The 115,343-nt window shown below is 40.9% G+C and carries 84 protein-coding genes, 1 tRNA gene and 8 pseudogenes (2 of these 93 only partly in view); 69 read left to right on the forward strand and 24 right to left on the reverse strand.

Going from position 1 to position 115,343, the window contains the following annotated elements; all coding sequences use genetic code 11:
- Positions 1–1,017: the 3' portion of an AAA family ATPase gene (locus GD631_RS04430; protein WP_143258820.1), read on the forward strand. The gene continues 735 nt to the left of window position 1, outside the view; only the last 1,017 of its 1,752 coding nucleotides appear in the window; its start codon lies beyond the left edge, outside the window; its stop codon occupies positions 1,015–1,017.
- Between the two features lie 226 nt (positions 1,018–1,243).
- On the opposite strand, the gene GD631_RS04435 is transcribed toward GD631_RS04430, so the two are convergent.
- Complete coding sequence (locus GD631_RS04435) at positions 1,244–3,814, reverse strand: family 78 glycoside hydrolase catalytic domain (RefSeq protein WP_143258819.1); 2,571 nt, start codon at positions 3,812–3,814, stop codon at positions 1,244–1,246.
- A 734-nt stretch (positions 3,815–4,548) separates the two neighbouring features.
- Here GD631_RS04435 and leuS point away from each other — a divergent pair.
- The 4 genes from leuS to GD631_RS04455 all read left to right on the forward strand — a co-directional run bounded on the left by leuS (position 4,549) and on the right by GD631_RS04455 (position 9,902).
- A complete protein-coding gene (gene leuS, locus GD631_RS04440) occupies positions 4,549–7,383 on the forward strand; it encodes a leucine--tRNA ligase (protein WP_143258818.1) in 2,835 nt (944 codons plus the stop codon).
- Positions 7,384–7,478: 95 nt separating this feature from the next.
- Positions 7,479–8,396: a YitT family protein gene (locus tag GD631_RS04445; protein WP_143258817.1), complete on the forward strand. Its 918-nt coding sequence runs from the start codon at positions 7,479–7,481 to the stop codon at positions 8,394–8,396.
- Positions 8,397–8,446: 50 nt separating this feature from the next.
- On the forward strand, positions 8,447–9,028 hold the full coding sequence (locus tag GD631_RS04450; protein WP_143258957.1) for a non-canonical purine NTP diphosphatase: 582 nt from the start codon (positions 8,447–8,449) through the stop codon (positions 9,026–9,028).
- Between the two features lie 31 nt (positions 9,029–9,059).
- Positions 9,060–9,902, forward strand: coding sequence for an OmpA/MotB family protein (locus GD631_RS04455; protein WP_143258816.1), 843 nt, complete (start codon positions 9,060–9,062; stop codon positions 9,900–9,902).
- A 136-nt stretch (positions 9,903–10,038) separates the two neighbouring features.
- Here the strand turns inward: GD631_RS04455 and nadA are convergent, their stop codons facing one another.
- Positions 10,039–10,977 (reverse strand): quinolinate synthase NadA, encoded by a 939-nt coding sequence (gene nadA / locus GD631_RS04460; RefSeq protein WP_143258815.1) that lies wholly within the window; start codon positions 10,975–10,977, stop codon positions 10,039–10,041.
- A 501-nt stretch (positions 10,978–11,478) separates the two neighbouring features.
- Here nadA and GD631_RS04465 point away from each other — a divergent pair.
- Entirely contained in the window at positions 11,479–12,006 is a 528-nt protein-coding gene (locus tag GD631_RS04465) for an RNA methyltransferase (RefSeq protein WP_032845842.1), read from the forward strand.
- 325 nt (positions 12,007–12,331) lie between these two features.
- Here GD631_RS04465 and GD631_RS04470 read toward each other — a convergent pair whose 3' ends face one another.
- Positions 12,332–14,284, reverse strand: a complete 1,953-nt coding sequence (locus tag GD631_RS04470) for an NPCBM/NEW2 domain-containing protein (RefSeq protein ID WP_143258813.1) — start codon at positions 14,282–14,284, stop codon at positions 12,332–12,334.
- A gap of 210 nt (positions 14,285–14,494) precedes the next feature.
- Between GD631_RS04470 and GD631_RS04475 the strand changes: the two genes are divergently transcribed.
- The 4 genes from GD631_RS04475 to GD631_RS04490 all read left to right on the forward strand — a co-directional run bounded on the left by GD631_RS04475 (position 14,495) and on the right by GD631_RS04490 (position 24,852).
- Complete coding sequence (locus GD631_RS04475) at positions 14,495–15,895, forward strand: hypothetical protein (protein WP_143258812.1); 1,401 nt, start codon at positions 14,495–14,497, stop codon at positions 15,893–15,895.
- 202 nt (positions 15,896–16,097) lie between these two features.
- Entirely contained in the window at positions 16,098–17,909 is a 1,812-nt protein-coding gene (locus GD631_RS04480; RefSeq protein ID WP_143258811.1) for a glycoside hydrolase family 88/105 protein, read from the forward strand.
- A 26-nt stretch (positions 17,910–17,935) separates the two neighbouring features.
- Entirely contained in the window at positions 17,936–21,568 is a 3,633-nt protein-coding gene (locus GD631_RS04485; RefSeq protein ID WP_143258810.1) for a DOMON domain-containing protein, read from the forward strand.
- Positions 21,569–21,603: 35 nt separating this feature from the next.
- Complete coding sequence (locus GD631_RS04490) at positions 21,604–24,852, forward strand: glycoside hydrolase family 2 TIM barrel-domain containing protein (RefSeq protein WP_143258809.1); 3,249 nt, start codon at positions 21,604–21,606, stop codon at positions 24,850–24,852.
- Between the two features lie 578 nt (positions 24,853–25,430).
- Here GD631_RS04490 and GD631_RS04495 read toward each other — a convergent pair.
- Genes GD631_RS04495 through GD631_RS04510 form a run of 4 tightly spaced genes read right to left on the reverse strand, consistent with a single transcriptional unit; the run spans position 25,431 to position 33,539 of the window.
- The gene (locus GD631_RS04495) at positions 25,431–27,065 is read right to left on the reverse strand and encodes an alpha-L-rhamnosidase-related protein (protein WP_143258956.1); all 1,635 of its coding nucleotides are present in this window, start codon (positions 27,063–27,065) and stop codon (positions 25,431–25,433) included.
- Positions 27,066–27,072: 7 nt separating this feature from the next.
- The gene (locus GD631_RS04500) at positions 27,073–28,839 is read right to left on the reverse strand and encodes a hypothetical protein (RefSeq protein ID WP_143258808.1); all 1,767 of its coding nucleotides are present in this window, start codon (positions 28,837–28,839) and stop codon (positions 27,073–27,075) included.
- Between the two features lie 2 nt (positions 28,840–28,841).
- Positions 28,842–30,452: a RagB/SusD family nutrient uptake outer membrane protein gene (locus tag GD631_RS04505; RefSeq protein WP_143258807.1), complete on the reverse strand. Its 1,611-nt coding sequence runs from the start codon at positions 30,450–30,452 to the stop codon at positions 28,842–28,844.
- An 18-nt stretch (positions 30,453–30,470) separates the two neighbouring features.
- On the reverse strand, positions 30,471–33,539 hold the full coding sequence (locus tag GD631_RS04510; protein ID WP_143258806.1) for a SusC/RagA family TonB-linked outer membrane protein: 3,069 nt from the start codon (positions 33,537–33,539) through the stop codon (positions 30,471–30,473).
- A gap of 413 nt (positions 33,540–33,952) precedes the next feature.
- Here GD631_RS04510 and GD631_RS04515 point away from each other — a divergent pair, with 413 nt between their 5' ends.
- Positions 33,953–36,232 carry a GH92 family glycosyl hydrolase gene (locus GD631_RS04515; protein WP_143258805.1) on the forward strand — a complete coding sequence of 760 codons (2,280 nt, stop codon included), beginning with the start codon at positions 33,953–33,955 and terminating at the stop codon, positions 36,230–36,232.
- Positions 36,229–37,146, forward strand: a complete 918-nt coding sequence (locus GD631_RS04520) for a DUF4380 domain-containing protein (protein ID WP_143258804.1) — start codon at positions 36,229–36,231, stop codon at positions 37,144–37,146. Before GD631_RS04515 ends, GD631_RS04520 begins: the two co-directional genes overlap by 4 nt.
- A 36-nt stretch (positions 37,147–37,182) precedes the next feature.
- On the opposite strand, the gene GD631_RS04525 is transcribed toward GD631_RS04520, so the two are convergent.
- Positions 37,183–37,761, reverse strand: coding sequence for a DUF4294 domain-containing protein (locus GD631_RS04525; RefSeq protein ID WP_143258803.1), 579 nt, complete (start codon positions 37,759–37,761; stop codon positions 37,183–37,185).
- 144 nt (positions 37,762–37,905) lie between these two features.
- Here GD631_RS04525 and GD631_RS04530 point away from each other — a divergent pair, with 144 nt between their 5' ends.
- The 10 genes from GD631_RS04530 to GD631_RS04575 all read left to right on the forward strand — a co-directional run bounded on the left by GD631_RS04530 (position 37,906) and on the right by GD631_RS04575 (position 54,508).
- Positions 37,906–39,954 (forward strand): helix-hairpin-helix domain-containing protein, encoded by a 2,049-nt coding sequence (locus tag GD631_RS04530; protein WP_143258802.1) that lies wholly within the window; start codon positions 37,906–37,908, stop codon positions 39,952–39,954.
- A gap of 43 nt (positions 39,955–39,997) precedes the next feature.
- Complete coding sequence (locus tag GD631_RS04535; RefSeq protein WP_143258801.1) at positions 39,998–40,507, forward strand: sigma-70 family RNA polymerase sigma factor; 510 nt, start codon at positions 39,998–40,000, stop codon at positions 40,505–40,507.
- Between the two features lie 31 nt (positions 40,508–40,538).
- Positions 40,539–41,714, forward strand: coding sequence for a FecR family protein (locus tag GD631_RS04540; protein ID WP_143258800.1), 1,176 nt, complete (start codon positions 40,539–40,541; stop codon positions 41,712–41,714).
- A gap of 133 nt (positions 41,715–41,847) precedes the next feature.
- A complete protein-coding gene (locus GD631_RS04545) occupies positions 41,848–45,201 on the forward strand; it encodes a SusC/RagA family TonB-linked outer membrane protein (RefSeq protein ID WP_143258799.1) in 3,354 nt (1,117 codons plus the stop codon).
- A gap of 16 nt (positions 45,202–45,217) precedes the next feature.
- On the forward strand, positions 45,218–46,747 hold the full coding sequence (locus tag GD631_RS04550; protein WP_143258798.1) for a RagB/SusD family nutrient uptake outer membrane protein: 1,530 nt from the start codon (positions 45,218–45,220) through the stop codon (positions 46,745–46,747).
- A 9-nt stretch (positions 46,748–46,756) separates the two neighbouring features.
- Positions 46,757–47,434, forward strand: a complete 678-nt coding sequence (locus GD631_RS04555) for a DUF4843 domain-containing protein (protein WP_143258797.1) — start codon at positions 46,757–46,759, stop codon at positions 47,432–47,434.
- A gap of 17 nt (positions 47,435–47,451) precedes the next feature.
- The gene (locus tag GD631_RS04560) at positions 47,452–49,110 is read left to right on the forward strand and encodes a PKD-like family lipoprotein (protein ID WP_143258796.1); all 1,659 of its coding nucleotides are present in this window, start codon (positions 47,452–47,454) and stop codon (positions 49,108–49,110) included.
- A gap of 15 nt (positions 49,111–49,125) precedes the next feature.
- Positions 49,126–51,474, forward strand: coding sequence for a zinc-dependent metalloprotease (locus tag GD631_RS04565; protein ID WP_143258795.1), 2,349 nt, complete (start codon positions 49,126–49,128; stop codon positions 51,472–51,474).
- 25 nt (positions 51,475–51,499) lie between these two features.
- Positions 51,500–53,617 (forward strand): DUF5117 and DUF5118 domain-containing protein, encoded by a 2,118-nt coding sequence (locus tag GD631_RS04570; protein ID WP_143258794.1) that lies wholly within the window; start codon positions 51,500–51,502, stop codon positions 53,615–53,617.
- 117 nt (positions 53,618–53,734) lie between these two features.
- Positions 53,735–54,508, forward strand: a complete 774-nt coding sequence (locus tag GD631_RS04575) for a radical SAM protein (RefSeq protein ID WP_143258793.1) — start codon at positions 53,735–53,737, stop codon at positions 54,506–54,508.
- 130 nt (positions 54,509–54,638) lie between these two features.
- Here the strand turns inward: GD631_RS04575 and GD631_RS22405 are convergent.
- A pseudogene (locus tag GD631_RS22405) lies at positions 54,639–54,782 on the reverse strand (helix-turn-helix domain-containing protein); the annotation flags it as partial.
- Positions 54,725–55,075: pseudogene (locus GD631_RS22105) on the reverse strand (hypothetical protein); the annotation flags it as partial. The pseudogenes GD631_RS22405 and GD631_RS22105, both read right to left, overlap by 58 nt.
- 2 nt (positions 55,076–55,077) lie before the next feature.
- Between GD631_RS22105 and GD631_RS04590 the strand changes: the two are divergent.
- Together GD631_RS04590 and GD631_RS04595 are read left to right on the forward strand one after the other, a co-directional pair.
- Positions 55,078–55,218 (forward strand): annotated as a pseudogene (locus tag GD631_RS04590) (TolC family protein); the annotation flags it as partial.
- 170 nt (positions 55,219–55,388) lie between these two features.
- Positions 55,389–56,321 (forward strand): hypothetical protein, encoded by a 933-nt coding sequence (locus GD631_RS04595; RefSeq protein WP_223225865.1) that lies wholly within the window; start codon positions 55,389–55,391, stop codon positions 56,319–56,321.
- Positions 56,322–57,038: 717 nt separating this feature from the next.
- On the opposite strand, the gene GD631_RS04600 is transcribed toward GD631_RS04595, so the two are convergent.
- Positions 57,039–58,718 carry a SulP family inorganic anion transporter gene (locus GD631_RS04600; protein WP_143258792.1) on the reverse strand — a complete coding sequence of 560 codons (1,680 nt, stop codon included), beginning with the start codon at positions 58,716–58,718 and terminating at the stop codon, positions 57,039–57,041.
- A gap of 249 nt (positions 58,719–58,967) precedes the next feature.
- Between GD631_RS04600 and rbr the strand changes: the two genes are divergently transcribed.
- Both rbr and GD631_RS04610 read left to right on the forward strand, forming a co-directional pair.
- Positions 58,968–59,546, forward strand: coding sequence for a rubrerythrin (rbr, locus tag GD631_RS04605; RefSeq protein ID WP_143258791.1), 579 nt, complete (start codon positions 58,968–58,970; stop codon positions 59,544–59,546).
- Positions 59,547–59,748: 202 nt separating this feature from the next.
- On the forward strand, positions 59,749–60,147 hold the full coding sequence (locus GD631_RS04610; protein WP_143258790.1) for a bactofilin family protein: 399 nt from the start codon (positions 59,749–59,751) through the stop codon (positions 60,145–60,147).
- Between the two features lie 115 nt (positions 60,148–60,262).
- Here GD631_RS04610 and GD631_RS04615 read toward each other — a convergent pair.
- Positions 60,263–60,634: pseudogene (locus tag GD631_RS04615) on the reverse strand (helix-turn-helix domain-containing protein); the annotation flags it as partial.
- Positions 60,635–60,679: 45 nt separating this feature from the next.
- Here GD631_RS04615 and GD631_RS04620 point away from each other — a divergent pair.
- Positions 60,680–62,428: a hypothetical protein gene (locus tag GD631_RS04620; protein WP_143258789.1), complete on the forward strand. Its 1,749-nt coding sequence runs from the start codon at positions 60,680–60,682 to the stop codon at positions 62,426–62,428.
- Positions 62,429–62,620: 192 nt separating this feature from the next.
- Here GD631_RS04620 and GD631_RS22110 read toward each other — a convergent pair.
- The 3 genes and pseudogenes from GD631_RS22110 to nadB all read right to left on the reverse strand — a co-directional run.
- Positions 62,621–62,874: pseudogene (locus GD631_RS22110) on the reverse strand (hypothetical protein); the annotation flags it as partial.
- Positions 62,874–63,545 (reverse strand): annotated as a pseudogene (locus GD631_RS04625) (glycoside hydrolase family 130 protein); the annotation flags it as partial. The pseudogenes GD631_RS04625 and GD631_RS22110, both read right to left, overlap by 1 nt.
- 363 nt (positions 63,546–63,908) lie before the next feature.
- The gene (nadB, locus tag GD631_RS04630) at positions 63,909–65,480 is read right to left on the reverse strand and encodes an L-aspartate oxidase (RefSeq protein ID WP_143258788.1); all 1,572 of its coding nucleotides are present in this window, start codon (positions 65,478–65,480) and stop codon (positions 63,909–63,911) included.
- A gap of 106 nt (positions 65,481–65,586) precedes the next feature.
- Here nadB and GD631_RS04635 point away from each other — a divergent pair, with 106 nt between their 5' ends.
- From GD631_RS04635 to dacB, 4 genes are all read left to right on the forward strand, one after another.
- Positions 65,587–66,039, forward strand: coding sequence for a PH domain-containing protein (locus GD631_RS04635; protein ID WP_008023691.1), 453 nt, complete (start codon positions 65,587–65,589; stop codon positions 66,037–66,039).
- 48 nt (positions 66,040–66,087) lie between these two features.
- Positions 66,088–67,431: a dihydrolipoyl dehydrogenase gene (lpdA, locus tag GD631_RS04640; protein WP_143258787.1), complete on the forward strand. Its 1,344-nt coding sequence runs from the start codon at positions 66,088–66,090 to the stop codon at positions 67,429–67,431.
- 64 nt (positions 67,432–67,495) lie between these two features.
- On the forward strand, positions 67,496–68,698 hold the full coding sequence (locus tag GD631_RS04645; protein WP_143258953.1) for a TlpA family protein disulfide reductase: 1,203 nt from the start codon (positions 67,496–67,498) through the stop codon (positions 68,696–68,698).
- 46 nt (positions 68,699–68,744) lie between these two features.
- Complete coding sequence (gene dacB, locus GD631_RS04650; protein WP_143258786.1) at positions 68,745–70,151, forward strand: D-alanyl-D-alanine carboxypeptidase/D-alanyl-D-alanine endopeptidase; 1,407 nt, start codon at positions 68,745–68,747, stop codon at positions 70,149–70,151.
- Between the two features lie 315 nt (positions 70,152–70,466).
- Here dacB and GD631_RS04655 read toward each other — a convergent pair whose 3' ends face one another.
- Both GD631_RS04655 and GD631_RS04660 read right to left on the reverse strand, forming a co-directional pair.
- Positions 70,467–71,966, reverse strand: a complete 1,500-nt coding sequence (locus GD631_RS04655) for a butyryl-CoA:acetate CoA transferase (protein WP_143258785.1) — start codon at positions 71,964–71,966, stop codon at positions 70,467–70,469.
- Positions 71,967–72,136: 170 nt separating this feature from the next.
- Positions 72,137–72,598, reverse strand: coding sequence for a ferrichrome ABC transporter substrate-binding protein (locus GD631_RS04660; protein ID WP_143258784.1), 462 nt, complete (start codon positions 72,596–72,598; stop codon positions 72,137–72,139).
- A gap of 336 nt (positions 72,599–72,934) precedes the next feature.
- On the opposite strand from GD631_RS04660, the gene miaB reads away from it, so the two are divergent.
- A complete protein-coding gene (gene miaB / locus GD631_RS04665) occupies positions 72,935–74,308 on the forward strand; it encodes a tRNA (N6-isopentenyl adenosine(37)-C2)-methylthiotransferase MiaB (protein WP_143258783.1) in 1,374 nt (457 codons plus the stop codon).
- Positions 74,309–74,491: 183 nt separating this feature from the next.
- On the opposite strand, the gene GD631_RS04670 is transcribed toward miaB, so the two are convergent.
- Entirely contained in the window at positions 74,492–75,205 is a 714-nt protein-coding gene (locus GD631_RS04670; protein ID WP_185911576.1) for a LexA family transcriptional regulator, read from the reverse strand.
- Between the two features lie 395 nt (positions 75,206–75,600).
- Between GD631_RS04670 and GD631_RS04675 the strand changes: the two genes are divergently transcribed.
- The 23 genes and pseudogenes from GD631_RS04675 to folK all read left to right on the forward strand — a co-directional run bounded on the left by GD631_RS04675 (position 75,601) and on the right by folK (position 99,044).
- Positions 75,601–75,942, forward strand: coding sequence for a hypothetical protein (locus GD631_RS04675; protein ID WP_223225811.1), 342 nt, complete (start codon positions 75,601–75,603; stop codon positions 75,940–75,942).
- A gap of 143 nt (positions 75,943–76,085) precedes the next feature.
- Entirely contained in the window at positions 76,086–77,099 is a 1,014-nt protein-coding gene (locus tag GD631_RS04680) for a DUF4373 domain-containing protein (RefSeq protein ID WP_143256586.1), read from the forward strand.
- A gap of 152 nt (positions 77,100–77,251) precedes the next feature.
- Positions 77,252–78,544: an RHS repeat-associated core domain-containing protein gene (locus GD631_RS04685; RefSeq protein WP_143256587.1), complete on the forward strand. Its 1,293-nt coding sequence runs from the start codon at positions 77,252–77,254 to the stop codon at positions 78,542–78,544.
- Between the two features lie 29 nt (positions 78,545–78,573).
- A complete protein-coding gene (locus GD631_RS04690; protein WP_143256588.1) occupies positions 78,574–79,638 on the forward strand; it encodes a hypothetical protein in 1,065 nt (354 codons plus the stop codon).
- 196 nt (positions 79,639–79,834) lie between these two features.
- Positions 79,835–80,332: an HU family DNA-binding protein gene (locus tag GD631_RS04695; protein WP_143256589.1), complete on the forward strand. Its 498-nt coding sequence runs from the start codon at positions 79,835–79,837 to the stop codon at positions 80,330–80,332.
- A 103-nt stretch (positions 80,333–80,435) separates the two neighbouring features.
- Entirely contained in the window at positions 80,436–80,954 is a 519-nt protein-coding gene (locus tag GD631_RS04700; protein WP_143256590.1) for an N-acetylmuramoyl-L-alanine amidase, read from the forward strand.
- A 5-nt stretch (positions 80,955–80,959) separates the two neighbouring features.
- Entirely contained in the window at positions 80,960–81,055 is a 96-nt protein-coding gene (locus tag GD631_RS04705) for a smalltalk protein (protein WP_005681936.1), read from the forward strand.
- 116 nt (positions 81,056–81,171) lie between these two features.
- Positions 81,172–84,159 (forward strand): hypothetical protein, encoded by a 2,988-nt coding sequence (locus GD631_RS04710; RefSeq protein WP_223225810.1) that lies wholly within the window; start codon positions 81,172–81,174, stop codon positions 84,157–84,159.
- On the forward strand, positions 84,156–88,337 hold the full coding sequence (locus GD631_RS04715) for an RHS repeat domain-containing protein (RefSeq protein WP_223225809.1): 4,182 nt from the start codon (positions 84,156–84,158) through the stop codon (positions 88,335–88,337). Before GD631_RS04710 ends, GD631_RS04715 begins: the two co-directional genes overlap by 4 nt.
- A 6-nt stretch (positions 88,338–88,343) precedes the next feature.
- Entirely contained in the window at positions 88,344–89,027 is a 684-nt protein-coding gene (locus GD631_RS04720) for a hypothetical protein (protein WP_143256592.1), read from the forward strand.
- Positions 89,028–89,809: 782 nt separating this feature from the next.
- A pseudogene (locus GD631_RS04725) lies at positions 89,810–89,989 on the forward strand (CoA-binding protein); the annotation flags it as partial.
- Between the two features lie 53 nt (positions 89,990–90,042).
- The gene (locus tag GD631_RS04730) at positions 90,043–90,735 is read left to right on the forward strand and encodes an imm11 family protein (protein ID WP_143256593.1); all 693 of its coding nucleotides are present in this window, start codon (positions 90,043–90,045) and stop codon (positions 90,733–90,735) included.
- Between the two features lie 192 nt (positions 90,736–90,927).
- Positions 90,928–91,506 (forward strand): annotated as a pseudogene (locus GD631_RS22115) (RHS repeat-associated core domain-containing protein); the annotation flags it as partial.
- A 419-nt stretch (positions 91,507–91,925) separates the two neighbouring features.
- A complete protein-coding gene (locus GD631_RS04740) occupies positions 91,926–92,162 on the forward strand; it encodes an AHH domain-containing protein (RefSeq protein ID WP_229098936.1) in 237 nt (78 codons plus the stop codon).
- Positions 92,159–92,764 (forward strand): imm11 family protein, encoded by a 606-nt coding sequence (locus tag GD631_RS04745; protein ID WP_143256596.1) that lies wholly within the window; start codon positions 92,159–92,161, stop codon positions 92,762–92,764. Before GD631_RS04740 ends, GD631_RS04745 begins: the two co-directional genes overlap by 4 nt.
- A gap of 223 nt (positions 92,765–92,987) precedes the next feature.
- Positions 92,988–93,245: a hypothetical protein gene (locus GD631_RS04750; protein WP_143256597.1), complete on the forward strand. Its 258-nt coding sequence runs from the start codon at positions 92,988–92,990 to the stop codon at positions 93,243–93,245.
- A 518-nt stretch (positions 93,246–93,763) separates the two neighbouring features.
- Positions 93,764–94,663 (forward strand): methyltransferase domain-containing protein, encoded by a 900-nt coding sequence (locus GD631_RS04755; RefSeq protein WP_143256598.1) that lies wholly within the window; start codon positions 93,764–93,766, stop codon positions 94,661–94,663.
- 3 nt (positions 94,664–94,666) lie between these two features.
- Complete coding sequence (locus GD631_RS04760) at positions 94,667–95,548, forward strand: cell division protein FtsX (protein ID WP_128858260.1); 882 nt, start codon at positions 94,667–94,669, stop codon at positions 95,546–95,548.
- 113 nt (positions 95,549–95,661) lie between these two features.
- Entirely contained in the window at positions 95,662–95,904 is a 243-nt protein-coding gene (locus tag GD631_RS04765) for a DUF3098 domain-containing protein (protein WP_004298881.1), read from the forward strand.
- 2 nt (positions 95,905–95,906) lie between these two features.
- Entirely contained in the window at positions 95,907–96,761 is an 855-nt protein-coding gene (locus GD631_RS04770) for an undecaprenyl-diphosphate phosphatase (RefSeq protein ID WP_143256599.1), read from the forward strand.
- Complete coding sequence (gene truB / locus GD631_RS04775) at positions 96,761–97,483, forward strand: tRNA pseudouridine(55) synthase TruB (RefSeq protein WP_074706990.1); 723 nt, start codon at positions 96,761–96,763, stop codon at positions 97,481–97,483. Before GD631_RS04770 ends, truB begins: the two co-directional genes overlap by 1 nt.
- A 17-nt stretch (positions 97,484–97,500) precedes the next feature.
- Entirely contained in the window at positions 97,501–98,559 is a 1,059-nt protein-coding gene (queA, locus tag GD631_RS04780; RefSeq protein WP_004302895.1) for a tRNA preQ1(34) S-adenosylmethionine ribosyltransferase-isomerase QueA, read from the forward strand.
- Positions 98,559–99,044 carry a 2-amino-4-hydroxy-6-hydroxymethyldihydropteridine diphosphokinase gene (gene folK, locus GD631_RS04785; protein ID WP_143256600.1) on the forward strand — a complete coding sequence of 162 codons (486 nt, stop codon included), beginning with the start codon at positions 98,559–98,561 and terminating at the stop codon, positions 99,042–99,044. The genes queA and folK overlap by 1 nt, the downstream gene beginning before the upstream one ends.
- On the opposite strand, the gene GD631_RS04790 is transcribed toward folK, so the two are convergent.
- Positions 99,019–99,207: a hypothetical protein gene (locus GD631_RS04790; protein WP_008023736.1), complete on the reverse strand. Its 189-nt coding sequence runs from the start codon at positions 99,205–99,207 to the stop codon at positions 99,019–99,021. The two genes, folK and GD631_RS04790, sit on opposite strands and share 26 nt — an antisense overlap.
- A 228-nt stretch (positions 99,208–99,435) precedes the next feature.
- On the opposite strand from GD631_RS04790, the gene metK reads away from it, so the two are divergent.
- The 14 genes from metK (at position 99,436) to GD631_RS04860 (ending at position 112,627) form a co-directional block, all read left to right on the forward strand.
- Complete coding sequence (gene metK / locus GD631_RS04795) at positions 99,436–100,728, forward strand: methionine adenosyltransferase (RefSeq protein WP_004298895.1); 1,293 nt, start codon at positions 99,436–99,438, stop codon at positions 100,726–100,728.
- A gap of 180 nt (positions 100,729–100,908) precedes the next feature.
- Positions 100,909–102,573 (forward strand): tetratricopeptide repeat protein, encoded by a 1,665-nt coding sequence (locus GD631_RS04800; protein ID WP_143256601.1) that lies wholly within the window; start codon positions 100,909–100,911, stop codon positions 102,571–102,573.
- Positions 102,574–102,702: 129 nt separating this feature from the next.
- Positions 102,703–103,074, forward strand: coding sequence for a DUF3244 domain-containing protein (locus tag GD631_RS04805; RefSeq protein ID WP_143256602.1), 372 nt, complete (start codon positions 102,703–102,705; stop codon positions 103,072–103,074).
- A gap of 854 nt (positions 103,075–103,928) precedes the next feature.
- On the forward strand, positions 103,929–104,516 hold the full coding sequence (locus GD631_RS04810) for an LOG family protein (protein ID WP_143257063.1): 588 nt from the start codon (positions 103,929–103,931) through the stop codon (positions 104,514–104,516).
- The gene (locus GD631_RS04815) at positions 104,513–105,346 is read left to right on the forward strand and encodes a DUF4271 domain-containing protein (RefSeq protein WP_185911577.1); all 834 of its coding nucleotides are present in this window, start codon (positions 104,513–104,515) and stop codon (positions 105,344–105,346) included. The genes GD631_RS04810 and GD631_RS04815 overlap by 4 nt, the downstream gene beginning before the upstream one ends.
- Before the next feature lie 4 nt (positions 105,347–105,350).
- Complete coding sequence (locus GD631_RS04820; RefSeq protein WP_008023747.1) at positions 105,351–106,097, forward strand: uroporphyrinogen-III synthase; 747 nt, start codon at positions 105,351–105,353, stop codon at positions 106,095–106,097.
- Positions 106,098–106,162: 65 nt separating this feature from the next.
- The gene (locus GD631_RS04825) at positions 106,163–106,492 is read left to right on the forward strand and encodes a ribonuclease P protein component (protein ID WP_008641573.1); all 330 of its coding nucleotides are present in this window, start codon (positions 106,163–106,165) and stop codon (positions 106,490–106,492) included.
- A complete protein-coding gene (yidD, locus tag GD631_RS04830) occupies positions 106,489–106,764 on the forward strand; it encodes a membrane protein insertion efficiency factor YidD (protein WP_223225808.1) in 276 nt (91 codons plus the stop codon). Before GD631_RS04825 ends, yidD begins: the two co-directional genes overlap by 4 nt.
- A 25-nt stretch (positions 106,765–106,789) precedes the next feature.
- Positions 106,790–107,476, forward strand: a complete 687-nt coding sequence (locus GD631_RS04835; protein WP_143256603.1) for a TatD family hydrolase — start codon at positions 106,790–106,792, stop codon at positions 107,474–107,476.
- Positions 107,477–107,562: 86 nt separating this feature from the next.
- On the forward strand, positions 107,563–108,855 hold the full coding sequence (tyrS, locus tag GD631_RS04840; protein ID WP_143256604.1) for a tyrosine--tRNA ligase: 1,293 nt from the start codon (positions 107,563–107,565) through the stop codon (positions 108,853–108,855).
- Between the two features lie 107 nt (positions 108,856–108,962).
- Positions 108,963–109,033, forward strand: a tRNA-Gln gene (locus tag GD631_RS04845).
- Positions 109,034–109,439: 406 nt separating this feature from the next.
- The gene (kduI, locus tag GD631_RS04850; RefSeq protein ID WP_143256605.1) at positions 109,440–110,282 is read left to right on the forward strand and encodes a 5-dehydro-4-deoxy-D-glucuronate isomerase; all 843 of its coding nucleotides are present in this window, start codon (positions 109,440–109,442) and stop codon (positions 110,280–110,282) included.
- Between the two features lie 41 nt (positions 110,283–110,323).
- Positions 110,324–111,127, forward strand: a complete 804-nt coding sequence (locus tag GD631_RS04855; RefSeq protein WP_143256606.1) for a gluconate 5-dehydrogenase — start codon at positions 110,324–110,326, stop codon at positions 111,125–111,127.
- Positions 111,128–111,385: 258 nt separating this feature from the next.
- On the forward strand, positions 111,386–112,627 hold the full coding sequence (locus GD631_RS04860) for a BT3233 family polysaccharide utilization protein (RefSeq protein ID WP_143256607.1): 1,242 nt from the start codon (positions 111,386–111,388) through the stop codon (positions 112,625–112,627).
- Between the two features lie 122 nt (positions 112,628–112,749).
- Here GD631_RS04860 and GD631_RS04865 read toward each other — a convergent pair whose 3' ends face one another.
- The 5 genes from GD631_RS04865 to GD631_RS04885 all read right to left on the reverse strand — a co-directional run.
- Positions 112,750–113,220, reverse strand: coding sequence for a lipocalin-like domain-containing protein (locus tag GD631_RS04865; RefSeq protein WP_143256608.1), 471 nt, complete (start codon positions 113,218–113,220; stop codon positions 112,750–112,752).
- Between the two features lie 49 nt (positions 113,221–113,269).
- Complete coding sequence (locus GD631_RS04870; RefSeq protein ID WP_370511857.1) at positions 113,270–113,989, reverse strand: hypothetical protein; 720 nt, start codon at positions 113,987–113,989, stop codon at positions 113,270–113,272.
- Positions 113,990–114,094: 105 nt separating this feature from the next.
- Complete coding sequence (locus GD631_RS04875; protein WP_143256609.1) at positions 114,095–114,730, reverse strand: outer membrane beta-barrel protein; 636 nt, start codon at positions 114,728–114,730, stop codon at positions 114,095–114,097.
- A gap of 20 nt (positions 114,731–114,750) precedes the next feature.
- Positions 114,751–115,236, reverse strand: coding sequence for a hypothetical protein (locus tag GD631_RS04880; protein WP_185911578.1), 486 nt, complete (start codon positions 115,234–115,236; stop codon positions 114,751–114,753).
- 94 nt (positions 115,237–115,330) lie between these two features.
- A protein-coding gene (locus GD631_RS04885) for a hypothetical protein (protein WP_049701509.1) crosses the window boundary here: on the reverse strand, positions 115,331–115,343 show its 3' portion. 218 nt of this gene lie beyond the right edge of the window; only the last 13 of its 231 coding nucleotides appear in the window; the start codon falls outside the window, past its right edge — the gene reads right to left on this strand; the stop codon is at positions 115,331–115,333.

A 115,343-nucleotide genomic window follows, 5' to 3' on the forward strand; every position in this document is an offset into this window, starting at 1 on the left:
CCGGAATTTAACGAGATGATAGGTTTCACAGAAGAAGAAGTGCGCCAAATGCTCACTTACTATTCCACCACCAGTCCATTCAACCACAGTGTGGACGAACTGATAGAAATAATAAAACCCTGGTATGACAACTACTGTTTTGCAGAAGAATGTTATGGTGAAACTACTATGTACAACTCCAACATGGTGCTCTACTTCGTCAAGAATTATATTCAACGAGGCAAAGCCCCCCGGGATATGGTAGAAGACAATATCCGTATCGACTACGAAAAATTACGTATGCTCATCCGGAAGGACAAAGAGTTTGCCCATGATGCCTCCATCATACAAACATTGGTGAGCGAAGGTTACGTCACCGGAGAACTGAAAAAAGGTTTTCCAGCCGTCAATATCACCAATCCCGACAACTTTGTAAGCCTACTCTACTATTTCGGTATGCTCACCATTAGCGGCACGTATGAAGGAAAAACTAAACTCACTATCCCCAACCAGGTAGTCCGCGAACAAATCTACACCTATCTGCTAAGTACCTACAACGAAGCCGAACTCAATTTCAGCAGTTACGAAAAGAACGAACTTGCCAGCGCTCTTGCCTACCGAGGTGACTGGAAAGCCTATTTCGATTATATTGCCGACTGTCTGAAACGTTACACCTCCCAGCGCGACAAGCAGAAAGGAGAATTTTTCGTTCATGGCTTCACGCTTGCCATGACGGCACAAAACCGTTTCTACCGTCCCATTTCCGAACAGGACACACAGGCAGGCTATGTCGACATTTTCCTTTGTCCGCTACTGGATATCTATTCCGACATGAAGCACAGCTACATTGTGGAGCTGAAGTATGCCAAGTATAAAGACCCCGAAAGCCGCGTAGAAGAACTGCGACTGGAAGCTATTGCCCAAGCCAATCGCTATGCTGACACTGATACGGTGAAGAGAGCAGTCGGCACTACACAACTTCATAAGATTGTGGTTGTGTACAAAGGAATGGATATGCCGATATGCGAAGAGGTTTAAAACAAAAAGTAACTCGCATGACAAGCGCATTATGCAAAAAACAAATAAGCTAACAATATGAATGTTTGCCAAAACAAGAGAAAAGAAGGTATGTTAAAACCTTTATAAAATAAAGAATTACCCTCATCACAGCTATCTGTAATGAGGGTAATCACGTTAAAAAGAGAGTTTCGACACATCTCCTTAATATCAATTTCTACATGAAAAACTATCTCAACTATATACTTTATTTGGTCACCTTGTAAGTTCCACTTCCATAGTTCTTTGACTTCATCTCTCCGGGAAGGGTTACGGTAGCGGTAACACCCTTAGGAATAGTGAATTCCCAAATCCAGGTGTCGCCCTCGTATTTCCAGGCACTCTTGATGAGTCCGGCGGCGGAACGATATTCGGCAGTCACGTGTCCCAGTCGTTTATCTGGAATAGGCTTCATGATGATATGTTTGAAGCCGGGAGTGGCGGGATCGGCTGCGATGCCGGCAACGGTTTCCCAAATCCATTCACATACGCATCCGTAGGCATAATGATTGAAGCTGTTCATGCCGCGCGGTCCCATTCCCTTGTCTATCATATAGCTGTTCCACCGTTCCCAGATGGTGGTGGCTCCATTGTCCACAGAGTACAACCAGCTTGGGTTCTTACGTTGGAAGAGTAGTTCATAGGCAATGTCTTCCATGCCATTCTCCGTGAGGGTGGCCATGAGGATGGATGTGCCCAAGAATCCGGTCTGCAAGCAAAGGTCGTGTTGTATGAAGTTTTCGCGCAGACGGTCTATCATCTTCGCTTTGGCTTCGCCTTCCACAAGCTGGTTCTTCAGGGCGAACAAGGCAGGAGTTTGCATAGTGTTGAGGATGGCGGTTTTGAAGGTGCCGTCTTCGTTGAGGAAGTTCTCTTTGATGTATGCCTTTGCCGAATCAGCCATTTGCTGGTACTTGGCGGCATTGCGACCGGTGGCGGTAGCCATGTCTCGCATCATGAAAGCATCTATCACCCAGTAGGAAGCGCTTAAATAGTTCCAATAGCTGACGGCATCAGGGAGCGGACCTTGGGGAGAGAAAGCCAGTCCGCTACAACTTTCCAGCGGTTCGTAGCTCAACCAGTCAGCCCATTGGTAGTTGCCGTTCTCGCTGCAGAGGGTCTCGTGGTTATACTTGGTGTCGTTGATGTGGTTCATAAACAGGTCCATGGCGTTCCAGTTCTCCTCGATGATTTTCGTGTCATCGAATTGCTTCCATACCGTCCAGGGCACGATGATTCCGGCATCAGCCCAACCCAAACGCATTTTCTCATCGCCGTATTGTGCCAAGGGAGCCACTCCGGGAAATCCGCCCAAACTGTTCTGGGTGTCACGCATGTCACGCATCCACTTGTGAAAGAACTTCATGGTGTTCGCAAAAAAAGTACCGGTTTCTGCGAACACTTGTGTGTCTGCTGTCCAACCCAGACGCTCGTCGCGCTGCGGACAGTCGGTGGGTATGGACAGGTAGTTGGATAACTGCCCCCAATAAGTGTTGGAGATGAGCTTGTTCACAAGGTCGTTGCCTGTGGTGATAGTGCCGGTCTCCAGTTCCTTTGTGATGGAAGTGACGGGGATGGACTTCAACGACTTGATGGCGACATTTCCGGTGGCAGTAATGGAGACGTAGCGGTAACCGAAGAAGGTGCAACGGGGATAATAGGCCACATAGTTATCTCCGCCAGCAAAGGTGTAATCCAGACGGATACCGGTGTGGGGGATGCGCAGGTTTTCGCGATGGCAGCTTCCTTCCGGACCATCCATCCCACGAATCTTGGCACCATTGCCATCATTGAGCAGCTCTGCGGGAAGACAGGTCAACACTGTTCCCTCGGCGGCTTTGAATACGAAAGAGGGTACGCCGGCACAGTTTTGTCCGAAGTCCACCACTAACGTCTCTCCCGGGCTTACGGTCATCTCTGTACCCGATGCGAACTCACGGGCGATAATCACCTTACCGAATTCATTCTCCTTCGCTCCTTCTACATTCTTCCAAACGTATGCTTTGACAGGAGCGAGGGCGAGATCTGTACGCAGATAGACTTCCGCTCCGTCCGAAGGCAGGATGTCGCCAGAGAATTCGGTATTCTCTTCGGGTGTGGAGAGTTTGTCCACACATTCGTAGCCCATCGGTTCGCGTGCATCGTATTCTTCTCCATCAAAGATACCGGCATGTTTCACCGGACCGGCAATTCCGGCTTTCCAGTTTTTAAGATCAGTACCGTAGCGCTTCTTGCTTCCGTCAGAAAAAGTCAGTTCCAATACACCACGAAAGGCACATTTCTTGCCTATCATGCCGTCATATCCTCCGGGGGTTATAATTTTGTCACCCCACCATCCCGGCGTCACCTGTACGGAGAGCATGTTCTCGGCGTTTGGCTTAGTACGGATGATATCTGTAATATCATAGGTGAAAGAACGTTTGGTCTTCGCATAATGTGTAAAGCCCGGTTTCAGAAATTCCCCGCCTACGGGTTTCCCATTCACATACAACTCGTAAACTCCCAGTCCAGCGGTCATCCACTTGGCGGAGACAATTTTCTGTTCGTTTTTCACGGTGGACACGAACCAACTTGCGCCATCGGCTGCGCGACCGTTGTTATGTCCTTTCACTACAGGGGCATCTACTGCGGAAATCCATTTGGATTCGTTCCAGGCTGATGCTTCCAATGCGTCAGTACGTTTTCCGACTTCGGTTGCGTTTATCAGTCCGCTATGCGAGAAAAGCACGAGAATCATTATCGGGATAAGATTCGCAAAACAATGGAGATTCATTTTCATACTTATATGTATTTTTTAGTATTAAAAGATTAACTTTGAAATGCTGTTTAGTTTTATGGGACTTGCACAACAAAATTACAGAATTATATGATATGACAGACGATTTCTGCATTTTTTTTGACTCAACGATGGTTTCTGTTCAATCTGGAGCTGACTCATAAGTCCGATCCGATTGAACAGACAGCAGGAGCTTTCTACGTTAAATGATCGATTATCAAGCAAAACAATGAAATATTGTAAAATAATATAATTAACACATCCATTTAGTATATTGTAGGAATTATTTATCAAAGAAGAAAAGAAGATGCCGGTTATTCATTGCAATCATTCTTTCTTCTTTACACAAAAACCTCGCAATTGAATAAACTCTATTCAAGTTTTTAATAAATAATGAAAAGGTTTATTATAAACGGTATCCTAATTTATTATAGACTCTTTTTTAACACTTTCAATACCTGAAATAGAATTATTGCAACAAAAATAGGCAAGAACCTTCACAGTTTCTTGCCCATTCGTTATCCTCGTTATGCAATTCGCATATTAACCTATTGAACTTTATGTAATAAAATTTATATATTTCATTGCTATTTCTTTATTATTATTGACCTCAAATATACAAAATAAAAACAAGAAAGTCAATAGGGAAAGCGTGGTTATCTGAAAATAAACACGTAAATTTGTGCCTCGAATTAGAAATAACAGTATAAATCACTATAAATAAAAACTTTATCACTATGGAGTACAATTTCAGAGAAATTGAAAAGAAGTGGCAGAAAAGGTGGGTAGAAGAGAAAACCTACCAAGTTACGGAAGATGATTCGAAGCAAAAATTTTATGTACTAAACATGTTTCCTTATCCATCAGGAGCCGGCCTACACGTAGGTCATCCGCTGGGATACATTGCTTCGGATATTTACGCCCGTTACAAACGACTGCAAGGCTTCAATGTACTCAATCCGATGGGATATGACGCTTACGGTCTGCCGGCAGAACAGTATGCCATCCAAACCGGACAGCATCCTGCCATCACTACCGTCAACAATATCAACCGCTACCGCGAGCAGTTGGATAAAATAGGTTTCTCTTTCGACTGGAATCGTGAAATCCGTACTTGCGACCCGGAATATTATCATTGGACGCAATGGGCCTTCCAAAAAATGTTCAACAGCTATTATTGCAACGATGAACAGGAAGCCCGTCCTATCGAAGAACTGGAAAAAGCCTTCGCCATCTACGGAAACAAAGGACTCAATGCCGCTTGCAGCGAAGATATCAGTTTCACAGCCGAAGAATGGAACGCCAAAAACGAAAAAGAAAAGCAAGAAATCCTGATGAACTATCGTATCGCTTATCTGGGCGAAACAATGGTAAACTGGTGTGCCGAATTAGGAACAGTATTGGCTAACGATGAGGTAGTTGACGGAGTCAGCGAACGTGGTGGTTATCCTGTTATTCAGAAGAAAATGCGCCAATGGTGTTTGCGTGTATCTGCGTATGCACAACGTTTGCTTGACGGATTAAACACGATCGAATGGACAGATTCTCTGAAAGAAACCCAAAGAAACTGGATCGGACGTTCGGAAGGTGCTGAAGTGCAATTCAAAGTAAAAGACAGTGATCTCGAATTCACTATTTTCACCACTCGTGCAGATACCATGTTCGGTGTTACCTTTATGGTATTGGCTCCGGAAAGTGAATTGGTGGCACAATTAACGACTCCTGAACAAAAAGCAGAAGTAGACGCCTACCTCGACCGTACCAAAAAACGTACGGAACGTGAACGCATCGCCGATCGTAGTGTTACCGGTGTGTTCAGTGGTTCATATGCTATCAACCCGTTCACAGGCGAAGCAGTGCCCATATGGATCAGCGATTACGTACTGGCCGGATACGGAACAGGAGCTATTATGGCTGTACCTGCTCATGATAGCCGCGACTATGCATTTGCCAAACATTTCGGATTGGAAATCCGTCCGTTGGTGGAAGGTTGTGATGTAAGCGAAGAAAGTTTTGATGCAAAAGAAGGTATTGTTTGCAATTCTCCGCGTCCGGATGTCACTCCTTACTGTGATCTTTCATTGAACGGACTGACCATCAAAGAAGCGATAGAAACGACCAAGAAATATGTAAAAGAGCATAATCTGGGCCGTGTGAAAGTGAACTACCGTCTGCGCGACGCCATCTTCTCACGCCAACGTTACTGGGGTGAGCCATTCCCTGTTTACTACAAAGATGGAATGCCTTATATGATTGACGAAGCCAGCCTGCCGCTAGAACTTCCGGAAGTCGCTAAATTCCTGCCTACCGAAACAGGTGAGCCTCCATTGGGACACGCAACTAAATGGGCTTGGGATACAGTAAACAAATGTGTCGTAGAAAATGAGAAGATTGACCATGTAACCGTCTTCCCGTTGGAGTTGAACACAATGCCGGGATTCGCCGGTTCTTCGGCTTATTATCTCCGCTACATGGACCCGCATAATCATCAGGCATTAGTTGATCCGAAAATTGACCAGTACTGGAAAAATGTAGACCTATATGTAGGTGGTACCGAACATGCAACAGGCCACTTGATTTATTCTCGTTTCTGGAATAAATTTTTGTATGATATGGGTGTGTCTGTAATGGAAGAACCATTTCAAAAGTTGGTAAACCAAGGAATGATTCAAGGCCGCAGCAACTTTGTATATCGTATCAAAGATACCAATACTTTCGTTTCGCTGAACCTGAAAGATCAGTACGAAGTTACTCCTATCCATGTGGATGTAAATATCGTATCTAATGATATTTTGGATCTGGAAGCATTCAAAGCATGGCGTCCTGAATATAAAACAGCCGAATTTATCCTCGAAGACGGGAAATATGTTTGCGGATGGGCAGTTGAAAAGATGAGTAAATCCATGTTCAACGTGGTTAATCCGGATATGATTGTTGAGAAATACGGTGCAGACACACTTCGTATGTACGAAATGTTCCTTGGTCCGGTAGAACAGTCCAAGCCATGGGATACAAACGGAATCGACGGTGTACACCGTTTTATCCGTAAATTCTGGTCATTGTTCTACAGCCGTACAGACGAATATTTGGTAACAGACGAACCTGCAACGAAAGAAGAATTGAAGAGCCTTCATAAATTAATCAAGAAGGTGACAGGTGATATTGAACAGTTCTCTTACAATACATCTATCAGCGCATTCATGATTTGCGTAAACGAACTCTTCAACCTGAAATGTAGCAAAAAAGAGATTCTGGAACAGCTCGTTATCACTCTCGCTCCCTTCGCTCCGCATGTCTGCGAAGAGTTGTGGGATGTATTGGGACACGAAACTTCCGTATGCGACGCCCAATGGCCTGCATACAACGAAGAATATCTGAAAGAAGATACTATCAACTATACCATCTCTTTCAACGGAAAGGCACGTTTCAATATGGAATTTGCAGCAGATGAAGCTTCGGACGCTATCCAGGCAGCAGTATTGGCCGACGAACGTTCGCAGAAGTGGATTGATGGCAAGACTCCGAAAAAGATCATTGTCGTTCCGAAAAAGATTGTAAACGTTGTAGTATAAAACAAATTAGGCACGGATTACGCGGATAACACGGTTTAGAGTTAATCAGAACCACGAAATCCGTGTAATCCGTGCCTAACATAATCACAAATCCTATGCATAAATTAACAAAAGCGGAAGTAATGAGAGAAGTGAAAGATTACATCTATATCACTCTCGGATTGATAAGCTATTCTTTGGGATGGGCTGCATTCCTGTTACCTTATCAGATAACTACCGGAGGAACTACCGGTATCGGAGCTATTATCTATTATGCAACAGGATTCCCAATCCAATGGTCATACTTCATTATCAATGCAGTTCTGATGACCTTTGCCATCCGGATATTGGGTCCGAAATTCAGTATAAAAACTACTTACGCTATTTTTACGCTGACTTTTCTGCTTTGGTTATTCCAGTTGGTGGTGAACAATTATGTGGAAGCACCGGATATGACGCCGGACGGTAAACCGCTGTTGCTCGGTACAGGACAGGACTTCATGGCTTGTATTATCGGTGCAGCCATGTGTGGTGTAGGCCTTGGCATCACTTTCAACTACAATGGAAGTACGGGTGGAACAGATATTATCGCAGCCATCGTCAATAAATACAAAGACGTATCGCTCGGACGAATGATTATGATTTGTGATGTATTCATTATCAGTTCCTGTTACTTTGTATTCCATGATTGGCGCCGGGTTATTTTCGGTTTTGTCACCTTGTTTATTATTGGTGTTGTGCTCGACTGGATTATCAACAGTGCCCGTCAATCAGTTCAATTCTTCATCTTTTCTAAGAAATATGATGAAATAGCCGACCGTATTATCAAAGACGCTGACCGGGGAGTAACGGTACTCGACGGTACGGGATGGTACAGTAAAAACAATGTGAAAGTGTTGGTAGTACTTGCCAAGAAACGTCAGTCACTCGAAATTTTCCGTTTGGTAAAACGCATTGACCCGAATGCTTTTATCTCTCAAAGTTCTGTTATCGGTGTGTACGGCGAAGGATTCGATAAGCTAAAAGTGAAATAGTAACCGGTTGATAAGTATTGAACAACCTTGTTAAAACAAAAAATAAGATGATGAAACGCAAACTTGTATTTGCTACCAATAATGCTCATAAACTGGAAGAAGTAGCCGCTATCCTGGGAAATCAAGTAGAATTACTAAGCCTCAATGATATCGGTTGCCAAACGGATATTCCCGAAACAGCTGAAACACTGGAAGGAAATGCGCTATTAAAATCTTCCTATATCTATAAAAACTATCATCTGGATTGTTTTGCCGATGATACGGGATTGGAAGTGGAAGCCTTGAACGGAGCTCCCGGAGTCTATTCTGCTCGCTATGCAGGAGGTGAAGGACACGACGCCCAAGCTAATATGTTCAAACTTCTTCACGAACTGGAAGGAAAGGAAAACCGTAAAGCTCAATTCCGCACCGCTATTTCGTTGATACTGGACGGAAAGGAATACCTCTTTGAAGGAGTGATAAAAGGCGAAATAATCAAAGAAAAACGCGGTGATTCCGGATTTGGCTACGATCCTGTATTCAAGCCTGAAGGTTACGACCGTACTTTTGCCGAATTGGGAAATGATATAAAAAACCAAATCAGCCATCGTGCACTGGCTGTACAGAAACTTTGTGAGTTTCTGCAAAGCTGATTATACATACCCACTTAAAATATAAAACACAATGAAGAAAATTACTTTATTTACTTTAGTTACGCTCCTATTGTGTACTTCGTGTGTAACAAAAAAGAAGTTCCTGCTTGCAGAGATGGCAGCTACCGCAAGCAAAGATAGTCTGCAAGAGTTGTTGAATAACTCTCGCGAAGTTGGTAACCAGCTATCGGCACAAGTCAAAAACCTCTTGCGTGATACGACCCAAATGGGGAACAGTATCCGCCAGTATCAGAGTATGTTGAATGTCAACATGACTGAACAGGAAAAACTGAATGCGCTGTTGAGCCAAAAGAAAAATGAGCTGAACGAAAGAGAACGCACGATCAATGAATTGCAGGACATGATTAAGGCGCAGAATGATAAGGTACAGAATCTCTTGAGTAATGTAAAAGACGCATTACTTGGTTTTAGCACCGACGAGCTGACCGTTCGCGAGAAAGACGGAAAAGTATATGTAGCGATGTCCGACAAATTATTATTTCAGTCAGGAAGTGCCCGCTTGGACAAACGTGGAGAGGAAGCTCTCGGTAAACTGGCCGAAGTATTGAACAAACAGACGGATATCGACGTATTTATCGAAGGACATACGGACAACAAACCGATCAATACTGTACAATTCAAGGATAACTGGGATTTAAGTGTGATCCGTGCCACTTCCGTAGTTCGTATCCTCATCAAGAATTACAATGTAAATCCTTTGCAGATTCAGCCTAGCGGCCGCGGTGAATATATGCCTGTTGATGACAACGAAACAGCAGAAGGCAGAAGTAAGAATCGCCGTACGGAGATTATCATGGCTCCGAAACTGGATAAGTTGTTCCAGATGCTTCAAAGCTCGGAAGAATCCAAGTAAAAATTCAATAATCAACAATAAAAAATCCTCTCGGTTAATAAACTGGGAGGATTTTTTTATCTTTAAAAAATTGAATTATTTTAAGACAATTCCTAACTGTTATTCATTCAAGAACAACAATAGAAATCAAATTTCTTTATAATCCCAACTTAGCCGAAATATCCAGCATCCGCTGAATCGGCTTCACTGCCTTCTTAGCCACCTCCGGATCTACCGTTATTTCCGGGGCTTCATTCTTCAGACACTCATAGAGCTTCTCTAACGTATTCAACCGCATGAAGCTACACTCGTTACATCCGCACGTACTATCGTTCGGAGGAGCAGGAATAAACGTTGTCTGCGGACACTTTTTCTGCATCTCATGCAAGATCCCCGATTCGGTAGCCACAATATACGTATTTTCGGGATGGTTCACGGCATACTTCAACAAAGCAGCTGTAGAGCCTACTACATCAGCCAGTTTCAATACCGTACTCTTACACTCGGGATGTGCCAACACCAACGCTTCCGGGTGCTGCGCTTTCAATTCCACCATCTTTTCAACCGAGAACTGTTCATGTACATGACAAGCTCCATCCCAAAGAAGCATATTCCTGTTCGTAACTGAGTTGATATAATTACCCAAATTCCTATCCGGGCCAAAGATTATTTTCTCATCTTTGGGGAAGCTTTCCACAATTTGCTTCGCATTGGTGGAAGTCACCACCACATCTGTCACTGCTTTCACGGCAGCTGTCGTGTTGACGTACGAAATAACGGTGTATCCCGGGTGCTCTTTGACAAACTGTGCAAACTGATCCGCCGGACAACTGTCTGCCAACGAACAACCTGCTTCCATGTCGGGCACCAGTACTTTCTTGTCCGGACAAAGCACCTTTGCCGTTTCCCCCATAAAGTGAACGCCACACATCACAATAATATCCGCTTCCGTCTTGGCAGCCCATTGAGCCAATGCCAAACTGTCGCCAACGTAATCGGCGATGTCCTGTATCTCACCCTTCTGGTAGTAGTGGCCCAGAATGATTGCATTCTTTTCTTTCTTTAGCTCGTTAATAGCCTTTATGAGTTCATTCATAATAATATTCTTATTTCTTTCCTTTTAAAAAAAATCCTTTGTTAGTAATGATAGCCTGTTAATAATGTTAGCAAATAAATACGATTTTTCTTGTCGGATAAGTTATTAGTCCATACTTCTGCTTTATGAGTCGGTTATGAACTGATGTAAAGGACAAGATATCCTATCCTACTTGCTTCATTATCAATGAAAGCATCGTTAAATGTCATCAAATGGAAGTTTGCTATTAACTCCCTGTTGATAAAGTGCAAAGTTAAAAACTTTATGGATATAAACAGGCAGATAAGTGCTGAAAAATATGTTTATGTCTGTGTAGAAAGTTTTGGGTTAGTTTTTTGGAATGTTCATAATGAAGTCCTCTTATACCTTCTTTTGAATAATGCAAGAATTATTTTTCAAAATCTTTGCCGATAGTTTTGACAGGTTTTAAACCGTTATCAACACCTTGTTAACTGAAAAGAATTACCTTTGTGGACAAGAACATAATAAAAGAAAAGACGTATGCGTAAACTGAAAATAACAGAGCTGAACCGTATCAGTGCCGAAGAGTTTAAACAGGTTGAAAAACTGCCTCTGGTAGTAGTGTTGGATGATATTCGTAGTTTGCACAATATAGGTTCTGTGTTCCGTACTTCGGATGCTTTCCGTATTGAATGTATCTATCTGTGTGGTATAACAGCTACTCCGCCACACCCTGAAATGCATAAGACTGCGCTAGGTGCAGAGTTCACTGTCGACTGGAAGTATGTTAATAACGCTGTTGATGCTGTTGATAACCTCAAAAACGAAGGGTATATCGTTTATTCTGTAGAACAGGTGGAAGGAAGTATTATGCTTGATGAACTCCAGCTGGATAAAACCAAGAAGTACGCTATCGTTATGGGAAACGAAGTGAAAGGGGTACAGCAGGAGGTTATTAACCATTCGGATGGTTGTATAGAGATTCCTCAATACGGTACAAAACATTCGTTGAATGTTTCCGTAACTACCGGTATTGTAATCTGGGATTTATTCAAAAAGCTACGCTAGCAGCTTATCCCCCATTGGTTAATAAATGGTTGATAACTGGTGGATAATGTAGTTAATTTGCTTATAATCAATATATATATAATTGTTCATAAGTATAGAATCCAAGTGATGTAATAGTGCTCTTTGCAGGAGATATAGATACTACTTGCATATTGCTTATGTACGTCCTGTAAAAGCGGAATAAATATTGGTCAATCGAGAATAAGAAAGGTTATCCCCCGACTTTATTAACCGGAGTTAGTAAAGTCGGGGGATAAGTCACTATCAACACTAACACTACACGTTCCATTAGTTTATCTTTACCTGCCAATCATATAAAGCCGTTTCATTTTGCTGGTTCTATTTTTAGAAAAAGTACCCCATGTGAAGGTACGTCAGATTGGTATTTATTTATATAAATTCCTTTATCCTTTTGCTCCCAAAGATTACGCACTTTCTGTTTACCTTGAATATTCAGTTGCTCCCAGGAAATAGATATGTCCTGTTTATTATCGGATAGATTGAATAATCCGACTGCTATGGAACCATCTTTTAATGGTTTACTCCATACTTCAATTTCTTTATTATTATCAGCATATACTCTGCTACCTTGTATACCGGCAATATCTTGGTTGATGGCTATTACTTCTCTATTACTTAATAGATTCATTGTAAAATCATCCATTTGTTCCAGATCGCATCCTATCAGTAAAGGTGCTGCTAGAATACTCCATAAAGTGATATGGGTATATTGTTCATTAGGAGATAAATGTGTGGAATGTATATTTTTTCCCCAGCCAACTTTTCCTACAATGAGCATATCCGGATCATTCCAACTGCCTGGTTTAGCAAATGATTGCCACTTATCCTGAAGGAAACCGATGGTAGTCATACTACACCAGGAATCATAAATATCCCCTGTTGTACGCCAAACATTCGTGAGGTTGCTCCAGTCTTCTGCCAATTCAAATGGGGCAGCATTGGAGATACTGTATATGAAATCTCTTCCCGATTGACGTAAAAGATATGACAGTTCTGCTGTATGAGCTATATCATTGGTTACCCAGTCGTACTTAATATAATCGAATCCCCATTCCGCCCATTGCTTTACATCATTTTTGGCAAATGAAAATTCCCCGTGTCTGCGGCTTGAATTGACAACTATCCCATCACGTGTATCGGCGCTGCTACCAATGTACCCGGCAAAAGTTTGTACCCATGGAGAAGAATATATTCCTATTTTGAGACCTTTACTATGCACATAATCAACGAGACTTTTCATATCAGGAAATTTATCGTTTGGCATTATTGCATTGTATTTTCCTCCGCGTACGCCTTGCCATCCATCATCGATATTTATATAAGCATATCCATAATTGACGAGTCCCAGTTCTACCATGCGATCGGCCATCCTTCTTATTTTCTTGTCATCAATGTCTGCTCCGAAAATGTTCCAGCTATTCCAACCCATAGGAGGAGTTAGACTTATCTTTTCACCGATTTCAAGAGTTAAGTCTTTAGTAGTTTCTCCATATTGATTTTTAGCCGAGATACGAACAGTATAAGTTCCCGGATTTATTGCTTTTCCCGTAATAATACCGGTATTGCTGTCGATAGATAATCCTTCGGGTAAATTGGTTGCAGTTATATTTAGTGGTCTTTCTCCTGAAATAGGTACTGTAAACAGAAATGGATTTCCCGGACGGGCGCCATATATATAAGGAGCATTAATCATGGGCTGCTTTGTAATAGCAGGTGTTAGGATGTATTCTTGTTCACGTTCTTTTTTTATCGAAACAGGATCGACACCTTTCACTTCAAATCTGGCATTTACCCAGTTGGTGCGATCTCCGGCTATTCCATCTCCTGCATGATCGACACGCAGAATGAGAGATTTTATACCTTTAGTAGAAATATCTATTTGTTTTGCTTTTTCTCCTGCATGCATAATTCCACTTCGCCAGATGATTTTACCATCTCCTAAAATTATAAATTCGGCACTGGCTTGTTTTAACTCGTGTTCGGGTGCGGAATCATCTATTCCTGCAGATGCCTTGAAAGAGATTGTTTTGCCGTCGAGTTTTATGCGGAATACGCTTGCGGCATGTGTACCTACACCCCGGTCAAATTTTTCTCCGGCAATAGAAAGTGGTGTTTTCCACATTGATTGATTGGCCATTGCTTTACCAGCAGATTGGTCGACGTTTGAGAGATCTAATTCATCTAACCACACTATGCGGGGAGCAGTCGTAAAACTCGAAAGTAATATAACTAATAATATAGATAAGTATTTTTTCATTGTATTTGAAGATTAGTACAAAATAAATTCTTTCTGCAAATGTATAGGATATGACTGGTGAAGTTGAATAAAAAAGAGAATAAAATGAAAACAAAAACTAGACAAAACGCAAATAAACTACTTTATGCTTGACAATTACTAGATTTTATTTGTATTTTCACAGCGGATTTTTATTTCTAAGTAATTAGTTCGTGTTTAATTTTGATATAAATGATGGACGAATATAAAGACAAAAGGTACATAAAGGAAATAATAAAAGAATATAATATTTTATTAGAGTCGTGGGGTTCTTCCGAGTCCTGGGACTTAAATCAATTTAAAACACTGGAAAATATGATCTTCGAAACAACGAAGATCAATGTAAATGCTAACACACTTAAACGATTTTTTCAACAGAAGACAGGCAATCCACAGTTGGCGACAAAAGATGCTTTGTGTCGTTTTTTAGGTTATGCGGGCTATACTGACTTTGTGATGAAGAAAACAAAGAAAGAAGAGACTATCAGTATTCAGACAGAAGATGTTGTTGAAGAAACAGAGGAACATACAGATGATACAGACAAGGTAGATAGCCCCCAATTGGAGAAAGCGCCGAATAGAATGCCGAAAGATCAGGAAGAAGTATCGAATCGCGTCTATAAGAAAAATAAATGGTATGTAAATTTTGCTGTTATACTATTATTGATAATAGGCGGATATATGTTGTATACATATAAATTGAAGGATATGTATGTGGAATATCTGATTTCAAAAATAGAATTTACTACTTCACAAGTAAAAGGAATATGCCCGCTTACAGTTACATTCTCCTATCATATACCAGCCTCATTATTTGAAGATATCACTGTTATGTATGAAGAAGCTAATGGGGATGTATCCGAAAGAAAACTAAATGAAAATATAGATAAAATAAATGCTACTTATATATATGAAGGTGAAGCATTCTGTCATCTGAAGTATAAAGATAGAATTATAAAGACCATTCCGGTAGAGTGTCGCAAGACGGGATGGTCGGTTTTTGCCCGTGAGGAAAGAAAGAAAATATTTCGGGTTTTTCCGATGGAGCAGGCTTACAATGATTCGGGATATGTAAGTTTGCCTATAGAAAATGTCCCACAAGAGGCGCATACTAACCACATGTTTGTCAGCTATGTGTTCTATAAAGAAAAGTTGGTGGACGGAGATAATTTCATATACGAGGCACGCGTTCGTAATTCGAAGCAGGAGCATGCTGTTCCTTGTTCGGATATTATCATGTATATACATTCGGATACAGCTATGCATGGCTTTGCTATGAATGAAAACGGCTATGCATATATCAAATTCATCAGTGGAGAAAATACCATTAAAGGTGATGAATATAATTTGAGCCGGTTTAATTTCAACTCTTCCGAATGGCATGTCATGACTATCAAAGTAGTGAATAAGAAAACTACCTTCTACGTAGATGGAGAAGAAGTGTTAGGAATGGATTATAAAGAACCTTTGGGATATGCCAATGAACTTACGTTAAGATTTAAGGGATGCGGTGCTGTAGATTATGTGAAAGTCTGCAATCTTGATGGTAAGGTTGTATATGAAGAAAACTTCGATTCGAATAAAAGAGAATAACACTTTCTTTTCCTACAACCATCTTATACATAGATGGTTGTCTTGTTTTGTTCATATTTTGTTCATGTTTTGTTTTACCTTTTTCTCTCTTTTCTTAGCCTTTTGTTTGCAGGGTTGCGGATGATTTGGGATAGATTTGCAATTGTTATCATTGTCCTAATTGGGACGCGTTAGCTAAATCTATATAATCTGAAATGATCCGATGAAAAAGAAGAAATGGATATGCTTGTTATTATCTGCATTGTTGGGGGTAGGTACTGCTCTTCCTCAACAAAGCAAAGAATCACCTGTAGAAAAAGTAAAGAAGATTGGTGATAAATTGATTAGAGAAACTCCCTTTGCCTACAAGTTGGGACTTGCTTCGTGTAGTACTTCTTTCAACACGTTAAACTTTGTGGATTTTGGACGTACCTTTGGTTTGGGACAAGAAGCTGTGGCCTATGCCTATACACAGCTGTCGTTTCCACGTGATACCACCATGCGTGTAGAAACGGAGCATAACGATGCCTGTAAAATCTGGTGTAACGGACAACTGGTTTATGAAAATAAAGGGAAACGGGATATTAAAATAAATCGGGGGGAACGAAGTATGAAGATGACTTCTTCATTTTTGCTCCCGTTGAAAAGTGGTAATAACGATGTGTTGATAAAGTCGGCCACCTTCGGTAAAGAATGGTGTGTATTTTTACAACCACCAAGTGATAATGATGCCGTTTTATCCACTGCCCGAAGTTATCCTCAAATAGGATTAACCAATTTGAGTCATGTTGATAAACAAGTATCCGATCTTACCAACTGGCTCATTATCGGACCTTTTCAAGGTGGCATTGACGTAGTGCATGAACCGGAACAGGAATTTAAGTTTGGATATATGTATAAAGGACTTCATGGTCCGGTAACCTGGACAATTCCTAAAATAGAAGTACTCGGAGAAATGATAGACCCCGAAGTTTGGGGAACTACTTATCAATGGAATTACCATAATGGAGGTGTTGCCTGGGCTATGCAGCAACTTGGTGAATTGACCGGAGCACATAAATATACTAAATGGGCAACTGACTTCTGCGACTATCAGATGGAAGGTATGCCATTTGTGGACTATCAAGTCAATCATTTGCGGGCATATAATTCAGCCAATGCAATGGTGATTAACTCCACATTGCTTGATTTTACATTAGCTCCTTCACTTCCCATTCTATACCGTTTGCGTATGGATAAGGATTTTAAGAATAGGGATATTTATCAGGCATACATAGATAAAATGATAAATTATGCACGTTTCGGACAAATCAGAAGTGAAGGAATGAGCAACTATACCCGTGATACGCCGGAAAAATATACTGTATGGGTAGATGATATGTTTATGGGTATTCCTTTCTTGATACAAGCTGGATTATACAGCGATTCACCGGAGTTACGAAAAATATTTTTCGATGATGCAGCCAATCAGATCATAGACTTTACGAAACACGTATGGAATAAAGACACTCATCTTTATATGCATGCCAATTATACATCACGTCCCGATGTTAAACTCCCTCATTGGGCACGTGCCAACGGGTGGGCTATCTGGGCTATGTCTGACGTATTGATGGCATTGCCTAAGAATCATCCCAAATACAAAGCAATACTCAAGCAATATCAGACTTTTGTCTATTCTCTGATAAAATATCAGAGTCCTGACGGATTCTGGCATAATGTAATCGATCGTAGCGATTCTCCCAAGGAAGTTTCGGGTACGGCTATATTTACAATGGGTATAATACGCGGTATCAGGTATGGCTGGCTGGATAAGAAAAAGTTCATGCCGATTGCATTGAAAGGATGGGATGCAGTGGCATCCGAAATCGAAGACGATGGAACGGTACATAAAATCTGTATAGGAACCATGTGTACCGAAGATGTGAACTATTATATGAACCGTCCATTTTTCGATGATGATACGCATGGGTCATTTGCTGTCATATTCGCAGGTATAGAAGCGCAGCGGATGATGGATGAAGACACCAAATAACTGATGTAAAAAACAAATATAATATTATGAAAAAGATACTTGTACTAATAGCTTTGTCTTTCATGACTGTCTCGACATTAACAGCACAAATGAAGGATCCCCAGAATTGGGTAGGCTACGAAGAGATAATGGGTGTAAAAAATGGGCTAAGATTTTACGATTTCGATGTAAATCTGATAGAATCGTCTGCTCCTGCTAATGTTTTTTGGCCGGGAGATGATATCCGCCTTAAGTTTCAGTTGATTAATAACACATCACAATCAATAGATATAGATGCGAAAGTACACGTCTTTCGCTATGGAACGAAAGGAATCCCCAATGATATTTGGCTGCCCCAGATGATTAAGCTTGATTATGAGAAGGTGATTCCTGTTCACTTATCAATTTTGCCGAATGGCTATGTCAATACGTCTGTATCGGTAGACGATATAAAGGATTTTGGAGGATATGCCGTTGTGTTTGATCTTGGAAAGTACGGGCGTCGATTGGGTACAAGTTTTGCCTATAGCATGAAACCGTCATTAGTGAAAATGCAATATCCCAAACAATCTTTGGATTACTTGGGAGTGGATTTTTTGAATAGAGTGGGTGTTCAGTCCATTCGCTACGGTATTCCTTTCATATCACCTGATAATCCCGATTATCAAGGATTCAGACAAGAATTAAAGAAATTGATGAAGGATTTCATGGATAATAATATCACTGTTATGCTCATGTTTGGTGAAGGACGTATGGCACAGTCCATGCCTTTGGGTACTACCAGGCCGCATTTGGATGAGAATGGGAAATTTCTTCATACGAAACAGGATTTAGTATGGCTTCCCGAGTTGGATGAAGACTTTAAGAAATTCGTAAAAGAATTATGTCTTGATTTCGGCTGGCCCAAAGGGCCGGTAACAGCTGTCTGTTTGTGGAATGAACCGTGGGAAGGAACTTCCATATCCGGTTGGCAGGCTGATATGATAAGATATAAAGAGATATATACGAAAATGGCTGAAGCGGTGATTGAAGCCCGGGAGAAAGACATAGATGTTCTTGTGGGAGGAGGTGACTCTAATTCGAATGCGTTGGATAAGTTTTTTGCTGATGGCACAATGGATATTTTACCTATCTTTGATTTCCTTTCCATTCACTATCAAGGTATGGAGGCACCGGTATTATATCCCGAGTGGAATAAGCGAAAGGATAACAAGGGACGTGTGAAAATATGGGATACTGAAAGTTGGGTAGGGAATACCGACGATCGTGTAGGACTTGTTATTGCGGCTAATCGTTCTGCCGGATACGACAGGTCGATGGGGATATTTGGCGGATATATGTATTCAGGAGACCCGAACCGGTCAGTGCGTAATATGGAAGTCCGTACTGAAAAAGGAAAAGAAACAATGCCTAAACTCCACAATACATGGTCTGCGGCAGCTGCTGTGGGAGCAGCACAAAGTATGATCGGAGAACGGGAGTTTAACAGGCTTCTTTTTAAAAATGGTTTGCCTTGGGTAATGATCTTTGACGGATACGAAAATAAGAAAGACGATGGGACGATTGTGATTGCCGGAGATTTGGGTGAAGCATTCGGTGCAGAGAATATCCTTTTCAGAAATGTGCGTAGCTTAAGCGAAGCGAGAAAAAAAGTCGATTTGCATCATCAATTAAAAACATTACCAGCGAATAGTGCTGAACGTAAAAAGATAGAAAACGAACTCAATACATACTATCCCATCACAGACGGGAAAATGATACTGAAAGCCAATCCCTCTTTCCAGCTTTATGATTTTTATGGAAATGCCATTGCTCCTAAAAATGGAATCTATGAAATTCCTCTTAATTATCAGGGATATTATATGCGTGTAAATGGTGAGAAGGGAGCTTTTGACAAACTTGTTTCGGCCATTAGTAAGGCGGACATTGTGGGGTATGAACCTGTCGAAATAATTGCGAAAGACTTTACAGCTCCCATTGCCAGCAAACCGGAAATGGAACTTCAACTGACCAATATCCTCAATCGTCCGGTGAAAGGTGTGTTATCTGTTTCTATCGGTAATCTGGATATATCTTATCCGCAGAATGTATCGTTTAAGCCCAATGAGACAAAAACTATCAGAGCGAAAGTGACAAACGGAACTGCCAGTGTAGACAATAACTATCCGCTTGAAGTTCATTTCGATGCAGGAAAAGATGGATTCGCCGTGCATTGGGAGAATATGCATGTCAATTACATTGCAAAGAAAACGATAAAGATAGATGGTAATCTGAATGACTGGCAAAACATGATTTCACAAACGATAGAAGGTTCTTCCAAGGCCAGCATTTCTCTGACGGAAGCTGCGTGGTATCCATATCAGAAGTTTGATAGTAATGCGGAAGGATTGGCGCATACCTACCTGGCTTACGATGACGATTATTTCTACTTTGCAGCAAAAGTTGCGGATAAAACTCCCAATAAAGGAACATTGAGATTTGAGACTCGCAATGATGATGATTATTTCTATCCTGACACAGCTTATATGCAGACCATATATGCCATGCATTCTACCATAGTAACGCAGCCTGCGGCAGAATCAGACCAAAAAGCGCTGCAATTGCCTTCGGCAAAAGGCCGTATGATGAATTATATGGAAAATACATCTACTACTCTGTCGATGGGTATGGATATTCATTTGCCGAAAGATAAATATACCCGCACTTCTTTTTATTTCCCAAGTATAAATCAGAATGGCCTGTCTGTTACTGTTTATGACAAAGACAGTGGCAAAGAATTACTTTCTACCAAGATAGACAAACTATGGAATGGTACTTATCTGACATTGGATTTATGTGGTAATGTGCGCATACGTTGTTCATCTTATGGTTGGTGGTACACAACAAAATTATCAGGTATCTTTTTTGACTCATCGGACAATGTTGTTAATTCGGGTAATGCCGGTGCTTCAGCGAAACTTGTAAACCGTGATTTTGATACTGTCGGAAACTGGATGGGTAAATATGGGCAATTAGGATATTATCTTATCGGTTCAGATTCTTCTTTGCCTCAAGATGTTACTTGCCATGTTGTTTCTCAAGATGATTTGGTTCCTTTGGTATGGCCGGAGCAGGTACGTCGTTTCACTTACCGTAAAAGACCTACATTACCGGATGGCACCAATGGGATAGCAACAGATAATATACTGATTGCTTTCAATGTAATTCCAATCGGCGAAGATGGTATGGAAGCTGAAACGAAAGGTACTATGCCGCGTTACATCGGTTATAAATGTACAGATTATGAATACGCTTTGAATACTGTTGCTCCCGAATATGGCGGTGGCTTTGAAATATGGAGAATGCTTGTTCCGGGTATGCCGCGAAAACACTTCTATCCTCGCCAGCCCAAATCTTCCTTTGACGGAGCCGTAAAAGATGGAAAGCTGATTACTGCACGTGAAGGTAATACATTGTATTATGAATGTGCTATTCCATGGTCCGAAATGCCGGATGTGAAAAAAGCCATTGATAAAGGCGATAAAATTAAATTCTCTGCCCGTATCAACGATGATGGCGCCGGGGCTGCTTGTATGGAAATAGCACGCGGCCGAAGCGTTTCGAAGAAAAACTCCAGAGCATTCCATCCGGACTGGAAGGAACATTGGGCGAATGAGGTTGAGTTTGGCGTAGAGAAATAAAGCGTGCTAGAATACTAATTATTGAAAATGGTAGAATGAAAATGAAGAAACAACTGATTATAATATTTCTATTATGTCTGTCTGTCAAGGGGATTTCACAAATACCTTTTGATGGTAGTGATAGTTATGCTACGCCACCCATAGGATTCGGGCAAAGTGAATTTGAAAACCCTTTAATTAACAGTATTAACAGGGAACCATACGGTGCAACATCTATTTCATTTCCTACTGAAACAGAAGCGTTGCAAGTGAAACGCTCTTCCTCCTCCCGGTATCAGTCATTGAATGGAACATGGAAGTTTAAGTTCATTACAGATTGGGACAATCTTCCGTCTGATTTTATGAAAGCGGAAACAAATGATGATTCCTGGGATAATATACCTGTTCCGTCTACCTGGGAAATGAAAGGGTATGGCGATCAGGTTTATTGCGGGCAAGGCTATGAATTTCGTCCTGTCAATCCTCCGTTTGTGCCGCGTAAAGACAATCATATAGCATTGTACCGGAAGACATTTGAAGTGCCTGCATCATGGGAGGGACAGAATGTATTAATTCATTTTGCCGGAGTCAGAGGGGCTTTCTATTTATATGTAAACGGAAAAAAAGTAGGTTATAATGAAGATGGAGGTACTCTGCCTGCAGTATTCGATATGACTCCTTTTCTGAAAAAAGGAAAGAACCAATTGGCTGTCCAGGTGTTGAGATGGAGTGATGGCTCGTATCTTGAAGATCAGGACCATTGGCGCTTTCATGGCATCACCCGGGATGTTTATATTGAATCACGCCCTGATGTTTTCATACAGGACTTTGCTGTAATTACAGATTTGGACAGGGATTATAAAGACGCAAAACTGCGTATACGGCCTGTCATATCCAGCAAGAAAACGGTAGATGTTTCCGACTGGATGCTTGAAGCCAGATTATACACCAAAGAGGGTACTCCAGCTCTTGGAGTGAATATGTCAATGCCGGTCAAGACGATTACGACCGAAAAGTATCAACAGAATTTTTCATTGGCAAAATATCTGGAAACGAATGTAAAGGCACCTTTGTTATGGTCATCCGAAACGCCTAACTTGTATATCATAGTCCTGACATTAAAGGATCATAAAGGCAACGTAGTAGAATCAAGAAGTTCCCGTATCGGTTTTCGCAAAGTTGAATTTAAGAATAAACATGAACTGTGCGTGAATGGAAAACGCGAGTACATCTATGGAGTAAACAGGCACGACCATGACGCATGGGAAGGAAAAACCGTTCCTTACGAAAGAATGGTACAGGATGTGACTTTAATGAAGCGATTCGGTTTTAATTCCGTAAGGACCTCTCATTATCCTGCAGATCCGGCATTTTATGATTTGTGCGACGAATATGGCATCTATGTCATGGACGAAGCGAATGTGGAAACCTGTGGGGCCGATGCTGAACTTTCAAATAATGAGTGTTGGCTTTTTGCTCAAATGGAACGTGTTGCCGGAATGGTAAAAAGAGATAAGAACCATCCGTCTATTATTTTCTGGTCATTGGGAAACGAATCGGGTGTCGGAGCAAACAATGCTGCACGGGCCTCATGGGTTAAAGATTACGATCCTACCCGCCTTGTACATTTCGAGGCCTATATGCACAATGGAGGTTCAAGACAATATGGTTATGGCATCGATTTTATGAAGACCAACCGTCCGGCAGTGAATCCTCCCGAACCTCCGGCTGTAGATGTTGTCAGTACCATGTATCCGTCTGTAGAAGGAATTATAAAGCTTGCTACTCAAGAAGGTGAAACACGTCCGGTATTGATGTGCGAATATGCTCACGCTAAGGGTAATGCATTGGGTAATCATCAGGAATACTGGAATGCAGTGAAAAAATACCCACGTCTGATAGGCGGTTATATCTGGGATTGGGTAGATCAGAGCGTGATTAGAAAAGATAGTGTTACAGGCAAAGAATATTTTTCTTCCCTCAACGGCACTAATGGACTTGTTTTTGCAGACCGGAATATAAAGCCGGCTATCAATGAATGTAAGAAGATCTATCAGCATATCCGTTTTGATTATTCTAACGGAGAACTGACCATCAGAAACGAGTATAATTATCTGCCGCTTTCCGCATTTCGTTTTTCATGGAAATTGATGGCAGGCGGTGAACTGATAAAGAAAGGTGAATTAACCGATATTGAGGCTTTTCCGGGCACTTCTGCCCGAGTAAAAATAGATACCGGATATCCTGATTCCGGACAGAAAGGAGAAGTCATACTCGAAATTAATGCTTACTTAAAGAAGGATGTAATATGGGCACCTAAAGGATTTGAAATCGCATGGGAGCAATTTACCTTGCAAGAAGGAAAAGTGAATCCTCCGGTGGAAGAAAACACAGGAAATGGCGGAAAGCTGACAGTACAGAGGAAAGCGAATGAAATAGGCATTTATAATGATCGTATAAATATTGTGTTCAACAAGAAGACGGGGCTCATTCAAAGCTGGATCGTGGGTGGAAAGGAATTCCTTGAGAAAGGTCCTCAAATCAATCTGTGGCGGGCTCCGACTCATAATGATGGCGGTTACCGTCCCAAAACGGAGAATGAAATCTCCCGTCAATGGGTAGAAGCCGGACTGGATAGTTTGCAACATAAGTTGAAATCGTTTAAATTGGTCGAAGAAAAGAATGGTACAGTCAGTGTGGCAACAACGTTTGTTGCACAAAAAACGGGAAATAAGTCGTACGTGGAATATACCACCAAATATATTGTTGATCCTTCCGGAAAAGTACAGATAGATACTGATCTGAAGCCATTTGGCAATATAATCAGCTTCCCCCGTATAGGTTATACAATGACCGTAAAATCCGGCAACGATACTTTTTCATGGTATGGCTACGGACCGTATGATACATATAACGACAGACATTCAGGAGCTCGTTTGGGCCGATTCTCCGGAACTGTAGATGAACAGTTTACGCATCATGCATATCCTCAAGAGAATGGAAACAAATATCGTTGTTCATGGGTGTCATTGACCGACAATGAGGGAATTGGACTTGTCGCCGAAGGTATGCCATTTATTGAATCCAGCGCAATGCATTACTCCCTTGAAAACCTGTCTGAAGCAATAGATGAAAGCCAATTAAAACGTACGGACAACGTCACATGGAATATCGATTATAAAACATATCCGATTGGTAATAGGAGCTGCGGCCCTCCCCCACTCGAACAATATGTGCTTTTTGCGGAACCAGTGTCTTTTAGTTTTTCTATTTATCCGGTTCTTAATAAGAAGGTTTTCCAATAGGTTTTTAAGTTTATAAAAGATCGTCCGAAGCACCTTGATCTTATGAATCACCTTTGCTACAATGTATCGTAGTAAAGGTGATTTCTTTCTTTAGGAACCCTTCAATCTTTTCATTAGAATGGGGTGTGGTATAGGTCATTTAGTATTGTGCTATTATAGTAATTGTGTCTTTGTCCCATATATTGTGGGAAAGTATTCCCTACTAATTGGGAAAATATTCCCTCATTTTCTAGGAATAAATTCCCATAATATAAGAGAATACTTTCCCACAATATATGGAACAATTGGAACTTGTTTATCTTTAACCAGAAGAAGGAAGAAGATAGTATCTTGACTATGAGAAATACCTTGAAATACTATGAGAACAAGGTGAATTTTAAGCTAAAATAGAGGGTATATTATGAGAAATACTTTTTAATATAGTATTTCTCATAAGCTATTTATTTGATTATTTGTTGTTTATCAGTCATCAATGAGAATATGAGAAATGAAAATGAAAAATCGTTGGCAGAGCGCTGAATTTTTAATTGATGTACTCATGACTGCACCGTTCTTGGCTTTTTAGGCACCATATTGAATCACTTCTGAAATATTTCAGGGTATTTCCTGATAAAATAAACAGGTGTACAACTCCAAGCGTGGCAATAGCTGTTGATAGGATAAAAATCGTATGGAGAAATAAAGTCGTTTGTAGGATCGTATGCCTCCCAAAAAGTATCAGCTCCTTTGGCGATCATCCCTCCCCAATAATTGACTAAAGCCTCTTTTGCTTCGAGGTTCATCCCGCAATCTATCAGTGACTGAATATAATAATGATACATATAAGGAGTGCCGGGATAACAAACATCTTGCGTTGTAGTCAATGCTGATAAAGCCTTTTTGCCTTCGGCTTTACCGGCAACTCCGCTTAAGATCATCCATATTTGTGAAGCATAGGAAATCTGCTTGTCACCTGTTCCGACGAAAAGGCCGGTTTTCCGGTTGTATAAGTTTTTTCGGGCAGCCTTTATCATTTTGTTAGTTAATGCAGGCAAGTCGGCAACTTCTTTTTCTTTTCCGAGCAGTTGAGCCAATTTGTAGGATTCCTTTAGCGCAAATATAGATACTCCTTGTAAAGGAACCTCTTTATACAAATCCTCTTTCCAATCGAAAAACACCCACCAGTCTTTCTTTACTTTCTCAAAATCCATCAATCCATCCGCCTTGACATTGGTACGGACAATATCCAGCTGCTTTTTAGCCACAGGCCACAAGTCTTTGACAGTTTCCATATCGCCCGTTGCTTCCAGGTAGTCTTTTAATGTTACATTATACAGTAGCGCATATTCATAAAGAAACTGTTTGTCCTGAGCTCTCGGTACAGGATTTTCAATTACTGTAGCCAACAGATATCCGTTCAGATCGCTCAATCCGGCTAATAAATACAAACACCGCTTTGTAAGGTCGTGTTGTTTGTAAGAATAATTGTTGCCAAGGGCTTCCAGGTATAAATCGCCGATCCAAAGACGCTGATCTCTTTTCGGACCATCTTCGTAAACGGTTTGCATACATTCTTTCAGTGTATTGAGCCCGACACGATCTATTTTCCTTATCATGGGATCAACTGTCTGCGGAAGCTCTTCAGGTATATTTTTGGCAGAAGTTTGAGCCATACATTTCATATCATGTATGTTGAAATCATAATAAGGAGAACTGCCCAACAACTCGATTTTTACGTAGCGGAAAGCCAGCCTGCGTGAAAGAGTGACTGTTTGCGGCACATACATTACAGAAACAACTTCGTCCTGAAGCCATGCCCTGCTTAAGCCTTCTTTATAAGAATCAAAAGGAACAGCCACTTCCGAAGGAACTTCCCCGAAAGTCAATTTAAACCTTAACGGACCGTCGGCTGCAAGTCCGGTGCTTCTGACGGAGAAACTAAAATATCCGGTCAGATGCTCTCCGAAATCAATCGTAATTTCTTTTTTCAGTCTGAAAGGCATAGAGTATAAAGAGTCGATAGGACTGACATCTACTGCTTTGTATTTCTGAAACGATTGTGCGTCGGGTACAATATCCACTACTTTCAGCGGCTTTTTCTCTGTGATGATAAGTTTCGGTTTATATTGTTCTGCTTTTTGTAGCCACTGCTTACGGTTGTTCCCATAATAGTCTTGTGCAAAACAAGCCAATGCGGTGAATACCAGTGTCAGGCTGAATAAGATCGGTTTCATCATATTATTAATTCTCTTTGCTATCTATTACGTTCCAATTCCTGAAGTCATACACGCGTGATTCTTTTCCATGCGAAACATTCAGGAAACGTCCGTTCACAGCTTGTTCCATCCATGGGTTTGAATACAAAGGCCAATTTTCATAATCTATCTTTTCTCCGTTGACAAAACGTCCGTAATTATAGATAATTTTCAGTGTATCACCGCTAAGTGAGTGATAAATGGTCTGTCGATATTCCGGATTGGTAACGATGTATTCCAGTTTCGTTGTTTTCAGTATATCTTCTGCAAACAGGTCTAAAGCTGTTTTCGTTCCTGTGGGTTGATATTTATCCGGCAAACAGGTCTCTATGACTGCGGCAGTACCACGTTGGTCGCAGCGTAACATCTTATGTTTTACTCCACGAAATACCCGGTCTTCGTCCCAGGTGTATGGATGACAGAATTTTACGGCAAACAGAACACTTCCCCCGTCAAAGAATATCCAACCGGATTCGTCCTCTTTCATTTGTTTTATCGCGTCGATAGGCACAACTCCTGTCACATACGGATGAGGTTCTTCCGATTCTATTTTATACATGGCCAGCAACGTACCGTTATGCTGGAGCACTTGTTCGCGGCAAGTAGCTCCGAAAAGGCTTTCGGCTGATCTACCATAATGGCTGATGTGAGTCAGGAAGAAAGTACTTGCCGGCGCATCCGATTCCCACACCAGTTTCCACCGGCGCATCTGCGCGCTCCATCCCAAGCTGATTCCATCCCATTGACTAGCCAATCCATACGTTTTGTTGATATACGTATATTTCTTGAATCCCCATGGATAGTTGAGTTGTGCAAATGGAGTCATATCATGCGATTCTTTATGCACGTATGCCTTCTTTCTATCCGACGCTATATGCTGTATAATCTCTGGTACACGATAGGAAGAAACGGCTGCCAGTACAGAATAAAAACCTTCATTGTTCACAATCAATTCTCCGTTTTCATACTTTTGCTCTAATACCGGATTGGGACCACCACCAAAAAACAACCAGCCCAAAAGTGGATAAGGACTCATCATGTGGGGAGAACAAGCAAAATAATATTCCCGTAAAGAGGAAGAGATGAAATAACCATTCAACCATTCGGGTGCCATGTTAAGTAAATGCCATTCAAGCGTCATTTGCACCTGTTTCTTAAATTCAGCATCCTTGCTGTGGTCGTATAAAGAAAGAAGGCAAGTGATATAGAATGTGCCGTATGTAGGAGAATCAAACTCTTTGATACCATAACGTACTGTCTTATCCATTACATCCATCAGTACTGAACGGCAATGTGTCATTACCGTGTCGGCTTTCCCCCAGTCGGGGAAAGCCAGTGCGGTAAGATATCCAGCTGTTTTAAACATTAGTCTATGATTTTCAGTACTTCCATCTGCCAGGTAATCCTCGCTCGTCATGCGTTTCCGTACCTTTTCTTTCAGTTCTTTCGTGTACACAGACTGAAAGCGTAGGTACGCATCGATATTCTGATGACAATCGAACATATCGAAGGGTGCATCTTCCTGCATCCGGTTCAGCATATCCAGGGCATACTTGACGTCTTTCTTTGTTTCCAGACGAGCCAGAACGAATCCCATTGCTGTCTTGATATCATTATCTCCCCAATATTGGTCATTCGGCCGAGCTTTGGAGTAATAATCAAGGAGATACTTTTTCCGCTCGTCAAAAGAAGACGCAGAGGTGAGAGAGAGAAACAGAAAAGCAAATGCCAGTAAAATCAACAGCTTTTTCATACTTAATATCCTTTACTTTGTTTCATTAATGGATTCGTTCTTAATTCACTTTCAGGGATCGGAAGATAATAGTCTTGTGGATCGTAATGTACAGTTCCTGCCTTTGTTGAAGGATATTTGGCCAATTCCTGTTCCAGTATTCCCCAACGGCAGATATCATACCAACGGGTATTCTCAAAGAATAATTCTTTGTAGCGTTCTTCTTGAAGGATTTCCATGGTGACAGTTGAAAAATCTTCTCCTTTTGTACCGGGTACGTCATAGTTGCTTTCGCCCCATGCGCGGCGGCGGACTTTGTTCACATACTCGGTAGCCACATCTACAGAGTTCAACTTGAGCATTACTTCGGCATACATCAGATAAATATCTGCCAAGCGGATGATATCTACATTCTTGGTCGAGAATACAGGTGAAGACACGTTATAGAAGTCGGTATACTTGCGTGCGTAATATCTGTAATCGGGCACATTCGTATCTGCCTTTATAAATGTAATGCCGGTAGTGGTTGTACTCCAAGCCTGCCATGTATAATCGTATAATGTAGCTTCATACAGACGCGGATCGTCGCCGAATCGTGCAGCAGTACGTTGATCGACGAAATAATTGTTCCAGGCACCCGGAGCTCCTCCGAAAATACGAACCAGGTGATGTTGAGGGGCATCATCATAGGCACTTCCTGATGAGAGATAATATTGCAGGGAGAAGATACATTCAGGATTATTGTCCGTATGCTGGATGTAATCTGTAAAGTTGACCGGTTTGTCCAATTTAAAGCGGCTATCACCTATAACTTTCTCAAACTCTGTTTTGGCATTGGCAAAGTCACTCATGTATAGATACACTTTTCCAAGTAATGCGTGTACGGCGGGTTTTTGAGCCCATCCTTGGTCTTTTGTATAATCAGTGTCTGTATAGCCGGGTCCGGGTACTGCCATATTGACCGGAATCTGGTTGTCTCCAATGCAGGTTTCGGCTCTTTTCAGATCTTTGATTATTAATTGATAACATTCTTCAATAGTTGATCTGGCTGTAATAGCATTGCTAGCATCTGCAATACCTTCCATCAGAATAATTCCTTTCGCATCCTTATTGTTTGGATAAGTTCCCCCGAAAGAAGGTCCCTGTTCTCCGAATAGGCGTAATAGATCGAAATGTATAAATGCTCTTAAGAATAGACTTTCACCCTGAAAGTTCATTACCATTGTCTTTTTCTCTTCATCCAGCGCTTCCAGGTCTACGTGGTCTATCAAGTCCAGCATGAGATTGGTAGAAGCCAAAGCTTTGTAATATTTAATGTAGGCCTCTTCTACATTCTTGTTGCTGGAAGTAAGCCCATTGATAGCCCATTGATTCCGTTGTTCTTCACCCAGCCAATCGATATCCATTTCATGCGACATGGTTGCCATATATTCGGTTTGTCTTCCATAAAGATGGATAGAACCGAGTGACCTGTAAGCACTTCCTAAAAACTCGCCTAACTTGGCAGGGTTTTTTTGTATAATTTCTCCAATATTATCGTCCGATACAGACGTTGTTAGAGGGTGATCCAGAAAATCGCTGCATGCTGATGTCAGAAGCAGACATCCTGCTATGAACATATATTTAATTTTCATATTTATATTTTTATCTGATTAAAAACCAACATTAAGACCAAATGAAATAGAACGGGATTGCGGATATTGTGTTAAATTATACACTCCCTGTTCGGCATTGTTATTGCCTATAAATTCAGGATCAAATCCTTTGAATTTAGTAAATGTCAGTGCATTTTCTACTCCTACATAAATTTTCAGTTTTGATAATTTCATTTTAGATACTACTGATTTATTGAAATTATATCCTAGCTGAATGTTTTTTAATCTCAAGTATGAACCATCTTCAACCATGTATGAGTTGGGCAATTGATAGTTGTGGGTAGCATTTCCCAGACGAGGTTGGCTGGTATGAGGATTGTTGGGTGTCCATGCATTCCACACATCTGGAGTTGAGTTCCAGTCAGCGTTCATATTTTCAAGGCATTGTTTGGTATTATTGTATATATCTCTGTCTGCTACTCCCTGCCAGTTCATGTTGAATTCAAAACCTTTATATTCCAGGTTCACATTGAATCCGTATACGTATGTTGGCCAAGGGTTACCTATTGAAGTCATATCTTCATCATTGATACGTCCATCTCCGTTCAAATCTTTAAATTTAATATCTCCCGGGCCTATATTTCCTGCATCGTATGCTACGCCCCATTTTTCCATTGATATCGCATTCAAAGCATCTATTTCCGCCTGTGTTTGATACAGTCCGTCTGCTACGTATCCCCAAAATGCTGCTACTGGTCCGTCTACGAATGTACGGTTGAAACTTCCTCCGGACAAATAGCTGGCATTGCCCGTGTTTAGCACCTTATTCTTGTTGTATGAAATATTTCCACTTACGAGGTAGTTGAAATGATTGATTGAACCTCTGTATGACAAAGCCAATTCAATACCTTTGTTGCTGATTTCCCCTTTGTTTAATTTATAAGTATTGCTACCAACACCGACATGTGAAGACATTTTTTGTTCAATCAATGCATCGCGTGTTTCCTTATTGTATAAGTCGATAGTAGCAGTGAAAGCATTATTCCATGCACCAAGGTCTATTCCTATATTAGTTATTCTTGTTTTTTCCCACGTTACGTCTTTATTTGGAGTTTTTTGGGCCAGCCAAGTACCGTTGGTTTGCAATTTATATTCTTGTCTCCACCAGTTTTTGTCGATACTGTTGTTTCCTATTTCTCCGATACCAAACCTTAGTTTCAGGTCATTAATCTTTTCCATTTTAAAGAATTTTTCATTGGCTATGTTCCAACCGATAGAGACGGATGGGAAGAAGGCACTTCTTTTGCCTGGAGCAAAGATGTCACTGGCATCATTTCTGAAGTTTGCTGTCAGCAAATAGCGATTGTCATAAGCATAAGTAACACGTCCGAATATGGAGTAACTACTTCCTGTTGCCCAAGCGTTGGTGCCGTCTCTATATTTGGGATCGGCAAGAGCGGTACTTCTTAAATCTTGAGCCGGTATGCCCCATTCTGCATATCCTGATGCGTCATCATTGCGTGATTCTCTTACTTCGAAACCGACCATTGCTCCAAGGTCGTGTTTACCAATCAATTTATTATAGTTTACGTATGTATTCAACAAATAGGAAGTACTTTGATTATGAGAGTAGTCCAATTGGTGTCCCTGGATATTTTTTCCTTCCACAAAGTCGATAGAGTTGGTTGAGATGCCTCCAAATGTACTATATAAGAATTTAGAAGTTGCATGATTATTGAGTGTTCCTGTCAGGTTGGTAGTCCATACCAACCCTTTTATCGGGGTGATGACTACTTGTAAATTTCCCCATGCAACATTCCACTTTTCCCAATGATCTTTCAGGTCTGCGCTTTCCAGCGGATTTCCTCCTTGCCAGTCGATTGTTCCTGCAAATTCATCAGTGAAGTATCCGTATCCTGTACCCATTGGGTTGGTGTCATCATATACATTCATGGCTGGATTAGCGCGTAGAATGTATTCCCAGTTTAATGCATTGTGTTTTCTTTTCGAGTGACTGAAATTTACCGTCTGACTGAACTTCAACCATTTTAATGGAGTTTGTTCGAACCGGGCTTTAATGGCCCACTTCTTGTAGTTTGTATCTACATAAGTACCTTCGTCATTCTCGTACATCGCAGAAAGGAAATAAGATGATCTATCGGAAGCTCCGGAAATGTCAATGCTGTGAGAATGTTCTATTCCGGTACCAAACATCACGTCTATCCAGTCTGTATTAGGTAACTGGGATACTTCGTTTGGAGTCAGGAAATAGAACGATTTAATGTCATTAGTTGTAGGTTCGCCTTTATCCGGATTGTTAGACATCCATCTGGCCTTGTACATGTCGATGTAACCTTGGGTTCCCAGCATTTCAGGAAGTCCGAGGGCGTGGTTCACTTTTACGTAACCATTGTAGTTCACCGCTATTTTTCCTTTAGCACCTTTCTTGGTTGTCACCAACACGACTCCATTGGCTGCCTCAATTCCATAGATGGCTGCAGATGCGGCATCTTTCAATAACTGGATGGATTCCACTTCGTTAAAGTTGTCCAGCGGCATTCCGGGAACTCCATCGATAATCCAGAGCGGAGCGGCATTGTTCAGTGTTCCCACACCGCGCATATATACGGAGGAACCTTCACCGGGTAATCCGCTTTTCCTTGATACATAAACGGGAGCTTTCCCTTGTAGAGCTTGAGAGGCGTCATTGGTGGCCATTGTATGTAAGTCGCGCGTGCCCAATGATGTAATAGAACCGGATACATTCGCTTTCTTCTGTACACCATAACCCACAACAATGACTTCTTCCAGTTGCTTAGAGTCTTCAATTAATACGACTTTCAGATTCTTGCTTTGGTTATTTACCGCGATTGTCTGTGTAGTGTATCCTACATAGCTGAAAGTCAGGTTCCCGGTCGCATTTCTCAGCGTAATTGAGAATTTACCATTTATATCGGTTATTACCCCATTTGTAGTTCCCGCCTCGGTTACTGTAACACCTATCAGAGGCTCATTCTGATCTGAAATAACAGTTCCGTTGACGACTGTTGTACCTTGTGCGTTCATATATTGTATTCCCGTCAGGAATATCAATATCAGAAGCTTAATTTTTAAGTACTTTTTCATTGTTTTAAATTTTAAAGTTATACAAAAAATGAATTTTGCTGTAAAATTATTGCTTTTAGGTCAATGTAGCCGAATGAAAAAAGCAATAAAGTGAAAACAAAACATGAACAAAATACAAACAAAAGCGCTTTCATCGGGAGTTTGGCTGATGGTCGCTGTTTTGTTTATCTCTCGATTAGGATAAATGTTTTGTGTCCTGGGGTAATTGTATCAGGAGTTTGTTTTTTCTTTGTAGTTGTTATGAATTAAATAGGAATGAACTTAGGGGTAATTTTTTGTATATGTGGTTGTTATATTGTTTTGTTCATGTTTTGTTTGTGTTTTGATTTTCCTTTTTCTCTTTTTTCTTAGCTTTTTGTGGGCGTATGTATGAGGAATTCCGGGTAAATTTGCTTCGTAAATATTTGAGAAAGATGAAAAAAATAATATGGACCATCATGGCGTTATGTACCCTATCCGGGTGCAAGTACGAAAATAGCACAATTAGTGCGGATAGTTTGTTAGACTTTGTCGATCCGCTGATAGGAACGGGCGGACATGGACATACATTTCCGGGAGCAGCATACCCTTTCGGAATGGTGCAATTAAGTCCCGACACAGGACTTGAAGGATGGGACTGGTGTGCCGGTTATCATTATTCCGATAGTTCAATCATTGGTTTTTCTCATACGCACCTTTCAGGTACAGGCCGTTCCGACCTGATGGACGTAATGTTGATGCCTACAACGGGAAATTTGAAATTAAGTCCGGGATCGAAAAGTAAACCGGATGAAGGGTATCGCTCCCGTTTTTCACATGACGAGGAGTCTGCATCTCCGGGATATTATAAGGTAAGGTTGAAAGATTATGATATTATGGCTGAACTGACAGTATCTCCTCGTTGCGGTTTTCATCGTTATACATTTCCTGATAGTAAATCTTCTCATATTATATTGGATTTATCGCATCATTTTGCAACTGACTCTGTCCTTTTTACCTCTATAAATAAGATAGACAGTTGTACGATAATAGGTGAGAGAACAACAAAAGGTTGGGGTGAGCCCGGGGAAAAATACTGGAGTGAACAACAACTGTTTTTTGCTTTAAAAGTATCCAAGACATTTGACCTGTCCATTGCTGCAGATGAGCAATTTATCAAGGAAAAGCAAGCTTCCGGTAAAAATATAAAAGCTATTCTTAATTTTGAAACCTCGCCCAATGAGATGGTGTTAGTAAAAGTAGGAATTTCTGCTGTGAGTGCGGAAAATGCACTCCAAAATCTTTCGGAAGAAATACCGCATTGGGATTTTAACAAAACGCTTAGTGAGACACAGGCAGTTTGGGAAAAGGAATTATCAAAGATTAAAGTAGGAGCCCCTGATAAGAATAAAACAATTTTTTACACAGCTTTGTACCATTCTTTATTGGCTCCTTATTTATATAATGATGTGAATAAAGAGTACTTGGGATTTGATAAACAAACACACATGGCCGAAGGGTTTAATAATTATACGGTGTTGTCGCTGTGGGATACATTTCGTGCTGAAAATCCATTATTAACACTGATTGCCCCGGATAAGGTGAATGATCTGATACAATCCATGCTTGCGCAATATGAACAGTATGGGCTACTGCCAGTGTGGCCATTGTGGTCAAGTGAGACAAATTGTATGATTGGTTATCATGCTGTCCCCGTCATTGTAGACGCTTACTTCAAAGGAATAAGAAATTATGATGTGGAAAAGGCATATCAAGCTATGAAGATGTCAGCCATGCAGGACAACTTTGGCGTGAAAGAGTTGAAACAATACGGTTATATTCCTTACGATATTTACAATAAATCTGTTTCTACCGCTTTGGAATATTGTTATGACGATTGGTGCATAGCTCAAATGGCGAAAGACTTAGGTAAGATAGACGATTATAACTATTTTATGAGACGGTCTTCCGGTTATAAAACATACTTTGACAAAGAATATAAGCTAATGAACGGTTTTTCCAGCAAAGGTAGCTTTCGTCGTCCGTTTGATCCTTTCTTCTCATCTTATGGAGAATGTGATTGGGTAGAAGGGAATTCATGGCAATATTCTTTCTTTGTTCCTCATGATGTACAAGGATTGATAAATCTGTATGGAGGCAGCGGAGAATTTGCCAATGCTCTTGATACTTTGTTTTCCATGCCTATGGGTGTGTCAGGTCATGATGTTCCGATAGATATAACCGGACTTATCGGTCAGTATGCGCATGGTAATGAACCTAGCCATCATGTAGCTTATCTTTATAATTATGCGGGGCAACCTCATAAGGCTCAACAGCGATTGCATGAAATCATGTCTACTTTATATACCGATCAGCCGGATGGATTGTGTGGTAATGAAGATTGCGGACAGATGTCGGCTTGGTATGTTTTCAGCGCGATGGGATTTTATCCTGTGAATCCGGCAGAAGGAATATATATATTGGGAAAACCGATGGTAGAAAAGGCTGAAATTTCTATTGGAGACAAGCTTTTTAAAGTAAAAACAGTAGGCTGGAGCGATGAGAACATATATGTGCAATCAGTGAAACTGAATGGTAGAGCTTATAATAAACTTTTTATTACGCATGCCGATATACTGAATGGAGGAACCTTGGAGTTTACGATGAGTTCGGTTCCGGGTAACTTTAAACATGCTATATTACCCCCGTCTATATCCGAAACTTTGAACGAATGATGAGAACCCCGAAGATTCTATTATATCTCTTTATATCTTGCTTGTGTTTTGGTTGCAAATCTTCTTTGCAAAGAGAAAGCCGGATAGAAAAACAAGATGACGTGTATGTTTTGTCTTTCGCTAATCTTTCTTTCAGTGTATCGGCAGGAAAGGGTGGTAGGATTGTTTCTTTTAAATGTGAAGATAAGGAGTTGTTGACTCCTGATTCTGTACATAGCAAGTATTACGGAGCAACGTTTTGGCTGTCTCCCCAGTCGGAATATTGGCCTCAATATCAGTGCGTTGATGAGTTGCCTTATCAAGCAGAGGAGGATAAAAGAACTCTTCGGTTGGTAAGTTCGCCGGATTCGATAAGCGGTGTGTCTGTCACCAAGGAGTTTTCTATATCAGAAAGAGATTCATCTATCTTGATTAATTATTCTGTTCGGAATGTATCTCGTCAGCTAAAGAGACTGGCTCCTTGGGATGTGACGAGAGTGTATGGAGGTTTGAGTTTTTTTCCTGTAGGAGAAACGAATCAGATGAATAAATCTGATGTAACAGGAGGCTATGAAGATAAAGGTATGGTGTGGGTTCCGTGTCCGGATGGTACTAATGAACGCGGTCAGAAGTTATTCTCGACTGCTAAGGGAGGTTGGATGGCACATTATTATAGGGGACTTTTGTTTATTAAATGTTTCCCGGACATTAGGCCGGATGAAGCTCCTCCCGGGCAAGGCGAAGTAGAAATTTTTGTAGCACCGAAGGGGCGCTATCTGGAACTCGAGAATCATGGAAAATATGTAGAGTTGCAACCTGGAGAGTCCTTAATATATCGACAAAAATGGTTCTTGAAAGATGTATCCGATAAAAAACAAGCTGATTGGATTGACAATCTGAAAAGACAGATGAATGAGCAAAAGGTGCATTGGTAAAATTTGTCCTTTCCTGTATTTACAAGGGGGGGTGAGTCAGATCTGTCCGTTCTCCACCATCAACACCACACGTTCTGTTAGTTTATCCTCACCTTGCGGATCATATTCTTTTTTTAAACTGGCTCCGAACAATGCAGCAAAAGTCTGATAGAACCCTGCTTTGAAAGGTCCCATAAATGCTTTCACCAGTTCATAACTAGTCTGGTTGCTCTGGCGGTCCACCAACTTTATCAATAACTTTCCTTGTGTAAAAGAGAGCTTTTTCATTCGGGCGGTATATTGATCTTTCAAGCCTTTTTCAACCCGTTTGATATGTTTTTGGCGGGCTTTCTCATTGGGTAATGTCTGAAGATATTCGTAAGTTTCGATGATAGCCTGGTTGATTTCCCTGGAGATAGGATATACCTTTTTCACGTTGCGAACCAGTCGATAATATTCCTGGCGTTCCTTTTCATTTTTGAATTTAAGAGGTTTGAAGATGTACACAGTCGGTAACTGGATAGATGGGATTGTATCTCCGTTGTAGATGCACATCGGAACCAAATATCCATTGATGCTTTGCTTTTCCTGCGCCTTCAAATGCGGTGAACAGTAAACAATAGCAAACAGCGTCATTACTACTATGTTAAGCCTTCTTTTCACGATACAAAAATAGAATTAAAATTTTATTATTCAGACATTTCTCTTCGATGTTAACCTATTTAAAGTATCTTTGCGGCCTTATCTGTTAAAAAGCAGGAAGAATAAACCATTTTATTGATGAAAGCTACTCAACTATTACGGTTGATAAGTATTATAAACAGCCTGTTAATAATTCCTGCTTGTAGTGCTCAAAACCCTTCTGAAAGTCTTTTAGAAGATATTCTTGAAGATTTATCTGTTAATAACGAAACTGATAACTCTGTTAATACTCCTAATTGGGAAAATGAATTGGAAGAACTTTCCAATCGTCTGCAAGAACCGGTTAATTTGAATGTTGCTACCCGTGAACAACTCGAACAGTTTCCTTTCCTTAGTGATATTCAGATTGAACATCTGCTGGCTTACATCTATATACACGGACAGATGAAAACCATCTATGAACTTCAACTGGTAGAAGAGATGGATAAGCAAACAATCCAGTATTTACTACCTTTCGTCTGTATAAAAGCTATTAACAATGAACCTGCTTTTCGGTGGAAAACTATGTTGAAAAGCGCAGCGGAGTATGGAAAGAATGAACTGCTAACTCGCTTTGATATACCATTTTATAAGCGAAAAGGTTATGAACATACCTATTTAGGACCTTCTGTTTATAACTCTGTGAAATACAGTTTCCGGTATAGTGACCGACTCTATGCAGGAGTCGTTGCTGAAAAAGATGCCGGAGAACCTTTTGGAGCTTTACACAATCGCTACGGCTACGACTATCATTCCTTTTATCTGTTATTAAAAGATTGTGGACGGTTAGAAGCATTAGCTGTTGGTAACTATCGGCTTAGTTTCGGGCAAGGATTAGTGATTAATACTGATTATCTAATGGGAAAAACAATCTATGCCTCTTCTTTCAACAATCGTAATAGTGGGATAAAGAAACACTCTTCCAGCGACGAATACAATTATTTTCGGGGAGTGGCCGCCACTGTTGCCTTATCTAAAGATTGGGATATTTCTGGTTTCTATTCACACCGTTCATTAGATGGAGTAATTGCTGATGGGGCAATCACCTCTATCTATAAGACCGGACTGCACAGGAGTCAAAAAGAAGCAGATAAAAAGAATCTGTTCACCATGCAATTAACAGGTGGGCATGTGAATTATCAACACAACCGTATCCGACTGGGTATCACCGGTATTTACTACCTTTTCAACCGACTATACGAACCGGAATTAACAGGCTATTCCAAATACAATCTTCATGGAAACAACTTCTATAATCTGGGAATAGATTATGCTTACCGCTGGCGTCGTTTTTCTTTTCAGGGAGAAACAGCAATCGGAAAACAAGGTTGGGCATCTTTGAACCGTTTGCAATATTCACCGGTTCAAAACACTCAAATCATGTTGATACACCGGTTTTATTCTTATAACTATTGGGGCATGTTTGCCCATTCTTTCGGTGAAGGAAGTACGACACAAAATGAACAGGGATATTATATCGGCATGGAAATTTCTCCTTTTGCCTATTGGAAGTTTTTCGCTTCATTCGATTTATTTTCCTTCCCTTGGAAAAAATACAGAGTGAATAAACCCTCTCGTGGAACAGACGGACTGCTTCAAGCCACTTTCACTCCACGCAGCCATTTATCCATGTATCTGAAGTACCGCTATAAACGCAAAGAACGGGATTGGACAGGTAGTAAAGGAACACTAACACTTCCTATTTTTCACCACCAACTCCGCTATCGTTTGAACTATTCTGTAGGAGATGTGTTAAGCAGTCGTACAACTTTAGATTATAATCATTTTCATTCTCAGGACAGAGCTGCTAATAAAGGATATCAGGTTACACAAATGATATCCTCCCAACTGCCTTGGGCCAGGCTGTTTGCTGACGTTCAGGGCAGTTACTTTTTTACAGACGATTATGATTCGCGCGTATATGTCTCGGAAAGCGGATTGCTCTATACGTTTTACACTCCGTCTTTCCAAGGTCGTGGATTTCGCTGTTCTGTTCGTTTCAGATATGAACTGAATAAACATTTTCTGTTGATAACTAAGTTTGGCGAAACAGTCTATTTAGACCGGAATGAGATCGGTTCGGGCAATGATTTGATCTGTGGAAATAAAAAAGCAGATGTACAAATGCAACTGCGTATTAAGTTTTAATGTATATTTGTCTGCCAAAAATAACAGAAGAATACGATATTAAATGGATGACAGGGCTACTTTTGACAAAATGTTTAATGAATGGTATGCACAGTTTGTATATTTTGCATATTATTTTATAAATGACGCTGAGGTATGCAGAGATATCGTAAGTGATGCTTTTGAGTATTTGTGGCGTAATTATGAAAAGATAGAAGAAGCGACGGCTAAAACTTATCTTTATACAATCGTTCGCACACGTTGCATTGACTATCTTCGCAAGCAAAATATCCATGAAGAATATGTAGAGTTTACTTCGCAATTAACTGATAAAATGATAGAAACCGATTCACAACATTCTGATTCTCGTATTTTGCGTATTCGTAAAGCTATGGAAAAGTTGACTCCTTATAATTATCATATATTGGAAGCATGCTATATTCATAATAAGAAATATAAAGAAGTGGCCGAAGAATTGAATGTAAGTGTTGCGGCTATTCATAAGAATATAGTAAAGGCTTTGCGTATTCTTCGCGAAGAATTGGGTCAAGAGGGTAACCGGAATAGACTTTAAAACGTAAATATATATATTGAATACATTATTTATGGATGAAAAGAATATAAATATAAGTAAGTCGGAAGAAGAACTTCTGAAAATTATGGAGAATCGTTCTCATATAACTGCTGATCAATTGCATAATTTGAAAGAAGATGAGGAATGTTTGCAAACGTATGCTAATTTGACAGAGGTTGTGATAGAGATGCAGAAAGAGCAAAATGTGCTGGCAATTGATGTCCGGAAAGAACTGGCAGATTTTCGTAATAAACATTCTAAGAATGATCGAAGAAAATATAGACACATACTGTGGGCTAGTGTCACAGGTGTGGCGGCAACTGTTATTATAATTTTGGTTTTGCGTGCAATGATGATTTCGTCACAACCGGAAATCATTAAAGTGTTTCAAGCCAATCATGTTGCCCAAGAAGTTACTTTACAAGTGAATGGTGAGAAGGAAATAAAACCACTAAAAGAAGTAGTAGAATCTTATTCGTCTTCCTCTACTGCACAGTTGTCTTCTAAAGAAATAGATTATAGTCGTGCTCTTCTTCAGACAGAAACCAAGGAAGTAGGAAAGCAGAAAGTACAGATACATAGATTAAGTATTCCCAGGGGAGAGACATTTAAAGTTGTTTTATCCGAAGGGACTGAAGTCTTCTTGAATTCGGACAGTCGTCTGACTTATCCTACGGTTTTCAAAGGAAAAGAAAGAGTTGTCTCTTTGGAAGGGGAAGCCTATTTTAAAGTTGCTAAAGATGCAGAGCATCCTTTTATAGTGAAAAGTGAAAATCTACAGGTTCGTGTATTGGGAACGGAATTTAATGTGCGTAGCTACTCTCCTACTGATGTCCGTGTTACGCTCATTACAGGAAAAGTGGCTGTTAGCGATACTTGTGGAGTTCATACTGTTGAAATGATGCCGGGACAAAGTGCGCAACTTTTTTCTGACGGAACATTTGCTGTGAAAGAGGTGGATATTGAATCATTTTTATATTGGAAGGAAGGATTTTTCTATTTTGACGATGTTGCTCTGGTTGACATGATGAAAGAAATAGGACGTTGGTATAATATAGATATTGAGTTCCGTAATAGCAAAATCATGGATCTTCGTATGCATTTCTTTGCAAATCGTCATCAAGACATCTTTCACTTAATTGAATTATTGAATCGAATGGAGAGAATACATGCTTATTTTGAAACAGGAAAACTAATTATCGAATAAAAAGCAAGCAAAAAGATATAAATCTGAATAGAAATATATATTTCTGAAAAAAAAACTCTTTTAAGGGTAACCATTCTTTTTTAAACTTCGTATACAATTAAAAGAATGAAATATTATTTAACTATTCGGGCTTATGAAAAAGAATCAAGCACAAAAGTTCATTGTCTTGTTCTTGTTTTTCCTTTTTGCTTATTCATGGCGTGTTGAAGCACAGACAGGTAAGGAAAAGCAAATAACAATGGAGTTTAAAAATGAAGGGTTACCCTCTATTTTTAAACGTTTTGAAAAGGTATCGGGATATAAAGTTCTTTTTATCTACGATGAAATCAGTTCTTATACTTCTACCGGAAAAGTAGAAAAAGCTACAGTTGATGAAGCATTGAAAGTGATTATTGGAAAAAATCCGTTGAAATACCACATTGACGGACAGTTTATCAATATCACAAAAAAGGATTCTAAAAAGTTTTTTTCACAAGTAAAAGGAAAAGTTTTTTCCGAGGAAGACGGACTTCCGGTCATCGGTGCCACTATTATAGTGGAAGATCCTAATAATATCCGTACTATCACAGATAATAATGGTAATTTTCAGCTTTCTGATGTTCCGAAAGATAGTCGGGTCAGAATATCGTATGTAGGTTTGGAAACCCAGTTCTTGAATCCTTCATCTTATATGTCGGTAGTGATGAAGTCTGATACAAAAGCACTGGATGAAGTGGTGGTGACAGGTATGTTTAATAGAAAGAAAGAGGGATTCACCGGTTCTGCTGTTACTATCAAGGGTGAAGACCTAAAAAAGTATAGTACGAATAATGTAGCTAAAGCGATAGCTGCTGTCGCTCCCGGGCTTCGCATCATGGATAATATCAATATGGGGTCTAATCCGAATAATCTGCCTGATATGCGTATGCGCGGCGGTGCAAATATGGATATGGCTGCGCAGTCTGCGGTAGATTTTAATTCTACCAGTAACGATGTACTAGCAGTTCAGGGCGAATATGAGACTTATGCTAACCAGCCGTTGCTTATCATGGACGGCTTCGAAATCAGTATACAGACACTTGCCGATATGGATCCCGACCGTGTTGCTTCTATTGTTGTGTTGAAAGATGCGGCAGCAACAGCTATTTATGGCTCGCGTGCGGCAAATGGAGTAATTGTTATCGAGAGCAAGACTCCCAAACCGGGACGGATTTGGGTGACTTATGGTGGGGAGCTTCGTATTGAAGCTCCGGATATGACTGGATATAATTTGATGAATGCAAGAGAGAAGATAGACGCAGAGTTACAAAGCGGACTTTATACATACGGCGGCGAGACTGTTGAAAAATGGAAGCTCTATCAATCTAAGTTGCGTGAAGTATTGGCGGGAGTAAATACGTATTGGTTGGACAAACCTTTGCAGACGGCTTTCCAACAGCGGCATACAGTTACGCTGGAAGGTGGTGACGAAGCCTTGCGTTATCGGATGTATGTCGGATATAATAGTTCTCCGGGTGTGATGAAAGACAGTAAGCGTGATGTATTGACCGGTTCACTTGATTTTCAGTATCGTCTGAAAAAGGTGTTGTTAAAGAATAGCATTACGTTGGATAATTCGGTGGCTAATGAGTCTCCGTGGGGAAGTTTTAGTGAATATACCCGCTTGAATCCTTATCTGCGTCCGTATGGAGAGAACGGAGAAATACAAAAACGGCTTGATAATTTTGAAGGAGTGGGTGGTGAGTCGAGCTATCTGAATCCGATGTATAATACGACATTCAACAGCAAAGATCAGAGCAAAAACTTTACGGTGCGTGAACTTTTCAAGGTGGAATATAATCCTACTAATGAATTACGGTTTGAAGGAGCTTTTAATTTGTCCAAGAGCGTAGGGCATCGTGATATTTTTCGTCCTGCACAACATACGCTTTTTGATAATGTGACTGATCCTACCTTAAGAGGTGATTATCGCAGAAGCCAGAGTGAAGCTGTCAATTGGGGAATAGATTTGACAGGAAGCTGGAATAAGCAATTGGAAGACCACTACCTGACTGCTAATGTACGTATGAGTGTATTGGAGAATAATTCGGAGACTTATGGAAACTATGTGACTGGTTTCCCGAATGATAATATGGATAACTTGTTGTTTGGTAAGAAATATAATGAAAAAGTGACAGGAGATGAGAGGACAACACGTTCCATTGGTTGGGTGGCTGCCGGAGGCTATTCTTATAAATATAAGTATTCGTTCGACTTTAATATACGATTGGACGGTTCTTCTCAATTTGGAAAAAATAACCGTTGGGCTCCTTTCTGGTCAACCGGATTACGTTGGGATTTGAAAAAAGAGAACTTTATGAAAGATGTATCTTTTATTTCTGACTTCATTTTGAGGGGGACATACGGAACGACCGGTTCGCAAGGTTTTGATCCTTATCAGGCACATGGCTATTATACATATTCTAATTTATTGCTTCCTTATTACTCGTCGGATGCAACAGGTTCGGAAATCCTGGCCATGCATAATGAAAATTTAAAATGGCAGACTACAAAAAGTACTAACCTTGCTTTGGAACTCGGTTTCTTTGACCAGCGTCTTACCGCCCGTGTGGAGTATTACCGGAAAATAACAGATAATATGGTTACTTCGATAAGTCTTGCTCCTTCTCTTGGTTTCAGCAGTTATCCGGAAAACTTGGGAAAGATAGAGAATAAGGGTTGGGAAATTTCTCTCTCGGCTATTCCTTATAAGAATACTGCCAAACAAGCTTATTGGACCATTACAGTAAACGGTTCTCATAATACTGACAAACTATTGAAAATATCGGAAGCGATGAAATACAGGAATGATATGAATGCATCAAATCTGAAAGATACGCCGTTGCCACGTTATGAAGAAGGTGAATCTTTGTCACGCATTTGGGTAGTACGTTCATTAGGTATTGATCCGGCTTCCGGAGATGAAATATTATTAAAGCGTAACGGAGAAATGACAAGCGCCGTTAACTGGAGTGCAAATGATGTAGTGCCTATTGGTAATACAGAACCTAAATGGCAAGGATATATTAATTCTTCCTTTACATATAAAGGTTGGGGAGCAGATGTCAGTTTCAGGTATCAGTTTGGCGGTCAGGTATACAACCAGACTTTGCTTGACAAAGTGGAAAATGCTAATTTGAAATATAATGTAGACCGACGGGTGACTCAGTTGCGTTGGGCGAAACCGGGTGATAAGGCACAGTTCCGTGTTCTTAATCCTAACGGTTTAGATACAAAAGCCACTTCCCGGTTCATCATGGATGAGAATATATTCCAGGGAAGTTCGTTGTCTGTTTACTATCGGATGGATCGCACTAATACTAAATTTATAAGTCATTGGGGATTGAGTTCTGCTAAAGTAACGTTTAATATGGAAGATTTTTTCTATTGGTCTACAGTGAAACGCGAAAGAGGTTTGTACTATCCGTATTCTCGTCAGTTTACATTTGCTTTGAATGTTGCTTTCTAATTAAAAAACTATTTGTATGAAACAGATAATATATATACTATTGACAACAACAATGCTGGGACTAATGTCTTGCAGCGACTGGTTGGATGTATCTCCGAAGACTTCTATTCCTACTGACAAGCAATTTGAGTCGGAGTCCGGATTTAAAGATGCCCTTACAGGTATTTATTTGAAGTTGGGAACCAAGACATTGTATGCCGGAGATTTGACTTATGCATATTTGGATGAATTGGCAGGATTATATTCCGATTATCCGGAGTATAATACAAATGCTGTTTTTGACCAAAGTATCGTATTTGATTATGAGAATATGTTTTTGAGTAAGAAGAATGGCATTTATTCAACGATGTATAATATCATAGCCAATATTAATAACTTCTTGGAGTACATAGACAAAAATAAAGATGTTTTAGTTACCGAACACTATTATGAAACTATGAAGGGAGAGGCACTTGGGCTTCGTGCTTTTCTTCATTTTGATTTGTTGCGTATGTTCGGTCCTATTTATAAGGAACATCCTGCATCTAAAGCTATATCCTACCGTACTGCTTTTGATAAAGATGCCACGCCTGTTTTACCGGCCAATGAAGTGGTTGATGCTATTCTCAAAGATTTGAATGATGCTGAAAAATTATTGAAAGATAGTGATCCTCTTGATTTCTTTACCGATCAGACGGATGAAGATTTTATAGAGAAAAATCATTTTCTTGTTAATCGTGAATTTCGCATGAATCTATATGCGGTTAAAGCGATGTTAGCTCGTGTATATTGCTACAAGGGTGATGCTGAAAGCAAAGGATTGGCTACGGAATATGCTAAACAAGTAATTGCTGCCTCTAAGTATTTTACATTGTACAAGTCGCAGACTGCTTCCAATTACAATTCCATACGCTACGCAGAGCAAATATTTGGAATAACAGTCAATGAATTCTCCAATTTGCTTATTGGAAACTATATGGATATGGAGAATACCAATACTCAGCAACATTTCTATCTGGATGGAGATAAATTCAAATTTTTCTATGAAACAGCTGACGCAGGAAATACCGACTGGAGAAAAAATACAGAAATGTTTGAAGTTGTTAATAGTGGGGCAAGTCGTGATATAAATGTCTTCTGTAGAAAATATAATCAGAAACCTTTGAATGGCGGATATGTTTATTCCGGTGCTAACGCTATTCCTTTGATACGTTTGCCTGAAATGTATTATATTGTAGCGGAATGTGCAACTTCTCCATCAGAAAGTGCCAATGCATTGAATACTGTACGTTTTGCACGTGGTATCTCTTACAGTGATGAAATTATAACTACCGGATATGATGATCTGGATGTTGCTTCAAAAGAAAATAAAAATCAGACTAAACGTATCAATGAAATTATGAAAGAATATAGGAAAGAATATTTTGCTGAAGGGCAACTTTTCTATTTTCTGAAAGCACATAATTATAGCACTTATTACGGTTGTGGGATAGAAACAATGACTGAAGCTCATTATCAGATGACATTGCCGGATGATGAATATATTTTTGGAAACAACTCTAAATGATGAATCGGTATGAAACGTATTATATATTTTGTTTTAGCTATTCTTGTTTGCGGCATTTATGTGGGATGCAGCGAAAATGAGATAGACTTATATGACCAGACACCTCGTATCAATTTCTACGGTAGCCTACATATCCGTACTTTGGTCGATACGGATTATGTGAAGAAAGAACCTTATGCCGTAGATAGTTTTACGGTAAGGATACAAGGAGATCTTTTGAAAGAAAGTCGTGATTTTTGTGTGAAAGTTACTCCGAATCGTGACTACCAAAATTCGATAGATGTACTATTGGAAAGCAAGTATACATATACTGAACTTGATACAGTTTGCCAGGTATTTTACTATAAGATTAACCGTCCGAAAGTAGAGTCCGGTAGAAACATGTATGGTTGCTATTTAGAATTTGATTTGGATAACCCTCTTCATCAGTTTGACAAGGGATTGGTAGAAAAGAATCAGGAAGTTTTGAATGTCAGATGGGAACTGAAACCGGATGAATGGGAAGATTGGGTATTTGGCAGTTATAGTGATAATAAATATATGTTTATTATGGATGTATGCCAACATGTGTGGGATGATCTGGAAGATGAGGATGTTGATAAGGTCAAACAAGCTTACAGAGAATACATAGAAGCAGGAAATCCTCCTATTTTGGGGGAAGACGGTGATGAAATTGATTATGAATAAGACTAAATAGAAATGTTATGAGAAAATATATCATTTATATAGCAAGTTTTGTCGGATTGGCTTTATTGCAAACAGGCTGTTACGATGATGAGGGAGATTACGATTATCGTGATGTAAATACAATGGAAATTGTAATACCTGAAACCAAATTACGTATGCCGAAGGAAGAAGCGGTGGAAGTTTCTATTATGCCGCAGATTTCTCAGACATTAGAACAGAATGAAGAAAATCTTGTATTTCAGTGGAAACGTCTCAATCCGAATGCTACGTTGGGCTCAGACCGATTGGCTGATTATATGAACTATTCTGTAGGGAAAGAGTGTAAGGTAACTGTTGAACCTAATGAATCTAATAATATAGGTTTGATGTTGGTTGTTTCGGATAAAAGGAATGGAACTGTGTGGTATCAGCAAGGTCAGGTGACAATTATCAAGCCGTTTAACCCTTGTTGGTTTGTCCTTCAGGAGAAAGAAAATAAAGGGGTGCTTGGAGCTATTGAAGGAACATCGGACGGGTATTATGTATATCCGGATGTATTTCAGTCGGAAACAGGAACAATGTTTCCTTTAGACGGGAAACCATTAGCTGTGACTGCCCGACGCGAATATGGTGGAGATCGGGCATCTATATCTATGATGCCTCCCTTTTTCGGATTGAAGATTGTTCCTATTTTGACACTAGTGACAGATAAGGATGCAGCTTTGTTTACTCCGAGTACATTAAAAATGATGTACCAATCGGATAAAATATTATTTGAGCCGGTTCAACAAGGAAAAGCAATAAAGATTGATACTTATAAAATGGATAAAAACGGTGAACTGTTTGTGAATGATGGGAAGTCCTATTTTGCCTATATGGATGGTTTCTGTATACCTTATACCATTCAGAATGAAGCCGGTGATTATCTTTCTGTTTCTACTTATGGTTCTTATGGAACAGGTGTAGTCTTTTTTGATTCTTCTACACATTCATTCCTGAATGGTCAGGCTTTATCTGGTTTTGGAGATTATATGGATTCATATTATATTTCCAAGCCTATTCGTTCTGGTTCTTCAAAGTGGAATGATCAACGCTCGATGGAAGTTTCCACTATTAATCCTGATGAGGAGGAAGGAAGTGCCTTTAATCCGAATAACATTGATCCTTCTCTACAGGTGAAAGCAATAATCACAGGAGGAAGTAGCGGTAATTATGCTTATGCTATTACTTCTTCTCAGAATGGGAAAGATTTGACGGTATTTAAGTTTAGCGCTGACTGGGAGAATGAAGATCCTACTTGTGCAGGTTTATATACTATTTCTTTACCGTCGGAGATAGATGTGGAAACTGCAAAGTTTGCAGCTTCTTATGCTTATACGGCAGATATTCTGTTTGTGGCTTCTGGTAATAAGTTATATCGGATAGACTTAAACCGTAGTCAGGTGACAGAACTTTATAGTTATGAAGCGGACCTGTCAGCACAAATTACGTGTCTGAAGTTTAAAGATGCTGAAAATGAAGAAGAACTAGGTATGTCCCTCGGGTTGGGTATCAATACTGCTGATAAAGGTGTAGTTGTAGAATTGCAACTGACAGTAGCGGGTGATGTATCCCGTGAAGAAAACAGCATTTGTGTTTACGAAGATCCCAATCAACCTATTGGGAAGATTGTTGATATTAGCTATAATTACGAATAGTATAAATCAGTCTTTATGCTGAAAGGAATTATCAGTGCAATGTTTCTTGCTGTTGTCTGTACTTGTTTGTACGGGCAACAGCCAAGTATTGCTACTTTTCTAAAAGAAGGAGCACCTGTGGAAGTTATTCCCGGTATGTTTACTACCTATCGAAGTGATAAACATATCTATTGGGAAATCCCGGATTCATTGATTGGACGTGAGTTTGCCGTAACGACAACTATCCTGGCGGCTCCTGCCCGTCCGGATCGGGATATGGAAAAGAAATTCGGATATTCGGGTGACATGGTAGGTCCGGTCTTTTTTAGTTTCCGCAAACAGGGTGATGAGTTGTGGATGATGGACCCACAACATGAAAGAGTGATAGAGGACCCTGAAGGAATGTATGCGAAGATCGCCGCCCAATGTGGGAATGAAAGGCTTTATAAAATATTGCCGGTCAAAGCAAGGAATCAGAAAAGTAGCCTGATAGAGATTGGTGAAGTTTTAAAGGATTTCCCTCTGTTTACTCTTGATATTGTGTCTTTTGATTTATCGGTAGGTACACGCCTGAGGGAAAAGGACTGTATCAAGGAAATCAAGGGATATGACAACCGTTTGCTGATACATACATCACGAACGTATCAAAGCTCATCAATGGGAATGCCGGGTAAGCCTGTCTCACCTTCTTATATGGGAGACTGGGATACGGGTGTTTGTATAAGATTATTGTCCAAGAGACCGTTGGAAACAGTTACTGCGAATACCGGAGCTTATTTTTCGATCGGCAAAGATTGTTTTCAAGGAGACCAGCCTGCTATCCGGAAATCCGTAATCAAACGATGGCGGCTGGAAATAAGGCCGGAAGATGTAGAAAAATACATGAAGGGAGAATTGGTGGAACCCATACAACCTATTATTTTTTATATAGATCGCAACACACCTGAAAAGTACATCGGCTGTATTATTGAAGCAGTACGCGACTGGCGTCCGGCTTTTGAGAAAGCCGGGTTTAAGAATGCCATTGATGCGCGGTTGGCCCCTACTGCTGAAGAAGATCCTGATTTTAGTATTTATGATAGTAGTTATCCGTTTATTTCGTGGAAAATATCAGGGCAAAATAACGCCTATGGTCCCACTCCTTGTGAACCCCGGTCCGGTGAGATTATTGCTTGCCATGTCGGTATTTTCAGCAGTGTCCTGAATCTGGAGCAGAAATGGTATTTCGCCCAATGTGGAGCGAATGATCCGCAGGCATGGAATATAGAGTTGCCGGACTCTTTGCTATTCGAACAGATAAAACAAGTGCTGACACATGAAATCGGCCATACATTAGGGTTGGAACATAACTTTCTGGGTAGTTCTCATTACTCCATCGACCAATTACGCGATAATGACTTTTTAAGTCGATATAGTATAGGTAGTTCCATTATGGATTATGTCCGCTTTAATTATGCCTTGCGCCCTCAAGATAAGGTTGATTTGAAAAACAGACGGATACGTGTTGGCGAATATGATAAATGGGCTATTGAATGGGGCTACCGTATATTTCCGGGTAGAGATGCTTCTGAAAGAGAAAAGAACAGGAGTCTTTGGAATCAGGAAAAACAGAAAGATCCCTCATTGCATTTCTTGAGCAGAATAGATGTACGGGCCCAGGCGGAAGATTTGGGAAATGACCATGTTGCGGTTAATACACAGGGAATAGAGAATCTGAAATATTTGTGTGAGCATCCTGATGTATGGAATGTGACAGATAAAACCTCTTTGCATGTATTGCAGGGGCGTCATGAAGCGATATTGAGCCATTATAAGCAGTGGGTACAGCATGTACTGTCTCATTTGGGTGGAAAACGCCTTGCTGAAACGGATGATGGGAGTATTTACATACTTGAAAAAGCTGATTACAATAAGAAGGTTATGGGCTTTATACAGGCTTATATATTACAGCCGCCCATGTGGATGTTTGATAAAAAGTTGACCGCTAAATTAGAAATAGACAGTGGCCGGGAGTTCGACCGCTTTTATGAAGAGTTGATGTCGGAAATGATCCGTTCCCTGCGGGAAGTGGAGGAAACGGAGGATGCCGGTGAAGGCATGTTGTCTGTAAATGAGTTTCTGGAAAACATACATAAAGGATTATTTGCAGAATGGGCTGACGATGCTCCTGTGAGTGATGCCAAGTATAAAGTGCAGCAGTTTTATGTGAGTAAACTTGCTAAATTGCTGGATAGGTCAGAAAAGATAACTTCGTCGAGATTATTGGTTTCCGTTAGGCAGGCTTTGAATAGAATAAAAGAGGAAAGTGTTGCTTATAGCCATAGGGTTACGGATCCGGTTGCTGGCAAACGGGCGATGTTCCTTGCGGATAATATTTTATTTTAATGATGAAAAGTAAATAAAAAGATTCATGAAGAGAAGAAAATATGTGATTGGTATATTGTTGTGTGTCACAGCTTTGCTTCAGGCACAGAATTCCGTCAAGCCATTTGATGAATTCTTTGTTGCCGGGATGAATAAAATCGACGGAGTGTTTCCTGTGTATGTGGCGGAAAAAGAAATCTATCTGGAAATACCTGAAAAATATATCGGGCGGGAAATTGAAGTCAGTGGGCAGATAGACCGGGGTTTTGATTTATTGAATCGTCCGGTTGACGGACTGGGAGTTGTGCGTATCGTATCTCCGGATAAAGGGGCAATTTGCTTTCAAAAGCCGTTTTATACAGAGCGTATCCTGGATGAAAAAAGCGCGTATCGGCAATCTTTCTCATTGTCGAACATACAACCTGCCGGTAAAAGTTATCCAGTGGTGGCCTATTCAAAAGAGCAGGGAGCCATTATCCGGATCACGGACTATCTGATGACTGCTGATGACTGGTTCAGCTATAATTATAGTTTCATCCGTTCTTTGGTTCCGGAGATGTCGGCAATCATGAAAGTACATCCTTTTGAGGAAGGTGTATCGTTTACAGTCAGGCGCTATCATGGAGCTGAGGCGGAAAGATATATGTTGTCCAGTTCTATCGTTGTGTTACCTGAAGGTAGTATGCCTTTGGAAGTCACTTGTGCAGTACGCTTACTTCCCTTGAAAAGAGATCAGATCCGTCTGGCGGATCGCAGACTGCCTTACCGGACATTGAGTTTCAAAGATTACTCTCAAGATCCTTATTGTATGGTGGAAGATTCGTTGATTCTTCGTTGGGATATGTCAAAGCCGCTTACTTTCTATGTGGACACTCTTTTCCCGAAGGAATATTTTCAGGCAGTAAGGAAAGGAGTGGAAGCCTGGAATATGGCATTCCGTAAAGCCGGTATTCATGATGCCTTGCGGGTGAAGTATGCAGACCGGAAGATAATCCCGGCAGAACAGCGTGCTTTTATATCTTATGATTTGAGAATGCCGGGGGTCAAGAGCGATTTTATCTGCCATCCTCGAACCGGAGAGATACTTTCGTGCCGTCTGAATATCGGACATGGGTTCTTAAAGGACAGGTTAGACGACTATCTGCTAAGTTGCGGTGCCTCGGACCCGCGTATTCTGGCCGACCGCTACTCTAAAGAAGTGGAAAAAGAATTGCTGCAAAATGAAATAACGGAAGAAATTGGGTCTCTTTTAGGTTTGCGCAGGGGGGAATCGAAGAGTTCGTGTGGAAAGACCTTAAAAGTGGGAGACGATGATTGTCAGGCCATTTATTTTGGGTATCATCCTTTCAAGGGGGACCAGAATTGCTATGTTGAACGGGAGAAGCTCCGCCAATGGATAGAGCATCATTTACCGGACCGCATTCGTTTGTTCCGATCGTCAGAGGGAGGGAATCCTGATACTGGATTCGGATTCTCAGAAGATTATGCAATAAAAATATCGGATTTACAGACGGTAGTAAGCCGGTTGGATAAGATTGTGTACAAGGGGAAGATATATGATAAAGGGAGCTCGCTTGTTGATATATACAGAAAAGCAATTCGTCTGTACGGGAGTTATCTGATGGAAATAGCAAAGGTGGTGGGTAGTTCTCAGCCGATGGATGCACAGCGCCAAGCTATGCTCGATTTGGACAACTCTTTATTTCATCCTGCTAAAAAGATGGAATGTGTCTATGTGAAAGAGAATTTGCTGGGAACGAGAAACAGTCTCTTGTATCCGGAACTGACGAAGTTGTTTAAGCAATTGTTGAGTGTAAAGACAATTTCAGCTCTTCGATTGCAAGCGTTGCAAAGTGATCAGAAGGGATATGACGATATTGATTTTTTCCGGGATCTTTATAAGGGGTTGTTCAATGATTTTAATCCGCAGTCTACTGTTAGTTATGAACAGATGGATATTCAGTTGATATGTTTGGAAGCGTGGCTGGATGTTATACAGGAAGATGCTGAACATAATAGTGTAACGAAACGTTTAAAGGACGAATTGTATAGTCTGCACGATAGATTGGAGAAACTTAGCCTGGTACATCCACAAAAGGAAGTGCGTGATCTGTATCATCTGCTTTTGGGAAGAATGAATCAATATTTCCGGGTCGTTCCTTGAGTGGCATCGAACAACAGCAATTTGTTTGGGATGATAAAAAATGGTCGTACAGATAGGATAACCTGTTAGTTTTGGGTTATCTTTGCAAAGATTTATGAAGTAAATGATAATAAAAAGATGACTATTATTTTTCCTTCACCCATCTTCGGCCCTATTCATTCCCGCCGTTTGGGTGTTTCATTGGGAATCAATTTATTGCCGGATGACGGTAAGGTTTGTTCATTCGACTGCATTTATTGTGAGTGTGGTTTCAATGCCGAACATCGTACGAAGAAACGTCTTCCTACCCGTGAAGAAGTCCGCACGGCTCTCGAAGAGAAATTAAAAGACATGCAGGCAAACGGTCCCGCTCCCGATGTATTGACATTTGCCGGAAACGGTGAACCGACTGCGCATCCCCGCTTCCCGGAAATCATAGAAGATACTCTTGCACTTCGCGACAAGTATTTCCCCAAAGCGAAAGTAAGCGTGTTGAGTAACTCTACATTTATCGATCGTCCTGCCGTATTCGAAGCATTGAACAAGATAGATAATAATATCTTGAAACTGGATACGGTGGATGAAGAATATATTCATCTGTTGGACCGTCCTAATGGAAAATATTCTGTTAAGAAAATCATCGAGAAAATGAAGGAGTTCAAAGGAAACTGCATTGTACAGACGATGTTCCTGAAAGGAGGTTATCAGGGAAAAGATATGGATAATACATCCGACAAGTATGTGCTCCCTTGGATAGAAGCAGTGAAAGAAATCGCTCCCCGTCAAGTGATGATTTATACGATCGACCGGGAGACTCCCGACCACGATTTGCAGAAAGCTACGCATGAAGAGTTAGACCGTATTGTGGCTTTATTGGAGCAAGAGGGTATTTCGGCAACAGCTTCTTATTAAACCAATAGGGATAATATAATTATAAGGAAGATGTGTATCTGTAAAATCCCTCTATTGGGCAATAGAAAATGTGGAATATGGAACAGGAAACAGAATTCCTCTTTGGCTGTTCGGTTTCTTATGTGAAAGACTAGCTTCCTTTCTTCACATAATCTTTCGGCAATATCCCAAACTGCTTCTGAAAGCAACGGGCAAAGTACGAAGGATTATCAAATCCTATAATGAAACAAACCTCATTGATCCGGTATTCTCTTTCACGTAGCAGTTGTCCGCTCCCGCAATCTCGAATCCTTCCAGTTCAGAGAAAGTAGGGAATAACCCCGCAGGTGCGTTATCGAATGTCACTATAGCTTTTTTGTCCGCATAGTCCACTTTGGTCATCATCGGAGCATAGAATTGATAGTTGGATATGTTCGATTCTCCCTGATACCAGAGGAAGCCCTTTGCCGTGAAGTTCTTGACAGGCCATAACATCGAGTTGTACAGACATTCCAGACGCTGGTGCGCTCCTCTTTTAGGATTTTTGGCAGCTTCAATGTTCATACCTTCCACGGTTTTCAATGTCGGTGCATGGCAATACGACCTATCTGGAAGTGCTTACCTCCCGGCAGTCGTTGCTTAGTGCGCAACTCTCGCAGACGGCCAATCATTTTACTGAAATACAAAGTTTAATTAACCTATACCGTGCTTTAGGGGGAGGTCAGGAATAAACTGTATCATACTCTCTGTTTTTTAATTTAATGAAAAAAGGGCTGCCGGAGAAGGGATTCTGTGGCAGCCCGCTTTGTAATCCATCAATATACGGTGAATTGGCTTGCAGCCGATAAGCTTTTAAAAATCACCAGAAGTGCTTTCTTACGGGGCTGGAAAGATGCCTTTAATGAAGAACCGGGTCTGGTTTACATTCAGTATATCCAACTATCAAAAAAAAGTCCGACGGATGATGTCCGGTCTGGAGATAAATACTACCTTTGTCTCCTGTAAAAAAACAAGTATGTATCTGACAAGTATGAGCCGGGAGGAACTATATGCCGAAGCACATAAGGACCTCATTGCAATATCGACCAAAGCGAACATGTTTATAGATAAGGTTCGTAAGAAAGCAACGATGATGAGTCCATTTCCTGTGGCACCCCAACGTATGACTATCACCACCACCCGAAGAAATGTATGGACGATAGAGGGGAGATACAATTCGTATATGCATGCTTTGGGATTTCAAGCTTATGCTCCCGTTATCGGTGCTTCAAGCAATGGTTATATCCAAATAACAGGTTTCAAGTCTTCCAATATAGTAATGCATTACACGGCACACTTCATGCAACGATACAAGGAGCGCTACATTGACCATTATCAAATAGACCTCAAAGGGGAAAGTCTGTTCGATTACTTTGTGTATAATAATCCGGATGTCTTGTATACTCGCAGGGACAACGGCGGTTATTTCATTGTTTCCGCCCATGGCATCGCTGTAGCCGAGTTCAGTGACGAACGACGACTCATGACCCATGTCACTTTTCTGGGAGATGACGAACTGACGCTGAGGAAACAGCTCATCTATGATGAAGAAATCAAAATCTACAAGGGAGTACTTGAATTGAAACGGTTAAAATTAAGAAAAGAACAAGATGACATCATCACCATCTGGAATATCGCAAAGAAGCACCATGCGGGTTTTGAAATGGTGAAGCGTTGGTACAAATGGAATGGAGTGGAAATGCCCGAAGATTATCTTCACCAATGCATTGAGGTTATTGAGAAGTATCATGTGCAGTCGCTTGAAAAGTTTGCGGAACTTATGTCACAGATTTAATAGGAGTAGGAAAAACTGATTTTCCTATTTCCTGTTCCGGTAACTAGCCGGTGATGTTTCCATTTTTGATATACATGTATCTACAATAGAAGCTTTGAAAATAAAAGAGACGGACAATCTCTTTTATTTAAACTCCAAATCTTATCTATCACTTTTTGCAGTACTCGTTATGAATTCCTGCTGAAAGAGTATCAGGTATACTTGACTTGCTCAAGTCTCTTACATCATTTCATTGTATGTAGTACTTGTTCCGGTCAAGTCTACTACTAAATAATAAAAGTAAAAAAATGTCTTCAGCTTTCAGCTCTTCCCCAAAAAGCCCTTTTCATCGGAGTTTTTGCCTGAAAGCAGACCTGAATGCAAAAGCGTATAATTTTAGTTCCTTTTTTGATACTATATCTACTTGAAACAAAGGCTCTGTTTTAGCGAAACGAAGCCCGCATTTCGTTAGAACTGAGCCTCTGTTTTACCAAAATAGAGGCTCAATTTTGTTCAATCCACGCGTCGATGATTTCCATCCCACACTCTACCGACTCTTGCCCACGTGATGAATCTATATACCCCGCTTGTTGGGCATATATATTCAGCGTGGTGAGTATATATACCTACTACGCTGAATATATAGATCCAACACGCAGGTCATATATGCCGTACACATTGGATCTATATGTCCAATAAGCACGGTATATATGGTTTGCAAGTAGCTGATAAACAGCGTTATTTTACCAAGCTTTTCGCTCTTTCCAATGCTACGTTGATATTCGGGCAGATATTCTCTTTTCCCAGCAGTTCGTAGAATCCGGCTTTTTCCAGTACATTATGCACGTTCTCGTTGACTCCCGAAAGAATAATGGTAGTCTTTTCCTTCTGCGACATTTCGCAGAGAGCAGTCAGGTTATGAATACCTGTGGAGTCGATGAACGGAACCTTGCGCATACGGATGATACGTACTTTCGGGCGTTCACCCAGTTGTGTCATTGTCTCTTCAAACTTGGTAGCGATGCCGAAGAAATAAGGACCGTTGATTTCGTATACTTCTATGCCTTTGGGGATCATCAGGTTTTCTTCGTGTACGGCAATATCCGATTCTTTGTTGGGGTCGATCTCATCGGTAATCACCGAGATCTTGGTAGTTTCCATGACACGTTTCATAAAGAGAACGCAAGCAATCACCAATCCCACCTCGATAGCGACAGTCAGGTCGAAAATAACGGTCAGGAAGAACGTGATAAGCAGTACGGTAACGTCCGATTTCGGATTCTTCAGTAAAGCCTTGAATACACGCCATCCGCTCATGTTGTAAGATACGATGACCAGTACTCCGGCAAGGCATGCCATCGGGATATATTGTGCGAGTGGCATCAGGAAGAGCAGAATCAACAGCAACACTACTGCATGGATGATTCCGGCTATCGGTGTCTTGCCCCCGTTGTTGATATTCGTCATGGTACGGGCGATGGCTCCGGTGGCGGGAATACCTCCGAACAGCGGAGCTATGATATTGGCTGCTCCCTGTGCAATCAGTTCTGTATTGGAATCGTGGCGGTCGCCTATCACACCGTCAGCTACAGTGGCCGACAGCAAAGATTCGATAGCTCCCAATACGGCAATGGTGATAGCCACCGGAAACAATTCCCTGATAGCTTCCCAATCCAACGCAGGCACAACAGCATCGGGCAACTCCGATTTAATGGTGAAGCGGTCGCCGATTGTCTGGATGCAATCGATCCCTCCGAAAGTTTTCATCAGGTAAACGGCTACCGTAACTACGATGATGGCAATCAGCGAGCCGGGAATTTTCTTTGAGAACTTCGGAGTGATAGCGATAATAATAATGCTGACCATACTAACGATAGTATTCCACCAGTTGATCGTATCGAAGTGACGGAAATAAATCATCCACTTCCCGACGAAGTCTCCCGGCACTTTCTCATCTCCGAAAGATAAACCGAAAATATCGGCAATCTGGGTCGTGAAAATAGTGACGGCGATACCGCTGGTAAATCCGACGATGATAGGATAAGGAATGAATTTGATGACCGCTCCCAACTTGAACACTCCTAATAATACAAGGAGTACGCCGGCCATCAGGGTGGCTACAATCAGTCCGGCCTCTCCGTATTGTTGTATGATGCCATAGATAATGACAATAAATGCTCCCGTAGGGCCGCCGATCTGGACTTTGCTGCCCCCCAGCAGGGAAATGATGAATCCCGCAATGATAGCGGTGATAATACCTTTTTCGGGCGAAACTCCCGAAGCGATACCAAAGGCGATAGCCAGTGGAAGCGCCACGATACCTACGATGATGCCGGCCATCAGGTCCGCCATAAACGTTTCTTTCGAATAATTCTTTAGACAAGAAACCAGTTTGGGTTTAAATTCAAATAGCTTCATTTTTAGATGTTGTTATACGTGTAGTCTGTACTTTTTTGCAAAGTAGAGGTTGCAAAATTATATAAAATAATCGAAATAAGTATGTTTTTGAACATACTATTTGTCTGTCGATAGATTTCATCAATGAGGTGATAGTTTTTATTCATTAAGAAAAGGAGGTTTATTCTGAACAAATCGCTTATATTTGTGTTGTAAATAGTACGACAAGTTACGTTTGGTAATCAACCAATTTAAAATATAAAAAGAATTATGGCTAAGAGTATTAAAGGAACTCAAACAGAGAAAAATCTGTTGACTTCATTCGCAGGAGAATCACAGGCTAGAATGCGTTACACTTATTTCGCAAGTGTAGCTAAAAAAGAAGGCTACGAACAAATTGCAGCTATTTTCACTGAAACTGCCGATCAGGAAAAAGAACATGCAAAACGTATGTTTAAGTTCCTTGAAGGCGGTATGGTAGAAATCACAGCCAGCTATCCGGCCGGTGTAATTGGTAGTACACTTGAAAATCTTCGCGCTGCCGCGGCGGGTGAACATGAAGAATGGTCACTGGATTATCCTCACTTTGCCGACGTGGCAGAACAGGAAGGTTTCCCGATGATTGCTGCTATGTACCGCAACATCTCCATCGCAGAAAAAGGCCACGAAGAAAGATATCTGGCTTTCGTGAATAACATCGAGAATATGACTGTATTCGCTAAAGAAGGCGAAGTGGTATGGCAATGCCGTAACTGCGGTTACATTGAAATCGGTAAGGAAGCTCCTGAAGTTTGCCCGGCATGTCTGCATCCGCAGGCTTACTTCGAGGTGAAGAAGGAAAACTATTAATCAATCTATCGTCAGTTCGATATAACTTCATTCGTATGGTTTATATCGAACTGACTTTGTCACTTCCAAAACTCTAACCGCTTGTGAGCTTGTGAAGGCTATGTAATTCTTCTACTCATATTTGTAAATTCTTCTTTTTTGCGTATTTTTGCCAAATCTACTGGAAGAAAATGATAGAAACTTTATATAGCACACAGATAGTATGTTTGGAACAAAGAAGAACAAAGAAGCTGATTTTATTACAACAGCTGAACCTTTAAAACTAACTACCATAGCTACAGGAACAGTTTTGAAGGGCATAATTGAAGTAGAAGGAAGCTTGCGAGTAGATGGAGCCATTGAAGGAGATGTGACTTGCCATAAGATGGTGGTGATTGGTCCGCAAGGAACAGTGACGGGAAATATAACCTCCGTTTCAGCCGTACTGCAAGGAACATTGAAGGGGGATATACACGTGACGGATCTGCTGACACTGAAGGCAGGCTGTCTGATGAATGGTGATATTTATACTTGCAAATTGGAAATAGAGCCACAAGCACGTTTCAATGGAACCTGCAATACTATAGAGGAACAACAGCTACAGACCAAAGCTGCAGAATAACGTTCCAACAGGATTTGTGTATGGTCATCTCGGATCTGCCTCATTAGGGATATTCATAAAATAAAAAATAGATGGCAACTCTTTCATTGCGAACTAGTTGCCTTTTTTGTATTATCTATTGATTCCGGTAATCCTTGGGAGATACACCGTATTGCTTTAAAAATTCCCGATAGAAATAAGATTTATTAGAGAATCCACATTTGAACATGATCTCGGATACGGTCAATTTGGTTGTCCTTAACAATTTGGCCGCATATTCCAGTCTAATGCCTCGTACAAATTCACTCGGAGTTTTATCTATTATTTCTTTGAACTTCCGATACAAGGTAGCTTTGCTCACTCCTACAAATTCGGCAATAGAAGAAGGGCTTATCGACTCGTCATCTATATTATTTTTGATGAAATCTACAACAATTATAAAAATATTGAAGTTAGAGATTAAAGCTATTTCATTGTTAATTTTCACAAAACATCTTTGTGTATTAAAAATATTTTATATATTCATATATTATTAACCAAAAAACTATGTAAAATGAACAAACTTTTACTCTTAGTTCTAATTTTTATTTGCATTTCTTGTAATGACATGGATGAAAATATAAATTTAGAACAATCGACCATTACTGAGATCAATAATATTCTCAGGTCTTTGCATCCTAATAATTTTGAAAACAATTGGGAAAATCAAACTGATATTATCCTTACTCGGGGAGATTCAGTTAAATTGCCATGGGCTAGAAGTTCTACCTCCGACACGTACCCAGAAGTGAATGAAGACATAAAAAAAGAAAATGGTTGGACTTTTATGAGCACTGATAATACTGATTTAGGTTCAGACTATTTGATTTTTTATAATAAATATACAGGTATACTCAAGCTGTTCTATTATAATACGAATAATCAGCCAACAAATTGTGCAATGTGGTTTTTTAGGGACCTTGAGGATATTGGATGGTTAAAACAAGGTACATATTTCACGACTCCGATAAGTGAAAAAATATATTCTTCTGAGATAGGAGTAGCTCCTTTAAGCTTATCTAGGACAAAAGGAATAAGTCAAGGTTGGAATGCTGTTCAAGTACCACTAACATATGTAGGACTTGGCACAAAGGGCTATATTGATGTAAGCCCTGAGGTTTCCAATATCTCGGAAATTATGTTAGAAGGGAATTACAATGAAGTAACAGAGGGAACTATTATTGAAAAACACTCTTCTAATAAAGCTTCTGAGCTAGTTAATTCAGTCGCTAAAGCAGGAGGCAAAGCTGCCGATAAATGGATTAATGAAAAAATTTCTGGTTCAACAAGTATATTAAAAAATATTCCAGGTGTTGCAGGAGGTAAAGCTGCCAACAAATGGATGAGTGAAGAAATGTTTGATTCAACAAGTATATTAAAAAGCACTTCAGGGCTTGTAGAACTTGGTGTAACATTTTTAATTAATAAAGGACTCAATTCTTTATTTGGTTCTTTCATTGGTTCCAAGAAGAAGGATGAACTTAAAATACAAACTATTGAACTAAGTACAACAGGGTCAATTAAAATGACTGGATCAATAAAATTTCAAGCTACTGGACTTGCAGCTCCTCTAAGAGGTATTAATGCGACAAATTTAGGTGTTTGGAATTTAAAAGATGCACCACAGATAACTCATGACTTTGAACAGTGTTTTATATATGGACGCAATGACCCTTACAATGAAATTCTTGGAGAATTTTATAAAATATCTTCTGATGTCAAATACGATGTTGTAATAAATCCAACAATAATAAACGAAATAGAAAATATAGAAACAAGATATAACCTAGTTGGGTTTATTGGTACAGAATGGGATAAGATATTTAAAGAACATTATAATTATGAACGCATTATTGGGGGGTATAATGGAATATATTTTGCTTGGGATAAACTTGACAAAAATGAAAAACGTCCTATGATTTTACAAAATCCAAACAATGATTCTTCTAAGATAATTTGTATAGACACTAAAGGTAAATACTCTACTTTTTTTGTGAATATAAATGATAGAAAAAATAAATTGTATACTTTGAATCCATACAATTACCAATATTACTCTGAATATAATAATGCTATGTATGATAAGATGTCGCGATATACATACACTTCCACGAATAATACTCCATTTTACAATGTAGTAATAAATAATAATAAAAAAATTATGCTTGGTAATATTGGAGTAAATGTTGAGGTTCGATTTAGAGTAAAGGCAACAGGAGAAGAAATAATATCTAGTAAAACTTTTTTTCCAGAATATCTCTAATTTGGTGCCCTGTAATGGACAATTTACGTTGATCCACCATATACATTCTATGTTCTTTGCGGGACTGTAATCTAAATTGTTGCGTAATAAAGAAAATTGTCAACTTTCTTTATTGCGCAACATTCTTGTTTTAATAAAAACGCAAGTTTCTGATGATGAATACATTAATCTGCAATTTGCTATTGGAAGGTTATGATAAGCGCACAATAATACATAAACGTGACCATCGGCAGCGTCTTGTTGCAATGAAATGTTATTACCATTCCTTTTATTTATGCATAATCACAATAATGGTAGTCGTAATTTCCATTCAGCACGGAATCTGCTAACTGTTTAGCAATACTTCTTTGTATAATTTTTGCCCCTTCTACACCGAAGAAAACATCGCATACGCCATAAAATAAAGCATTGGATAATAAATCATACCACCAGTCCTGACATAGTCCCAATGCAAGCGGTCGGGCGATTCTGCCAACCATATATAATTGCCGCCAAGTTCGGGACTGCTTGGGCGATGAAGAGCGAAATACTTGTCACCTATCTTCTGTTCGAATAATGCACAATCTTTATTATGCGGTGGGAATATCATCCCATGCCGTGTATAGTTTTTCCAATCATTGGTGTGAATCAGTCCAACCCCTACAGCTACCGACGATACTTCTGTGAAAGTAAGGTAAAAACCATCTTCAGTTGTTGCAACACGGCAATCCTCAATGCCGAATGCTTCCAGCTCTCCTTTTCCGAAAATAGGTGGAAATTCCGGTTCATCTTTGAAGTGAATACCGTCGGTACTTGAAACCAGTCGTAAGTAAGACATCGTGGTCAGATAATTCTTTCCTTTGTAACCGATAACACGTGGGTCTGAAGCATCCAAATCGGGATCATTCTTTAAAAACGAAACCACTTCTATTTTCCCTTTTTCATTATATATAGGAAAACTGATAATTCCTTCTTTCTGAATAGGTCTTTCTGCGACGCGCAAAAGTAACCAAATTTTGCCTTGATATTTGAAAACTCCGGGATTTAACAAACATGTAATTTCCATTCCGTTGATTCCCGCTTTTAAATCTTTTGGAGCCAGTAGGGGGTTCTGCTCACATCTTTTAGCTATATCCATAATATTTCGATTAGTGATTATTTCTGTGAACAAAAGTATGAGATGAGAGACAGGAAAGTGTTTACTATATTCTCAAAGAGGTGTACACATGCTCAAGAACATGTTTTTAAGAGGATGATATTGGGGAATGATTTTAGAAGAGACAGAGATATTCGTATTTATATACTATTGTTGTTAAAGAGTTGGTTTATAGATGAATAGGCGGTATGTTGAAGTGTATTATATTCTCATAAGTGTATAGTATAGTTTCTTTGAGGAGTGAAAAAGAAACACATAAAGATAAAAAAATAAGAGGCCAAACTCAAAAATATAATTTGAGAAAGCCTCTTGTTTTTCTTTTTAATAAGAATAATACTGTAAATCCTATTTCTTCACGTGCGGATAATCTATCGTATAATGTAATCCGCGGCTTTCCTTACGCTCCATTGCCTGACGCATAATCAGATAACCTACATTTACCATATTACGCAATTCGCAGATTTCTCTGGACGCTACGCTACGTTTGAACAGGCTTTCGGTCTCTTCATAAATAATATCGAGTCGGTCCCAGGCACGTTTCAGCCGGAGGTCGCTGCGGACAATGCCTACATACGTACTCATAATCTGGTTCACTTCTTTCATGCTTTGCGTAATGAGTACCATTTCTTCCGGAGAGCGGGTTCCTTCGTCATTCCATTCGGGAATATCTTCATTATAAGAATATTGATCGATTGCTTGCAGACTGTGTTTGGCGGCAGCGTCGGCATATACGACTGCTTCTATCAGTGAGTTGGAAGCCAGACGGTTGCCTCCATGCAATCCTGTGCAGGAACATTCTCCCACGGCATACAGACGTTCGATGGAAGATTGTCCGTCCAGGTCGACAAGGATACCTCCGCAGAGATAATGGGCGGCCGGGGCTACCGGGATATAATCTTTCGTGATGTCGATGCCCAGGCTAAGACATTTCTCGTAGATATTGGGGAAATGTTTCTTTGTTTCTTCGGGATCTTTGTGGGTGACGTCCAGATATACATGGTCGTCTCCACGGTTCTTCATCTCGTTGTCGATGGCGCGTGCCACGATGTCACGGGGAGCGAGCGAAAGACGGGGATCGTATTTCTGCATGAATTCTTTGCCGTCCATTGTGCGCAGTACGCCTCCGTAACCACGCATTGCTTCCGTTATCAGGAAGGAAGGGCGATCTCCCGGATGATACAGGGCAGTAGGGTGGAATTGTACAAACTCCATATCCTTCACCGTACCTTTGGCACGGTAAACCATGGCGATACCGTCTCCGGTAGCGACTAGCGGGTTAGTGGTTGTTTTATAAACGGCTCCTACTCCACCGGTGGCCATCAGCGTCACTTTGGCAAGATAGGTATCTACTTTTCCCGTTTTCGGATCGAGGATATAAGCACCATAACATTTGATGTCCGGTGTCTGGCGGGTTACAGTCACTCCCAAGTGATGCTGTGTCAGGATTTCAATGGCAAACTGGTTTTCGATGACCGTGATATTCGGATGGCGTTGTACAGCTTTAATCAGGCTGTCTTGAATTTCTGCTCCTGTATTGTCTTTATGGTGAAGAATACGGAACTCCGAGTGTCCGCCTTCGCGGTGCAAGTCAAATTCGCCCTTCTCGTTCTTGTCAAAGTCCACTCCCCACTTAATCAGTTCTTCAATTTGTGCGGGAGCTTCGCGCACTACCTTTTCTACTGCGGCACGGTTGCTGATCCAGTCGCCGGCAATCATTGTGTCTTCAATGTGCTTGTCGAAATTATCCACCAGAAGGTTGGTGACGGAGGCTACACCTCCCTGGGCGAAGTACGTGTTGGCTTCTTCCAGCCCACTTTTACAGATAAGAGCAACTTTACCTTTGTGCGCCACTTTCAGCGCAAAACTCATACCGGCAATTCCGGAACCGATAACGAGGAAATCGAATTTTCTTACCATAATCTTGTTATTTCTCACCGCAAAGCTACAAAATAAGTTACTTCGTTGTACTTTTCGTTGTCACTAATTCATAAAATTGCTACCTTGCAGGCAAAAATCTGACAAAATGAATCGAATTTTTCATGCCCGCATCGCCTGGTACCAATATTTCCTGTTGGTGGTGCTTACTGTGAATGCCGTCGGCGCATTGTGGTGTAAATATATCTTAGTGGCGGTACTGTTTATGTTGATGCTGATTGTAGTGATCGAACAAATTATACACACTACTTATACGTTGACAACAAACGGTGATCTGGAAGTTTCACGCGGCCGTTTTATTCGTAAGAAGATCATTCCGCTTTCCGAAATTACCGCGGTCAGGAAATACCATTCCATGAAATTCGGCCGTTTCTCGGTGACGGATTATATCTTGATAGAATACGGAAAAGGAAAGTTTGTTTCGGTGATGCCTGTCAAGGAACAGGAATTTGCGGAACTACTCGAAAAGAGAATGTTCGCAAAGAAAATAAAGGGCACGGAGGCAATAGACCCTGTAGACTCTCAAGCGGATGAATCGTAGCATGTTTTGATAATAATGAATAATGAAAAGATTAACTGATTATATATTATGAAATATCAAGTAATTATCATCGGTGGCGGTCCTGCGGGATATACGGCTGCCGAAACTGCCGGTAAAGGCGGTTTGAGCGTATTGCTTATCGAAAAGAATAGTCTGGGTGGCGTCTGTCTGAATGAAGGCTGTATTCCTACGAAAACATTGCTGTATTCGGCAAAGACTTATGACAGTGCAAAACATGCATCAAAGTATGCAGTCAATATCCCGGAAGTCTCTTTCGATTTGCCTAAAATAATAGCTCGTAAGAATAAGGTAGTGCGTAAACTGGTGCTGGGAGTGAAAGCGAAGCTGACTGCCAACAATGTTGCGATCGTATCAGGAGAAGCGCAGATCATTGATAAAAATACGGTTCGCTGCGGGGAAGAAATTTATGAAGGAGAGAATCTGATATTATGTACGGGTTCGGAAACCTTTATCCCTCCTATTCCGGGAGTGGACGCGGTGAGCTACTGGACGCACAGGGATGCTTTAGACAGTAAAGAATTGCCGGCTTCTCTGGCTATTGTTGGTGGCGGAGTGATCGGAATGGAGTTTGCGTCGTTCTTCAATAGTTTGGGAGTACAGGTGACGGTGGTTGAGATGATGGATGAAATCTTGGGAGGAATGGATAAAGAGCTTTCGGCTTTACTGCGTGCGGAGTATGCGAAGCGGGGCATTAGATTCCTGCTTAGTACGAAAGTGATCGGCTTGTCGCAGACGGAAGAAGGGGCTGTTGTTTCTTATGAGAACGCGGAGGGAAACGGCAGTGTCATTGCAGAGAAGCTGTTGATGAGTGTCGGCCGTCGCCCGGTGACGAAAGGTTTCGGGCTCGAAAACCTGAATCTGGAGAAGACAGAGCGTGGCGCTATCAGAGTTAATGAAAAGATGCAGACTTCTGTGCCGGGCGTGTATGTTTGTGGTGACCTGACAGGATTCTCTTTGCTCGCCCATACGGCTGTTCGTGAAGCGGAAGTTGCCGTACATTCCATCTTGGGAAAGGAAGATGCCATGAGTTATCGGGCTATTCCGGGCGTAGTTTATACCAATCCGGAGATTGCCGGAGTGGGCGAAACAGAGGAATCAGCGTCGGCAAAAGGTATCACTTATCAGGTGATCAAACTTCCGATGGCTTATTCCGGCCGTTTTGTGGCAGAGAATGAAGGCGTGAACGGAGTCTGTAAAGTATTGCTGGATGAACAGGAACGGGTGATTGGAGCCCATGTATTGGGCAATCCGGCTTCGGAGATCATCACTCTTGCGGGCACTGCCATTGAACTCGGACTGACGGCAGCGCAATGGAAAAAGATTGTTTTCCCGCATCCTACGGTAGGAGAGATTTTCCGGGAAGCGTTATAAACGGATTCCGATATCTGCGATCGTTCATTGATGCGGGTATCTTACTGATAAAATCAAATATATGATGAGAAAATATATAATCACTCCGGCCTTATTGGCAATAGTTTGTATGGTGATGTGTCATTGTACATTTAATCGTAAAGCGTCAGTTGCCACCAATGAATATTTGATTCAGGGCGAATTGGCCAATCTTTCCGACAGCATTGTGATCGGCCTGTATGAGGAGGACGGAAATATTCTCAACTGTGTCTTGAGAGATACGCTTATGAATGGACAGTTCTCTTTTCGCGACACGGTTTCTACCACACGGAAAATGCTGATAATGTCTGACAACAGGGGCTTCCCGGGTACATGGCTGGAAGTGTGGATCGCACCGGGAGAATACATTGAAATCAAGGGGCAGGACAAACTAGTGAAAACATGGGAAGTAGTAAGCGATGTGCCGGAACAGCAGGAAGAAAACCGCTTTACGGCTTGCGCGATGGCTCAACAGAAAGAACTGATGCAATACATGGCAGCGGAATATGACTGGCAACGGATGATGTTCATAGACCATCCGGGCGACCGGGAGTTTGAAAGTCAGGCCTGGGCCAAAATAGATTCTATCCGGAAACTGTCAATGCCGTTGCAGCAGGAAATCTGGAAAAAGGAAATGGAATACATGGAAGAAGCGCCCGTCTCCCCAGTGTGGATGGACAGATTATTGTTTTTTGCTTCCATGATGAAATATAAAACCATCATGCCTTATAAAGAAGAGGTGAAAAAACTCTATGCCCGAATGTCCGAAGCCGATAAACAAACAGATGACGGACAGGAGATTACAGCCTATGTTTATCCTCCCACTACCGTAGGAGTTGGAGATATGATGGTGGATGGAGACCTATATGATGTGAATGATTCTCTCCATCATATTTCCGAATTCAAAGGAAAATTCATCTTACTTGATTTCTGGAGTAGCGGTTGTGCCCCTTGCGTGGAGTCGATACCCGAAATGGAGAAGGTGATGGATCTGTATAAGGATAAAATGACTGTGATTAGTATTAGTGAGGATCCGAAAGCACGTTGGAAAGAGTATATCAAGACGAAAGGAATGGGTGGTAATCAGTGGAACGAACTTCGTAAAGGACGCACCGGTCTTGCCCTAAACTATCAGGTACGGGGAATCCCTCATTATGTATTGATTGCCCCTGATGGAAAAATCCAGGATGTATGGTCCGGCTATGGCTCCGGTTCGCTTCTTGGACAGGTAGAGAAAAACTTGAAATAGATAGAGGTAAGATACTGTCATTTGTTGATGTCATAAACTGTATTGTATGAAAAAAAGTCTTTTGTTGGTCGCCTTTTCAGTTTGTTTGTTGCCACTTTGGGGGCAACAGAATTTCTCCCGGATAGATTCGCTTATCAAGAAGATGCTCCCCGAAGCATCCGAGGTCGGCATATCCGTCTACGATCTGACGGCTAAGAAATCACTTTATAACTATCGTGCGGAGAAACTTTCCCGTCCTGCCTCTACCATGAAGCTGTTGACGGCTATTACCGCACTTTCCCGCCCCGAAGCCAACGAGCCTTTCCGCACGGGAGTATGGCACGATGGCGTGATAGAGCATGATACCTTGCAAGGCAACCTGTATGTGGTAGGCGGATTCGATCCGGAATTTGACAGCCAGTCGATGGATTCATTGATAGAAGAGGTAATCACTTTCCCTTTTTCGGTTATTAACGGGCAGGTCTATGGGGACGTTTCAATGAAAGACTCCCTTTATTGGGGCAGCGGATGGGCATGGGACGATACTCCTGCGGGCTATCAGCCTTATTTGTCTCCATTGATGTTTTGCAAGGGGACTGTGCAGGTTTCTGTCGTTCCTTCTACGGTGCAGGGAGATACGGCAAGTGTTTCCTGCCAACCTGTATCTTCCTATTATACAGTAACGAATCAGACGAAAACACGCACCCCTTCTGCCGGGAAATTCTCTTTCACGAGAGACTGGCTGACGAATGGAAACAATCTCCTTGTTTCGGGTAATGTCACTTCGATTCGAAAAGATGATGTCAACATCTACGATTCTCCCCGTTTCTTTATGCACACTTTCCTGGAACGCCTTCGTGTGAAAGGAATCACGACTCCCCAGTCGTATGGCTTTGCCGAATTACCTCGCGACAGTGTGAGAGTAGAGCGTATGGCTTGCTGGAACACTTCCGTGCAGAAAGTGCTGAACCAACTGATGAAAGAGAGTGATAACCTCAATGCGGAAGCATTTCTCTGTCGCCTGGGAGCGCAGGCTACGGGAAAGAAGCAAGTAGCTGCCGAAGATGGCATTGTCGAAATAATGAAGCTAATCCGCCGCCTGGGGCATGATCCGAAAGACTATAAGATTGCCGACGGTTGCGGACTGTCTAATTATAATTACCTCTCTCCTGCCCTGCTGGTCGATTTTCTGAAATATGCGTACTCGCAAACAGAGGTGTTTCAGATGTTATATAAATCTCTTCCCGTTGGCGGAGTGGACGGAACATTGAAATTCCGGATGAAAGGTACTTCTGCCTTCCGGAATGTTCATGCCAAAACAGGTTCGTTTACGGCAATAAATGCGCTTGCGGGCTATCTGAAGATGAAGAACGGGCATGAAGTGGCATTTGCCATTATGAACCAGAATGTGCTTTCGGCCGCTAAGGCAAGGTTGTTTCAGGATAAGGTGTGTGAGGTGATTATCGGGAAATAGATGGTGTCATAATACCCAGATTGAAAGACTTACCCCTGCTACAGCTATGTGTGGCAGAAGTACTTTTCTAAAGAAAAGTGTTTTGACCCCCAAAAAAACAACCAAAGTGGAATCTCGTTGTTGAATCCGATTTCTATGTTGTCGAAGGCTAAGTGTCTGCTCTTTATGGAGGGTTTATTGATTCTTCTATAACTAATTGATTTTTCTACAAAGATATAATTGTATTCTCTGGTAAACAAAAATCATTGGATTTTGTTTACCAGAGAATACAATTATACTTGTTTAGAATCGAATATTGTAAATCCTATATTCTATTTACTTGGTGTATTCAGCCCAATTTATATTCTTCATATCGCCACTTTTAGCCAACTCTGCGTGCATACCAAGTGCAGCCTGAATAGCGTGTGGAGTTTGTGCCCGGTTGCCGGCCAGTTTGAGGTAATCCCAAAGAAGCTCTTTGTAGTCAGGATGAGCACAGTTTTCGATGATGGCTTGTGCACGTTCTTTCGGACTCTTGCCACGAAGATCGGCAACACCTTGCTCGGTGATAACGATGTTGACATCGTGCTCCGTGTGGTCGTGGTGGGATACCATCGGTACGATGGCACTGATCTTCCCTTCTTTGGCCACAGACGGACAAGTGAAGATAGAGATGTAAGCGTTGCGGGTAAAGTCTCCCGAACCGCCGATACCGTTCATCATTTTTGTTCCGCCGATATGGGTAGAGTTTACATTGCCGTACAGGTCGACTTCGATGGCTGTATTGATAGAAATGACCCCGAGACGGCGTACTATTTCCGGGCTGTTTGAAATTTCCGACGGGCGGAGAACCAGCTTGTCGCGGAAGAAATCCATATCGTTGTAGATACCTTCCAGACAGTCGTTTGTTACAGTCAGTGAGCAGGCACTACCGAATTTGATACGTCCTTCGCGAATCAATCCGATCACAGAGTTCTGGATTACCTCTGTGTACATTTCGAATGGAGGAATCGTTTTATCACGTCCCAATGCACCAAGCACGGCGTTGGCGATGTTTCCTACACCCGATTGCAAAGGCAAGAAACTAGACGGGATGATACCACGTTTCATGTCGGCAGCAAGGAAGTCGGCAACATTCTGTCCGATTTTGTCGGTCAACGGATCGGCAGCAGCGAAAGAACGCGCTTCATCCGGCCAGTTGGTTTCCACTACGCCTATAATCTTTTTCGGGTCTACCTGAACGTAAGGCAGTCCGATGCGGTCACTCGGTTTATAGATAGGAATCTCGCGGCGGTAAGGCGGGTCGAGCGGTTCGTATACGTCGTGCATACCCATGCCGGATTTGCTGTGTGCGCTGTTCAACTCCACGATAATCTGGTCGGCCAGACGGCAGATCGTCGGGGAAATACCACCGGCGGCAGTCAGATAAATCTTTCCGTCGGGAGTCACTTCGCAGGCTTCGATGATGGCCACGTTTACTTTGCCCATGAATCCGTAGCGCACTTCCTGTGCCATTTGTGAGAGGTGTATGTCGTTGTAGGCAATCTCTCCGTTGTTCACGGCTTTGCGGAAATCAGCGTTGGTAGTATAAGGGGCGCGGTAGCGGATCGCTTTGGCACGTGACAGTACACCGTCGCAGGACTCTCCTGTCGATGCTCCTGTGAAAATTCCTACTTGAAACGGGTTTCCTTTCGCATGTTCTGCTTCAGCAATTTTTGCGAGTTCGGCTGTTACAGCCTTGGCCGTTCCGGCGGGAGTAAATCCGCTTAGGCCGATGTTGTAGCCATGTTTGATCAGGCTTGCAGCTTCTGCTGCCGAAATACGATTGAGTGACATAAATAGTAAATTTCGTGTTAAAATACAGTTGATATTTAATAAGTTAATAATTCTATTCGCTTTTCGGATAAGATTTCAGGCGCGGATTACACGGATTTCACGGCTCCGGAAAAGTTGGATTGCATAAAACGACAGCATAATCTGTGTCTGATATGTCTTTATAGTTTTCCTCAGTATTTCCGTTGAAGTATTTCTCCCCAGATAATGGCCCGGCGTGCTTCTTCTGCCGAATGAATCGTAAAATCTTCTTTATTGTCGGGTGAATCGGGAGGAGTGTTGTAGTGAGCACCTTGCCGGCTGTTTTGCTCATCCTGTGCGACACTGTTGGCAAGGGATGCAGCTACGGATACTTCTTCTTTTTTCTTTTTCTGCTTCGAAGTTTGCTGTTTGGAAGACTGTTTAGGGACCGGTTGTTCGCGGGGAATCGGCCGGAGCAGTTCGTCCAGGGATTTGGGCCTGCCCCAAGCTTCGGGTATGGGAACGGCATCAGGGCTTACTTCAACCGGAGATGGCATTGGGGGAACGGGGTGTTTGGCTTTAGCCTTTTTCGCCTTACTGTTTTTATTCACCTCTTTGAATATTCCCACAAGAATGACGCCTGCTATCAAGAGAAATTTCAAAAAATCTTCCATTGTGCTTCACATCTAAATAGTTATCCGCCAAAGGTAGGCATTTTATCTGGTTTGAACTAACATTTGGACATGAAAAAAGGGCAGCTTCACAGCTCCCCTTAATTTTTTTAACCTAAACCTTAACTATGAAAAAATCTAATGTTTCTTTCATTGCACAAATGTGAAAAATAAATTTAAATTTGCCAAGTATATGGGTGGAAAATGTTTATCCTCTTAACATAAATTACAAATTTGCTTGCCAAATCATCAATTTTTGCGTTATTTCTGTGTCAATTAACTACTTATTGAAAGTGAAGCCGTATCTTTGCATCCGAATTTTTAAACTAAGATTTGAGTATGAACGAATTAACGGGAGCGGACTTTAAATCCGCAACTGAAATGACTGATGACAACAAAAAGTTGTTTATCGAAACATACGGCTGCCAGATGAACGTAGCCGACAGTGAGGTGATTGCATCGGTGATGCAAATGGCGGGGTATTCCGTAGCTGAAACGCTGGAAGAGGCTGACGCTGTGTTTATGAACACTTGTTCTATCCGCGACAATGCGGAGCAGAAGATCCTGAACCGCCTGGAGTTTTTCCACTCGCTGAAGAAAAAGAAAAAGCGCCTGATTGTGGGTGTACTGGGTTGTATGGCCGAACGGGTAAAGGATGATCTGATAACGAATCATCATGTCGACCTGGTAGTCGGTCCGGATGCTTACCTGACGTTGCCCGACCTGATTGCTGCCGTTGAAACCGGCGAGAAAGCAATCAATGTGGAGCTTTCTACTACCGAAACTTATCGGGATGTGATTCCGTCGCGTATCTGTGGCAATCATATTTCCGGTTTTGTGTCCATCATGCGTGGTTGTAACAATTTCTGCACTTATTGCATCGTTCCCTATACTCGCGGACGTGAGCGTAGCCGTGACGTGGAAAGCATTCTCAATGAAGTGGCGGATCTGGTGGCAAAAGGTTATAAAGAAGTTACCCTGTTAGGACAAAATGTCAACTCATACCGTTTTGAGAGACCGACAGGAGAAGTGGTTACCTTCCCGATGTTGCTCCGAACAGTGGCCGAAGCCGCTCCGGGGGTACGTATTCGTTTCACGACTTCCCATCCGAAGGATATGAGTGACGAAACGTTGGAGGTGATTGCGCAAGTGCCGAATGTATGTAAACATATTCACCTGCCTGTGCAGAGCGGTAGTTCCCGCATCCTGAAACTGATGAACCGTAAGTATACCCGTGAATGGTATCTGGACCGGGTGGCAGCTATCAAACGCATCATCCCCGATTGCGGACTGACTACCGATATTTTCTCCGGTTTTCATTCTGAAACGGAAGAAGATCATGCTATGTCGCTTTCGCTGATGGAGGCGTGCGGGTACGATGCTGCTTTCATGTTTAAATATTCCGAGCGTCCGGGAACGTATGCTTCCAAACATCTCGAAGATAATGTGCCTGAAGAGGTGAAAATCCGCCGCTTGAATGAGATTATCGCTTTACAGAACCGTCTGTCTGCCGAATCCAACCAGCGTTGTATCGGAAAGACGTATGAAGTGCTTGTGGAAGGTGTTTCCAAGCGTTCGCGCGATCAGCTGTTCGGCCGGACGGAACAAAACCGTGTGGTGGTGTTCGACAGGGGTACGCATCGTGTCGGTGATTTCGTCAATGTGCGTATCACGGAGGCCAGTTCGGCTACGCTGAAAGGGGAAGAACTCTGATTTCACCACAGAGGACGCAGAGGACACAGAGGTCTTATTCTCATAGTCGTGGCTGTCTTGTAGTTGTGACTGCCTGTACGGTATGTGGCAACTGCGCTTATACAACACATCCTGTGGAGGCTTTGAGGATTAATATAAAAAATCAGTGTTCTTCTGTGTCCTCCGTGTCCTCTGTGGTGAAACTTACATCATCATGTGTCTTCTGATGGAGAACTTCACAATCGCCATTGCGTTGATGGACGCGAATGGAATATCCATCGGTTCGTGGTGTGTGTTGTAACTCACCAGTTTGAGATGACCTTCCTTGTCCGACCGGTTTACGTACTTTACTGCCAGATACTCGTCTCCGTCAATCATAAACGATACCAGGTATATTTCTCCATAAATGACATTGTCGAAACTGCTGATTTCCTTGTATCCGATAATGTCTCCCGATTTCAATATAGGGTACATGCTGTCTCCGTTGACGTAGACCGCCCCGTCGCAGACGGATATATTCGGAATCAATATCTTCCCCAGTGCATACTGCTTTTTGTTGGTGAACAATGTTTTCAGGTTCGCAGCTGCCGTAATATCGTATAATGTCACGCTGCGGTCGTCTATCGGTTCGGGTGTTTTCGGATTGTGTATAATCTCGACTTCTCCCTGCACCAGTTCGCTTTCGCAATATCTCGGCTGATGTTTCGGATTTCCTTTTCCCAATAATAGCCAGTTGTAGTCTACCTTGTCCCCCAATTTGTCGAGCAACAAGCGGAAATCGATGCTGTTTCGTGCCCCCCAATTGGATACTGTGGCGCGTGAGACGCCTAAATATTCAGCTAGTTCGCTGTCGTTCTTGAAGTTTAGCACCTGTTTGGCACGCTTCACTATTCCTGTAACATCCAAAAATGTATCCATTCTATGATCGTTTAATTTTGATGTAAAAATTCATAAACTCGTTAATTGCTCATTGGCAATTCGTTATCATCTTTTTGAGAATTAATTTCTAAAACTATTTGTTTTATAAGTGAAAACTGTTTTATCTTTGTGGTGTCCGGATGATTAAAACGTTTCAAAATTATAAATTAAAAACAGGATAACCATGAAAAACAAGGAAAAGTTAACGAAAGGTTGTGAAAAAGATCATTCACCGCCATTGGAATTGATCTGACCGTTCCGTTTGGTGAGTATATATATCTACCGTGGTGTATATATATCCCCACTACGGTGAACATATATATCCACCACGCTGTATATATATCTCCAGCAAACACGTCATTTTTATTCTTTAAATTTAAAAACAAGTAAGCATAATGAAACCGTTAAACTCTTTATCAACACGACTCCCCGCCTCGGCTACGAGCATCTGTGCGAATTGTAAACGCGAACTTTCTCCGGACTCTTTCTATGTGAACAAAACAACTTTTTGCCCGGATAAATACTGCAAAGAATGTCGTAAGTCCATAAGCCGCAGGCAATATTGCAACGGCAAACGTTCTCTGTCCGCATTATCCGAGCGGCCGTCTTACCCCGTCATTACACAGATTGAAGACCGTGAAACACGGATGCAGCTGATTTTGCACGCCCTTCAGGTGGTACGTTCTCTTCTGGAGCGTAAAAAGAGAAGAATGCTTGAAGAGGAATCTTTGTTGTAGGACCAGTACAAACCAAATCAATTTTGATATCAAAATCAGATACCGGGAATGTGTCTGTAGAATTTGAACGGGAAGCCGGATATTGCCCTGCCGATATTCCGTTTCCTATTCTGTATAAACATTTAAAAAAAACAGAAAAAATAATGGCAAGAATAAAGAAAAAGGGACTGGACTATTTTCCCTTGAATACCGATTTTATCCATGATCGCGCCGTCCGCCGACTGATGAAACGCGAAGGCGACGCTGTCCTTAGCATCCTGGTGGAAGTGCTTTCGTATATCTATGCGGGTGAGGGCTATTACGTGTGCGCCGACCGTTTGTTTTACGAAGACCTTTCGGCCGGCCTTTATGAAAACAGTTCCGCTGACGTGGAACGTGTCGTCCGTCTTGCGGTGGAATACGGGCTGTTCGATGCCGGTTTGTTCGACCGCTGCAGCATTCTGACTTCCGCCGAGATACAACGGCAGTATCTTTTCAGTACCCGGCGGCGGAATGTCTCCCACCTGAACGCTGCCTATTGCCTGCTGGCGGGTGAAGAGTTTGCTGAACATAAGCCGGATGGGAAGAAACCGGATGAAACAAAGCCGGATGCGCCTGCGAAATTGCCGACTTGTTCTCCGCAAACGGCCTGCGTTGAAAGCAATCCGGCAGGTAATAATGTAACATTTATCCCCGAAAATGTTACGTCTGGTACACATAGCATAGCACAGGATAGCATAGCAAAGCATAGCGCAGCACAGCAAATAAAAGAATATCCCCTCCTCAATCCTCCCCTGCAAAAAACAGGGGAGGAGGTGGAAGTGGCGATTGAACAGGAGGAGATTTCTTCTGTAAATTCCTGTGGGAAAGATACTGCCGTTTCCGGTGGCCGGAAGGAATGGACGCGGGAATCCATCGACCGGCTTTGCCCTCCTTCTGACGGCACGTCACGCAATTACGCAGGTTTGCTTGATAACCTTCGGCTTTATGATATCCCTCCCTCCGAGCAGTATGCCATTATCCGTAAAAGTAACTTCGGCGCTATTGGCGGCACTATATGGAAAGGGATTGCCACGCTACGCGGCAGCGGCGGAAAGATTAAACTTCCGGGACGCTATCTTTTGAGCGTTGTGAATAAGAAACAGGAGCCCGTTGTGTACGCTGATGCCGGCAGTTGACATCCGACCGGTCATGGCGGTTAAGAATTTAGTTAAGACACAATTTGAAAATCGCTTGCAGAGATTTAAGCACGAACACTGTATTTTTGTTTTGCTGATAAGCTTATAGACAAAACTGAACTCGATTAATTAACACAAAACTGAATTAGATTATGAATTTATTACGGAAATTGGTATTGGCGGGGATCTTGCTCGTCGGAGGAATGAATCTGTTTGCGCAGGAACCTGCCTACGCTTACGATGCAAACGGTAATTTGACAAAAGATTTAAATAAGAACATTGTTGACATTCAATATAATTGTTTAAATTTGCCTAGTCGGATAGTATTTAAGAATGGAGACAACATATCTAATGTCTATAGTGCCGATGGTACTAAGTTGCGCACGGTGCAGGTTATTGGCGGAGACACGTTGATAACGGATTATTGTGATAATGCGATCTATGAAAACGGGGTGTTGGTTCGGTTGATGACCGATGTAGGATATATTACTTTGGCTGATACTACCTACCATTATTTTATCAGGGATCATCAGGGCAATATTCGTGTCGTTGCGGATGAGCATGGCAATGTGGAGGAAGTGAACGATTATTACCCTTTGGGTGGATTAATGTCTGCAAGTTCTCGGCGTAGTGTCCAGCCGTATAAGTATAACGGGAAAGAGCTGGAGACAGCGGGCGGACTGAATTGGTATGACTATGGTGCGCGGCGGTATGATCCGGTGCTGGGAAGGTGGAACGGGGTAGATCCGTCCTGTGAGAAACACTACAGTTGGAGTCCTTATACTTATTGTAAAAATAATCCAGTGTTGAGGGTAGATCCGGACGGGAAGGATGATTATGTGATAAATTATCGTGGTCAACTTCAATTGATGAATAGGACGAATAGAATTGTTGATGTTTTATACGCCAGTGGAACAAGCGGGACAGTTTCGAAAATAAATCCTGAATGGAAGAATATTAGGGTATTTGACAAGTCTATTTTACCTGCATTGGAGAAAAGAATAGGCAATACTACCAGTGGGGTTAATTATTTTGCAGAAACATCCAGTGCGTATGATGCAGCCAATATCGCAACATTTGGTGTTGAGAATACCGGTGTTGAATGGAGATATACTGCCGGATACAGGGATGGAGAGAGAAAATATATTATAGGAAACAGTAGCCGTGAATATAGTGTTTCTACATTGGAAGGTATCAATAACAGGCCATTTGAAGGATTTCAGCCAATCGTGGACATTCATTCTCATCCCAGCACTCAAGGTGCATCCGAACATGATATGTTGAATGCAAAAGGAAAGAATGAAGTATCCTTTGGAGTTTATTTTAAGGATAATAAAACCCTTTATGAATATAATTCCGTAAGGAGTAACCTGAATTCTATAAAAATGAACTCCATGCTGGATTTAATTCGATATACATTTAGACAATATAATAAAAACCGATGAGAAGGAGTGCTTGTATTTTATTTATAAGGATGATGATTCTTTCAACCTTGGCATTTTCATGTCGGGGTTTGAATGATCGTAAGGTGGATCCCGTAGTCATTGCCCATGCCAAGGCGGTGATAGATTCGAATTTTCTGCACAGTCCCTATCTGCAGGTTGCTCAGTATGATTTCAATACAGCTTGGCTGTATATTTTTAGACCAGAGAGTTCTTTTTGGCTGGACACATGGAAAGAACGTGTAGACAATGGTTCCGAACTCCCAACCGACTTGATTGAATATAAAGGGAAATTTATATTCTTCTATCTTAGGAATAAAAAGCGATTGAGCGAGGAATTTCTTGACAAAATAATGAAGGAAAAGAAAGGAGAAAATTATAGAGAATTGGATACACATACACATATGGATACTTGTGGTATATGGGTATATTTTAAAGATAAACATTCAGCCAAGGCTGCATATACACATTGTGGCGATCGTCAACCCTTTTCTGCATACCCTGAATTGCGTTACTTCTTATGTAATGAACAGGATTCATCCGTCTATTATTCTCATATTATTGATATACGAATGTGGAAGCCGAATATATATGGAGCGGAAACCAAATACGGAAAATTCTCGAATCCCGATCAAATAGAATTTGACGTGAAAATATGTAACCGTACAGATTCGGCACTTTATATAAGTACGCGCCCGGAAGAGTATGGCCATTTTGTTTTTAAAGATGGTGAAAACTCTTTAAGTTTTCATGTAAGCGATGCGCGAGGTGCAGCTGAAGTATCTCCCGGAATGTATGAAATAACTCCCCATACCGACATTGTCTTAGGTTTATCCACAGAAAAGAGCCCTATTGTATTTAAGAATGTTCCTCGGAAGAAATATCCGGAGAAAATACATCAGATGGTTTATGATTCCGTATATTACCTTCCGACGCATGCTGTACCCCAAAGCGAGAAAAGGTATATTTGGAATAAAAAATTCAAGGTTTATCCCCTTTATCTTAATTCTTATTATTACCGTATAGATAGTGTGGAACATACTGTTTATTGGGATGGCGAGATAGAAGAAATTGTGGGGAGAAAGTTTAGAAGGTGAAGTCGTTGTTGATGAGGTCTGTATTATCCTCTCGCTTTTCTTTCTTGTTTTTCAGTGTGTTACCGATGGTTAAGAATTTAGTTAAGACACAATTTGAAAATCGCTTGTATGCGAAATGAAACAATTGTATCTTTGTTGTGTCGATAAGCTTACAGACAAAACTAAATTAATTATTAACACAAAAACCAATTCAATTATGCCAGTATTGTATGGACCCTTTCAGTCCGTTTTGAAAGACAAAAACGGAAAAAAACTATTCTATCCTCGCGTCTTGCGCGCAGGCAATGTAAGTACTTCACAAATCTCCAAGGAGATAGCTGCCTATTCGTCGCTTTCTCCGGGTGATGTAAAGAATACGTTAGACAACTTGGTGACAGTGGTAAGTCAGCATCTCCAGTCATCGGAAAGTGTAACTCTTGATGGCTTCGGGACTTTCCGTCTTGTCATGAAATCAAGTGGTAATGGTGTAGAGACTATGGAGGACGTTTCTGCCGCACAATCCTCATTAACAGTTCGTTTCCTTCCTTGCTCCACCCGCAACCTTGACGGCACTATGCCCACCCGTTCGATGGTGACTGGCGCGCGATGTGTTCGTTTTGACCGTGCCCCGGCATCTGCTTCGGGCGGTGAAGGGGAAGATCCGAATCAGAAGCCTGGTGGCGGTAGCGGTGAAGCACCGGATCCGGCAGCATAGTCCGTGAAGGAACATAACACAAAGACGACCGACTAAACAGAGCGTGGAATTTTAATTGATCCACCAATGATTAACTAGACTAGTAAACTAATTATCCACTGACATGCGAATTATTAACTTAATCGTGGTGCACTGTAGTGCCACGCAGGGGGATTGTACGCTCTCTCCGGAAGATTTGGACCGGTTGCACCGGCACCGCGGATTCAACGGAACAGGCTATCACTACTACATCCGCAAGGATGGAACAGTGCACCTCACCCGCCCTATAGAACGTATCGGAGCACACGCCAAAGGTTTCAACGCTCACTCGATAGGTATCTGCTATGAAGGTGGTCTGGACTGCCGGGGATGCCCGGCAGATACCCGGACTCCGGCGCAGCGGGCCACGCTCCGGCAACTCGTCGGGCAACTACAGGAAAAATTTCCCGGCTGCCGGGTATGTGGACACCGGGATCTTTCGCCGGATCTCAATGGAAACGGTGAGATAGAGCCGGAAGAGTGGATTAAACAGTGCCCGTGTTTTGAGGTGGCAAAGGAACTTGAGGAGTTTGCTATCAAAACAGAAAACACGGAAGAACACAGAGTAACACAACACATTAAAGAACAGAAAGGAGGTAAATGATGGCAATGAAGAAATCAGTATGGGATATGATCCTGAAAGTGGTTATCGCAGTGGCTTCAGCTTTGGCTGGCGTTTTGGGCGCTAACGCGATGAATCTGTAATTAGTTGAATTGTGGGACGTGCGCGCCGTCCCGCAATTTTGATGGTTAGATAATTTATTGAACGATAGATAATTAGAAATATAAAAATATTTATTAAAATGCAGAAAACAATATATATGCAGAAGATTTTTTTACTCATTGTAGTGACTTTCAGTTACTCAATTGCTATGGCGCAGCAGTTTAAGTCACCGGATGTGATACCGTCTTCTCCCCAAAGTCAGTTAATAGAAAATTTTTATGAAAAATATTTCAATAATGATATTTCAGCTCGTGGAGAAAAGACTATTGATATCAATTTATATGATATTGAAGTGAAAGGCCTCAATATTCCCATTAATATCTCATATAATACTTGTGGAGTCAAATATAAACAATCGTCTGGTGATGTCGGAGTGGGCTGGACATTATCCCCTGCCGCCAGAATATCTAGGACGATTATTGGCTATCCGGACGAAGCAATGAAAAGAGTGCCTACATTATTTGATGATTTAAATAAATTGAATAATCATATTGATGTAGACAAATATCTGTCTGCTTTTTCGTCTGGAATAATGGGTAATGTCTCCTATTTCTCTGTCGCATCGTGGGACCAGGGATGTGATATTTTTACATTTAGTACATTAAGCGAGAGTGGTCATTTTGTTTTTCCGGATCCGTCTACATTTGATAAGGTTGAAATCCTGGAAAAGATAAATTGCCAAATTACTCCTATCTTAACAGGAGGATTGCTGACCGGGTTTCAAATTGTTGATGGGCATGGTATTACTTATAATTATGGTGGTAATGCCAGCGAACATGTTCATGAGGACGCCTATCGAACGGATATATCGTCGGGAACTACAGGATGGGCTCTGAAAAGTATTGTAACGGCGAAAAATGATACGGTTCGTTTTGACTATGTCGGATATACGGACCGTTCTATTGCAGAGCCGGAATATAAGACGTTGTCTGTAAATGATTCTTACGCTTACCGTATGTACGTACAAGATGAAGGAGATGTCCAAGTACAACAAGAATATGAATTAAGCACTGCGCTGAATTTTAATATAACTTTACCCAACTATACAACTTTCTTATTGTCAGGGATTGAGGCGAATGGAATAAAAGTGAATTTCTTGCGTGCGTCGGCAGATGGCATTTACTCCAACGCAGTAGATAGTATAACCGTTGTCGATAAACAGTCTGGTGATATTATAAAACAAATCAACTTCTCATATTCCGGGATGAACAAACGACCGCATTTCTTTTTAGACAGGCTGGAAATGGATGGCCAAAAATATTATTTGTCATATTATACACCTTCTGACTTAGGATTGGGTGAATATGATAATACGCATTATACATCTGATTTATGGGGATATTATTTGTATTCTTCCACATCGTTGGATAAAGTGGATCTGCCTGTAATAAGCCGTGAATTTGTAGATGATAGTTTTGTGTTTTTTAAACCCGTTCCTGGAGCAAGCTTGTACGATGATGTCATCAAGAAGTTATCCCAGATTATTCCAAATGTGAATTTCAAAAATGATTCGGATAACATAAAAGCACATCTTTTTTCTCTGAAGAAGATATATTTTCCTACCGGTGGGTCACAAGAATTCATATATGAACCCAATGAGTATTTATTGAACTCCGCTCGTGTGAAGGGGGCCGGTATCAGATTGAGTAATGTTAAAACTTATGATGATAATGGCAATTTACATGAGCAAAGGTATAAATATGGAGAAAATGAGGATGGAATTGGTGTTCCTAGTTTTCATTTGAGTTGTGAAACCTTTGCAGATGTGAAACAGAACAGAATACAATATAGTACATCTCCAGGGCTTTATGATTATGTCTCATTTTGCTCACGTATTTATTCTCCGGTGGCTTTTGGAGATGCTAACATTAGTAGTAATTTTTTCGTAGAGTATCCGCAAGTACATGTATATAACAAACAGGAAAAAGGTGAAAATAAGATTTCGTATCTTTTTAACCTGCTTCAACCTCTTTACATAGATGTGATGCCTGAAAATACTAATGAGAAATATGTAGGAAGCCCTGATTTACTGAATAACAGGGGATGGAAATCTTATATACACAGATATCAATATGGAATAAAGACTAACATTGCATCATGCCGGTACTTTAATTCGGACGGACGTTTAGTTAAAAAGGAAGATTATACCTATTGTAGAAGCGCTGGTTTGGTTATGGACGGAGGAATTAAGATGGAGCAAGTTGTTATTCCTGTTTATCAGGATACGTATGATTTTGCTCATACGATCGAGCTTTCCAGGCCATCTCTTTTCAAATATATGACTTACTCGGTCATGTCCGGAAGGGATTTGTTGAGTAAGAAAGTCGTTAGTGAATATTTTGATGGGGGAACAGTTGTGTCAGAAGAAGGTTATGTCTATGATGATAAGAACCAGTTGATAAAAGTTATTCGTACCTCTCAAAATGGTGGTGGTGATTGTAGGATAAAGAATATAAAGTACCCCTATAACTATACAGATGCCATAAGTAATCTTATGGTAGAAAGGAATATGCTCGATTATCCGGTTGAAACTATAACCGAATATAATGGTGAGGAAGTTTATCGTGAACAGATAAAATATGGGCTGTATCAAAATCTGCTATTACCTGCTTATGTTGATATATCTCACGATGGACCCCTTGGGCTGAAAAGAGAAATGACTTATGTATCGTATGATAAAAAAGGAAATATATTAGAATATGTTGATAAAAATAATAATCATACCTGCTATATATGGGGATATAATTATAAATATCCTATAGCGGAAATACAAGGGGCGACATACGACTCTGTAAAAAGCGTTTTAGGTCATGAAAATAATGATTTATCCTATCTGCAAGGATATGGAGAATATCAATTAGAGCGTGAGCTAAATAAACTACGGATGGCTTTTAGAGATAACCATCCGGTCTTTATTAAAACGTTTCTGTATAAACCGTACGTCGGGGTTACTTCAATAACTACTTCTGATGGCTTTACTACTAAATATGGCTATGATCAGTTTGGGTACCTTAAAGAATCTTATTTGGAAAGAAACGGAAGAAAACAATTAATTCAGGAATTTAAATACAATTATAAGCTATGATAAAACAACTTCGGATCATAATATTATTAATATTGTTGGGTACAGGCACTTGTCTAACGGCACAAAATAATACTGTCACTCCTTTATTTGCGGGAGAAATCGGCTATCATCAATATTTTGGGAATGATATTCTACTTAAAGACGTAGTTTCTCCTTCAGGGGGGAACGGGACTTATTCTATATCGTGGGAATACCGGTATACTGATTCAAATGAATGGAGTGAGATTACCCGGCTTGCTCAATCTGACTATGAGGGGGGATGCTTGGTTTCATCCCAATACTTCAATACATACAGAGCGGAAGGAGTATATATCAGAAGAAAGGTTGTAAGTGGTAATCTGGTCGCATATTCTTCGGATATTAGAGTGAAAAGACTCACAGAACCTTTGTCTTTTACCAATAGAGGCGGGGAGGCTTATATTGATCTTACCAAGCATTGTCCTTCGTTGCCTGATGATTTTATCTGTACAGAATTGTGGCTTGGAGAAAATACATCTGATTGGTGTAGTTTCCTGTATACCGGATGGGAAAATACTGATCATCCTGCTACTGTAAAAATAGAAGTTATGAGAAATTTCGGAGATCACCGTAGCGGGCAGATTGAACTTCTGTATCGTGGATTTTCACGTAATAGCAATTTTTCTGTAGACATGAGTAACTACCAGAAGTATAAAGTTACCGTAAAAGTTGAACAGAACTGGAACTCTTTTGATGACGTATTCTTGTTTATTTCCTCTATGCATGAAGAACCGATTAATTCAGGTGAGACTTCTCGTGGCATTTGGGTCGAGAATGACGGGACAAGGGATGATTTGTTCAGATGGTGGCAATACAGTCATGACCAGATACATTGGGTAGATGTCTTTGATGTACCGGATTTGAGAACAGTATATCAGCCGGGTCCGTTGTATCAAACCACTTATTTCAGAATGATGGCTAATGACGGGGTCGATGTATATACTTCGAATATTGTGTCTATAAAGGTGCGTGAGAAATTGAACCTTTCGTCAAAGAATTACATACATACGCGTACTTATACTACTCCGGATGGGATGGAATTCAGGGATGATGTTGAATATTTTGACGGTTTGGGACGTTCCATTGAAAATGTCAAAGTGAAGCATAGTGTTGATGATACGGATCTGTTGTCAATTACAGAGTATGATAAGATGGGACGTTTATTTAGAGAATGGCTGCCTGGGGTATCGGAATCCGGCAATTGTGGTGCATTTGTCGAAGCGGAAGAGTTGAAGAATAGTTCCGTCTTGTCTAATGGAAACGATGTTATGCCTTATACAAAAACGTTATATGAAAATTCGGCTATAGGGAAAGTGGAGAGCCGATATGGTCCGGGTATGGAATGGCATAATCGGGGAAAAGGGATTAATAGCAGATATTTAACAAATGTGTCTAAAGATACTACCTTGCTGGACTTGTGTGATTCATTGGTGTGCTTGCGTTATACCGTGCCGACTGATAGAACACGACTTTTTGTTAGTTGTGCAGGAACCTATGCTTCCGGGGAACTATATGTCGTAAAAGAGGTTGATGAAGACAATCATGTAAGGTATGAATTTACGGATAAAGAAGGAAGGATCGTGCTGACTCGCAGTATAAATGGTCATGAAGGAATGGATGACACATACTATATATATGATATATTCGGAAACTTACGGGTTGTTCTTCCTCCGATGTGTTCTGCCAATTTTTGTTCAGGTTCTCTTACGGATAGTGCTTCTGTTTTATCCGATTATGCTTTCTTGTATAAGTACGATACCCGTAACCGTTGTATTGGGAAAAAACAGCCTGGTTGCGAGTGGGTGGAATTAGTGTATGATCGTTGCGACCGGTTGATTTTTACTCAAAATGGAAAAGAACGGGCAAATAATGAATGGGCTTTTCATTTGGAAGATTTGTCAGGGCGCTCTGTGTTGACCGGTGTTTACCGCGGTACGCCTGATTTTCAGAATTGTGCTTCAGAGGATATTTATGCTGAATTTACTTCAAATACAGATTTGCCTTGCTATGGATATACTATTTATGGATTGCAGAATCATTATTTGGACATACAACAGGTTTATTTTTATGATACTTATGAATATCAGGACTTATTGCCGGATTCTTTGTCTTCACTATGGTATGTATTTGATAATAATTACGGGGAACGCTATGAGAATAGCCAGAGTTCACCTCATTGTAAAGAACAGCTAACAGGAAGTATCGTTCGAATATTGGGAACGGAAGAATACCAGTATGCCAGTTATTATTATGATTATTATCATAATCTGATTCAGGAACGTAAGACGACATCGGGTGGAAATAAGAAAGTAAATAAATCGCTTTTCAATATTCTCAAGCAGCCTGTGAGTGTCCGCTCGGAATACGAAGGAGGAGTTTTAAATAAATTGTATAGTTATGATCGTGCAGGAAGGCTGATTCACGAAAGACATTGTGTCGTAGGTAAGGATACTGTCGATCTGTTGTATGGTTATGACAAGTTAGGAAGGCTAAAAAGACTGGAACGTATTCATGGAAAAGATTCGGTAATTACAGAAAATGCCTATAATATACGTAGCTGGCTGACCGGTATTGATAGTAATGCAGGGTTTGTAGAGCAATTGCATTATGTGGACGGATTGGGCGATCCCTGTTATAATGGAAATATTAGTAGTATGACATGGGAGGCTGATGGCGTGAAAAGAGGTTATAAATTTATGTATGATGGCAGAAGCCGCCTGCTTCGTGCTGTATATGGTGAAGGTGAAGGCTTGAATGTCAATCAGGATCGTTTTAATGAAGAGATAACCGGGTATGATAAAAATGGGCATATCCTTGGTATTAAAAGATGTGGAAAGAGATCAGAGGATGAATATGGCTTAATAGATAACCTTGTCATGAGTTATAATGGAAATCAATTGAAGGCTGTATCTGATAGTGTAACAGGTTCTGCTCATGCTGATAATTTTGAATTTAAAGATGGAGCAGATCTGCCGGTCGAATACTATTATGACTCAAACGGAAATTTAATACAAGATTTAAACAAAAAGATTTCTGAAATTCAGTATAATTGTTTAAATTTACCCAGCCGTATAGAGTTTGAGGATGGAGGTGTTATTTCCTATCTTTATGATGCCAAAGGAACAAAGTTCCGAACAACGCATATAATAGCCGGAAAGACCACGACTACTGATTACTTTGACGATGCGATCTATGAAAATGGTGTACTCACTACTTTGTTGACGGAGTTGGGATATATCTCCCTTGTTGATGGCAAGTATCATTATTACTTGAAAGATCACCAGGGCAATAATCGTGTGGTTGTGGGACAGAATGGCAGTGTGGAGGAGGTGAATCATTATTATCCTTTTGGTGGTACATTTGCTTCGACTTCATCTGTCCAGCCTTACAAGTACAACGGTAAGGAACTGGATAGACAAGGTGGTCTTGACTGGTATGATTATGGGGCGAGACATTATGATGTGGCGTTAGGGAGATGGCATATTGTAGATCCGATGGCGGAAGAATATTATGGAATAAGTCCACATGTATATGTGGCTAATAACCCACTGAAATATATTGATTTGAACGGAGATAGTATAAGTGTTGCAGAACTTTATGAAAGAGATGATCAAGGTAAGCTTATTAATTCTAATCAAGTGAAAGCTTTTGAATTTCTAATGAGCACAAAGGAAGGAAAAGCATTATTGGCAAATTATGCTATGAAAGGACAAACAATAGCAGGGTTTTCTTTTAGTAAAGATGGAAAATACCATAATAAAGGAATTAATATATCGTTTGGGGCAGGTGTACGTGATGCAAGCGTTTCGGGTACTACTTCTTTTTCTTTAAATGATGAAAATTTGAATGTTCAAATAATGGTAGGAAACTCTTCAGATAATGCTGATCTACTAGATACTTTTATTCATGAAATAGTAATTCATGCTGATCAGAGTTCTGCCGATTTTAGTGATGACAAAGTGATGAATAATTCAAATGTTTATCCTGCATTAAGAAAAATGGATGAATCAAGAGGTTATAAACAGCATTGGCAAGAAAGAAATGTAAATAAGGCTATGACAAGAATTGGACTGCCCATAATGCAACAATATTATAACTCGCAAGGAATAGTAAAGTCAAACAGTGCTATTTTGAAGTTGATGTATGGATTTAGAAATTAATTGGTTATGAAAAAGTGTTTTATAATAATGCTGCTGTTGATTGGAGTACAATCATGCAGAACAGATAGAACTGATGGTTATGAAATGAAAGTATTTAATGAGATTTTTGATGACTTGGTTGAGGTGATGGGGGCATTAAGTAGTTTTGAAATTCCCCCTCCTCCAATGCCATTTCTTGATAACAACAATCCAATAGCGTATGACACTGTTGGATATGACAAAAAGATTGCTGAGATTGAGAGAAAAAATAGAAAAATGAGAGATACGACCTTTGTTATTGCTGTTTTTGATACTCTATTCACTTGTTGTAATCTAAATTTAGATGTTGAATATATCGGAAAACAATTAATGGAACCGGGTTATATTGAGGCACTTAACTCTATGAATAAGCACTCAATACAAAGCCGTTCACTGAATTTGTCCGAAATAGAGAATAGAAAACGGTTCATATTGAAATACACTTCAGAGTTTCCTGAAGGATTTAAGATATGGGAAAGAGAAAACTATAATTTTCTTTTTTCAGGAATATTGAGAATGTCGAGGATATACTTTGATAAAGAAAAGCGAGTTGGACTTTTTTATTGTTCTTATGCTTGTGGGCGGCTTTGTGGAGAGGAAACAATTATATGTATTCGCAAGGTTAATAAAAAATGGATTATTGAAAAGGAAATATCGCTGGGAGTATCGTAATGGTGTCTTACCCTGATACAAGTTGACTAAAAACAACCAATTTGTATCAGGGTATTTTATATTCTCTATTATGTTCTATTTTTAAGATTGAAACAGATTAGGAGTATCTAAACTGTATTCTAATAAAAGAAGTGATGTATAAAACACTGCATGAATATGCGGAATAAGTCATCTTTCTTGAATGCAAATGAGTGAATATGCATGATTGTTGATAGAATCATGAATTATTGCTTTAAAAGGAAGACTTCGTTCCTTTTAAAGCAACGATTTATTGGTCGGTGAGAAGTGCTTCCTTGCTTTTAAACGAAAGGACAAAAGGGTGTTTAGAATACTTGTTTTGTGCTGGTTGTTGTCGAATAGGTAACATGTGTGTTGTTTCTATTTGAACTTATATTTGCAATAATCTGCTCCTGAAATTAGGAATTTAGCCTTTTTGATGTTGAATCGAGTGATTTAGATTCTGTTTTGTGTGAATAAGGATTATGCAACTTGCTTATCCTTCCAGTTTTCGAATTTACTTTGGGCTCATACTGTATATTCCAGATTCTCCGTGAGTTTTATATTCATTTTTTCTGCATAAAGTAATATTCTGTTCTAATGGTAAGAATTACATGGTAAGATAATAGCTTTGCATTTCAATAAGTCAGCATAATCCACTTGATTTCTTTGTCTTTCTCTCCTTTATCCTGTATTTCCTCTTATATTTCTCCTCTTTTTCTTTCTTTTTTTCTCATAAGAAAGAATATATTTGTACCTAAGTTAAACGAAAACCAAAGCATGATATGATAACAACCCAGTTGCTTCGTCCTGAAAGCATTGTTGTAGTAGGGGCATCGAATAATGTACATAAGCCGGGTGGCGCAATATTAAAGAATTTGATAAATGGAGGTTATCAGGGAGAACTTCGGGCGGTGAATCCGAAGGAGAAGGAAGTACAGGGAGTTCCACCGATGGTGCCTGTAGTTCCCATTAAAGTAGTAAATCCTTATGAAGTTTAATTTAAATATATTGTGATATGAAATATTTTGTAATGGAAGAATCTTTGGATAAAAAGATCGTAGGTCGTGATTTCCCGCAAGCGTATAGATTCATTAAAGGATACAATGAGGATGCGTCAAATGCTTTGTTCAGTTTATATAAATATAAAGACACTTTTCCAGATTATGTGCCAAATCTTGATGGAGTGATGTTGGCTGGTTATGCAAAGTTAACAGATTTTGTTAGTAACGGATTTAGTGGTAGCCTATGCATTCTAAGTCCTAAAGCCAAAGCAATCCTTGAGCAATACAATTTGTGTCCTCACCAATTCTATTCGTTTGGGCTATATAAGAAAGAAGTAAAATACGATTATTTTCTCTTAAAATTAGTTTCCAATTATTCGGATTTTGTGGATTATGAAAAAACCTCATTTCGGGAATATGATATAACTAGTGGATATAAGTCCGATCCTTTTTCTGTTAAATCAAAGGAGGAATTTTGGGAAAGAAGAAAAAAAATTAAAGCAGAGAAAGGTATATCCTGGGGTATATGGGGTAACAAACTTGTAATGAACAAAGATTTTAATTGTGAACTGGATTTCTTCGCCATCAGTATACTTGATGCCAATACTTATGTAAGTGAGCGCTTAAAGAATGCAATTGAATCAGCTGGGCTGACAGGCTGGGAGTTTTCTCCAGCAACCAATCTGATAGTTGAAAATTGTCATTAGCTGATATAAATCCAATTATCTTTTAATAACAAGTATTCATCGGCTGCTCTGATATAAAGCGTTGTGCATATATGTCAGGGCAGTTCTCAATTTTCACCAGTAAAACTGTGGATATTTTATTTGAATGAATGATTTAATTGATTTATGTTGCACTGTCCACATCTCTTGGCACTGTTGTTGTAAAAGCCGTGTGCGAATGGTAATTTGACGAAAGATTTGAATAAGAATATTCTTGATATTCAATATAATTTCTTAAATTTACCTCGCCGGATAACTTTTGGTGATGGTAGTAATATTTCATATAGTTATGATGCAACAGGGAAAAAACTACGGACAGTTCATCAGGCAGGTGATACGAGTACTGCCACTGACTATTGCGGCAATGTGATCTATGAAAATGGTATAGCTAAAACGCTGCTTGTGGAAGGCGGCTATGTCTCTTTGTCGGACAATAAGTATCATTGCTATATTCAGGGCCATCAAGGGAATAATTGTGTGGTAGCTGATGAAAATGGAAACATAGAGGAGGTGAATCATTATTATCCTTTTGGTGGTACATTTGCTTCGACTTCATCTGTCCAGCCTTACAAGTACAACGGTAAGGAACTGGATAGACAAGGTGGTCTTGACTGGTATGATTATGGGGCGAGACATTATGATGCGGCAATAGGTAGATGGCATGTTGTAGATCCGATGGCGGAGAAATATTATTTGTGGTTTCCGTATGCGTATTGCCTGGGAAATCCGGTGAGGTTTATTGATCCAACAGGGATGGTTACGGAGATTGCCCGTTTTATGGATGCTCTTCGTTTCAATAATAGTTCTATCCTGGAGAAGTTTAACTTTAGCTCGTGGGATTATGCTACGGATGTGGAGTTCACAGGCAATTTGACATTCAATGATGAAACAAATACTTTTTATTCAAGTTATGGTATTGTTGAGGATGGAGTCCCTACCAGAGTTGGTGTTTCTGTAAAAGCATCCAATGTTTGGGAAGGTGGAGCTTCAATAGATGGAGGTAAAGGAAGATGGTATCGAAATGCATCTGGTAGCCTGAACAATGTATATCCTGAGTTCGGGATTCTTACTTTTGCAAGGGGGATAGCTAATCTGTTATACAAGGGGGACAGAAGTTACCTGTTCAGATACACCACTTTGCTACAAATAAAAACTCTAAATATACGAGAAAGATGGCAGATATCGCTCAAATTTATGGATTAAAGCTAGATGAGGCTTGGAACAAAGTGGCACTTCCGCATTTGGGAAGACATCCAAACGCATATCATGAGTTTGTATTGAGGGGTATGAAACAAGCTAGTAGGGAAGCCGGTAGAAATCCTAAAAAGTTTCTGAAACTCTATAATAAATATGTGAAACAAAAAGTTATTAATAATCCCAATTTATTAAATAAATCAGGTTGGAAATGAAAAAATATTATTGTGTATATTGGAGAGATAATCCAGAGATTGCAAGTGCATGTTATGAGGGTGAGAATCAACTCGATTATGAGTTAATATCTCGGTTGGAAGGCAAAAATGAAATGCCGTTAGATTTTAAATTGAGAAGAATTAAGGAGGGAAAAGATGGCTTAACTATTGATGACAATACATTAATAGTAAAAGATGTTTGGCTGGATTATCAGCCTAATAGCTTGGTGTGGCCTATAATGTCTGAAAAGTTTAAAAGTATAATTGAAGCGAGTTTGAAAGGCAATGAGCAAATAGATTGGATTACTTGCAATCTTAGAAATTTAGGTGAAACTAGGGAGTATTACATTTTGCGCTTCAATAAGCAAATGGATGTGTTGGACAAGAAGAAAACATTATTTATGGATGAAAGAAAAGAAAGTGTAATAAAGCCTGCCTTTTCTTTCTCTAAAATTAAAAATTACAGTGTATTTGTATGTCCTTCATCCTATAATTTTTGGAAAATACCTTCTTCATTCTATGTTAATGAAGAAATTAAAAAGAAAATACAAAAAGAAAAATTAACAGGAATAGAGTTCGAAAAGGCGATTATAACGGAATAGATATTTCTGAACCATGTTGTGATTTAGTTAATCATATTCGATAACCGTATTTGATGCTTGTCCTGACATGAGAACTCCTAATTATTAGTTTCATGTCAGGTTTTTTTTTGCATTACTCTGGGTTAAATCAAGATGGACAGCACTTCGATGTACAAATAGGTAGCAAATTGGAGTATGTGTTTGGCAAAGCGACAGGAAATGCACATAATATAGAATGGTCAAAATGTATGCTAAGGTAATTTTTATCGATAATAAGGAAGGCCAAGTTATAAAAGAAATAGGCTTAACTAGCCCATTGATTGGTGTTTATCAAATAGATGATAACAAGATGCTCGTTTTGGAAGAAACTTATATTAGAACAGTTAACTCTTATGGGGAAATTGTTCAAGATATGACGACTGATTTAATTGATGACTTTAATATTCAGGATGATGTACTATATGTATTCGCTGATAATAATAAATACACATATAAATTATAGCGTCTTATTCTAGTATAAAGTGACTTGGAAATCAATTTAGTTAACCATGTTCGAGTCTTATTATGTTTTGTGAAATATTCTTTTAAGTCATGACTTCCGGTATGGATCAGCTTTGAGCTTTGATACATACCGGTTTCTTTTTGTTTTAGAGTCTGTTTAAATTTTCCTCAATAATAATCTTATAGTTGCCAATTTGACTATTTCCTCTGCTGAATCGAATGTTGTCCCTTCCATTTTCCGCCTTGTCGAAATGTTAATAGTCTATCATAGTCTCGTCAATCCAGTTATAGAAACATGGGTTTCTCAGTTAATCTGACTTTTTAATCTTTCTTCAAAAAGATATTTTGTCCCGATATGAACTGTCAAAACTACTCTTATCTTGTATCGGGGGCAACTCTTCTATTAAAAGTCCTTAACGAAACCCCAATCCATCACTTTTTATTTGTTTCTTTGCACCAAATTCGGGTATAGTGTTGTCTTGTTATTCGAGGCAGCACTTAATTTTGCTTAGATAGTTAATGGAGAAACTCAGTATAAATGCTTGTCCGGTGTGTGGCGGTGCGCACTTGAAACGCGTCATGACTTGTACGGATTTTTATGCTTCGGGCGAACAGTTTGAACTGTATTCGTGTGAGGACTGTGGATTTACATTCACACAAGGAGTCCCCGTGGAAGCAGAGATAGGCAAGTACTATGAGACTCCCGACTATATCTCTCACACCGATACGCGCAAAGGCGCGATGAATAATATCTACCATTATGTACGTTCCTATATGCTGGGCCGCAAAGCGCGCCTGGTAGCCAAGGAAGCGCATCGTAAAACAGGGCGTTTGCTTGATATAGGTACGGGAACCGGTTACTTTTCCGACACGATGGTTCGCCGGGGCTGGAAAGTGGAGGCGGTGGAGAAAAGTCCGCAGGCACGTGAGTTTGCGAAGTTGCATTTCGATCTGGACGTAAAGCCCGAATCGGCTTTGAAAGAGTTTGCTCCCGGCAGCTTTGATGTTATCACCCTTTGGCATGTGATGGAACATTTGGAACACCTTGATGAAGTGTGGCAGCGACTTCATGAGTTGCTGACAGAAAAAGGAGTATTGATTGTAGCTGTACCCAACTGCTCTTCTTATGATGCCAAGCGCTACGGTGAATATTGGGCGGCTTATGACGTTCCCCGTCATCTCTGGCATTTTACTCCGGGCACTATACAACAATTGGCTTCCCGTCATGGCTTTATTATGGCAGCGCGTCATCCGATGCCGTTCGATGCGTTCTACGTATCCATGTTGAGCGAAAAACATCGTGGCAGTTCGTGCAGTTTCCTGAAAGGGATGTTTGCCGGGACGTTGGCCTGGTTCAATGCTTTGGGAAGGAAAGAACGCAGCAGTTCAATGATTTATGTATTCCGAAAAAAGAGATAACGCATGGGAAATCAAAACAAATATAAGTCAGGTTCGATTTTCGACATGCAGTTCATCACGTCGAGTATCAGTACGACATTAGTGTTGCTGTTGCTGGGACTGGTTGTCTTTTTCGTATTGACGGCGCACAATCTTTCCGTATACGTCCGCGAGAATATCAGTTTCTCTGTTCTTATCAGTGACGACATGAAAGAAGCGGATATACTGAAACTTCAGAAGAAGCTGAATCAGGAACCTTTCGTGAAACAATCCGAATACATCTCTAAAAAACAAGCATTGAAAGAGCAGACAGAGGCAATGGGAACCGATCCGGAAGAATTCTTGGGTTATAACCCCTTTACCGCTTCCATCGAAATCAAGCTTCATTCCGACTATGCAAACTCCGACAGTATTGCGAAGATAGAGAAAATGATTAAAAAGAACACCAATATTCAAGACGTGCTCTATCGAAAGGAACTGATTGACGCTGTGAATGATAACATACGAAATATCAGTCTGGTACTGCTTGCTCTGGCGGTCGTGCTTACTTTTATCTCTTTTGCCCTGATAAACAATACCATAAGACTGGCTATTTATTCCAAACGCTTCCTCATTCACACCATGAAGCTGGTAGGGGCGAGTTGGGGATTCATCCGGGGACCATTCCTTCGAAAGAATGTATGGAGCGGAATACTGGCAGCCATCGTTGCCGATTCTATATTGATGGGAACCGCTTATTGGGCTGTGACGTATGAACAAGAATTGCTTCAGGTCATCACGCCCGAAGTCATGTTGATTGTCTGTGCAAGCGTATTGGTATTTGGAATTGTGATAACGTGGCTATGCGCCTATTTCTCTATGAATAAATACTTGAGAATGAAAGCAAACAGCCTGTACTATATTTAGCGGATTGCGAGCGGCTGATTATAAAACAGTGTTTGTGTGTGATTAGCATCCGTAACGACCGACTGATAGATTAAGGGAATGATTGTAATTAGTAATTTGTAATTAAATAAACTATGTCTGACAAGCAGAAATTTGCCTTTGATAAAGTGAACTTTATCTTGCTCGCGATAGGGATGGCGATTGTTATTATCGGCTTTCTATTGATGACGGGACCAACATCGTCCGAAACCTCTTTTGAACCCGATATTTTCAGTGTACGCAGAATCAAGGTAGCGCCAGTCGTTTGCCTGTTTGGCTTCTTGTCTATGATTTACGCTGTATTACGCAAACCTAAAACACAAAAAACAGAAGAATAAAGATGGGGGATTTAACGACATTTGAGACGATTATTATTGCTATTGTAGAAGGATTGACAGAGTTTCTTCCGGTTTCTTCTACAGGACACATGATTATTACGCAAAACATTTTAGGAGTAGAAAGTACTGAATTTGTAAAAGCGTTTACTGTTATTATCCAGTTTGGCGCAATTCTTTCAGTGGTTTGTCTTTACTGGAAACGTTTTTTCCGGTTGAACCATACGCCGGCTCCTGCGGGAGCTTCCGCTTTGAAGTGTTTTTTGCATAAATTCGATTTCTACTGGAAGTTACTGGTGGCTTTTATTCCTGCCGCAGTTTTGGGATTCCTGTTCAGCGATAAGATAGACGAAATGCTGGAGAGTGTGGCGATAGTGGCAGTGATGTTGGTGATCGGTGGTATATTCATGCTGTTCTGCGATAAAATTTTTTCGAGAGGAAGCGAAGATACGGTGCTGACAGAAAGAAAGGCATTCAATATCGGTTTGTTTCAGTGCATTGCCATGATACCGGGAGTATCCCGTTCGATGGCTACCATCGTCGGAGGTATGGCCCAGAAGCTGACTCGCAAGGATGCTGCCGAGTTTTCATTCTTCCTTGCCGTGCCGACCATGTTTGCGGCAACCGGTTACAAGGTGTTGAAACTCTTTCTGGATGGTGGTACGGAGATTCTTGTCAACAATATGCCGGCACTTATTATAGGTAATATAGTAGCTTTTATCGTCGCTTTGCTGGCTATCAAGTTCTTTATTAGCTTCGTTACGAAATATGGCTTTAAGGCATTTGGCTGGTACAGAATTATTGTTGGCGGAACCATTTTGGTAATGCTGTTGCTTGGATACAACTTAGAAATTGGCTGATGAATTTTAAAAAAGGAGAAGTACTGTTTTTCAATAAACCTTTCGGATGGACTTCATTTAAAGTAGTAGGGCACGCCCGCTATCATATTTGCCGTCGGATCGGAGTGAAAAAACTAAAAGTCGGCCATGCCGGAACACTGGATCCTCTTGCAACGGGGGTGATGATTGTATGCACAGGCAAGGCAACCAAACGAATAGAAGAGTTCCAATATCATACGAAGGAGTACGTCGCAACGTTGCGTTTGGGCGCTACTACCCCGTCATACGATTTGGAACATGAGATAGATGCCACCTACCCTACCGAGCATATCACAAGGGAACTGGTGGAAGAAGTGTTGACGCGCTTTATCGGTGCCATCGATCAGGTGCCTCCTGCTTTCTCTGCCTGTATGGTAGATGGTAAACGTGCCTACGAACTGGCCCGGAAAGGCGAAGAAGTCGAACTAAAAGCAAAACAGCTTGTTATCGACGAGATTGAATTGCTAGAATGTCGCCTGGATGATCCGGAGCCGATGATTCAAATCCGTGTCGTATGCAGCAAAGGAACATATATTCGTGCTCTGGCGCGTGATATTGGTGAAGCGCTCCATAGCGGAGCCCATCTGACAGGATTGATCCGCACCCGTGTAGGTGACGTCCGGTTGGAAGACTGCCTGAACCCCGAACACTTTAAAGAGTGGATTGACGGACAGGAAATAGAAAATGAGGAAGAAAATAATTAACGTAATAAAGAATAGATATGAAATTATCACAATTCAAATTTAAGTTACCCGAGGATAAGATTGCTCTACATCCTATGAAATATAGGGATGAGTCTCGTTTGATGGTATTGCATCGTAATACAGGTAAGATTGAGCACAAGATGTTCAAAGATGTGTTGGACTACTTTGATGATAAAGATGTGTTTATATTCAACGATACGAAGGTATTTCCTGCCCGTTTGTATGGTAACAAGGAAAAGACAGGTGCTCGTATCGAAGTATTCTTGTTGCGTGAGTTGAATGAGGAACTTCGTTTGTGGGACGTATTGGTCGATCCGGCACGTAAGATCCGTATCGGTAACAAACTGTATTTCGGTCCGGACGATTCGATGGTGGCCGAAGTGATTGATAACACCACTTCCCGTGGACGTACGCTCCGTTTCCTTTATGACGGACCTCATGACGAGTTCAAAAAGGCTTTGTACTCTTTGGGTGAGACTCCACTTCCCCACTCTATCATCAACCGTCCTGTAGAACCGGAAGATGCAGAACGCTTCCAGTCTATCTTTGCGAAGAACGAAGGTGCGGTGACAGCTCCGACTGCTAGTTTGCACTTCAGCCGTGAATTGATGAAACGTTTGGAAATCAAAGGTATAGACTTTGCATATATTACTTTGCACGCTGGTCTGGGTAACTTCCGCGACATCGATGTAGAGGACTTGACAAAGCATAAGATGGATTCGGAACAAATGTTTGTAAACGAAATGGCGGTGAAAACCGTTAATCGTGCCAAAGATAACGGCAGAAATGTTTGTGCGGTAGGTACGACCGTGATGCGTGCTATTGAAAGCGCAGTCAGCACCGACGGACATTTGAAGGAATTCGAAGGATGGACTAACAAGTTTATCTTCCCTCCGTATGAATTTACCGTAGCCAATTCAATGATTTCCAATTTCCACATGCCGCTTTCTACCTTACTGATGATTGTAGCTGCTTTCGGTGGTTATGACCAGGTGATGGATGCTTACCATGTAGCATTGAAGGAAGGTTACCGTTTCGGCACGTATGGAGATGCAATGCTGATTCTGGACAAATAATGGCTAAAGTTTATTTGGGACTTGGCGCTAACCTTGGAGATAAAGAACAGAATCTCCGGGATGCCGTGCAAAAAATAGAAGAGCAGGTAGGGAAAGTAGTTTCCCTGTCTGCTTTTTATGTTACTGCCCCTTGGGGGTTTGCTTCAGAAAATAGTTTTCTAAATGCGGCCGCTTGTGTAGAGACGGAATTATCCCCATTGGAGGTATTGCAAGAGACGCAAATGATTGAAAGGGAGCTGGGGCGTACCAAAAAGTCCGTCAACGGAATATATAGCGACCGCCTGATTGATATTGACCTGTTACTTTATGAGGATTTAGTGCTTTCTGTGACCTCTTCTTCCGGAGCAGAGTTGACCCTCCCCCATCCGTTGATGGCAGAACGTGACTTCGTTATGAAACCACTGGCGGAAATTGCTCCCGGATTAGTGCATCCGGTACTCGGGAAAACGATGAAAGAGCTTACTTCTTCTTTTTCTCCGCAATAAATACCGGCAAATAGGCGATGCATCCTATCAGTACTGCATACAGCAGATGAATCTCCTGAAACGGCTTATCGATGAAATGGCAGACAATGGCGTAGATAGCAATCGTGAATCCTACATAGAGTGCCAGCACCAAAAGCGTTTTTAATTTCTTATTTAGAATCATTATAAATCTATTTATGTGTTAAATACGTGGCAAAGATACTCATTATCTCCGAAATCTCTTTATCTTTGCAACCGAAATGAAAGTGTGGACAGATTTGAGTAGCTTGCAACCACGGAAAAAAATGCTAAAACACGTCTGATTGACGCCTTTCGGCTTATCCTTTGCAGCACTCGCCTCTCCTACTCTCTCATTCTTAATTCTTATTTTTTAATTCTTAATTTAAGAAAGATGGGATACTTATTTACATCCGAATCGGTGTCAGAAGGACACCCCGACAAGGTAGCCGATCAAATATCGGATGCCGTGCTTGACAAACTGTTGGCTTACGACCCCAGTTCGAAAGTAGCTTGCGAAACACTAGTGACTACCGGACAAGTGGTGCTAGCGGGTGAAGTGAAAACAAAAGCGTACGTTGATCTACAACTCATCGCACGCGAAGTGATTAAGAAAATCGGTTATACCAAAGGAGAGTACATGTTCGAAAGTAACTCTTGTGGTGTACTCTCTGCTATTCATGAGCAAAGCCCCGATATCAACCGTGGTGTAGAGCGTCAGGATCCGATGGAACAGGGCGCAGGCGACCAAGGAATGATGTTTGGCTATGCTACCAATGAAACGGAAAACTACATGCCGCTTTCTCTTGATTTGGCACACCGCATTCTGCAAGTGCTGGCCGATATTCGTCGTGAAGGAAAGGTAATGACTTACCTCCGCCCCGATGCCAAAAGCCAGGTTACTATCGAATATGATGACAACGGAACGCCTGTTCGTATCGATACAATCGTTGTTTCTACACAACATGATGACTTTATCCAACCGGAAGATGATTCGCAAGCTGCTCAGCTGAAAGCTGACGAAGAAATGCTGTCTATCATCCGCCGTGATGTGATCGAGATTCTGATGCCTCGTGTAATTGCTTCTATTCATCACGATAAGGTATTGGCACTGTTCAATGATAAAATCATCTATCATGTGAATCCTACCGGAAAATTTGTAATCGGTGGTCCTCACGGAGATACCGGTTTGACGGGTCGTAAGATTATCGTCGATACTTATGGTGGTAAAGGTGCTCACGGTGGTGGTGCTTTCTCCGGAAAAGATCCTAGCAAGGTAGACCGTAGTGCAGCTTATGCAGCACGTCACATCGCAAAGAATATGGTTGCGGCAGGCGTAGCAGATGAAATGCTTGTACAAGTGAGCTATGCTATCGGTGTGGCTCGTCCGATCAATATCTTTGTCGATACTTATGGTCGTTCTCACGTCAACATGACTGATGGTGAGATTGCGCGTGTTATCGACCAATTGTTCGATCTTCGCCCGAAAGCTATCGAGGAACGTCTGAAACTTCGTAATCCTATTTATCAGGAAACAGCCGCTTATGGTCACATGGGACGTGAACCGCAAGTAATAACGAAGAAATTCTCCTCTCGTTACGAAGGAGACAAAACTGTGGAAGTGGAACTCTTTACATGGGAGAAACTCGACTACGTAGATAAAATTAAAGCTGCTTTTGGTCTGTAAAACAGTCTGAAACAGGGTTTAACTTATTAAGAAAGAGCTGCAATTTCAACTTCCTTTAATGGAGATTGAAGTTGTAGCTCTTGATTTTTAATAAGTTATATTTAAATAAATGTTTTTTGGCTATTAAGTGCGTTTTGCCGGAATTTGCTACTTTTGTTCCGTAAATAAACAGACTGTCTAATGAAAATAAGATATTGTTGTCCTAAACGCTATTTATTGGTGTTCTTTAGTTTATTTGTCAGCGTAGGTAGCATTTTAATGTCTGTCTTTTTTTCTTCCTGTTCCTCTCCTTCAGTGAAGAACCCATTGTTATTATGCGCTGATTCATTAATGGAGATATATCCAGATAGTGCTTTGTCTATTTTGGAATCAATCACTTATCCACAGAAAATGCCACGTGCCGACAGGGCTTTTTATGCGCTATTGCTCACACAGGCACGGCATAAGAACTATATTGCTTTAGAGGATGATTCGTTGATAAAATCGGCTGTTGACTACTATGGTGATAAGAAGAAAAGTCTGCGCGCTGCAAAGGCTCATTATTACTGGGGAGCTACTTATCGGGAGATGGGGTATACCTCATTTGCTGTAGAAGAGTATCTGACAGCAATTCGGCTGATGCCTGTTAGGAATGAATTCTTAGCAATGATTTATGATAATCTTGCGGACTGTTATGAAAAAGATGAATTGTTTGATATAGCAATTGAGGCTTATCGCCAAGCTTATCAAATATTAAGAGGGGGAAGTCAACAGATATATCCATTGAGAGGTATTGCACGTATGTGTTTGTTGCAAAATAGGAAGGACAGTGCATTGGTTTATTATCAGCAAGCTCTTGATTGTGCATTAGTGGAACAAGATTCTAGTTTGATAGGGGCTCTTTACCATGATCTTGCCATGGCTTATAATGAAAAAAAAGATTATATTCAAGCGGATAAATATGTGTCAAAGGCTATTAAGATACAAGGACAGGATGCTGTCAATGTCTGTTTGTCAAAAGCACAGATTATGTTGAATCTGAATAAACTTGATTCTGCCAGCTATTTTTATAGTAAGAATGTAGATCAACTTGATATTTATGGAAAGGCTGTTTATTATGATGGAATGTATCAAATAGCGAAGAAAAGAGGTGAATGGAAAACGGCAACAGAAAATATAGATGCATATAAAATTCTTTATGATTCTATCCAGTTCATAACTGACAATGAAGAACTTAATCGACTTATGGATAAACATCAATTGGAGGAGCATAAGAGGTTACTGTCAGAACATACTAAAATGTTAATTTTTAGCTTGATTACTGCGTTCTTTTTATTGATGATTATTTGTGTCTTTTGTTTTATGTGGAATGACAGGAAGAGGAAAAAACGTTTTATTGCATTGCAACGTGAATTAACTCAAAAGCGAGTAGATACCATGTTACTTAGAGAAGAAGAGGCTTCTGAATCTAATAAAGAAGATTTAGATAAGAAAAGGTCGGAGTTGACAGAACAGCAAGTTCAATTATGTATATCTGTGCTTAAAACAACTGATTGTTACGATCGATTGGAAGCATTGGAGAAAGCAACTCCTAAGCAATTGTTGGCGATGCGTAGTTTGAGGAAGGATATACGTTCTACCATTTCTAGTGCATTTGTTGATGTGATGATGAATTTGAAGGAGCGCTATCCGGCTTTAACGGGTGATGATCTATTTTATTGTGTTCTTTCATTACTTTGTTGTTCAAAAACTGTCATGATGGAGCTGATGGATGCTACATCAGATGCTCTTAAGACGCGCAAAAATCGTATAAAGAACAAAATGGATACTCAAATTTTTGATCGGGTGTTTGGTGTTGATATTTAGTGAGATATGTTGATCTTCCTTGGCTTGTTTTGCTTTTAAATAGATGACTGTTACCATTGTTACCACATAAAAATCGTTTCTTTTGCTTCATCTGTGTATTTTTGAGGCGAAATTTTAAACCCATTTATTATGAAAGCTAAATTCTTACCTCTTTTGTTGTTGACAGTTTTACTTCAAGTAAGCATGTTCTCTTTTGCTAATGAGATGACAACCGCTCGTATAATCAGGCTAAAAAATAAGACTGAGGTACAACACCGATCTATCCCTGTTACTCCTGATGCTAGTATTGAAAACTCATTGTTGTCTATCGACCTTCTTTCTACTGTTCCTACTGTAACTGTTATCATAAAGAACGCAGCAACAGGTGAAGTTGTTTATACATCTACTGATTTAAATGTAGATAAGGTTTATATTGATCTTACAGGTGAGGAGAAAGGTAAATATACTTTGGAGATACAACTTCCCAAGGAGGCCTTTATTGGAGATTTTGAATTAGAATAAATCTTTGAAATATATATTATTTGCAACTAACATAATGATGATATACCTAAATCATTAACTGATGAAGCCCCGCTGTTGAAATATATGGCGCATTGCTGAAATGGCGATTAGATGACCGAAAGGGGAAAGATCGGTTAATTCTGTTCGTGGGCTTAATAGGCCTTGTGAAAGGCGCATAAAGGTATATTGAAACGTAAAATTAAAATCACTTTTTAAAATTGTATGCTGAATACTACTGGTAGGGTGTTCGAATGATTTTATGATTCGAATAATAAAGTTCATTCAGCAACAATTTGATACACCTGTTAGTAGATGAGATATCTGTGATAGATGTATTCTCTGTGAGAAAGGTTCTTGGACTTCTGGATAAGAAGTCCAAGATTTTTTTTAAGATATATGGCATTTTAACGCTAAAGTGGATTCTATTTATTTTAATGGATATGAGATGTCGTTATTAGAGAAGTCAAGGTTGATGTTGATGATGGATAATTTGAAAACTTGTACCACAGTGGAGCAATTTAGAACTTTGATGTAAAGAGAATATCTTCAGCGTATGTCTGAATTCGAACTTGTAGCAAATTATGTAGATGGTCTTATTAATAAGAATGATAAAGCTACTGTACGTAGCTATACTAAACAAGTCTATGCACAGATTGATGCATCTTCTGATTATTTATTGTGCCAAAAATGAATATCCATTTACTCGGTTTGTTGTATTTACTATGTACTATTTGGGGAGTAATGGTGGCTTGTGAGAGCGTTTGAACTTATATCTGTTAATTTGATGGTATGGAATAAGGTGACTCTCGTTATTTTTCGTATTTTTGTGCCATATTTAAAGTGGCGTGAGAGTGATGAATCAGATAAATTCCGTATGCGTATATAGCGCTTCCAGTACCAAGATAGATGCTGTTTATTTTCGGGCAGCCGAGACTCTCGGTCGTTTGCTTGCCGAACACCATATCCGTTTGATAAATGGTGCCGGAAGTATTGGCCTGATGTGTTCTGTGGCAGATGCTGTATTGAAAAATGGTGGTGAGGTGACAGGTGTGATTCCTCGTTTTATGGTAGAGCAAAACTGGCATCATACGGGATTGACAGAACTGATTGAAGTAGAATCCATGCACGAACGCAAGCAAAAGATGGCGGCTTTGAGTGATGGCATTATTGCTTTGCCTGGTGGATGCGGTACCCTTGAAGAACTGCTGGAGATTATTACCTGGAAACAATTGGGATTATATCTCAATCCGATTGTAATCCTCAATATAAACGGATTCTTCGATCCACTCCTCGAAATGCTTGAAAAGGCTATTGATGAGAACTTTATGCGCCGGCAACACGGTGATATATGGAAAGTGGCACAGACGCCGGAAGAAGCGGTTCAATTGCTTTATGAAACTCCCGTATGGGACATTTCCATTCGTAAATTTGCAGCGATATGATAGGCGACACACTAAGTTCCCGGAGTGTGGATACATTGTCTTTTTTCCAACAGGAACAGACTAGTCCGGCAAAGGCGGACACTGATAGTCTGCAGTTGGCTGATCTTCATGCTGTGCAAGAAGTCGATTCCGGCTTTGAGGGGACACCTATCTCCTACTCTCCCCGCACGGATGATGCCATTGCGTTGACCTTGTTGGCTTGCTTCTTTCTTTCCTCCATAGCTTTGGCACGCGGAAAGAGATTTCTCTCCCAACAAGTGAAAGACTTTGTATTGCATCGTGAACGAACGAGTATTTTTGATAGTTCTACGGCAGCCGATGTGCGTTATCTCCTTGTGCTTGTGTTGCAGACTTGTGTCTTGTCGGGTATTACATTCCTTAATTATTTTCATGACACATGTCTCGCCTTGATGAACCATGTATCCCCCCTCCTTTTGCTGGGTATCTATGTTGGTTTCTGCCTCGTTTATTTCTTACTAAAATGGCTGCTTTATATGTTTCTTGGGTGGACATTTTTTGATAAAAATAAGACAAATATATGGCTGGAATCCTATTCTGCACTCATATATTATGTCGGATTTGCCCTTTATCCGTTCGTTCTTTTTCTAGTTTATTTTGATTTGAGTCTCACAAGTTTGGTCATAATTGGGGCTATTATTTTAATTTTCACTAAAATATTGATGTTTTATAAGTGGATAAAGCTTTTTTTTCATCAATTTAGCGGGCTTTTCCTATTAATTTTGTACTTTTGCGCTCTTGAAATAGTACCTTGTCTGTTACTCTATCAAGGTATGATTCAAATGAACAATATTTTGCTAATAAAATTTTAGGACGTTGAAAATTAAAAAAGTACTAGTGTCGCAGCCTAAGCCTGCGTCAGAGAAATCTCCCTATTACGACATAGCTGAAAAGTATGGCGTTAAAATAGATTTCCGACCGTTTATTAAGGTTGAAAGTCTTTCGGCGAAAGAATTTCGGCAACAGAAAATTTCGATTCTCGACCACACAGCCGTAATATTCACTTCGCGCCATGCTATTGACCATTTTTTCACTTTGTGTACTGAATTGCGCGTGACAATTCCCGAAACGATGAAGTATTTCTGTGTGACGGAAGCTGTTGCATTGTATATTCAGAAATATGTGCAATACCGCAAGCGTAAGATCTTCTTCGGAGCTACCGGAAAGATTGAAGACCTGATACCTTCCATTGTGAAGCATAAAACGGAGAAATATCTCGTTCCAATGTCAGACGTACACAATGATGATGTGAAAAACTTGCTCGACAAGAATAACATTCAGCATACAGAAGCTGTGATGTACCGTACGGTGAGCAACGACTTTACACCGGACGAGGAGTTTGATTATGACATGTTAGTGTTCTTCAGCCCTGCCGGAGTGACTTCATTGAAGAAGAACTTCCCTGATTTTAATCAGAGAGAGATTAAAATCGGAACTTTCGGCTCTACCACCGCACAGGCTGTACGTGACGCAGGTCTCCGTCTGGACCTTGAAGCTCCTACGGTGCAGGCTCCGTCAATGACTGCCGCACTTGATATGTTTATCAGAGAAAACAATAAATAAACAGAGTGGGTATATATACTTTGTGTAAAGCCGAAAGGCTGAATAGTAAAATTCTGATCGGAAAGATGTTTGAAGGCGGCGTTTCGAAGTCGTTTTCCATCTTTCCGATACGCGTTGTATATATGCCTGTCGAGCAGGGCGAGGCTCCTGCTTCTATACTAATTAGTGTGTCGAAACGTCGTTTTAAACGAGCGGTGAAACGCAACCGTGTGAAACGTCAGATACGCGAAGCCTACCGGAAGAACAAATCTCTCTTGGTGGACGAACTGCAACGCCGGGAGCAGCGGTTAGCTGTTGCCTTTATCTATCTGTCGGACGAGCTTATTGCTACTTCCGAATTGGAAGAAAAGATGAAAATAGCGCTTGCGCGCATCTCTGAAAAACTATCCTCATGAAACCTCGTAACTCCCGGATATCTGCCCTATGGGTATTCGTAACGGGAATTGTGAGGAAAGTACTCTCTTTCTTGTTGCTTGTTCCCATCTACTTTTACCGGGTTTGTATTTCCCCTCTTACTCCTCCCTCTTGTCGATTTACGCCAACCTGCTCAGCTTATGCCGTTGAAGCAATTAAGAAGCACGGTCCTGTAAAGGGGCTTTATCTTGCTGTGCGGCGTATTCTGCGATGCCATCCTTGGGGTGGCTCCGGCTATGATCCCGTACCTTGAAGCAATTAAAAATGAGAAATAGAAGATGAAAAAGAATGTGACTGACATTTTGGACATTCATACTCATAAACTGGAGGCTGATTCCTTGGGAAAATCCATCATCAATTATCCGTTGTTGGCGGACTCTTCATTGTATATACCTCTCGCAGGAGAGGTAGAAGTGGATAGGGGATATTATTGTTCTGCCGGCATTCATCCCTGGGAGTTGACAGAACATAATGCCGGACAGCTATTGGATTATCTTAAGCGGCAGTTGCGGAGAAAACAGCTTGTAGCCGTAGGAGAGGCGGGGCTGGATAAATTGGCAGCAGTTCCGGTAGAACTTCAGTTAGCCGTGTTTAAGGAACAGGTAAAATTATCGGAAAAGTGCGATTTGCCGTTGATTATCCACTGCGTGAAAGCAATGGACGAACTGTTGGCAGTGAAAAAAGAATTTCATCCTCAACAAGCTTGGATATGGCATGGTTTTCGTGGGAAACCGGAGCAGGCGATGCAGTTGTTGAGAAAGGGTTTTTATCTCTCTTTTGGAGAATATTATCCTGATGAAACAATGCAGACAGTACCCGACGAACGGTTGTTTCTGGAAACGGACAACAGTTCGCTTGATATTGAAGATATCCTGTGTCGGGCAGCCAAAGTGCGTGGGGTAGAAGTGGAAGTGTTGCGTGAGACGATCCGCCGAAATATTCAAAATGTCTTTTTTAGGGCGTAAGAGTTGTATCTTCCGAGAAAGAGTCGTACTTTTGTCGCACATGGGATTGAAATACAATAAAAACCAAATAATTAAAGAGTAATACGATGAATTTTGTAGAAGAATTGAGATGGCGTGGCATGTTGCAGGACATCATGCCGGGAACAGAAGAGTTGTTAAGCAAAGAGCAGGTGACTGCCTATTTGGGTATCGACCCGACTGCCGATTCGCTACACATTGGTCACCTTTGTGGAGTGATGATCCTTCGTCATTTCCAACGCTGCGGTCATAAGCCGTTGGCACTGATCGGTGGCGCTACAGGTATGATTGGAGACCCTTCCGGAAAATCAGCAGAACGTAACCTGCTGAACGAGGAAACATTGCGTCACAATCAGGCGTGTATCAAGAAACAGCTTGCCAAGTTCCTCGACTTCGAGTCGGATGTGCCTAACCGTGCCGAACTGGTGAACAATTATGACTGGATGAAAGATTTCACTTTCCTCGATTTTGCTCGCGAAGTAGGTAAGCACATTACTGTGAACTATATGATGGCAAAAGACTCTGTAAAACGCCGTCTGAATGGTGAAGCGCGTGATGGATTGTCATTTACCGAGTTCACTTATCAGTTGCTTCAAGGATATGACTTCCTTCATTTGTATGAAACGAAGGGCTGTAAGCTTCAGATGGGTGGTTCCGACCAATGGGGAAACATCACTACCGGTGCCGAATTGATCCGCCGTACCAATGGGGGAGAGGTGTTCGCATTGACTTGCCCGCTGATTACAAAAGCTGATGGTGGTAAGTTTGGTAAGACAGAATCCGGAAATATCTGGCTGGACCCTCGTTATACTTCACCTTACAAATTCTATCAGTTCTGGCTGAATGTAAGCGACTCCGATGCCGAACGTTACATCAAAATCTTCACTTCTATCGAAAAAGAAGAAATTGAAGCGTTGATTGCCGAGCATCAGACAGCTCCGCATTTGCGTCTCCTTCAGAAACGTCTGGCTAGGGAAGTGACTGTGATGGTTCACTCTGAAGATGATTATAACGCAGCAGTAGACGCGTCGAACATATTGTTCGGTAATGCGACTTCGGAAGCTTTACGTAAACTGGATGAAGATACTCTTCTTGCTGTATTCGAAGGAGTACCTCAATTTGAGATTTCACGTGACGCATTGGCAGAAGGAGTGAAGGCTGTCGATCTATTCGTTGATAATGCGGCCGTATTTGCGTCGAAAGGTGAAATGCGTAAGTTGGTTCAGGGCGGCGGCGTTTCGTTGAACAAAGAGAAGCTAACGGCCTTTGATCAGGTCATCACAACTGCTGACCTGCTTGATGAGAAATATCTGCTTGTTCAGCGCGGTAAAAAGAATTATTATTTGCTGATTGCAAAGTAATAATGCACGATTCACTCGATAGAACGTAAAAAAGTGAACGAAATATTTGGAGGTTTGCTTGCAAACCTCTATCTTTGCACCGCTTTTTAACAGAAAGCACATAAGTTTGGACTATGGTGTAATGGTAGCACAACAGGTTTTGGTTCTGTTTGTCCAAGTTCGAATCTTGGTAGTCCAACGTAGAAAGCCCTGAAAGAGACATCTTTCGGGGCTTTTTCTTTCGTGACTCTAAAGTCGTCGTTTTGTATATCCTTATAAAGTTGAAGTATATAGGGATCAACGTATATAGAATTCATTAATCTTATTTTATTCGTTATATTGACTATTTTAATGCTTATCGTGTTGGTCGTTGAATAGCTTGTATTTTATTATGGAAGGTTCAAACTGTATTAGGTAGAAATCTCTCCCAAATCGTATTATAGTTCGTTAAAAAAGTGTACATTGCACAGATTCTGGACATTTTTGGGGGATAATTGGAACAAAATTGCAAGGTAAACCCGTTTTCTTTTGCTATTTTTGCATCGTGTACGTAAACGAAGTGCACGTAGAAAGAGAACTTATTCAATAACTATAAATAAAAAGGTATGAAAACGAACTATGAAATTCGCTATGCTGCGCATCCTGAAGATGCAAAAAGTTATGATACTACAAGAATTCGTAGAGATTTCTTAATCGAAAAGATATTTGTCCCCAATGAAGTGAATATGGTATATTCCATGTACGACCGTATGGTGGTAGGTGGTGCGCTGCCGGTAGGAGAGGTGCTGGCGCTTGAAGCAATCGATCCGCTGAAAGCTCCGTTCTTCCTCACTCGTCGCGAAATGGGTATCTACAATGTCGGCGGTCCCGGTATTGTGAAAGCAGGCGACGCGGAGTTCGAACTGGACTATAAAGAAGCTCTTTATCTGGGTTCGGGTGATCGTGAAGTGACTTTCGAAAGCAAAGACGCAGCCCATCCTGCCAAATTCTACTTCAACTCACTGACTGCACATCGCAACTATCCCGACCGCAAGGTGACGAAAGCCGATGCCGTAGTAGCCGAAATGGGTTCTTTGGAAGGCTCCAACCACCGTAATATCAATAAGATGCTGGTGAATCAGGTGTTACCCACCTGCCAGTTGCAGATGGGCATGACGGAACTGGCTCCGGGAAGTGTATGGAACACGATGCCGGCCCACGTACACAGCCGTCGTATGGAAGCTTACTTCTATTTCGAGATTCCCGAAGATCATGCTATCTGCCACTTTATGGGTGAGGTAGGCGAAACACGTCACGTATGGATGAAAGGCGATCAGGCAGTTCTTTCACCCGAATGGTCCATCCACTCGGCTGCTGCTACCCACAACTATACTTTTATCTGGGGAATGGGTGGTGAGAACCTCGACTATGGCGATCAGGACTTCTCATTGATTACAGACTTGAAATAACAAAATCCAATAGTTTTCCTAATTTAATAATAAAAAGAATTATGAATCAGTATTTGAATTTTTCTTTGGAAGGTAAAGTAGCGCTCGTTACAGGTGCTTCTTATGGTATCGGTTTTGCTATTGCTTCTGCATTCGCAGAACAAGGTGCAACTGTTTGTTTTAACGACATCAATCAAGAGTTGGTAGACAAAGGAATGGCAGCTTATGCAGAAAAAGGTATCAAAGCTCACGGTTATGTATGCGACGTGACAGACGAACCGGCTGTTCAAGCTATGGTGGCTACGATTGCCAAAGAAGTAGGTACAATTGATATCCTTGTAAATAACGCAGGTATTATCCGTCGTGTTCCTATGCACGAGATGGATGCTGCTGATTTCCGTCGTGTAATCGACATCGACTTGAATGCTCCGTTCATCGTTGCTAAGGCTGTTCTGCCTGCTATGATGGAAAAACGTGCAGGTAAGATCATCAACATCTGCTCTATGATGTCCGAACTGGGTCGTGAAACTGTATCCGCTTATGCTGCCGCTAAGGGTGGTCTGAAGATGCTGACTCGCAATATCTGCTCTGAATATGGTGAATACAACATTCAGTGTAACGGTATCGGCCCGGGTTACATCGCTACTCCGCAAACTGCTCCTCTTCGTGAGAAACAAGCAGATGGAAGCCGTCACCCATTCGATTCATTCATCTGCGCCAAGACTCCTGCCGGTCGTTGGTTGGATCCTGAAGAACTGACAGGCCCTGCCGTGTTCCTTGCTTCTGAAGCTTCTAACGCTGTCAACGGCCACGTTCTTTATGTAGATGGTGGTATCCTTGCTTATATCGGAAAACAGCCGAAATAATGTAAGATAGAAGAGATTCCGATAAGGTGATAGAATGGCAAAGAGCATCCTCTTTTCATCTGTCACCTTATTTTTTATCATTCCCTTTGCAGGAGCTATAGGACCGACTTGCTGGATATATATACCCACCGTGGTGAATCTATATATCCAATACGGTGGACATATATGGCTAGCACGGTGGATCTATATATCCAACAGGTGCGGATATAATGGCCTCTATTTGCAAAATATATATTATTCATTCAATGTAGACTAATTATGAAAAAGATATTAATTCTGTTTGCTGTAGCCTTGATAGTGTTTGCTTCTTGTGCCGACAGTAAACAGTCAATGACAATCACAGTGACCAATCCGTTGGCTCTTGAACGGGTGGGAGAGATGGTTGAAGTGCCGATGAGCGATGTTGTTGCCAAGTTGAAACTGGCAGATACAGCGCAGATTGTAGTGCTTGATGTTGACGGTCAGCAAGTGCCTTATCAGGTGACGTATGACGAAAAGGTTGTTTTCCCCGTTGCAGTAGAAGCGAACGGGACGGCTATTTATACTATTCAACCGGGTACACCGGCACCTTTCGATGTCGTTGCTTGCGGTAAATATTATCCCGAACGTCTGGACGACGTTGCCTGGGAGAATGATCTTGGCGGATTCCGTGCGTATGGTCCTGCTTTGCAAGCCCGCGGAGAGCGTGGTTTCGGCTACGACCTTTTCACGAAGTACAACACAACAGAGCCGATTCTGGAATCTCTCTATGCTGAAGAACTGAATCCTGAAAAGCGTGCCAAGATAGCTGAATTGAAAAAGACAGATCCTAAAGCCGCTTCCGAACTGCACAACGCTATCTCTTACCATATTGATCACGGATATGGCATGGATTGCTATGCCGTAGGACCTACGTTGGGTGCCGGTGTTGCTGCTCTGATGGCGGGTGACACTATTATTTATCCATATTGCTATCGTACACAGGAAATTCTTGATAATGGCCCGTTGCGTTTCACGGTGAAGCTGGAATTTAATCCGCTGGTAGTCCGTGGAGACTCAAATGTAGTGGAAACACGTGTGATCTCTCTGGATGCAGGTTCTTATCTCAACAAAACGATTGTTTCATATACCAATCTGAAAGAAGCAATGCCGGTGACTACCGGACTTGTGTTGCGTGAACCGGACGGTGCGACTGTGGCAGATGCTGCCAATGGTTATATCACTTACGTAGATCCTACAACAGATCGTAGTGGTGCAAACGGCAAGATATTTGTCGGTGCTGCATTTCCTGCACAGGTGAAAGAAGCGAAAGTGGTTCTTCTTTCTGAAAAGGAAAAGAAAGAACGCGGCGGAGCCGACGGTCACGTATTGGCTGTCAGCGAATATGAGCCGGGTTCTGAATATACTTATTACTGGGGTTCTGCCTGGGATAAGGCTGCTATCAAGACTCCGGATGCCTGGAATAAATATATGGCTGAATATGCGCAGAAGTTGCGCACACCGCTGACAGTGGTATATTGATGTGTTGAATTGCTTTTCCAATAGATTAAGCAAAGGTTTCTTTTCACCAAAGAAACCTTTGCTTAATTTTATCTTCCTGAAAAAGAAAGAAAGTTTTTGTGTTATAACATAACGCCTTTGAATTATCTCGTAAAAGCGTGTTGTTCGTAATATTCGTATGTTGTTCCGTCTTCTTTCTCTTTTTCACGAAGTTCATAGACTAATTCATTTTCTGTCATTGTGGTTATTGTCCACACTTCTGTGTAATTATCCTCTTCAGTGTCGATGAGAGTCAGCTTATTACCGGAGTAGCTCCATGTACCATGATAATAATTAGTACTTCCGGAGGAGTTGTAGACATCTTTTTCTACATACGTACCGTCTTCCTTGAACTCTATGGAATAACGGTTGGTTCCATTTACAAAATCTTCTTTAGAGTCACTTACCTTTTCACCATCTTCCCATTCTTGTGAAAGATAATACACTCCATTCCATGTTCCTAACAATAAATCGCGTGAACCGACAGCGTCGTCATCGTCGTCGCCACAGGAATAAATGCTGAACGACAGTAATACTGCAACTATGCAAACGCTTGCTTTCCAGATTGTTTTCATAATAAATTGTTTTAATTGTTTGATTTTGAGATGATTCGTTTTTTAGACTCTATTTGATAATAGTTTCCACATGTCCGTTCTTGAAGAACAGGTAGAACGAGCTGGAATACATCCATTGTACTTCTCCATTTGATTCTTGAATAGTCTGCGGTTTGCCGAAAGCCAGTAGACATTCATCTTCCGTCATGCCTTTCACCGGCTTGTTGATGTTGATTTCATTCCAGTGAGTAATCGGTGAAAGCTGGTTCGTTATGATGAAGTCGAACATTTTGTTCAATACTTGCGATTCAACCTGTACGAAATCATCCATGATTTCTTTGTGAGATGCTTTCTTGTCCGGTTGTAGCTTCTCCATAGGAGTGATTTTTTTCATTATCACTGCTGATGACTCTATCCGTATATTGGAAAGATAATAAACCAGTTTACCGTCCTTTACTTGAAACAGGGCTTTACAATAGTAAGTATTCTTTTGGCTTGAGTCTGCCTGCGAGGCAAGTATCAGATCGCAACTGAAGTTTTTAGCCGGTACGTTGACCTCCGCTATTCCTTCCCGTAACTGTGGACAGACATTCTTGACAATCCATAGCAGTGCATTAGCGTAGATGTTTTCGTCTTGCATATCGCTGAAAGGGGTAAATCCGCTGACCACATATTTATTGCCGTCTGCACTGACAGGATAGCTCTTTTTCTGTTCGGTGAAAGTCTGTGCTGTTAGTGGGATAATTCCTACCAGTAGATACAAGATTACCAGAAATTGTCGTTTGGTCATCATATTCCGTTCTTTTTAAGAAAACAGCATCCACGGCCCTTTTTGTGAAAAGAAAAGATCGTGGACGCTGAATAAATAATATGGTTTATTGAGGTTTGGTTGTCCTTAGAAGGCAATACCCAGACGAATCATAAAGTTACTGGTTTTGAATCCGTCGGCATCGCTGAATGCATCTATAAATCCGCGTTGGTAGGTGAGATCCAGATTGAAACGGTCATACCAGACTCCTACGCCGATATTCATACCGGCATCAAAATGATTGTAGTCAACCTCCATATAATCTGCATAATCACCCCAACTGATGCTTTCTCCATCTTCTTTCATTTTGCTTGTGTAATCGTAACTAGCGAAGACTCCTACATGCGGGTCGATACGGACGTTGTCCGCTACAGCAAATTTCCATCCGAATGTGAACGGAGAATATTGTATGTTGTGAGCCATACATTTCGTGTCGTCCACTTTGAAACCACGGGAGCCAAGTCCAAACTCCATCCCCCAGTATCCTCCTGTACTGCCTAAAGGCTTCTGATAACCAAATGTTGCGTTATATCCGATGTTTGAATCAGCTCCTTCGGTCCCGTCACCGGAGAAATTCATGATATTCAAACCTGCACGTAAGAACCATTGTGTGCTGCTGGCTTGCTTCTCTGTTTTGACGATTGCGCTTCTGGATGATACGATTTGCGCTTGAGCTCCTACGCACAGTAAAAGTGCGGCAACCATTGATAGTACTTTTTTCATTGTTATTGATATTTTAGTGATTAATTCTTATTCTTAACGACGGGCGCTATCTGGCTTTTTCCATCTGTGGGTGACAACTTCTGTAGGCGAATCCATTCGTAATCGTCCTTAGTGGCCGGATGCCAGTTGACGAAAATTCCGGGATAACCTACCACCGTAACCGTGTACCCACCTGTTTTTTCATTATCTTCCACTTTGAAAGTGGCCCCCATGATGACGTCGCAATTATATTTAATGGTGGACAGATAAGTCCCCCATGCACGAATATTGTCCAGTTCCCCTTTCATGGCGATTTCCACTTCTTCTTTGCTTAGTGACCATTCATCCTTTATCCGCCCTTTATCTTCAAGTATTTTCACCTCGACGACTGTAGGTTTCATGCATACCTCTGTGACTGCGTCACCTGCACGTGCTTGTGCGTCACGGAATTTGAAGGTCGTTTTTTGCGCATAGGTTGCTATGGCGCAAGTCAAAACTAATGCAATTAATAAAACAAGTCTTTTCATATCTGATGAGTTTTGTTGATATGTCGCAAAGGTATGTGAAAGAAACATAGCAGCGGGAGAAAACATAGTTCCAACAAGTAGACAGAAATGTATCTTATTTGGATACA

Source organism: Bacteroides luhongzhouii, from assembly GCF_009193295.2.
Taxonomy (GTDB): domain Bacteria; phylum Bacteroidota; class Bacteroidia; order Bacteroidales; family Bacteroidaceae; genus Bacteroides; species Bacteroides luhongzhouii.

Bases quoted from the DNA above. Each gene is read 5' to 3' on its own strand.
- GD631_RS04435 (WP_143258819.1), bottom strand. From the start codon at position 3,814: ATGAAAATGAATCTCCATTGTTTTGCGAATCTTATCCCGATAATGATT.
- leuS (WP_143258818.1), top strand. From the start codon at position 4,549: ATGGAGTACAATTTCAGAGAAATTGAAAAGAAGTGGCAGAAAAGGTGG.
- GD631_RS04445 (WP_143258817.1), top strand. From the start codon at position 7,479: ATGCATAAATTAACAAAAGCGGAAGTAATGAGAGAAGTGAAAGATTAC.
- GD631_RS04450 (WP_143258957.1), top strand. From the start codon at position 8,447: ATGAAACGCAAACTTGTATTTGCTACCAATAATGCTCATAAACTGGAA.
- GD631_RS04455 (WP_143258816.1), top strand. From the start codon at position 9,060: ATGAAGAAAATTACTTTATTTACTTTAGTTACGCTCCTATTGTGTACT.
- nadA (WP_143258815.1), bottom strand. From the start codon at position 10,977: ATGAATGAACTCATAAAGGCTATTAACGAGCTAAAGAAAGAAAAGAAT.
- GD631_RS04465 (WP_032845842.1), top strand. From the start codon at position 11,479: ATGCGTAAACTGAAAATAACAGAGCTGAACCGTATCAGTGCCGAAGAG.
- GD631_RS04470 (WP_143258813.1), bottom strand. From the start codon at position 14,284: ATGAAAAAATACTTATCTATATTATTAGTTATATTACTTTCGAGTTTT.
- GD631_RS04475 (WP_143258812.1), top strand. From the start codon at position 14,495: ATGATGGACGAATATAAAGACAAAAGGTACATAAAGGAAATAATAAAA.
- GD631_RS04480 (WP_143258811.1), top strand. From the start codon at position 16,098: ATGAAAAAGAAGAAATGGATATGCTTGTTATTATCTGCATTGTTGGGG.
- GD631_RS04485 (WP_143258810.1), top strand. From the start codon at position 17,936: ATGAAAAAGATACTTGTACTAATAGCTTTGTCTTTCATGACTGTCTCG.
- GD631_RS04490 (WP_143258809.1), top strand. From the start codon at position 21,604: ATGAAAATGAAGAAACAACTGATTATAATATTTCTATTATGTCTGTCT.
- GD631_RS04495 (WP_143258956.1), bottom strand. From the start codon at position 27,065: ATGAAACCGATCTTATTCAGCCTGACACTGGTATTCACCGCATTGGCT.
- GD631_RS04500 (WP_143258808.1), bottom strand. From the start codon at position 28,839: ATGAAAAAGCTGTTGATTTTACTGGCATTTGCTTTTCTGTTTCTCTCT.
- GD631_RS04505 (WP_143258807.1), bottom strand. From the start codon at position 30,452: ATGAAAATTAAATATATGTTCATAGCAGGATGTCTGCTTCTGACATCA.
- GD631_RS04510 (WP_143258806.1), bottom strand. From the start codon at position 33,539: ATGAAAAAGTACTTAAAAATTAAGCTTCTGATATTGATATTCCTGACG.
- GD631_RS04515 (WP_143258805.1), top strand. From the start codon at position 33,953: ATGAAAAAAATAATATGGACCATCATGGCGTTATGTACCCTATCCGGG.
- GD631_RS04520 (WP_143258804.1), top strand. From the start codon at position 36,229: ATGATGAGAACCCCGAAGATTCTATTATATCTCTTTATATCTTGCTTG.
- GD631_RS04525 (WP_143258803.1), bottom strand. From the start codon at position 37,761: ATGACGCTGTTTGCTATTGTTTACTGTTCACCGCATTTGAAGGCGCAG.
- GD631_RS04530 (WP_143258802.1), top strand. From the start codon at position 37,906: ATGAAAGCTACTCAACTATTACGGTTGATAAGTATTATAAACAGCCTG.
- GD631_RS04535 (WP_143258801.1), top strand. From the start codon at position 39,998: ATGGATGACAGGGCTACTTTTGACAAAATGTTTAATGAATGGTATGCA.
- GD631_RS04540 (WP_143258800.1), top strand. From the start codon at position 40,539: ATGGATGAAAAGAATATAAATATAAGTAAGTCGGAAGAAGAACTTCTG.
- GD631_RS04545 (WP_143258799.1), top strand. From the start codon at position 41,848: ATGAAAAAGAATCAAGCACAAAAGTTCATTGTCTTGTTCTTGTTTTTC.
- GD631_RS04550 (WP_143258798.1), top strand. From the start codon at position 45,218: ATGAAACAGATAATATATATACTATTGACAACAACAATGCTGGGACTA.
- GD631_RS04555 (WP_143258797.1), top strand. From the start codon at position 46,757: ATGAAACGTATTATATATTTTGTTTTAGCTATTCTTGTTTGCGGCATT.
- GD631_RS04560 (WP_143258796.1), top strand. From the start codon at position 47,452: ATGAGAAAATATATCATTTATATAGCAAGTTTTGTCGGATTGGCTTTA.
- GD631_RS04565 (WP_143258795.1), top strand. From the start codon at position 49,126: ATGCTGAAAGGAATTATCAGTGCAATGTTTCTTGCTGTTGTCTGTACT.
- GD631_RS04570 (WP_143258794.1), top strand. From the start codon at position 51,500: ATGAAGAGAAGAAAATATGTGATTGGTATATTGTTGTGTGTCACAGCT.
- GD631_RS04575 (WP_143258793.1), top strand. From the start codon at position 53,735: ATGACTATTATTTTTCCTTCACCCATCTTCGGCCCTATTCATTCCCGC.
- GD631_RS04595 (WP_223225865.1), top strand. From the start codon at position 55,389: ATGAAGAACCGGGTCTGGTTTACATTCAGTATATCCAACTATCAAAAA.
- GD631_RS04600 (WP_143258792.1), bottom strand. From the start codon at position 58,718: ATGAAGCTATTTGAATTTAAACCCAAACTGGTTTCTTGTCTAAAGAAT.
- rbr (WP_143258791.1), top strand. From the start codon at position 58,968: ATGGCTAAGAGTATTAAAGGAACTCAAACAGAGAAAAATCTGTTGACT.
- GD631_RS04610 (WP_143258790.1), top strand. From the start codon at position 59,749: ATGTTTGGAACAAAGAAGAACAAAGAAGCTGATTTTATTACAACAGCT.
- GD631_RS04620 (WP_143258789.1), top strand. From the start codon at position 60,680: ATGAACAAACTTTTACTCTTAGTTCTAATTTTTATTTGCATTTCTTGT.
- nadB (WP_143258788.1), bottom strand. From the start codon at position 65,480: ATGGTAAGAAAATTCGATTTCCTCGTTATCGGTTCCGGAATTGCCGGT.
- GD631_RS04635 (WP_008023691.1), top strand. From the start codon at position 65,587: ATGAATCGAATTTTTCATGCCCGCATCGCCTGGTACCAATATTTCCTG.
- lpdA (WP_143258787.1), top strand. From the start codon at position 66,088: ATGAAATATCAAGTAATTATCATCGGTGGCGGTCCTGCGGGATATACG.
- GD631_RS04645 (WP_143258953.1), top strand. From the start codon at position 67,496: ATGAGAAAATATATAATCACTCCGGCCTTATTGGCAATAGTTTGTATG.
- dacB (WP_143258786.1), top strand. From the start codon at position 68,745: ATGAAAAAAAGTCTTTTGTTGGTCGCCTTTTCAGTTTGTTTGTTGCCA.
- GD631_RS04655 (WP_143258785.1), bottom strand. From the start codon at position 71,966: ATGTCACTCAATCGTATTTCGGCAGCAGAAGCTGCAAGCCTGATCAAA.
- GD631_RS04660 (WP_143258784.1), bottom strand. From the start codon at position 72,598: ATGGAAGATTTTTTGAAATTTCTCTTGATAGCAGGCGTCATTCTTGTG.
- miaB (WP_143258783.1), top strand. From the start codon at position 72,935: ATGAACGAATTAACGGGAGCGGACTTTAAATCCGCAACTGAAATGACT.
- GD631_RS04670 (WP_185911576.1), bottom strand. From the start codon at position 75,205: ATGGATACATTTTTGGATGTTACAGGAATAGTGAAGCGTGCCAAACAG.
- GD631_RS04675 (WP_223225811.1), top strand. From the start codon at position 75,601: ATGAAACCGTTAAACTCTTTATCAACACGACTCCCCGCCTCGGCTACG.
- GD631_RS04680 (WP_143256586.1), top strand. From the start codon at position 76,086: ATGGCAAGAATAAAGAAAAAGGGACTGGACTATTTTCCCTTGAATACC.
- GD631_RS04685 (WP_143256587.1), top strand. From the start codon at position 77,252: ATGAATTTATTACGGAAATTGGTATTGGCGGGGATCTTGCTCGTCGGA.
- GD631_RS04690 (WP_143256588.1), top strand. From the start codon at position 78,574: ATGATGATTCTTTCAACCTTGGCATTTTCATGTCGGGGTTTGAATGAT.
- GD631_RS04695 (WP_143256589.1), top strand. From the start codon at position 79,835: ATGCCAGTATTGTATGGACCCTTTCAGTCCGTTTTGAAAGACAAAAAC.
- GD631_RS04700 (WP_143256590.1), top strand. From the start codon at position 80,436: ATGCGAATTATTAACTTAATCGTGGTGCACTGTAGTGCCACGCAGGGG.
- GD631_RS04705 (WP_005681936.1), top strand. From the start codon at position 80,960: ATGAAGAAATCAGTATGGGATATGATCCTGAAAGTGGTTATCGCAGTG.
- GD631_RS04710 (WP_223225810.1), top strand. From the start codon at position 81,172: ATGCAGAAGATTTTTTTACTCATTGTAGTGACTTTCAGTTACTCAATT.
- GD631_RS04715 (WP_223225809.1), top strand. From the start codon at position 84,156: ATGATAAAACAACTTCGGATCATAATATTATTAATATTGTTGGGTACA.
- GD631_RS04720 (WP_143256592.1), top strand. From the start codon at position 88,344: ATGAAAAAGTGTTTTATAATAATGCTGCTGTTGATTGGAGTACAATCA.
- GD631_RS04730 (WP_143256593.1), top strand. From the start codon at position 90,043: ATGAAATATTTTGTAATGGAAGAATCTTTGGATAAAAAGATCGTAGGT.
- GD631_RS04740 (WP_229098936.1), top strand. From the start codon at position 91,926: ATGGCAGATATCGCTCAAATTTATGGATTAAAGCTAGATGAGGCTTGG.
- GD631_RS04745 (WP_143256596.1), top strand. From the start codon at position 92,159: ATGAAAAAATATTATTGTGTATATTGGAGAGATAATCCAGAGATTGCA.
- GD631_RS04750 (WP_143256597.1), top strand. From the start codon at position 92,988: ATGTATGCTAAGGTAATTTTTATCGATAATAAGGAAGGCCAAGTTATA.
- GD631_RS04755 (WP_143256598.1), top strand. From the start codon at position 93,764: ATGGAGAAACTCAGTATAAATGCTTGTCCGGTGTGTGGCGGTGCGCAC.
- GD631_RS04760 (WP_128858260.1), top strand. From the start codon at position 94,667: ATGGGAAATCAAAACAAATATAAGTCAGGTTCGATTTTCGACATGCAG.
- GD631_RS04765 (WP_004298881.1), top strand. From the start codon at position 95,662: ATGTCTGACAAGCAGAAATTTGCCTTTGATAAAGTGAACTTTATCTTG.
- GD631_RS04770 (WP_143256599.1), top strand. From the start codon at position 95,907: ATGGGGGATTTAACGACATTTGAGACGATTATTATTGCTATTGTAGAA.
- truB (WP_074706990.1), top strand. From the start codon at position 96,761: ATGAATTTTAAAAAAGGAGAAGTACTGTTTTTCAATAAACCTTTCGGA.
- queA (WP_004302895.1), top strand. From the start codon at position 97,501: ATGAAATTATCACAATTCAAATTTAAGTTACCCGAGGATAAGATTGCT.
- folK (WP_143256600.1), top strand. From the start codon at position 98,559: ATGGCTAAAGTTTATTTGGGACTTGGCGCTAACCTTGGAGATAAAGAA.
- GD631_RS04790 (WP_008023736.1), bottom strand. From the start codon at position 99,207: ATGATTCTAAATAAGAAATTAAAAACGCTTTTGGTGCTGGCACTCTAT.
- metK (WP_004298895.1), top strand. From the start codon at position 99,436: ATGGGATACTTATTTACATCCGAATCGGTGTCAGAAGGACACCCCGAC.
- GD631_RS04800 (WP_143256601.1), top strand. From the start codon at position 100,909: ATGAAAATAAGATATTGTTGTCCTAAACGCTATTTATTGGTGTTCTTT.
- GD631_RS04805 (WP_143256602.1), top strand. From the start codon at position 102,703: ATGAAAGCTAAATTCTTACCTCTTTTGTTGTTGACAGTTTTACTTCAA.
- GD631_RS04810 (WP_143257063.1), top strand. From the start codon at position 103,929: ATGAATCAGATAAATTCCGTATGCGTATATAGCGCTTCCAGTACCAAG.
- GD631_RS04815 (WP_185911577.1), top strand. From the start codon at position 104,513: ATGATAGGCGACACACTAAGTTCCCGGAGTGTGGATACATTGTCTTTT.
- GD631_RS04825 (WP_008641573.1), top strand. From the start codon at position 106,163: ATGTTTGAAGGCGGCGTTTCGAAGTCGTTTTCCATCTTTCCGATACGC.
- yidD (WP_223225808.1), top strand. From the start codon at position 106,489: ATGAAACCTCGTAACTCCCGGATATCTGCCCTATGGGTATTCGTAACG.
- GD631_RS04835 (WP_143256603.1), top strand. From the start codon at position 106,790: ATGAAAAAGAATGTGACTGACATTTTGGACATTCATACTCATAAACTG.
- tyrS (WP_143256604.1), top strand. From the start codon at position 107,563: ATGAATTTTGTAGAAGAATTGAGATGGCGTGGCATGTTGCAGGACATC.
- kduI (WP_143256605.1), top strand. From the start codon at position 109,440: ATGAAAACGAACTATGAAATTCGCTATGCTGCGCATCCTGAAGATGCA.
- GD631_RS04855 (WP_143256606.1), top strand. From the start codon at position 110,324: ATGAATCAGTATTTGAATTTTTCTTTGGAAGGTAAAGTAGCGCTCGTT.
- GD631_RS04860 (WP_143256607.1), top strand. From the start codon at position 111,386: ATGAAAAAGATATTAATTCTGTTTGCTGTAGCCTTGATAGTGTTTGCT.
- GD631_RS04865 (WP_143256608.1), bottom strand. From the start codon at position 113,220: ATGAAAACAATCTGGAAAGCAAGCGTTTGCATAGTTGCAGTATTACTG.
- GD631_RS04870 (WP_370511857.1), bottom strand. From the start codon at position 113,989: ATGACCAAACGACAATTTCTGGTAATCTTGTATCTACTGGTAGGAATT.
- GD631_RS04875 (WP_143256609.1), bottom strand. From the start codon at position 114,730: ATGAAAAAAGTACTATCAATGGTTGCCGCACTTTTACTGTGCGTAGGA.
- GD631_RS04880 (WP_185911578.1), bottom strand. From the start codon at position 115,236: ATGAAAAGACTTGTTTTATTAATTGCATTAGTTTTGACTTGCGCCATA.